The sequence below is a fragment of the Nonomuraea sp. NPDC052265 genome (genome assembly GCF_044547985.1).
In the GTDB taxonomy this organism is placed as follows: domain Bacteria; phylum Actinomycetota; class Actinomycetes; order Streptosporangiales; family Streptosporangiaceae; genus Nonomuraea.
Genome location: NZ_JBIUBJ010000025.1, coordinates 1 through 110,846 on the forward strand (window position 1 = coordinate 1; position 110,846 = coordinate 110,846).

General features: G+C 71.5%; 109 protein-coding genes and 3 pseudogenes (1 of these 112 running past the window's edge). 53 read left to right on the plus strand and 59 right to left on the minus strand.

Annotated features, from left to right (window positions below):
• Positions 1 to 294: 294 nt before the first annotated feature.
• Positions 295 to 732, plus strand: coding sequence for a hypothetical protein (locus tag ACIHAD_RS41840; protein WP_397360369.1), 438 nt, complete (start codon positions 295 to 297; stop codon positions 730 to 732).
• Positions 733 to 831: 99 nt separating this feature from the next.
• On the opposite strand, the gene ACIHAD_RS41845 is transcribed toward ACIHAD_RS41840, so the two are convergent.
• Positions 832 to 1,362: a YbhB/YbcL family Raf kinase inhibitor-like protein gene (locus ACIHAD_RS41845; RefSeq protein WP_397360370.1), complete on the minus strand. Its 531-nt coding sequence runs from the start codon at positions 1,360 to 1,362 to the stop codon at positions 832 to 834.
• A 62-nt stretch (positions 1,363 to 1,424) separates the two neighbouring features.
• Positions 1,425 to 3,425, minus strand: coding sequence for a HelD family protein (locus ACIHAD_RS41850; protein ID WP_397360371.1), 2,001 nt, complete (start codon positions 3,423 to 3,425; stop codon positions 1,425 to 1,427).
• A gap of 119 nt (positions 3,426 to 3,544) precedes the next feature.
• On the opposite strand from ACIHAD_RS41850, the gene ACIHAD_RS41855 reads away from it, so the two are divergent.
• Positions 3,545 to 3,880, plus strand: coding sequence for a hypothetical protein (locus ACIHAD_RS41855; protein WP_397360372.1), 336 nt, complete (start codon positions 3,545 to 3,547; stop codon positions 3,878 to 3,880).
• A 220-nt stretch (positions 3,881 to 4,100) separates the two neighbouring features.
• Here the strand turns inward: ACIHAD_RS41855 and ACIHAD_RS41860 are convergent, their stop codons facing one another.
• The 3 genes from ACIHAD_RS41860 to ACIHAD_RS41870 form a co-directional block, all read right to left on the minus strand.
• The gene (locus ACIHAD_RS41860; protein ID WP_397360373.1) at positions 4,101 to 5,753 is read right to left on the minus strand and encodes a DNA repair helicase XPB; all 1,653 of its coding nucleotides are present in this window, start codon (positions 5,751 to 5,753) and stop codon (positions 4,101 to 4,103) included.
• Between the two features lie 67 nt (positions 5,754 to 5,820).
• Entirely contained in the window at positions 5,821 to 6,174 is a 354-nt protein-coding gene (locus tag ACIHAD_RS41865) for a hypothetical protein (RefSeq protein WP_397360374.1), read from the minus strand.
• Positions 6,175 to 6,242: 68 nt separating this feature from the next.
• Entirely contained in the window at positions 6,243 to 7,718 is a 1,476-nt protein-coding gene (locus tag ACIHAD_RS41870; RefSeq protein ID WP_397360375.1) for an AMP-binding protein, read from the minus strand.
• Between the two features lie 421 nt (positions 7,719 to 8,139).
• Here ACIHAD_RS41870 and ACIHAD_RS41875 point away from each other — a divergent pair, with 421 nt between their 5' ends.
• Positions 8,140 to 9,492: a hypothetical protein gene (locus ACIHAD_RS41875; protein ID WP_397360376.1), complete on the plus strand. Its 1,353-nt coding sequence runs from the start codon at positions 8,140 to 8,142 to the stop codon at positions 9,490 to 9,492.
• A gap of 45 nt (positions 9,493 to 9,537) precedes the next feature.
• Here the strand turns inward: ACIHAD_RS41875 and ACIHAD_RS41880 are convergent, their stop codons facing one another.
• The 3 genes from ACIHAD_RS41880 to ACIHAD_RS41890 all read right to left on the minus strand — a co-directional run bounded on the left by ACIHAD_RS41880 (position 9,538) and on the right by ACIHAD_RS41890 (position 12,984).
• Positions 9,538 to 11,868 carry a helicase-associated domain-containing protein gene (locus ACIHAD_RS41880; RefSeq protein WP_397360377.1) on the minus strand — a complete coding sequence of 777 codons (2,331 nt, stop codon included), beginning with the start codon at positions 11,866 to 11,868 and terminating at the stop codon, positions 9,538 to 9,540.
• A gap of 71 nt (positions 11,869 to 11,939) precedes the next feature.
• On the minus strand, positions 11,940 to 12,557 hold the full coding sequence (locus ACIHAD_RS41885; RefSeq protein ID WP_397360378.1) for a TetR/AcrR family transcriptional regulator: 618 nt from the start codon (positions 12,555 to 12,557) through the stop codon (positions 11,940 to 11,942).
• Positions 12,558 to 12,576: 19 nt separating this feature from the next.
• The gene (locus ACIHAD_RS41890; RefSeq protein WP_397360379.1) at positions 12,577 to 12,984 is read right to left on the minus strand and encodes a hypothetical protein; all 408 of its coding nucleotides are present in this window, start codon (positions 12,982 to 12,984) and stop codon (positions 12,577 to 12,579) included.
• 112 nt (positions 12,985 to 13,096) lie between these two features.
• Here ACIHAD_RS41890 and ACIHAD_RS41895 point away from each other — a divergent pair, with 112 nt between their 5' ends.
• Positions 13,097 to 13,705, plus strand: a complete 609-nt coding sequence (locus ACIHAD_RS41895) for an HAD family hydrolase (protein ID WP_397360380.1) — start codon at positions 13,097 to 13,099, stop codon at positions 13,703 to 13,705.
• Between the two features lie 90 nt (positions 13,706 to 13,795).
• Positions 13,796 to 14,191: a cold-shock protein gene (locus tag ACIHAD_RS41900; RefSeq protein ID WP_397360381.1), complete on the plus strand. Its 396-nt coding sequence runs from the start codon at positions 13,796 to 13,798 to the stop codon at positions 14,189 to 14,191.
• Here the strand turns inward: ACIHAD_RS41900 and ACIHAD_RS41905 are convergent.
• On the minus strand, positions 14,188 to 15,654 hold the full coding sequence (locus ACIHAD_RS41905) for an MFS transporter (RefSeq protein WP_397360382.1): 1,467 nt from the start codon (positions 15,652 to 15,654) through the stop codon (positions 14,188 to 14,190). The genes ACIHAD_RS41900 and ACIHAD_RS41905 overlap by 4 nt on opposite strands.
• A gap of 167 nt (positions 15,655 to 15,821) precedes the next feature.
• Between ACIHAD_RS41905 and ACIHAD_RS41910 the strand changes: the two genes are divergently transcribed.
• Positions 15,822 to 16,622, plus strand: a complete 801-nt coding sequence (locus ACIHAD_RS41910) for a DUF3027 domain-containing protein (protein WP_397360383.1) — start codon at positions 15,822 to 15,824, stop codon at positions 16,620 to 16,622.
• Between the two features lie 87 nt (positions 16,623 to 16,709).
• Positions 16,710 to 19,742, plus strand: a complete 3,033-nt coding sequence (locus tag ACIHAD_RS41915; RefSeq protein ID WP_397360384.1) for a sacsin N-terminal ATP-binding-like domain-containing protein — start codon at positions 16,710 to 16,712, stop codon at positions 19,740 to 19,742.
• 39 nt (positions 19,743 to 19,781) lie between these two features.
• Here ACIHAD_RS41915 and ACIHAD_RS41920 read toward each other — a convergent pair whose 3' ends face one another.
• Positions 19,782 to 21,272, minus strand: coding sequence for an alpha/beta fold hydrolase (locus tag ACIHAD_RS41920; protein WP_397360385.1), 1,491 nt, complete (start codon positions 21,270 to 21,272; stop codon positions 19,782 to 19,784).
• Positions 21,273 to 21,352: 80 nt separating this feature from the next.
• The gene (locus tag ACIHAD_RS41925) at positions 21,353 to 21,565 is read right to left on the minus strand and encodes a DUF2530 domain-containing protein (protein ID WP_358298770.1); all 213 of its coding nucleotides are present in this window, start codon (positions 21,563 to 21,565) and stop codon (positions 21,353 to 21,355) included.
• 82 nt (positions 21,566 to 21,647) lie between these two features.
• Here ACIHAD_RS41925 and ACIHAD_RS41930 point away from each other — a divergent pair, with 82 nt between their 5' ends.
• The 4 genes from ACIHAD_RS41930 to thpR all read left to right on the plus strand — a co-directional run bounded on the left by ACIHAD_RS41930 (position 21,648) and on the right by thpR (position 25,518).
• Entirely contained in the window at positions 21,648 to 23,093 is a 1,446-nt protein-coding gene (locus tag ACIHAD_RS41930) for an NCS2 family permease (protein WP_397360386.1), read from the plus strand.
• Positions 23,094 to 23,218: 125 nt separating this feature from the next.
• Positions 23,219 to 23,665: a MarR family winged helix-turn-helix transcriptional regulator gene (locus ACIHAD_RS41935; protein WP_397360387.1), complete on the plus strand. Its 447-nt coding sequence runs from the start codon at positions 23,219 to 23,221 to the stop codon at positions 23,663 to 23,665.
• A 23-nt stretch (positions 23,666 to 23,688) separates the two neighbouring features.
• Positions 23,689 to 24,930, plus strand: coding sequence for an MFS transporter (locus tag ACIHAD_RS41940; RefSeq protein ID WP_397360389.1), 1,242 nt, complete (start codon positions 23,689 to 23,691; stop codon positions 24,928 to 24,930).
• 30 nt (positions 24,931 to 24,960) lie between these two features.
• The gene (gene thpR, locus ACIHAD_RS41945; protein ID WP_397360390.1) at positions 24,961 to 25,518 is read left to right on the plus strand and encodes an RNA 2',3'-cyclic phosphodiesterase; all 558 of its coding nucleotides are present in this window, start codon (positions 24,961 to 24,963) and stop codon (positions 25,516 to 25,518) included.
• Positions 25,519 to 25,665: 147 nt separating this feature from the next.
• On the opposite strand, the gene ACIHAD_RS41950 is transcribed toward thpR, so the two are convergent.
• Positions 25,666 to 26,634 carry an aldo/keto reductase gene (locus tag ACIHAD_RS41950; RefSeq protein WP_397360391.1) on the minus strand — a complete coding sequence of 323 codons (969 nt, stop codon included), beginning with the start codon at positions 26,632 to 26,634 and terminating at the stop codon, positions 25,666 to 25,668.
• 70 nt (positions 26,635 to 26,704) lie between these two features.
• Between ACIHAD_RS41950 and ACIHAD_RS41955 the strand changes: the two genes are divergently transcribed.
• Positions 26,705 to 27,976, plus strand: a complete 1,272-nt coding sequence (locus tag ACIHAD_RS41955; RefSeq protein WP_397360392.1) for an MATE family efflux transporter — start codon at positions 26,705 to 26,707, stop codon at positions 27,974 to 27,976.
• 35 nt (positions 27,977 to 28,011) lie between these two features.
• A complete protein-coding gene (locus tag ACIHAD_RS41960; RefSeq protein ID WP_397360393.1) occupies positions 28,012 to 29,010 on the plus strand; it encodes a hypothetical protein in 999 nt (332 codons plus the stop codon).
• Positions 29,011 to 29,014: 4 nt separating this feature from the next.
• On the opposite strand, the gene ACIHAD_RS41965 is transcribed toward ACIHAD_RS41960, so the two are convergent.
• Entirely contained in the window at positions 29,015 to 29,386 is a 372-nt protein-coding gene (locus ACIHAD_RS41965; RefSeq protein ID WP_397360395.1) for a hypothetical protein, read from the minus strand.
• A 15-nt stretch (positions 29,387 to 29,401) separates the two neighbouring features.
• Here ACIHAD_RS41965 and lhgO point away from each other — a divergent pair, with 15 nt between their 5' ends.
• The 6 genes from lhgO to ACIHAD_RS41995 all read left to right on the plus strand — a co-directional run bounded on the left by lhgO (position 29,402) and on the right by ACIHAD_RS41995 (position 37,005).
• Positions 29,402 to 30,649 (plus strand): L-2-hydroxyglutarate oxidase, encoded by a 1,248-nt coding sequence (gene lhgO, locus ACIHAD_RS41970; protein WP_397360396.1) that lies wholly within the window; start codon positions 29,402 to 29,404, stop codon positions 30,647 to 30,649.
• 17 nt (positions 30,650 to 30,666) lie between these two features.
• Entirely contained in the window at positions 30,667 to 31,359 is a 693-nt protein-coding gene (locus tag ACIHAD_RS41975) for a response regulator transcription factor (protein WP_352361663.1), read from the plus strand.
• Positions 31,359 to 32,771 carry a sensor histidine kinase gene (locus ACIHAD_RS41980; protein WP_397360397.1) on the plus strand — a complete coding sequence of 471 codons (1,413 nt, stop codon included), beginning with the start codon at positions 31,359 to 31,361 and terminating at the stop codon, positions 32,769 to 32,771. Before ACIHAD_RS41975 ends, ACIHAD_RS41980 begins: the two co-directional genes overlap by 1 nt.
• Before the next feature lie 74 nt (positions 32,772 to 32,845).
• Positions 32,846 to 33,505, plus strand: a complete 660-nt coding sequence (locus ACIHAD_RS41985) for a response regulator transcription factor (RefSeq protein ID WP_397360495.1) — start codon at positions 32,846 to 32,848, stop codon at positions 33,503 to 33,505.
• A gap of 108 nt (positions 33,506 to 33,613) precedes the next feature.
• Positions 33,614 to 35,401 carry an ABC transporter gene (locus ACIHAD_RS41990; RefSeq protein ID WP_397360496.1) on the plus strand — a complete coding sequence of 596 codons (1,788 nt, stop codon included), beginning with the start codon at positions 33,614 to 33,616 and terminating at the stop codon, positions 35,399 to 35,401.
• Positions 35,398 to 37,005, plus strand: a complete 1,608-nt coding sequence (locus ACIHAD_RS41995) for a GTPase family protein (RefSeq protein WP_397360398.1) — start codon at positions 35,398 to 35,400, stop codon at positions 37,003 to 37,005. The genes ACIHAD_RS41990 and ACIHAD_RS41995 overlap by 4 nt, the downstream gene beginning before the upstream one ends.
• A 6-nt stretch (positions 37,006 to 37,011) precedes the next feature.
• Here the strand turns inward: ACIHAD_RS41995 and ACIHAD_RS42000 are convergent, their stop codons facing one another.
• From ACIHAD_RS42000 to tdh, 4 genes are all read right to left on the minus strand, one after another.
• Positions 37,012 to 38,169 carry an MFS transporter gene (locus ACIHAD_RS42000; RefSeq protein ID WP_397360399.1) on the minus strand — a complete coding sequence of 386 codons (1,158 nt, stop codon included), beginning with the start codon at positions 38,167 to 38,169 and terminating at the stop codon, positions 37,012 to 37,014.
• Between the two features lie 77 nt (positions 38,170 to 38,246).
• Positions 38,247 to 39,149 (minus strand): LysR family transcriptional regulator, encoded by a 903-nt coding sequence (locus ACIHAD_RS42005; RefSeq protein ID WP_397360400.1) that lies wholly within the window; start codon positions 39,147 to 39,149, stop codon positions 38,247 to 38,249.
• A gap of 13 nt (positions 39,150 to 39,162) precedes the next feature.
• Positions 39,163 to 40,335, minus strand: coding sequence for a glycine C-acetyltransferase (locus tag ACIHAD_RS42010; protein WP_397360401.1), 1,173 nt, complete (start codon positions 40,333 to 40,335; stop codon positions 39,163 to 39,165).
• Entirely contained in the window at positions 40,335 to 41,363 is a 1,029-nt protein-coding gene (gene tdh, locus ACIHAD_RS42015) for an L-threonine 3-dehydrogenase (RefSeq protein WP_397360402.1), read from the minus strand. Before tdh ends, ACIHAD_RS42010 begins: the two co-directional genes overlap by 1 nt.
• Before the next feature lie 170 nt (positions 41,364 to 41,533).
• Here tdh and ACIHAD_RS42020 point away from each other — a divergent pair, with 170 nt between their 5' ends.
• From ACIHAD_RS42020 to ACIHAD_RS42040, 5 genes are all read left to right on the plus strand, one after another.
• On the plus strand, positions 41,534 to 42,667 hold the full coding sequence (locus ACIHAD_RS42020; RefSeq protein WP_397360403.1) for an ROK family protein: 1,134 nt from the start codon (positions 41,534 to 41,536) through the stop codon (positions 42,665 to 42,667).
• Between the two features lie 153 nt (positions 42,668 to 42,820).
• Positions 42,821 to 43,498 (plus strand): ABC transporter permease subunit, encoded by a 678-nt coding sequence (locus ACIHAD_RS42025; protein ID WP_397360404.1) that lies wholly within the window; start codon positions 42,821 to 42,823, stop codon positions 43,496 to 43,498.
• The gene (locus tag ACIHAD_RS42030; protein ID WP_397360406.1) at positions 43,444 to 44,259 is read left to right on the plus strand and encodes a carbohydrate ABC transporter permease; all 816 of its coding nucleotides are present in this window, start codon (positions 43,444 to 43,446) and stop codon (positions 44,257 to 44,259) included. Before ACIHAD_RS42025 ends, ACIHAD_RS42030 begins: the two co-directional genes overlap by 55 nt.
• 16 nt (positions 44,260 to 44,275) lie before the next feature.
• On the plus strand, positions 44,276 to 45,898 hold the full coding sequence (locus ACIHAD_RS42035; RefSeq protein WP_397360407.1) for a hypothetical protein: 1,623 nt from the start codon (positions 44,276 to 44,278) through the stop codon (positions 45,896 to 45,898).
• A gap of 26 nt (positions 45,899 to 45,924) precedes the next feature.
• Positions 45,925 to 47,094, plus strand: coding sequence for a Gfo/Idh/MocA family protein (locus ACIHAD_RS42040; RefSeq protein ID WP_397360408.1), 1,170 nt, complete (start codon positions 45,925 to 45,927; stop codon positions 47,092 to 47,094).
• Between the two features lie 46 nt (positions 47,095 to 47,140).
• Here the strand turns inward: ACIHAD_RS42040 and ACIHAD_RS42045 are convergent, their stop codons facing one another.
• From ACIHAD_RS42045 to ACIHAD_RS42075, 7 genes are all read right to left on the minus strand, one after another.
• The gene (locus ACIHAD_RS42045) at positions 47,141 to 48,226 is read right to left on the minus strand and encodes an SPFH domain-containing protein (protein WP_397360409.1); all 1,086 of its coding nucleotides are present in this window, start codon (positions 48,224 to 48,226) and stop codon (positions 47,141 to 47,143) included.
• 4 nt (positions 48,227 to 48,230) lie between these two features.
• Positions 48,231 to 48,662 (minus strand): NfeD family protein, encoded by a 432-nt coding sequence (locus tag ACIHAD_RS42050; RefSeq protein WP_397360410.1) that lies wholly within the window; start codon positions 48,660 to 48,662, stop codon positions 48,231 to 48,233.
• Positions 48,663 to 48,751: 89 nt separating this feature from the next.
• On the minus strand, positions 48,752 to 49,903 hold the full coding sequence (locus ACIHAD_RS42055) for an Ig-like domain-containing protein (protein ID WP_397360411.1): 1,152 nt from the start codon (positions 49,901 to 49,903) through the stop codon (positions 48,752 to 48,754).
• Positions 49,904 to 49,980: 77 nt separating this feature from the next.
• Positions 49,981 to 51,084, minus strand: a complete 1,104-nt coding sequence (gene fahA, locus ACIHAD_RS42060; protein ID WP_397360412.1) for a fumarylacetoacetase — start codon at positions 51,082 to 51,084, stop codon at positions 49,981 to 49,983.
• Positions 51,081 to 51,839 (minus strand): hypothetical protein, encoded by a 759-nt coding sequence (locus ACIHAD_RS42065; protein ID WP_397360413.1) that lies wholly within the window; start codon positions 51,837 to 51,839, stop codon positions 51,081 to 51,083. Before ACIHAD_RS42065 ends, fahA begins: the two co-directional genes overlap by 4 nt.
• Positions 51,836 to 53,005: a homogentisate 1,2-dioxygenase gene (locus ACIHAD_RS42070; RefSeq protein WP_397360414.1), complete on the minus strand. Its 1,170-nt coding sequence runs from the start codon at positions 53,003 to 53,005 to the stop codon at positions 51,836 to 51,838. The genes ACIHAD_RS42065 and ACIHAD_RS42070 overlap by 4 nt, the downstream gene beginning before the upstream one ends.
• Before the next feature lie 77 nt (positions 53,006 to 53,082).
• Positions 53,083 to 53,712 carry a helix-turn-helix domain-containing protein gene (locus tag ACIHAD_RS42075; protein WP_397360415.1) on the minus strand — a complete coding sequence of 210 codons (630 nt, stop codon included), beginning with the start codon at positions 53,710 to 53,712 and terminating at the stop codon, positions 53,083 to 53,085.
• Positions 53,713 to 53,816: 104 nt separating this feature from the next.
• Here ACIHAD_RS42075 and ACIHAD_RS42080 point away from each other — a divergent pair, with 104 nt between their 5' ends.
• Genes ACIHAD_RS42080 through ACIHAD_RS42090 form a run of 3 tightly spaced genes read left to right on the plus strand, consistent with a single transcriptional unit; the run spans position 53,817 to position 56,162 of the window.
• Complete coding sequence (locus ACIHAD_RS42080; protein WP_397360416.1) at positions 53,817 to 54,431, plus strand: hypothetical protein; 615 nt, start codon at positions 53,817 to 53,819, stop codon at positions 54,429 to 54,431.
• Positions 54,432 to 54,470: 39 nt separating this feature from the next.
• Positions 54,471 to 55,625: an NAD(P)/FAD-dependent oxidoreductase gene (locus ACIHAD_RS42085; protein ID WP_397360417.1), complete on the plus strand. Its 1,155-nt coding sequence runs from the start codon at positions 54,471 to 54,473 to the stop codon at positions 55,623 to 55,625.
• Between the two features lie 57 nt (positions 55,626 to 55,682).
• Complete coding sequence (locus ACIHAD_RS42090; protein WP_397360418.1) at positions 55,683 to 56,162, plus strand: hypothetical protein; 480 nt, start codon at positions 55,683 to 55,685, stop codon at positions 56,160 to 56,162.
• On the opposite strand, the gene ACIHAD_RS42095 is transcribed toward ACIHAD_RS42090, so the two are convergent.
• Positions 56,154 to 57,398, minus strand: a complete 1,245-nt coding sequence (locus ACIHAD_RS42095; protein ID WP_397360419.1) for an MFS transporter — start codon at positions 57,396 to 57,398, stop codon at positions 56,154 to 56,156. The genes ACIHAD_RS42090 and ACIHAD_RS42095 overlap by 9 nt on opposite strands.
• A gap of 249 nt (positions 57,399 to 57,647) precedes the next feature.
• Between ACIHAD_RS42095 and ACIHAD_RS42100 the strand changes: the two genes are divergently transcribed.
• Entirely contained in the window at positions 57,648 to 58,934 is a 1,287-nt protein-coding gene (locus tag ACIHAD_RS42100; RefSeq protein WP_397360420.1) for a hypothetical protein, read from the plus strand.
• Between the two features lie 160 nt (positions 58,935 to 59,094).
• Here the strand turns inward: ACIHAD_RS42100 and ACIHAD_RS42105 are convergent, their stop codons facing one another.
• Positions 59,095 to 59,295: an EF-hand domain-containing protein gene (locus ACIHAD_RS42105; RefSeq protein WP_397360421.1), complete on the minus strand. Its 201-nt coding sequence runs from the start codon at positions 59,293 to 59,295 to the stop codon at positions 59,095 to 59,097.
• A gap of 133 nt (positions 59,296 to 59,428) precedes the next feature.
• Here ACIHAD_RS42105 and ACIHAD_RS42110 point away from each other — a divergent pair, with 133 nt between their 5' ends.
• The gene (locus tag ACIHAD_RS42110; RefSeq protein WP_397360422.1) at positions 59,429 to 59,947 is read left to right on the plus strand and encodes a GNAT family N-acetyltransferase; all 519 of its coding nucleotides are present in this window, start codon (positions 59,429 to 59,431) and stop codon (positions 59,945 to 59,947) included.
• 17 nt (positions 59,948 to 59,964) lie between these two features.
• Here ACIHAD_RS42110 and ACIHAD_RS42115 read toward each other — a convergent pair whose 3' ends face one another.
• Positions 59,965 to 60,843 (minus strand): LysR family transcriptional regulator, encoded by an 879-nt coding sequence (locus ACIHAD_RS42115; protein WP_397360423.1) that lies wholly within the window; start codon positions 60,841 to 60,843, stop codon positions 59,965 to 59,967.
• Between the two features lie 62 nt (positions 60,844 to 60,905).
• Here ACIHAD_RS42115 and ACIHAD_RS42120 point away from each other — a divergent pair, with 62 nt between their 5' ends.
• The gene (locus tag ACIHAD_RS42120; RefSeq protein ID WP_397360424.1) at positions 60,906 to 61,889 is read left to right on the plus strand and encodes an aldo/keto reductase; all 984 of its coding nucleotides are present in this window, start codon (positions 60,906 to 60,908) and stop codon (positions 61,887 to 61,889) included.
• Positions 61,890 to 61,959: 70 nt separating this feature from the next.
• On the opposite strand, the gene ACIHAD_RS42125 is transcribed toward ACIHAD_RS42120, so the two are convergent.
• Both ACIHAD_RS42125 and ACIHAD_RS42130 read right to left on the minus strand, forming a co-directional pair.
• A complete protein-coding gene (locus tag ACIHAD_RS42125) occupies positions 61,960 to 62,928 on the minus strand; it encodes a sigma-70 family RNA polymerase sigma factor (RefSeq protein WP_397360425.1) in 969 nt (322 codons plus the stop codon).
• A 40-nt stretch (positions 62,929 to 62,968) separates the two neighbouring features.
• Complete coding sequence (locus tag ACIHAD_RS42130; RefSeq protein ID WP_397360426.1) at positions 62,969 to 63,376, minus strand: SgcJ/EcaC family oxidoreductase; 408 nt, start codon at positions 63,374 to 63,376, stop codon at positions 62,969 to 62,971.
• Between the two features lie 143 nt (positions 63,377 to 63,519).
• Between ACIHAD_RS42130 and ACIHAD_RS42135 the strand changes: the two genes are divergently transcribed.
• Entirely contained in the window at positions 63,520 to 63,648 is a 129-nt protein-coding gene (locus ACIHAD_RS42135) for a hypothetical protein (protein ID WP_397360427.1), read from the plus strand.
• A 98-nt stretch (positions 63,649 to 63,746) separates the two neighbouring features.
• Positions 63,747 to 65,411 carry an alpha-amylase family protein gene (locus ACIHAD_RS42140; protein WP_397360428.1) on the plus strand — a complete coding sequence of 555 codons (1,665 nt, stop codon included), beginning with the start codon at positions 63,747 to 63,749 and terminating at the stop codon, positions 65,409 to 65,411.
• A gap of 90 nt (positions 65,412 to 65,501) precedes the next feature.
• Here the strand turns inward: ACIHAD_RS42140 and ACIHAD_RS42145 are convergent, their stop codons facing one another.
• Positions 65,502 to 66,095: a TetR/AcrR family transcriptional regulator gene (locus ACIHAD_RS42145; protein WP_397360429.1), complete on the minus strand. Its 594-nt coding sequence runs from the start codon at positions 66,093 to 66,095 to the stop codon at positions 65,502 to 65,504.
• Between the two features lie 94 nt (positions 66,096 to 66,189).
• Here ACIHAD_RS42145 and ACIHAD_RS42150 point away from each other — a divergent pair.
• The 3 genes and pseudogenes from ACIHAD_RS42150 to ACIHAD_RS42160 all read left to right on the plus strand — a co-directional run.
• Positions 66,190 to 66,534, plus strand: a pseudogene (locus tag ACIHAD_RS42150) (SDR family NAD(P)-dependent oxidoreductase); the annotation flags it as partial.
• A 10-nt stretch (positions 66,535 to 66,544) separates the two neighbouring features.
• The gene (locus ACIHAD_RS42155) at positions 66,545 to 67,318 is read left to right on the plus strand and encodes an alpha/beta fold hydrolase (RefSeq protein WP_397360430.1); all 774 of its coding nucleotides are present in this window, start codon (positions 66,545 to 66,547) and stop codon (positions 67,316 to 67,318) included.
• A gap of 25 nt (positions 67,319 to 67,343) precedes the next feature.
• Entirely contained in the window at positions 67,344 to 69,095 is a 1,752-nt protein-coding gene (locus ACIHAD_RS42160) for a bifunctional metallophosphatase/5'-nucleotidase (RefSeq protein ID WP_397360431.1), read from the plus strand.
• Positions 69,096 to 69,150: 55 nt separating this feature from the next.
• Here the strand turns inward: ACIHAD_RS42160 and ACIHAD_RS42165 are convergent, their stop codons facing one another.
• The 4 genes from ACIHAD_RS42165 to ACIHAD_RS42180 all read right to left on the minus strand — a co-directional run bounded on the left by ACIHAD_RS42165 (position 69,151) and on the right by ACIHAD_RS42180 (position 73,038).
• Complete coding sequence (locus ACIHAD_RS42165; RefSeq protein WP_397360432.1) at positions 69,151 to 69,891, minus strand: cytochrome d ubiquinol oxidase subunit II; 741 nt, start codon at positions 69,889 to 69,891, stop codon at positions 69,151 to 69,153.
• A 12-nt stretch (positions 69,892 to 69,903) separates the two neighbouring features.
• Positions 69,904 to 71,154, minus strand: coding sequence for a cytochrome ubiquinol oxidase subunit I (locus ACIHAD_RS42170; RefSeq protein WP_397360433.1), 1,251 nt, complete (start codon positions 71,152 to 71,154; stop codon positions 69,904 to 69,906).
• Between the two features lie 97 nt (positions 71,155 to 71,251).
• The gene (locus ACIHAD_RS42175; protein WP_397360434.1) at positions 71,252 to 71,920 is read right to left on the minus strand and encodes a response regulator; all 669 of its coding nucleotides are present in this window, start codon (positions 71,918 to 71,920) and stop codon (positions 71,252 to 71,254) included.
• Positions 71,917 to 73,038: a sensor histidine kinase gene (locus ACIHAD_RS42180; protein WP_397360435.1), complete on the minus strand. Its 1,122-nt coding sequence runs from the start codon at positions 73,036 to 73,038 to the stop codon at positions 71,917 to 71,919. The genes ACIHAD_RS42175 and ACIHAD_RS42180 overlap by 4 nt, the downstream gene beginning before the upstream one ends.
• Positions 73,039 to 73,085: 47 nt before the next feature.
• On the opposite strand from ACIHAD_RS42180, the gene ACIHAD_RS42185 reads away from it, so the two are divergent.
• Complete coding sequence (locus tag ACIHAD_RS42185) at positions 73,086 to 73,301, plus strand: hypothetical protein (protein WP_397360436.1); 216 nt, start codon at positions 73,086 to 73,088, stop codon at positions 73,299 to 73,301.
• A gap of 3 nt (positions 73,302 to 73,304) precedes the next feature.
• Here ACIHAD_RS42185 and ACIHAD_RS42190 read toward each other — a convergent pair whose 3' ends face one another.
• From ACIHAD_RS42190 to ACIHAD_RS42220, 7 genes are all read right to left on the minus strand, one after another.
• Positions 73,305 to 74,261, minus strand: a complete 957-nt coding sequence (locus ACIHAD_RS42190) for a fatty acid desaturase family protein (protein ID WP_397360497.1) — start codon at positions 74,259 to 74,261, stop codon at positions 73,305 to 73,307.
• Between the two features lie 288 nt (positions 74,262 to 74,549).
• On the minus strand, positions 74,550 to 74,996 hold the full coding sequence (locus tag ACIHAD_RS42195; RefSeq protein ID WP_397360437.1) for a hypothetical protein: 447 nt from the start codon (positions 74,994 to 74,996) through the stop codon (positions 74,550 to 74,552).
• A gap of 136 nt (positions 74,997 to 75,132) precedes the next feature.
• Entirely contained in the window at positions 75,133 to 75,345 is a 213-nt protein-coding gene (locus ACIHAD_RS42200) for a hypothetical protein (protein WP_397360438.1), read from the minus strand.
• 82 nt (positions 75,346 to 75,427) lie between these two features.
• Positions 75,428 to 75,745 carry a DUF3140 domain-containing protein gene (locus ACIHAD_RS42205; RefSeq protein ID WP_397360439.1) on the minus strand — a complete coding sequence of 106 codons (318 nt, stop codon included), beginning with the start codon at positions 75,743 to 75,745 and terminating at the stop codon, positions 75,428 to 75,430.
• A gap of 29 nt (positions 75,746 to 75,774) precedes the next feature.
• On the minus strand, positions 75,775 to 76,428 hold the full coding sequence (locus ACIHAD_RS42210) for a response regulator (RefSeq protein ID WP_397360440.1): 654 nt from the start codon (positions 76,426 to 76,428) through the stop codon (positions 75,775 to 75,777).
• Positions 76,425 to 77,594, minus strand: coding sequence for a sensor histidine kinase (locus ACIHAD_RS42215; RefSeq protein ID WP_397360441.1), 1,170 nt, complete (start codon positions 77,592 to 77,594; stop codon positions 76,425 to 76,427). Before ACIHAD_RS42215 ends, ACIHAD_RS42210 begins: the two co-directional genes overlap by 4 nt.
• A gap of 16 nt (positions 77,595 to 77,610) precedes the next feature.
• Positions 77,611 to 78,198: a hypothetical protein gene (locus tag ACIHAD_RS42220; RefSeq protein ID WP_397360443.1), complete on the minus strand. Its 588-nt coding sequence runs from the start codon at positions 78,196 to 78,198 to the stop codon at positions 77,611 to 77,613.
• A gap of 255 nt (positions 78,199 to 78,453) precedes the next feature.
• Here ACIHAD_RS42220 and ACIHAD_RS42225 point away from each other — a divergent pair, with 255 nt between their 5' ends.
• Positions 78,454 to 79,200: an SRPBCC domain-containing protein gene (locus tag ACIHAD_RS42225; protein WP_397360444.1), complete on the plus strand. Its 747-nt coding sequence runs from the start codon at positions 78,454 to 78,456 to the stop codon at positions 79,198 to 79,200.
• A gap of 170 nt (positions 79,201 to 79,370) precedes the next feature.
• Here ACIHAD_RS42225 and ACIHAD_RS42230 read toward each other — a convergent pair whose 3' ends face one another.
• The 4 genes from ACIHAD_RS42230 to ACIHAD_RS42245 form a co-directional block, all read right to left on the minus strand.
• The gene (locus ACIHAD_RS42230; RefSeq protein ID WP_397360445.1) at positions 79,371 to 79,817 is read right to left on the minus strand and encodes a YdeI/OmpD-associated family protein; all 447 of its coding nucleotides are present in this window, start codon (positions 79,815 to 79,817) and stop codon (positions 79,371 to 79,373) included.
• Entirely contained in the window at positions 79,814 to 80,611 is a 798-nt protein-coding gene (locus ACIHAD_RS42235) for an alpha/beta fold hydrolase (protein WP_397360446.1), read from the minus strand. Before ACIHAD_RS42235 ends, ACIHAD_RS42230 begins: the two co-directional genes overlap by 4 nt.
• A gap of 304 nt (positions 80,612 to 80,915) precedes the next feature.
• The gene (locus ACIHAD_RS42240; RefSeq protein WP_397360447.1) at positions 80,916 to 81,926 is read right to left on the minus strand and encodes a LacI family DNA-binding transcriptional regulator; all 1,011 of its coding nucleotides are present in this window, start codon (positions 81,924 to 81,926) and stop codon (positions 80,916 to 80,918) included.
• A gap of 159 nt (positions 81,927 to 82,085) precedes the next feature.
• Positions 82,086 to 83,291: an MFS transporter gene (locus ACIHAD_RS42245; RefSeq protein WP_397360448.1), complete on the minus strand. Its 1,206-nt coding sequence runs from the start codon at positions 83,289 to 83,291 to the stop codon at positions 82,086 to 82,088.
• A 72-nt stretch (positions 83,292 to 83,363) separates the two neighbouring features.
• Here ACIHAD_RS42245 and ACIHAD_RS42250 point away from each other — a divergent pair, with 72 nt between their 5' ends.
• Complete coding sequence (locus tag ACIHAD_RS42250) at positions 83,364 to 84,335, plus strand: GlxA family transcriptional regulator (protein WP_397360449.1); 972 nt, start codon at positions 83,364 to 83,366, stop codon at positions 84,333 to 84,335.
• Positions 84,336 to 84,377: 42 nt separating this feature from the next.
• Here ACIHAD_RS42250 and ACIHAD_RS42255 read toward each other — a convergent pair whose 3' ends face one another.
• On the minus strand, positions 84,378 to 84,653 hold the full coding sequence (locus ACIHAD_RS42255; protein ID WP_397360450.1) for a sulfurtransferase TusA family protein: 276 nt from the start codon (positions 84,651 to 84,653) through the stop codon (positions 84,378 to 84,380).
• A 140-nt stretch (positions 84,654 to 84,793) separates the two neighbouring features.
• Between ACIHAD_RS42255 and ACIHAD_RS42260 the strand changes: the two genes are divergently transcribed.
• Positions 84,794 to 86,926, plus strand: coding sequence for a sensor histidine kinase (locus tag ACIHAD_RS42260; RefSeq protein ID WP_397360451.1), 2,133 nt, complete (start codon positions 84,794 to 84,796; stop codon positions 86,924 to 86,926).
• A 110-nt stretch (positions 86,927 to 87,036) separates the two neighbouring features.
• On the plus strand, positions 87,037 to 87,831 hold the full coding sequence (locus ACIHAD_RS42265; protein ID WP_397360452.1) for a hypothetical protein: 795 nt from the start codon (positions 87,037 to 87,039) through the stop codon (positions 87,829 to 87,831).
• Positions 87,832 to 87,871: 40 nt separating this feature from the next.
• Here the strand turns inward: ACIHAD_RS42265 and ACIHAD_RS42270 are convergent, their stop codons facing one another.
• The gene (locus ACIHAD_RS42270; RefSeq protein ID WP_397360453.1) at positions 87,872 to 89,014 is read right to left on the minus strand and encodes a hypothetical protein; all 1,143 of its coding nucleotides are present in this window, start codon (positions 89,012 to 89,014) and stop codon (positions 87,872 to 87,874) included.
• A 198-nt stretch (positions 89,015 to 89,212) separates the two neighbouring features.
• On the opposite strand from ACIHAD_RS42270, the gene ACIHAD_RS42275 reads away from it, so the two are divergent.
• Both ACIHAD_RS42275 and ACIHAD_RS42280 read left to right on the plus strand, forming a co-directional pair.
• Positions 89,213 to 91,030: an ABC transporter ATP-binding protein gene (locus ACIHAD_RS42275; RefSeq protein ID WP_397360454.1), complete on the plus strand. Its 1,818-nt coding sequence runs from the start codon at positions 89,213 to 89,215 to the stop codon at positions 91,028 to 91,030.
• A complete protein-coding gene (locus ACIHAD_RS42280) occupies positions 91,030 to 92,853 on the plus strand; it encodes an ABC transporter ATP-binding protein (RefSeq protein ID WP_397360455.1) in 1,824 nt (607 codons plus the stop codon). The genes ACIHAD_RS42275 and ACIHAD_RS42280 overlap by 1 nt, the downstream gene beginning before the upstream one ends.
• 4 nt (positions 92,854 to 92,857) lie before the next feature.
• Here the strand turns inward: ACIHAD_RS42280 and ACIHAD_RS42285 are convergent, their stop codons facing one another.
• The 4 genes from ACIHAD_RS42285 to ACIHAD_RS42300 form a co-directional block, all read right to left on the minus strand.
• The gene (locus ACIHAD_RS42285) at positions 92,858 to 94,057 is read right to left on the minus strand and encodes a PP2C family protein-serine/threonine phosphatase (protein ID WP_397360456.1); all 1,200 of its coding nucleotides are present in this window, start codon (positions 94,055 to 94,057) and stop codon (positions 92,858 to 92,860) included.
• A gap of 106 nt (positions 94,058 to 94,163) precedes the next feature.
• Entirely contained in the window at positions 94,164 to 94,355 is a 192-nt protein-coding gene (locus tag ACIHAD_RS42290; protein WP_397360457.1) for a hypothetical protein, read from the minus strand.
• Between the two features lie 14 nt (positions 94,356 to 94,369).
• Positions 94,370 to 94,978 (minus strand): hypothetical protein, encoded by a 609-nt coding sequence (locus tag ACIHAD_RS42295; protein ID WP_397360458.1) that lies wholly within the window; start codon positions 94,976 to 94,978, stop codon positions 94,370 to 94,372.
• 44 nt (positions 94,979 to 95,022) lie between these two features.
• Positions 95,023 to 96,147 carry a hypothetical protein gene (locus tag ACIHAD_RS42300; protein WP_397360459.1) on the minus strand — a complete coding sequence of 375 codons (1,125 nt, stop codon included), beginning with the start codon at positions 96,145 to 96,147 and terminating at the stop codon, positions 95,023 to 95,025.
• Positions 96,148 to 96,643: 496 nt separating this feature from the next.
• Here ACIHAD_RS42300 and ACIHAD_RS42305 point away from each other — a divergent pair, with 496 nt between their 5' ends.
• Positions 96,644 to 96,943, plus strand: a complete 300-nt coding sequence (locus ACIHAD_RS42305) for a hypothetical protein (protein WP_397360460.1) — start codon at positions 96,644 to 96,646, stop codon at positions 96,941 to 96,943.
• 196 nt (positions 96,944 to 97,139) lie between these two features.
• Positions 97,140 to 97,454, plus strand: coding sequence for a hypothetical protein (locus tag ACIHAD_RS42310; protein ID WP_397360461.1), 315 nt, complete (start codon positions 97,140 to 97,142; stop codon positions 97,452 to 97,454).
• Here the strand turns inward: ACIHAD_RS42310 and ACIHAD_RS42315 are convergent.
• Positions 97,451 to 97,585, minus strand: a complete 135-nt coding sequence (locus ACIHAD_RS42315) for a hypothetical protein (RefSeq protein WP_397360462.1) — start codon at positions 97,583 to 97,585, stop codon at positions 97,451 to 97,453. The two genes, ACIHAD_RS42310 and ACIHAD_RS42315, sit on opposite strands and share 4 nt — an antisense overlap.
• A gap of 197 nt (positions 97,586 to 97,782) precedes the next feature.
• Between ACIHAD_RS42315 and ACIHAD_RS42320 the strand changes: the two genes are divergently transcribed.
• Positions 97,783 to 98,601 (plus strand): VWA domain-containing protein, encoded by an 819-nt coding sequence (locus ACIHAD_RS42320; protein WP_397360463.1) that lies wholly within the window; start codon positions 97,783 to 97,785, stop codon positions 98,599 to 98,601.
• On the plus strand, positions 98,602 to 99,648 hold the full coding sequence (locus tag ACIHAD_RS42325; RefSeq protein ID WP_397360464.1) for a VWA domain-containing protein: 1,047 nt from the start codon (positions 98,602 to 98,604) through the stop codon (positions 99,646 to 99,648). It abuts the gene before it with no gap.
• A 3-nt stretch (positions 99,649 to 99,651) separates the two neighbouring features.
• Here the strand turns inward: ACIHAD_RS42325 and ACIHAD_RS42330 are convergent, their stop codons facing one another.
• Positions 99,652 to 100,083 carry a DNA-binding protein gene (locus ACIHAD_RS42330; RefSeq protein ID WP_397360465.1) on the minus strand — a complete coding sequence of 144 codons (432 nt, stop codon included), beginning with the start codon at positions 100,081 to 100,083 and terminating at the stop codon, positions 99,652 to 99,654.
• Positions 100,084 to 100,236: 153 nt separating this feature from the next.
• On the opposite strand from ACIHAD_RS42330, the gene ACIHAD_RS42335 reads away from it, so the two are divergent.
• Complete coding sequence (locus ACIHAD_RS42335) at positions 100,237 to 101,403, plus strand: erythromycin esterase family protein (RefSeq protein ID WP_397360466.1); 1,167 nt, start codon at positions 100,237 to 100,239, stop codon at positions 101,401 to 101,403.
• An 80-nt stretch (positions 101,404 to 101,483) separates the two neighbouring features.
• On the opposite strand, the gene ACIHAD_RS42340 is transcribed toward ACIHAD_RS42335, so the two are convergent.
• From ACIHAD_RS42340 to ACIHAD_RS42350, 3 genes are all read right to left on the minus strand, one after another.
• Positions 101,484 to 103,868 (minus strand): hypothetical protein, encoded by a 2,385-nt coding sequence (locus ACIHAD_RS42340; protein ID WP_397360467.1) that lies wholly within the window; start codon positions 103,866 to 103,868, stop codon positions 101,484 to 101,486.
• A gap of 544 nt (positions 103,869 to 104,412) precedes the next feature.
• Entirely contained in the window at positions 104,413 to 105,777 is a 1,365-nt protein-coding gene (locus ACIHAD_RS42345; protein ID WP_397360468.1) for an FAD-dependent oxidoreductase, read from the minus strand.
• Between the two features lie 76 nt (positions 105,778 to 105,853).
• The gene (locus ACIHAD_RS42350) at positions 105,854 to 106,480 is read right to left on the minus strand and encodes a hypothetical protein (RefSeq protein ID WP_397360469.1); all 627 of its coding nucleotides are present in this window, start codon (positions 106,478 to 106,480) and stop codon (positions 105,854 to 105,856) included.
• A gap of 8 nt (positions 106,481 to 106,488) precedes the next feature.
• Between ACIHAD_RS42350 and ACIHAD_RS42355 the strand changes: the two are divergent.
• The 3 genes and pseudogenes from ACIHAD_RS42355 to ACIHAD_RS42365 all read left to right on the plus strand — a co-directional run.
• Positions 106,489 to 106,707 (plus strand): annotated as a pseudogene (locus tag ACIHAD_RS42355) (winged helix-turn-helix domain-containing protein); the annotation flags it as partial.
• A gap of 44 nt (positions 106,708 to 106,751) precedes the next feature.
• Positions 106,752 to 106,874 (plus strand): annotated as a pseudogene (locus ACIHAD_RS42360) (hypothetical protein); the annotation flags it as partial.
• 67 nt (positions 106,875 to 106,941) lie between these two features.
• Positions 106,942 to 107,094: a hypothetical protein gene (locus tag ACIHAD_RS42365; protein WP_397360470.1), complete on the plus strand. Its 153-nt coding sequence runs from the start codon at positions 106,942 to 106,944 to the stop codon at positions 107,092 to 107,094.
• A gap of 13 nt (positions 107,095 to 107,107) precedes the next feature.
• On the opposite strand, the gene prfH is transcribed toward ACIHAD_RS42365, so the two are convergent.
• Together prfH and ACIHAD_RS42375 are read right to left on the minus strand one after the other, a co-directional pair.
• On the minus strand, positions 107,108 to 107,737 hold the full coding sequence (gene prfH / locus ACIHAD_RS42370) for a peptide chain release factor H (protein WP_397360471.1): 630 nt from the start codon (positions 107,735 to 107,737) through the stop codon (positions 107,108 to 107,110).
• On the minus strand, positions 107,734 to 108,906 hold the full coding sequence (locus tag ACIHAD_RS42375; protein WP_397360472.1) for an RNA ligase RtcB family protein: 1,173 nt from the start codon (positions 108,904 to 108,906) through the stop codon (positions 107,734 to 107,736). Before ACIHAD_RS42375 ends, prfH begins: the two co-directional genes overlap by 4 nt.
• Before the next feature lie 220 nt (positions 108,907 to 109,126).
• Here ACIHAD_RS42375 and ACIHAD_RS42380 point away from each other — a divergent pair, with 220 nt between their 5' ends.
• The 3 genes from ACIHAD_RS42380 to ACIHAD_RS42390 all read left to right on the plus strand — a co-directional run bounded on the left by ACIHAD_RS42380 (position 109,127) and on the right by ACIHAD_RS42390 (position 110,461).
• Positions 109,127 to 109,822 carry an NUDIX domain-containing protein gene (locus tag ACIHAD_RS42380; protein WP_397360473.1) on the plus strand — a complete coding sequence of 232 codons (696 nt, stop codon included), beginning with the start codon at positions 109,127 to 109,129 and terminating at the stop codon, positions 109,820 to 109,822.
• A 7-nt stretch (positions 109,823 to 109,829) separates the two neighbouring features.
• On the plus strand, positions 109,830 to 110,123 hold the full coding sequence (locus tag ACIHAD_RS42385; RefSeq protein ID WP_397360474.1) for a hypothetical protein: 294 nt from the start codon (positions 109,830 to 109,832) through the stop codon (positions 110,121 to 110,123).
• 119 nt (positions 110,124 to 110,242) lie between these two features.
• Positions 110,243 to 110,461: an EF-hand domain-containing protein gene (locus tag ACIHAD_RS42390; protein ID WP_397360476.1), complete on the plus strand. Its 219-nt coding sequence runs from the start codon at positions 110,243 to 110,245 to the stop codon at positions 110,459 to 110,461.
• A gap of 31 nt (positions 110,462 to 110,492) precedes the next feature.
• On the opposite strand, the gene ACIHAD_RS42395 is transcribed toward ACIHAD_RS42390, so the two are convergent.
• Positions 110,493 to 110,846 carry the final stretch of an NAD(P)H-binding protein gene (locus ACIHAD_RS42395; RefSeq protein WP_397360478.1) on the minus strand. It continues 489 nt past the right edge of the window, so the window shows 354 of its 843 coding nt (coding positions 490-843); its start codon lies beyond the right edge, outside the window — the gene reads right to left on this strand; it ends in the stop codon at positions 110,493 to 110,495.

A 110,846-nucleotide genomic window follows, 5' to 3' on the forward strand; every position in this document is an offset into this window, starting at 1 on the left:
CAAGGTGACGCGCTCCGCGCTGCAGAACGCCGCTTCCATCGCGGCGCTCTTCCTCACCACCGAGGCCGTCATCGCGGAGAAGCCCGAGAAGTCCCCCGCTGCGCCGGCCGGCATGCCCGGCGGCGGCGACATGGACTTCTAGGCTTCGCCTGGTCGCTGACGCATCAGAAGGCGGTTCGGATCTCCAAGGATCCGGCCGCCTTTTGTTGTGTCCAGTCCCGTCACGTTTAGTAGTTATTGACTACGGAAAGTAACGACACGAAGTGACGATTCACCGCACAAAGGAGTAGTTACATGAATTCCCGCACCGCGCGTGTTCTCGGGCTCGGAGCCGTCATGCTGGCCGCCGCGGCCGCCATGACGATGCCCGCCCAGGCCGATGACCACGGCTACCTGGACGACGCCCTGGAGTACGTGGACGTGCCCTATTGCGCGGGCTACCTGGAGCTGTACGACCGCGACTACTGCGCCTCGCCGTCGAGGTGGACGTCGTCGAACCAGCACGAGGACATGTCGGACGAGCACGCGGACATGTCGGACGCCTTCGAGGACGCCTCCTCCGGCGAGAGCGAGGAGGCGTCCTCCGACGAGGGCGAGGAGGCGTCCTCCGAGGAGGGCGAGGAGGCGTCCTCCGACGAGGGCGAGGACATGTCGTCGGACGAGCGCGAGGACATGTCCTCCGACGCCCCAGGGGACATCACGTTCGCCGACGGCACCGTGCAGGACGACTGAACCAGTCTGGTGGCGCCGGGCGTAGGAGACCCGACGCGGCACCACGGCGAAGGCGCCCCGACGCGAGCGGGGCGCCTTCGGCGCGGTGTTGTGCCGAACTCAGACGCCGAAGTGCGCGATGACGTGACCGCGGGCCAGCGTGTTGGCGGTGATGTTGAAGCCCACCACGGCCGGGCTCGCGTCGCTGCCGACGCCCAGCTTGTCGACCCCGAGCGCGTGCACCGTGAAGACGTAGCGGTGGGGGGCGCCGGGCGGGGGAGCGGCGCCGCCGTAGTCTTTGGTGCCGTAGTCGTTGCGGGCGTGGACCGCCCCGGCGGGCAGGCCCTTGAAGTCGGGGCCGGTGCCCGCTCCCCTGGGGAGCTCGGCGGTGTCGCCGGGAAGGTCGAACAGCACCCAGTGCCAGAAGCCGCTGCCGGTGGGGGCGTCGGGGTCGTGGCAGGTGACGGCGTAGCCGCGGGTGCCCTCCGGCGCGCCCGACCAGCGCAGCTGGGGCGAGACGTTCCCGCCGGTCATCCCCCAGTCGTCGAAGACGTGGAGGTCGTTCAGCCGCTCGCCGTCCTGGACGTCGTCGCTCTCCACCACGAGTGCGGGGACCGAGGGCAGGTGTTCATGCGGAAGCGGTGCGGGCACGGCATCCTCCTAGGTTGACAGCTCCTTCAGGCCATCCTAGAAGCGGCCGTGCCCGCCCTCCGTCAGGTCCCGAGCTGCGCCGGGAGCGGCTTGTCGTGCAGGACCGTGAGCGAGGTGACCGCGCGGGTCAGGACCACGTACAGGCGGGCCAGGCCGCGGGGCTCGGCCTCGACGATGTCGGCGGGCTCGACGACGATCACGTGGTCGTACTCCAGGCCCTTGGCGAGCGTGGCGGGCACGATCAGCAGGCGGTGGTCCTGCGCCGCGTCGGGGTCGAGCACCGCGTGCGGGAGGCCGGACAGCGCCTCGGAGACCGCGCCGACCATCGCGTCGGGGACGATGACGCCGATCGACCCCTCCCTGGCCAGCACCTCCCGGGCGGCCTCGGCGACCGTGCCGCCCGGCCGGACCGTGAGCGAGCCCGCGCCCGGACGCAGCGACCGCGGGGCGGCCAGCGCCGGGGCGATCGAGGGGAGCAGGCGGGCCGCGTACTCGAGCACCTCGCGCGGCACGCGGAAGCCGAGCGTCAGCTCGGTCACCTCGCCCTCGTCCTGGCCGAGGTGCTTCAGCACGGTCTCCCACGAGCTGGTGGACCACGGCGTGGTGCCCTGGGCCAGGTCGCCGAGCACGGTGGCCGAGCCGTTGCGGCAGCGCCGGCCGAGCGCCCGCAACTGCATCTCCGACAGGTCCTGGGCCTCGTCCACGACGAGGTGGCCCAGGGACGGCGTGCGTTCCATGAGGTCGTTCAGCTCGTCGAGGAGCGCGGCGTCGGCGGCCGACCATTTGGCGGACTTCCAGCTCCGAAAAGGCTTCCGCCAAAGCAGCATTTCCTGCTCGTCGGGCGACAAATCGGTTTTGGCGGCTTTAGTGAGGAATTCTGGGTCTGACAACAGGCGGTGAAGGACCTGTTCGGGCGTGAGTTTCGGCCATACCGCCTCGACGAGCTGCTTGACCGGCTTCGACCTGGCCACCGCGTCCTGGACCCGGTCGTCGGGCGACTCGCCGCGCTGCTCCATCCGTACGAGCACCTGGTGGGCCAGGCGCTGGGCCAGCGCGGCCCGCCCCGGCAGATAGCGGGTGGTGCCGCGCAGGGAGGCCACCATCTCGCGCACCTCGTGGTCGGCGACCCGGTAGCGGTAGGCGCCCTTCGTGAACACCAGGCCTTCCTCGGGCTTCACGATGTGCATCCAGAGCGCCCGTTCGAGCACCGCGGCCATCCTGGCGTCGCCCTTGACCGCGGAGACCATCGGGTCCTCCTGGGCGGCGTGCTCGCCGAGCAGCCCGCCCACCGTGGTCTGGTCGACCTTGACCTCGCCCAGAGCGGGCAGGACGGAGGAGATGTAGGACAGGAACGCCCGGTTCGGGCCCACGATCATCACGCCCGACCTGGCCAGCCGCTCGCGGTGGGTGAACAGCAGGTACGCGGCCCGGTGGAGGCCCACGGCGGTCTTCCCGGTGCCGGGGGCGCCCTGGACGCACACGGTCTGGGCCAGCGTCGCGCGGACGATCTCGTCCTGGTCGGGCTGGATGGTGGCCACGATGTCGCGCATCGGGCCGGTGCGCGGGCGTTCGATCTCCTCGGTCAGGATCTTCGAGGGGCCGACCTCGCCGCCCGCGCCGAGCGGCTCGTCCTCGAACGCGGTCAGCGCGCCGCCGTGGTAACCGAAGCGGCGGCGGCGTACGACGCTCATGGGGTCGGCGGGGCTGGCCTGGTAGAACGCCCGGGACACCGGCGCGCGCCAGTCGATGACCAGCGGCCTGCTGGTGCCGTCGTGCACGTGGCGGCGACCGACGTAGATGGTGACCGGCAGGTCGTCGCCGCCCTCGCGGTCGAGCCGGCCGAAGAACAGCGGCGTGTCCGGATGGTCGGCCAGGGCGGCCACGCGCTGGTCCAGCAGCGACTGGAGGATCTGCTGCGAGACCCAGTCGCCGGCCGCGTCGGCCGACAACGACCGGGCGTGGGCCCGCATCGCCTTGAGCGCGGCCCTGGACTCGGCCAGGTGGGCCTGCTCGGCGGCGAGCACGTCGGAGGGTATGTCGGGAGCCAGTTGGTGTGTGGGCATGCGAAAGCGCCTCCCAGGGGCGAAACGGAGGTGGTCAAGGCAGCGAATCGACCAGTTTAACGGCGGCCGTCCGGTGGTTCCAAAGCATTTACCGGGCCGCGGCGGGGTATGGAGGGAAGGTGGCGCGGCTTCGCCTCGGTTTCTCGCCGATGATCCCCACGATCGCGAGCTCCCTGCTGGCGGCGCTCTGGGGCCTGTCGGTCTTCGCCGGCTGGGGGCTGGAGGCGTTCTGCGCGGGCGGCGAGCCCTCCTCGGCGTGCTCCCGGCGCCTCGGCACGGTCTCCACGGTCTCGGGGCTGTTCGCCGCGGTGGCCGCCTGCTCCACGCTGGCCGCCTGGCTGATCCCCGCGTCGCGGCAGGACCCGCGCACGTTCGGCCGCCTCATCGGGGCGGCGGTCGGCGCGTGGATCGTCGCCGGAGGGGTGCTGTTCCTCGGCGGTCTGTTCGCCAGGTAGCGAACCCGGCAAAGTCCGCATCTCTGAGTGAACGTGTGAATACCGAAAAAGTCGGGCATTTCAGGTGCGTTTGTCGGATCATGGGGGTATGTCGCAGGCGGCGTGATAGTACGCAGGTGAGGGGGGTGGTTCGATGTCGACGACCCGTGGAGTCTCGTGGACGTGACATAAACGCCGTGCCTGGCCGCTCAGGCAACGAGCGGCCGGGCATTCAACCCCGTCACACCCCGCCGTGCACGTCGTCGGCGTCGATGATCTGGTACGCGTACCCCTGCTCGGCCAGGAAGCGCTGCCGGTGGGCGGCGAACTCCTGATCGACGGTGTCCCTGCTGACCACCGTGTAGAACCGGGCGCCACCGCCGTCGGCCTTGGGCCGCAGCACCCGTCCGAGCCGCTGCGCCTCCTCCTGCCGCGACCCGAACGTGCCCGACACCTGGATCGCGACGGCCGCCTCGGGCAGGTCGATGGAGAAGTTCGCCACCTTCGACACCACCAGGACCTGGATCTCCTTGTCGCGGAACGCCTGGTAGAGGCGCTCGCGCTCCTTGACCCTGGTCTCGCCCTTGATGACCGGCGCGTTGAGATGCTCGCCGAGTTCGTCGAGCTGGTCGATGTACTGGCCGATGACCAGCACCTGCTCGCCCAGATGCCGCCGGACCAGCGCCTCGGTCACGTACGTCTTGGACGGCGTGGTGGCGCAGAAGCGGTAGCGCTCCTCGGCCTCGGCCATCGCGTACGCCAGCCGCTCCTCGTCGGTCAGCGTGACCCGCACCTCGACGCAGTCGGCGGGCGCGATCCAGCCCTGGTTCTCCATCTCCTTCCACGGCGCGTCGTAGCGCTTGGGGCCGATGAGGGAGAACACGTCGCCCTCGCGGCCGTCCTCGCGCACGAGCGTCGCGGTCAGGCCCACCCGGCGGCGGGCCTGGAGGTCGGCGGTCATCCTGAAGATCGGCGCGGGCAGCAGGTGGACCTCGTCGTAGACGATCAGGCCCCAGTCGCGCGCGTCGAACAGCTCCAGGTGGCTGTAGACGCCCTTCCGCCTGGTGGTCATCACCTGGTACGTGGCGATGGTGACCGGGCGGATCTCCTTCTTGTTGCCGGAGTACTCGCCGATCTCGTCCTCGGTCAGCGTGGTGCGCTTGAGCAGCTCGGTCTTCCACTGGTGGGCGCTGACCGTGTTGGTCACCATGATGAGCGTGGTGGCCTGCGCGTGGGCCATGGCCGCCGCGCCCACGATGGTCTTGCCCGCGCCGCAGGGCAGCACGACCACGCCGGAGCCGCCGTGCCAGAAGGCGTCGGCCGCCTCGCGCTGGTAGGGGCGCAGCTCCCAGCCGTCCTGGAGCAGCTTGATGGGGTGGTGCTCGCCGTCGACGTAGCCGGCCAGGTCTTCGGCGGGCCAGCCCAGCTTGAGCAGCGCCTGCTTGACGTTGCCGCGGTCGCTCGGGTGCACGATGACCGAGTCGGCGCCGAGGCGATCGCCCAGCATCGGCTGGATCTTCTTCGAGCGCAGCACCTCTTCGAGCACCGCGCGGTCGGTCGAGGTCAGGACCAGGCCGTTGACCGGGTCCTTCTCCAGGCGCAGGCGGCCGTAGCGGGCCATGGTCTCGGCGATGTCGACGAGCAGCGCGTGCGGCACCGGATAGCGGCTGAAGCCGATCAGCGCGTCCACGACCTGCTCGGCGTCGTGGCCGGCGGCACGCGCGTTCCACAGGGCGAGCGGCGTGACGCGGTAGGTGTGGACGTGTTCAGGCGCTCGTTCGAGCTCGGCGAACGGCGCGATCGCCTTGCGGCACGCGTCGGCCTTCTCGTGGTCGACCTCGAGCAGCAGCGTTTTGTCCGACTGGACGATGAGCGGGCCGTCGTTCACGGACATCCCTTCCTACGGTTGACCCTTATCCAACACACACGACGGCAGGAACAGTCCCGGAACGGGTAATCGATCAGTCGTCCAGGCGGCCGGTGAGGCCCAGGAAGAGGAAGAGCCCGACGTTCAGCACGAAACCGGTGCCGAACAGCACCCAGCTCCAGACCAGCAGTGAACGGGCGCTCCTGGGCTGCTCGCGGGCCCGCGTCAGGGCCACGGCGGCGAGGATGCCGCCGGGCAGCCCGAGCACGTTGAGGCAGGAGGCCAGGGACAGGAAGTTGAGCACGACGGCGACGATGGCGCCGGCCTGGGGGCCCTCGTCGCGCCGGGGCGGCACGCCGTAGCCGTAGCCGTACTGCGGAGGCGGTTGCTCGCCGTAGGGCGCCCCGTAGGGCACGTGCGGGTAGCCGGACGGATCTTCTTGACTCACGTTCACCTCCAGACACGTCAACGTTTATCACGGAATACGGACGCGCCTGACCCGGTGTACGCGGACGGTCAGAGCCGGCCGCGCAGGGCCTTCCTGTCGAGCTTGAGCACGCTGGTGACCGGGATCGACTCGACGAACCGCACCTCGCGCGGGTACTTCACCCGTCCGACCCGGTCGCGTGCCCACTCGACCAGCTCCTCGGCACTCTCCTCGGCCCCCGGCCTGAGCTGCACGAACGCCACGACCTCCTCGCCCAGCCGCGGGTCGGGATGGCCGACGACGCCCGACATGACCACGTCGGGGTGCTGGTTGAGCGCGTCCTCGACGTCGCGGGGGAAGACGTTGAAGCCGCCGCGGATGATCAGGTCCTTCTTGCGGTCCACGATGTAGAGGTAGCCGTCGTCGTCCACGCAGCCGAGGTCGCCGGTGCGCAGCTCGTCGCCGACCAGCGCGGTGCCCTCGGGGTCGGGCTCGTGCTCGCCCCAGTAGCCGAGCATGAGGGAGTCGCCGCTGACGCAGATCTCGCCGACGTCGCCGCACTCCACCGCCTCGCCCGCGGAGTCGCGGACGGTGATCGTGTAACCGGCCAGGGGGAGGCCGACGCTGCCGGCCCTGCGCCTGCCCGGCGGGTTGAAGGTGGTGACGGCGCTGGTCTCGGTCAGGCCGTAGCCCTCCAGGATCTGCGTGCCCGGCATCCGGCGCTCGAACTCCTGCAGCGCCTCCCGGCCCAGCGGCGCCGCGCCGCAGGTGAGGTAGGCCAGATCGGGGAGCGGGTGCGACTCCAGCGACTCGGCGAGGAGCATGTGGATCATCGCGGGTACGACGGTGCCGTACTGGACGTGCTGCTCGGCGGCCAGCCTCAGGAACGCCTTCGGGTCGAACCAGCGCATGAGCACCGCCTGCTGGGGCTCGGTCGCGTGCAGGCCGACGACAGTGATGATCAACCCGTACGCGTGCGACAGCGGCACAGGCACAATCGCACGATTTTTCCCCTCTTGGTGGGAAATTTCGTAGGCGTCCTTGGCGACCTTCCACAACCCGCGATGGCTCAGCATGACGCCCTTGGCGGCGCCCGTGGTGCCGCCGGTGTACATGAGCGCGGCCAGGTCGCCGGGGTCCCTGCGCACCCGTTCGTGCTCGGCGGCGCTCTCCAGCTCGGCCGTGTCCACATATATCGGGACGTCCACCTCGGTGGCCCGTACGGTCTCCGCGAGCTCGGGCGAGGTGACCACGGCGGACGCGCCGCTGTCGAGCAGGATGTGCCGCAGCTCCTCGGCCCCCACCAGGAAGACCACGGGCGTCACCACCGCGCCCGCCGCCCACAACGCCTGGTAGACGATCGGGACCTCGGGGGAGGTCGCCATCATCACGACCACCCGGTCGCCCGGCCGGATCCCGGCCTCGACGAACCCGCCGCACATCCGGCGCGCGCGTCCGGCGAGCGCGTGGCTGCGGTGCCAGACCCCTTCGTAGAACACCGAGTCGTGGTCGTCGAAGCGGTTCCATGACTCCTCGGCCAGCTGGCCCAGCGTTTGCTCGGTCACATGCACAACCTGATGGGACGGGCCGCGCGCAGTCAACCCTGAACGTTCTCGTGTCCACCCTTGACTGACGATTGTGGACGATGCTCTCATGCCCAGTAAATGTCCAATATCGGCCTAGAGGGTCATTCGAGTTTTCGGGTGGCGCTAGATCGTGTATTCGTGGGATAAGTAGGGCTTCGTGCCACCAGATGGCCTACTTCGGTTTTGTCACTGGCCCGTCGCCCAGAGCAATGGAGGACGTGATCGACATGCGCGCGCCGGCGGCCGTGGCCGCGAGCTTCGCGAGGAACGCCTGGTCAGCACGGCGGCGACCGGGCGGCGCACGCTCATTCCATAAGCCGGGGAAACAGCTCGCCGGACAAGAAGTTTCGGGAAAAACATTTTCCATGGTCAACCTTCCTGTCAGGCCCAAGGGGACTTCGTGATCGACACGCCTGAACCAGGCGGGACCGACCTCGACGACAAAACGCTCACCCAGAGCGTGATTGCCATCATCGAGCAGCTCCGGCCGCTGGTCGTCCCGGTGGCCCGCGACCTCGACCGGCGCGCGGCCGACACCCTGCTGCGCTCGTACCTGGAGCCCGCCGGCTTCGCCGACGCGGTGCGCCGGCTGTCCATGCGCCACCTGCTCGTCCTGGTGGGGGAGGCGGACATGGGCAAGCGGCTCGGCGCCATCGCCCTGTTGTCGCGCATGTCGCTGGCCGAGAGCAGGATCACCGTGCTCTCGCCCGCCGGCAGCGCCGCCGACCTGCTCTCCGGGACCGAGTACGGGCCGGGGAGGGCGTACCTGCTGCACGACTGGATCGCCGGCAGCACCGACCGGACCGAGCTGCTCGACCTGGCCCGCAAGCTCGCCGAGCTGGGGTCGTACCTGGTGATCACCAGGAACGGCGACCCCTCGCAGGCGGTCGAGGTGGAGCAGTCGTGGTGCGCGCCCGACCCCGGTGAGCTGTTCGACCTGTACCTGAGCGCGTTCGGCGGCCGGAACGCCCCCGCCGGGGCCGCCACCGCCCGGGTGCGCGCGCTGGCGCTGTCCACGCCCGCCGAGGTCGTCCGCCTGGCCACGCGCCTGGTGCGGGACGACGAGCCCGCGGGCGAGGAGGTGGCCGCCTGGTTCGACACCAAGCCGCCGATGCACGAGGTACGCGCGGTGGCGGCGCTCGCGTTCGCGCACGGGCTGCCCGAGGCGGAGTTCGCCCACCAGGTGGCCGGGTTCGAGCGGATCCGGGAGGCCCACGAGGCGGGGGCGCGGCCGGCCGGAGCGTCGGATCCGCTGGTCGCCGTGCACGACGGTCGCGTCGTCTTCCGCGTCCCGGACCACCGTGCTCAGGTGCTCGGCGAGCTGGTCGCCCGGTACGGCTTCTGGCTGTGGCAGCCGCTGCGCGAATGGGCGCGCTCGCTGGCCTGCCACGGCGAGGACGTACGGGCGCGGGCGGCCGAGGGGGTGGCGTTGCTGGCCGCCTGCTCGCTCAGGGAGGCGCAGCAGGAGTTCCTGGAGGTGTGGGCCCAGGGGCGCCCGGCCGAACGGCTGGCGGCGGGCGGTGCGCTGTCGTACATGTGCGCCGACGACGCCCTCGCCCCCGAGGCCCTGCGGCTCGCGCTCACCTGGGCCCGCGACCCGGCCGATCCCCGGGCGGTCGCGGCGGTCGTGGGGCTGTGCGGCGGCCTGTCACTGCGCTACCCGGCCGACGCGGCGGCCCACCTGCGACGCCTGTCCGCCGCGGAGGGCCCCGCGGCCCGGCTCGCCACCCACGCGCTCACCCACCACCTCTGATGGGAGCTGCCGAGTCTGCCCCAAGAGCATCCTCAGTAGCTCCCATCAGAGGCCGGAGACGCCGGTGATGCGGTGGAGGGCGAAGCGGTGGACGGCCGCCCTGGTCTCGTCGTACGCCGTCAGGTAGCCGCCCTCCATCCGGGCCGGCTCCAGGATGCGCGAGGTGGCGTTGCCCTGCGAGTCGAGATACCCGATCCATACCCGTACGCCCTGCTTGATGGCGTCCTGGAGGGCCGAGATCGTGGCCGTGGCGGGCCCCCGGGGCACCGCGCCGCCCGGGGCGTCGACCGGCTCGCGCCGCGCCAGGTGGGCCGCGTCCCCCGCGCGCAGCGCGCGTACGGCCGCCGAGGCCACCTCGGGGTCGAGCCCGTTGACCGAGGCCACGGCCCGTACGGGCGCCACCCCCTCGGTACGCCTGCTGTCGAGCTGGGAGATGATCACGTCACCGTCGAGCGACTCGGCGACCGGCGCGTACCCCATGGCCCGCAACGAGTCCACCAGCGCCGCCCTGGACGAGCGCGAGGCGATCACGGTGGGGGCCAGCCGCCGCAGGCGCAGCGCGGCCGAGCGGCGGTCGGCGGTGATCTGGTCGAGCAGCGCGGGATCGTCGCACCGGACGTAGGCGCTCGCCGTGCCCACCCGGATGCGCCCGTGCCGCCGGGCCACGTCCGTGACCAGGTACGACAGGGCCTGCGGCACCGGCGTGGCCGAATGGCGGGCCAGCATCGCCAGCAGCTCCTCGCCGCCGTGTCCCGCGTCGAGCGCCCGCCGGATCGAGCTCTCGCCGAACCGGTAGACGGTCGCACCGCCCTTGGACTCGACGTCGGCGGTGAGCGTCATCCAGCGGTTGAGCTCGCTGGTCAGCGGCCCGGGGGCGACGGCGGTGAGGTCGGCCTGCAGCAGCACGTGGTCGACGGGCTCGGGCAGCAGCGGCGCGAGCACCTTGGCCGCGTCGCCGCCGTCGAGCAGCGCGCGCCCGTGGCCGGACAGCGTGCCGAGCCCGGTCACGCCGATCTGCTCGGCCTCGCGCAGCGCGAACTCGGTGAGCTGCTCGCGCAGCGGCCCGCGCCGGCGCGGCTGCTCCCAGGCCAGGCGTTCGAGCACCGAGTCGCGGTCGGGCGCGAGGCCCGGCGCGGCGGCCAGCACGCCGAGGGCGGCCGTGCGCACCCCCGGCGCGGCGGCCCGGCGCAGGTCGGTGTGCAGGGCGTTGAGCGGCCGGTCGCGGTCGTCGCGCTCGCCGACCAGGCCGGGCACGCGGTCCATGTGCAGCCAGGTCGCGGCGAGCGTCACCCAGCGGTCGGCGGTGGCCCTGACCCGCCACAGGTCGTAGCCGGAGGTCGGCAGCCACTCGCCGTCGACCCCGCCGCCCGCGGCGACCAGCCCCGCCGCGTGCGCCACCTCGACGACCAGCGCCGTCGCCCATTCGGGCAGGTCAAGGTCGGTCGCGGTGCGCTTCATGTCGCGTACGCCGAGCCCGCCGGTGCGCAGCACCCCCGGCGGATCGACGCTCCACCGCTCGCACAGCTCCTCCACGGACCTGACGAACGAGAACGCCTGTCCCGCCGCGGTACGGTCGGCCAGCTCGCGGTCGCGCACGGCCCCGCCGAGCGCGGGCGGCACGGCGAGCAGGTCGCGGTGGACGCGCCCGCCGCGCAGGTGGAGGCCCACCTCGCGGGGCAGCGTCACGCTCTCCTCGCCGGTGGCCGCGAGCAGCCCGCGCGCCAGCAGCTCCTCGATGGGCGAACGGGCCGAGGCCACGCGCACCTCGCGCCTGGCGTTGGGCACCCGCCCGGTCGGCGGCCCCCACACGAGCTGGTCGAGCGCGCCCCTGGCCTCGGGCGAGACCGCCGCCACCAGGGCCTCGGGACCGGCCAGCGCGGCGGCCAGCCGCTCCTTGCCGGGCCCGTCGGTGCCGGGGGCGATGTCGTCGGCCATCTCGTCGAGCTGCTCGGGCGGGTGGTGCCGGAACACGTCGACCGCTCTGGGGCCGAGCCCGGCGGGCTCCTCCAGCACCTTGCGCACGCCCGGCCCGAGGTCGAGCGCGCTGTCGGGGCCGAAGACCAGCGCCAGGTCACGCAGCCGGTCGAGGGCCGCGGTCAGCGCGGGCTCGGGCCTGCCCGCCGCCAGCGCCCGCCCGACCAGGCCGCGCAGCGCCGCCTTCGTCACGGGTCCGTCCTGTACGGCCAGCGTCTCGACGACGGCCAGCGTGAACCGGTCGAGCCGGTCGAGCACCCTGCCGATCGCCGAAGGACTGGCGGCCCGCGCGGCCAGCCCCTCCAGATGCGCGGGCACCGGAGTGATCAACTCGGGGCGCGCGGAGACGAGCGCCCGAAGCTGTTCGTCGGTGCGCCCCCTGATCCACTCCGTGAACTCCATCGTTGCCATGGTATGTCCCCCCTGATCGGGGCAGCATTGCCAGACGTGATGGAGCGTGTGGACCGCTGACGTCAGCTGACCGGCGCGGGGCTGGGGAGCAGGCCGACGGCCAGGCGTACCCAGGCGGTGACGAACTGGTCCTTCTCCGCGTGGCCCGGCATCTCGCCCACGGTCTCCTGGAACAGCCGGTAGTGGACCACCGAGCCGCCGAGCACGGCGGCGATGCCCGTCCAGTCGACCTTGGCGTCGGCGTACTCGGGCTGGGCGCGGAACCAGGTGGTGATCGCGTCGAACATGGGTTGCAGCAGCCCCTCGCGGACCACCGCGACCAGCTCGGGGAACTGGCTCAGGTCGCGGAAGAACACCCGGGTCAGCTCGGACTCCTCCCGCACCTTAGCCAGGCCCGCCCGGCACAGCAGCGACAGGCGTTCCTCCAGGCCGGCGGCGGCCTCCATGGTGTTCAGCGCGGCCAGGCTCTCGGCGACCTGGCTCCTGGTACGGGTGGCATGCTCGTTGATCGCGGCCGCGAGCACCTCGTACTTGGACTTGAAGTGCCTGTAGAGCCCTCCAGCGCCGGGGGAGAGCCCTGAGGCGGCCTCGATCTCGGCCACGGAGGTGGCGGCGTAGCCACGCTCGGCGAACAGCCGCAGGGCCTCGTCGATGATCCGCTCACGGGTCGATCTGGTCATGTCTGTGCAGATACCTCCGTTATGAGAGTAGTCGTTGGCGCGCCGCGCGCCTGACGAGGCCCGCCGGCGCCGAACCGGCCACGAGCCACACCACCGCGGCCAGCCCGTCGTTGACGAGCGTGGTCCAGCGCGGGTCGGTGAGCCGGAACAGGTCGGCCAGGCCCAGCGACAACCCCGTGGCCGGCGACTCGACGAACCGGTACCAGAGGTTGGCCGGGTTGGCCCGGAACACCGTGAAGAGGGCGTGGAGCACCAAGGCGAGCGCCGCCGTCCTGGACGCGAGCCGCACCACGTACGCTGCGAGGGCCAGGACGTGCCGCCAGGCCGTCACCGGGGTGCCGCGCGGCAGGGCGGGCCGATGGGGACGGGGAACGGGGGCGGCGACGAGCCGGTCCCCCGTGCCGGCCGTGCGGGGGGTCTCGGACACGGTCACTCCTCTGCGATAAGTAATTCCTTTCTGCCCATTCCCAGAGTCCCACAACAAGGGCCGTTACCTACGTCGATGCGGCGTTTGGCATCCTGCACGGGTGACTACATCAGTGGGTTTCGACCTGGACATGACATTGGCCGACACGCGATCAGGCATCGCGGCCGTTTACGACGAGCTGTCAAGCCGTTTGGGCGTGCACATCGACAGCGGGGAGATCGTCACCCGGCTGGGGCCGCCGCTTGAGTACGAGCTGGCCAACTGGATGCCCGCGGAGGCCATTCCGGCGGCCGCCGAGCTGTTCCGCGAGATCTATCCCGCGGTGGGCGTTCCGGTGCACACCGCGATGGCGGGCGCGTACGAGGCCATCGCCGCCGTACGGGCCCGCGGCGGACGGGTGATCGTGGTGACGGGCAAGAACCCGCGCGACGCCGCCGGCACCGTCGAACTGCTCGGGCTGGCCGTGGACGAAGTGGTCGGATCGGTGTTCGGCGCGGCCAAGGGATCGGCACTCGCGCGCTTCGGCGCGGCGGCTTATGTTGGTGACCATGTCGCCGACATCGAGGCGGCGCGCGCGGGCGGCGCCATGAGCGTGACCGTCGCGACGGGCCCTTACACGGTGGGAGAGCTGCGTGAGCACGGAGCCGATGTGGCGCTCGGCGACCTGACCGAATTCGCCGGCTGGTTCGCCGGATGGCGGGCACGCGACGAACTACGGTAATTGCCCCGCATTTTCCCGGTCGCCTCCGCGCGCTTCGGGGCATAACCTACTTCCATTCATCCTTTTCGACTGTTTGAACGAGGTCCTCCTGTGCCGAGTGGCAAGGTCAAGTGGTACGACGCCGACAAGGGTTTCGGCTTCCTCACCCGTGACGACGGCGGTGAGGTCTTCGTGCATTCCTCCGCGCTTCCCACAAACGCCGGCCCGCTCAAGCCAGGCCAGAAGGTGGAGTTCGGCGTGGCCGAGGGACGCCGGGGCCAGCAGGCGCTGTCGGTCCGGATCCTGGAGCAGCCGCCGACCCTGGCCAAGACGAAGCCCAAGGGCAAGCGGAAGACGCCCGACGAGATGGTCGTCATCGTCGAAGACCTGATCAAGCTGCTCGACGACGTCTCGACCTCCTACCAGCGGGGCAAGCACCCCGAGGCGGCGCACGCCAAGAAGATCGCCCAGGTGCTCAGGGCCGTCGCGGACGACCTCGACGCCTAACCGCCCGGGTTCGTCAGGGGTTTGGTGCGGTCGAGGGTCTCGGTCCGTTGCTGATCGGGGGCCTCGGCCCGCTGCCTGGCCAGCTTGGCGTCGGCCGCCCGCACCCGCCTGCGCCTGGTGACCAGCAGCCAGCCGAGCGCGCCGGTCAGCACGACCGCCGGCGCCACGAACCCGGCCAGGGCGCTGCGGGTCAGCGACAGCACCAGCCCGATCAGGCCGCCGAACACCCAGGCGAACTGCAGCACCGCCTCGACCACCCCGAACGTGGACGAGCGCACCTCCTCGCCGATCTCCCGCTGCACGATCGCGTCGAGCGCGAGCTTGCCCAGCTCCTGGGCGAACGCCGTGACCAGCGAGACCGCCAGGGCCGTCCACACGTCGAAGAGGACGGCCGTGGCGATCGTGGTCGCCGCCGTCACCGCCAGCGTGACCAGCACGATCACCTGGGGGGCGTGGTTGCGCGTCCAGTTGGCGACCGCGGCGCCGGCCAGGCCGCCCAGCCCGGCGGCGAGGGCGAGCAGCGCGATCGTCTTCGGCACGTCGAAGAACGAGGTGGCCGCCGCCGGCTGGGCCAGCCACGGCACCGCCTTGTCCTGGACCAGGAAGAGCAGGAAGAACAGCAGGAAACCGGAGAAGATCCGGAGCGCCACGTTGGCCCAGACCGCCTCGGCCACCGCCGGGCCCACCTTGAGCAGGGTGCGCCAGCGCGGCGCCACGCCCTCCTCCTCCTGGTCGGGCGAGTCGACGTGCCGCGGCAGGCGTACGGCGGCGACGCCGAGCAGCAGGAAGGCCGGCATGGCCACGCGCAGCACCACGGCGCTGCCCAGCCACGCGGTCAGCCCCGCGCCGACCGGCACCGCGACCCCGGCCGCCATCAGCGTGAACAGCGCCACCCGCGCGTTGGCCGAGACCAGCGTGATGTCGGCGGGCAGCACGCTCGGCATGATCGCCGCCCTGGACACGTTGTACGCCTTCGACAGCACCAGCACGCCCAGCGCGCCGATGAACAGCGTCGGCAGGTCGCCCGCCCCGACCGCGGCGGCCATGGCGAAGCAGAGCAGCCCCCGGCCGAACAGCGTGCCCGCCATCACGTAGCGGCGCCCCGACCTGAACCGGTCGAGGATCGGCCCCACGAACGGCGCGAGCAGCCCGAACGGCAACATCGTGATGACCAGGTAGAGCGCGACCGACCCGCGCGCCTCGCCGACCGGCACGCCGAAGAACACCGTGCTGGCCAGCGCGACCGTGACCAGCGCGTCGGCGGCGCTGCTGCCGGCCGACAGCTCGATCAGCCGCCCGAGCCCCGTACGGCCCGCGCCCCCCGCGTAGGTGAGTTTCCTGGTCGCCCTGCCGACCTTGTGCGCGCCCCTGGCCGTGGCGCGGCCGGCCCGGACGGTGCCGCCCGCGGTGGCCCGGCCCGCGCGTACGCCGGCACGCCCCGCGCCGCCGATGGCATGACCCATCCGCCGCGAGATGTCCCGAGCCCGCTCCCAGCCGCCCCCCACGGTTACCAGTCTTACCCGATTCACCCCAGTTCTCAGCCTCGGATCGGCGGTTGTGGGTCTGCCAGGTCCGCCTATGGGTGAGAATGAAGTGTGAGCGAACAGCACCTTCAGGCGGAGGCGGCCCGATGAGCCGCACCCGGGCCCGCGTCCCCGCTCCCGACCAGGCCTGTGTCGCCGCAGTCGATCTGGCGCGCGCCGCGGCGCAGGAGCTGGCGCACCCCGGCGAGCCCGGCGAGCACCTCGGCTTCGAGAGCGAGGGCGACCGGATCGTCACCCACTACTTCGCCTGCCTCGACCGGGCCTATCGCGGCTGGCGGTGGGCCGTCACGGTCACCCGCGCCTCGCGCGCGAAAAAGGTCACGGTCAGCGAGGCCGTGCTGCTGCCCGGCTCGGGGGCGCTGCTCGCCCCCGAGTGGCTGCCGTGGAGCGAGCGGCTGCGGCCGGGCGACCTGGGCGTCGGCGACCTGCTGCCGACCCCCGACGACGACGACAGGCTGGCGCCCGGTTTCACCGAGCTCGACGAAGATGCCGACCGCCAGATGGTTTTCGAGTACGGCCTGGGCCGAGCCCGTGTGCTCTCGGCCATCGGCAGAGACCGGGCTGCCAGACGCTGGCACGCGGGCGAGCACGGGCCGCACACTCCGATCGCACACGCCGCGCCCGCGCAGTGCTCCACCTGCGGGTTCTACTGGCTGCTCTCCGGTGAGCTGCGGCTGTCGTTCGGCGTCTGCACCAACGAGTACGCCCCCGACGACGGCAAGGTCGTCGCCGCCGACCACGGCTGCGGCGCCCACTCGGAGGCGGCCGTGCTGCCCCCGCCGGTCGAGCAGGCCATCCCGATCCTCGACGACCTGGGTTACGACCTGATCGAGGAGGAAGAGGGCTCGGTGGACGAATCGGCCACCGAGGAGCTCGGCCACTCCTGACCGGGGCGCGAGCGCGGGACGGCGGTTTCGTCGGTCAGGGGGGCTAACCTACCCTGGCCCCTCTTCAATCGACCAGGATCGTGATCGATGACCGACACCTTTGGCACTGACCGGATGCGAGCCGCCGTCCTCTCCGCCTGGACGGCCTCGCCCGCCCGCTTCCGCGAGGACGCCAACGCCGAGGAGGACTTCGCGCTCGGCGGCTACCGCGACCGGCTGATCGTCGAGCTCGCCCAGAACGCCGCCGACGCGGCGCTGCGCGCGGGGGTGCCAGGGGCGTTGCGGCTGACGTTGCGCGGCGACGTGCTGACGGCCGCCAACACCGGCGCCCCCCTCGACGCGACCGGCGTGGAGGGCCTGTCCACGCTGCGCGTGTCGGGCAAGCGCGACGAGATCGGCGCGGCCGGCCGGTTCGGCGTGGGCTTCGCGGCCGTCGTCTCCGTCTGCGACGAGCCGGCCATCGGCTCGCGCGGCGGCGGCTCGGTGCGCTGGTCGCGCGCCGGCACGTCCGAGCTGGTCGCCGGCGTCCCCGTGCTGGCGGGCGAGCTGGCCGACCGGGCGGGCCACGTGCCGCTGCTCAGGTTGCCGTTCGACGCGCCGCCGCTGGAGGTGCCCGACGGGTTCGACACGATCGTCCGGCTGCCGCTGCGCGACGCCGCGGCGGTCGACGCCGTCCGCGTGATGCTGGCCGAGACCAGCCCGGCGCTGCTGCTCGGCCTGCCCGCGCTGGAGGCCATCGAGATCGACCTCGACGGCGCCACCCGCACGGTCGTGGCCGACGGCTGGCACGTGGTGTCGGAGTCCGGCGAGTTCACCCCCGGCGAGGTCGCCAGGCTGTTCGCCGACCGGCCGACCGAGGAGCGGGCGCGGCCCTTCTGGTCGCTGCGCTGGGCGGTGCCCGTCACCGGCACCGGCGAGCCCGGCCCGCTGCCCGCCGCCGTGCCGCCCGTCGTTCACGCCCCGACGCCCAGCGACGAGCCGATCGACCTGCCCGCGCTGCTGATCGCGTCCTTCCCCATGGCCACCGACCGGCGGCACGTCGCCAAGGGGCCGCTCACCGACTTCCTGGTCGAGCGGGTGGCCGACGCCTACGTCCGGCTGCTGGGCGAGCTGCCCCGCACGTCCAGGCTGCTCGACCTGGTGCCGTCCCTCATGGGCAAGGGCGAGCTCGACGCCCGCGTCCGGCGGGCCGTGCTCGAACGCCTGCCGTCCGCGCCGCTGCTGCCCGCGCTGTCGGCGCCCGCGCCCGCGGTCCAGACGCCCTCCTTCGCCGAGGCCGAGGTCTACGAGCCCGACGCCGAGTGGCGGGTCGAGCATCCGGCGCGGGAGCCCGAGGACGACGGCTGGGTGGTCGCGGGCCGGGAGGCGGCCGTCGTGGCCGGTGCCACCGCCGAGCTGCTCGACACCGTGGCCGACTTCGTGCCGGGGCTGCTGCCCGCCGGGTGGCCCGCCAGGCATCCCGCCATGGTCGCCCTGGGCGTGCGCCGGGTGGAGCTGGCCGACGTGGTCGACCTGCTGTCCGGCGAGGCCGTGGAGGCGCGTGAGCCGTCCTGGTGGCGTTCCCTGTACGCGGTGCTGCCCGCCGACGACCCCGAGTCGCTGGGCGCGCTGCCGGTGCCGCTGACCGACGGCCGCGTGGTGCGCGGGCCCCGCGGCACGCTCATCCTGACCGACGGCGGGGCCGACCTCGACCTCGCCCCGCTCGGGCTGCGCATCGTGCATCCGGAGGCGGCCCATCCGGCGCTGCTCAGGCTGGGCGCGGCCGAGGCCGCACCCCGTACCGTGCTCGAAGACCCGCTGACCAAGGCCGCCGTCGCCCAGTCACTCGACAGCCCAGACCCCGAGCCGGTCGCGCGGGCCGTGTTGTCGCTGGTGGCGGCGTCCGGGCTGGTCCCCGGCGAGGCGCCGTGGCTGGCCGAGCTGGCGCTGCGCGGCGCCGACGGCGAGCTCTACCCGGCCGGCGAGCTGATGCTCGCCGACGGGGCGCTGGCCGGGCTGCTCGCCGCCGACACCCACCTCGGCGTGGCCGCGCCCGAGCTGGAGGAGACCTACGGGCCGCGGGTGCTGGCGGCGGCGGGCGTGCTCGACGGGTTCGCCGTCGCGCACGACTCCGACGTGCTGCTCGACCACGACGACTGCGACCACGACCTCGACGGCGAGGCCGACTGGCTCGACCACGTGCTCGACCTGCTGCCCGACCTCGCGGTGCCGCCGGTGGTGGCCGAGTTCGCGGCGGTGCGCGACCTTGAGCTGGTGGCCGACTGGGAGGCGGCGCTCCCGCTGCTGACCCGGCCGCCGCTGCGGGCCGCGCTGCACCCGCTGCGGGTCGAGGGCGTGGAGGTGCCCTCCTACACCGCGTGGTGGCTGGCCAACCGTCCGGTGCTCGGCGGTCGCAAGCCGCTTGAACTGCGGCTGCCCGGCGCCGACCCGCTCCTGCAAGGTCTCTACGCCGACGCGCCGGCCGGGCTCGACGAGGCGGCGCTGTCGATGCTCGGTGTGCGCACCACGCTCACCGAGTTGCTGGCCGCCCACGGCGGCCCGGAGGAGCTGCTGGAGCTGATGGCCGACCCGGCGATCGAGGTCGACCGGGCCCAGCTCCGGGCGTTGTGGATCGCGCTGGCCGCCGTCGATCCGTCCCGGGTCGAGCCGCCCGCGCGGGTGCGCGCGGTGCTCGGCGGCGACATCGTGGTGGCCGCCGCCGAGGACGCGGTGGTGGTCGAGGCGCCCGACCTGCTGCAGCTCGTCACCGACCGGCCGCTGGTGCTGGCCTCCTACGACCTGGCCGAGGCGCTGTCGGAGCTGCTCGACCTGCCGCTGGCCGGTGAGCTGGCCACCGGTGAGGTGACCTCGCAGGGTGAGGTGCGCGAGGTGCCGTCCCAGGTGCGCTCCCTGCTGCCGACGGCGCCCCAGACGTACGTGGAGCACGAGAAGCTGCTGGTCGACGGGGTCGCCTGCACGTGGCGGTTCTTCGAGGGCGCGGTCCACTGCACCGGCGTCGACGGGCTGGCCCGCGGGCTGGCCTGGGCCACCGGCCAGTGGAACGACCGGCTGGCCGTGGCCGCGATGTTGCGCGACCCGGAGGCGGTGCCGTTGCTGCTGGCCGAGGCCGACCTGTCCTGACACCGTCGGGCCGCCCCCTGCCCGGGGCGGCCGTCGCGGTCAGGCCGGGCAGGTGGCGCCCGCCGCCGGCACCTTCCCGTTCAGCAGGTACGCGTCCACCGTGCGCGTCACGCACCCGTCGCCGCTCAGGTACGCGCCGTGCCCCTCGCCCTCGTACGTCATGAGCACGCCGGTCTTGAGTTCGGCGTTGAGCCGGGTGGCCCACTCGTACGGCGTGGCCGGGTCGCCCCTGCCCCCGATGACCACGATGGGCGCCGAGCCGGTGGCGTCGATGCGCTTGGCCGCGTCGTCGCCCGGCGTGGGCCAGTGGCCGCAGGCGGTGGCGGTGCCGTCCGCCGACAGGATGGGGAAGATCTTCTTGATCTTGTCGTCCACCCGGGCCATGTCGGCGGCGGTCGGGCGTTCGGTGGTGTCGGCGCAGGTGATCGCCTGAAGGCTGGTCATCATGGTCGAGTAGGTGCCGTCGGGCCGCCGTCCGGTGTAGGCGTCGGCCAGGGAGAGCAGGGTGGCGCCGTCGCCCTTGATCCCGGCCGCGGCGGCCTGCTCCAGCACCGGCCAGGCGGCCTTGGCGTACAGCGGGGTGATGACGGCGAGCTGGGCCAGGCCGTAGGTGAGCTGCCGGTCGCCGACCTTGAGCGGCTTGGTCTTGAGGCCGGTGAGCAGCTTCTCGACCGCGCTCCGCACGGCGGCCGGGTCCTTGCCGAGGTCGCAGGTCTGCGCCACGCAGTCCTTCGCGAACGCCTCGAAGGCGTGGGCGAAGCCGGTGGCCTGGGTGACGGCGCGCTCCTCGAACGTGACGGTGGGGTCGAAGGCGCCGTCGAGGACGAAGCGGCCGACGTTCGCGGGGAAGCGGGTGGCGTAGACGGCGCCGAGGTGGGTGCCGTAGGAGAAGCCGAAGTAGTTGAGCCGCCGGTCGCCGAGGGCGGCCCTGATGCGGTCGAGGTCTTCGGCGGCGTTCACGGTGCCCACGTGGGGCAGGATCTCGCCCGAATCCTTCTCGCAGGCCGCGGCGAACTTCTTCGACGTCGCGTCGCCGTCGGCCCCCGAGGGCGCGGCGAGGAGGGCGTCGAGTTCGCCGCCGCACCTGACGCCCGCGCTGCGATCGACGCCGCGGGGGTCGAAGCTGACGAGGTCGTAGCGGGTGCCCAGGCTGCCGAACGCCCTCGCGACCTGGGCCAGGGTGTCCACGCCGGACCCTCCGGGCCCGCCGAAGTTGAAGACCAGCGAGCCGAGGGGGTCGCCGGTGGCCTTCACCCGGATCAACGCCAGGTCGATCTTCCGGCCGCCGGGATCGCCGTGGTCGAGGGGCACCTGCACGGTCCCGCACTGGACGGACGCGTCGGCCGGGAGCGGCTTGCCGTCGGGCCCGGTCAGCCCCGTGCACGGGCTCCAGGCGACGGAGCTCTTGGCGGGACCGGCCTGCTCGGCGGTACCGGCCGGCTTCGCGGGCTCACCCGGGCTGCCGCACCCGGCGAGAACGGCGGCGCCCAGGAGGATCGTCAACATCGCCTTCTTCATGCTGACCAGCATGCGGGCACGGCATTCGCCCAGGTAGTGGGGAGAGACATAGGTTCCTGGTGACTTCGGAGATGTCCGGAAGATGATGAATGTCAACCCCGGCGCGGGCGGCTGACGAACCACATGCCGAAGAGGCCGAAGCCGACCCCGGTGGCGCAGGTCCAGATCCACCACGTGTTCTCGGGCGCCGGACGGAAGATCAGCAGGACGATCAGGGCGACGGCCCACAGGGCGGTGCCGGCCCCGACGGCGGCGGTGTCGTTGGTCTTGATCGGCTCGGGATCGGGGCGCCACTGCTGCTTCACGTGTCCAGCCTAGCTTCCAATCGGGTCTCGATCCGATTGCGGACACTTTTCCCAGCTCACCACTACTGTCACTCTTCGGCGCGTGAGTGACATACGTAATGCAATCGACCGTTTCTTCGCAATCTCTGAACGAGGCTCGACGGTCGCCCGTGAGGTGCGCGGCGGCCTGGCCACGTTCTTCACGATGGCCTACATCGTGGTGCTGAACCCGATCATCCTCGCCTACGGCAAGGACATCGAGGGCCAGGTCATCGGTGACGGCACGACCCCGCAGGTGCCGCTGGTCGCCGCGGGCACGGCGTTCGTGGCCGGCGTCCTGACGATCATCATGGGCCTGGTCGGCCGGGTGCCGTTCGCGATGGCCGCCGGGCTCGGGCTGAACGCCTTCGTGACCTTCAACATCGCCACGATGATGACCTGGGAGGAGGCCATGGGCCTGGTCTTCCTCGAAGGCGTCATCATCGCGGTCCTGGTGCTGACCGGCCTGCGGACGGCGGTGTTCCGCGCCATCCCGGCCCAGCTCAAGACCGCCATCAGCGTAGGCATCGGCCTGTTCATCGCGCTGATCGGCTTCGTGGACGCCGGCTTCGTGCGCAAGGCCGCGGGCACACCGCTGGAGCTGGGCATCGGCGGCCAGCTCACCTCCTGGCCGGTCCTGGTGTTCATCGTGGGCCTGCTGGCCACGGCCGCCATGGTGGCGCGGAAGGTCAAGGGCGCGATCCTGATCGGCATCGTCGGCTCGACCGTGCTGGCGATCGTCGTCCAGGTGCTGACCAAGCTGGGCAGGGCCACGCCGGAGGCCCCCGGCGGCTGGCAGCTCAACGTGCCCGCCCTGCCCGCGGCCGACGAGATCTTCGGCTTCCACAACCCGCTGACGCTGTTCACGGAGTTCGACCCGATCGGCGCCTTCAGCCGGATCTCCGTGCTGCTGGCCGTGCTGTTCGTGTTCACCCTGCTCATCACGGACTTCTTCGACACGATGGGCACGATCGTCGGCGTCGGCCGCCAGGCGGGCCTGGTCCAGGCCGACGGCACGCTGCCGCGTACCAAGGAGATCCTGCTCGTCGACTCGATCGCCGCGGCGGCGGGCGGCGCCGGCTCGGTCTCGTCGAACACCACCTACATCGAGTCGGCCGCCGGCGTCGGCGAGGGCGCGCGGACCGGTCTGGCCAGCGTGGTCACCGGCGTGCTGTTCCTGGTGGCCATCTTCTTCGCGCCGCTGGTCGCCGTCGTGCCCTACGAGGCCGCCACGCCCGCGCTGGTCGTCGTCGGCTTCCTGATGATGACCGCCATCCGCGACATCGACTGGGACGACTACGAGATCGCCATCCCGGCGTTCCTCACCATCGTGGTCATGCCGTTCACCTACTCCATCTCGAACGGCATCGGCGCGGGCTTCATCAGCTACGTGCTGGTCAAGATCGTACGGGGCAAGGCGCGCGAGGTGCATCCGCTGATGTGGGGCGTCACCGCGCTGTTCGTCCTCTACTTCGCGATCGGCCCGATCCGGGCCGCGATCGGGATCTGACCCCGACATCCAGGAGCCGCCCCGCGCATGTGGGGCGGCTTCGGGGTATCAAGGGGTGAGACGAATCTGACCCAGGGAAATATCTTGCCTTCGCATATAGTTAGCAAAGGTAATGAGACGTGCTAATGAACAACCAGCCCAAGATGGACCTGCGCAGCGACGCGGGCCTGGCCTCAGCCCTGCGCGTGTCGATGGCAAGGCTGACCAGGCGACTCCGGCGTCAGGCGGCGGCGCACTCGCTGACGCCCACCCAGTTCGCGACGCTCGCCGCCGTGGAACGGCATTCCGGGATAACCCCCGGCGAATTGGCCGAGCTAGAGAAGGTGCAACCGCCCTCGATGACGCGCGTGATCGCCGCGCTAGAGGAACGCGGCCTGGTCGCACGCACCCCGCACCCGACCGACCGGCGTCAGGTGAGCGTGACCGTGACCGAGGCCGCCCAGACGTTGCTGAAGGAGGAACGCCGCCGCAAGGAGGCGTGGCTGACACAGCGGCTGAAGGAGCTCTCGCCGGAGGAGCGGTCGATCCTGCGGCAGGCGGCGCCGATCCTGGAGAAGCTCAGCAAGATATAGAGCCTGAGCAACCCAAGACCGGGATGTTCCGGTCGCTCAAGGTTCGCAACTATCGCATGTTCGCGGCAGGTGGCGCCGTCTCCAACGTCGGCACCTGGCTGCAGCGCACCGCCCAGGACTGGCTGGTGCTCGACCTGACCAAGGGCCCGCACGGCGCGGGAGGCAGCGCGGCGGCCCTCGGGCTGGCGACCGCGCTGCAGTTCCTGCCGATGTTGTTGTTCGGGCTCTTCGGCGGCGTGCTCGCCGACCGCTACCCCAAGCGGCCCATCCTCATCGCCGCCCAGTCGATGATGGCGGTGCTCGCGCTCACCATCGGCGTGCTGACCATGACCGGCACCGCGCAGGTCTGGCACGTGTTCGTGATGGCGTTCCTGCTCGGCATGATCTCCTGCGTCGAGGTGCCGACCAGGCAGGCGTTCGTGGTCGAGATGGTCGGACGGCAGGACCTGCCCAACGCCATCGCCCTGAACAGCTCCATCTTCAACCTCGCCCGCGTGGTCGGCCCGGCGCTGGCCGGCATCCTGATCTCCGTGCTGGGCGGCACGGGACCGATCTTCCTGATCAACGCGCTCACCTTCGGCGCGGTGATCTCCAGCCTGATCTTCATGCGCAGGTCCGAGCTCAACCTGTCCGAGCCGGTGCCCAGGGCCAAGGGCCAGCTCCGGGAGGGGCTGCGGTACGTCCTGGGGCGCCAGGAACTGCTCATGCCGATCCTGCTGATCGGCTTCGTGTCGATGTTCTCGCAGTCGTTCTCGATGTCGATCGCGCTGATGGCCCGCGAGGTGTTCGGCGCGGGGGCGTCGTCGTTCGGGCTGGCCTCCAGCATGTTCGCGGTGGGCGCGCTGGGCGGCGCGCTGCTGGCGGCGCGGCGGGCCAGGCTCTCGCGCAAAGTGCTCTTCTCCGGGGCGATCGGGTTCGGGCTGTTCCAGGTGCTGACCGGGCTGGCCCCCTTCTACCCCGTCTATCTGCTGCTGCTCGTCCCGACCGGCGTCGCGTTGATCACCATCAACACGGCCGCGAACGCCAGCGTGCAGATCGCCACGTCCCCCGAGATGCGGGGCCGGGTCATGGGCATCTACATGCTCGTCTTCACCGGCGGGGCGCCCGTGGGGGCGCCGCTGATCGGGTGGCTGTCGGAGCTGGGCGGGCCGCGTGCGGGCGTGCTGCTGTCGGGCGTGCTCGTCCTGGTGGGGACCGGGCTCGCGGTGCTGGTGACCAAGCTGATCGGCAACCGGATGGCCAGGCCGGCACTGGCGATGGCGTGAGCCGTCCCCGTCCGGGGACAATCGCATGACATGAGGCTCTTCGCGGCCGTGGTCCCGCCTGAGGAGGCGCTCGACGAGGTCGAGCGCGCCGTGGCGCCGTACGTCGGGCAGGTGACGGGGCTGCGCTGGGCGGGCCGCCCCACCTGGCACATCACGCTGGCCTTCTACGGCGAGGTGCCCGAGCGGGCGCTGCCCGACCTGGAGGCGCGCCTGGCGCGGGCCGCCCACCGGCACACGGTGCTCGACCTGGCCCTCGCCGGGGCCGGGGCGTTCTCCTCGGCGCGGCGGGCAAGGGTGCTGTGGGCGGGGGTCGCGGGCGACCCCATGACCCGGCTGGCCGACTCGGCCCGCGCGGCCGGCCGCCGCGCGGGCGCCCCGCAGACCGACGAGAAACGGTTCCACGCGCACCTCACCCTGGCCAGGGCCAGGACGGACACGGACCTCAGGGACCTGGTGGAGTCGCTGGCGGCCTTCGCCGGGACGCCCTGGCGGGCCGAGCGGCTGCACCTGTTCCGCAGCCACACCGGACCCCAGGTGAGGTACGAGTCACTCGGCGATTGGGCGCTCGCACCGGTGAAGCAGGGCTAGGCTCCAGGTCGTGGACCGTCCTCGCCCCTGGCTGCTGCCTCTCGTGCTCGGCCTGCTGTTCCTCATCGTCATCCTGGGTGCCCTGCTGACCTGAGCCGCTCCGGGCGGCCGGGCCCGCGGTCGTGCCGGGCCCGGCCGGTCGCGGTCTCACCAGGCGTAGTCCTCCGGCGCGGTGCTGTGGCCGGGGAAGATCTCGTCGAGGCGGGCCAGGGTGGCGTCGTCCAGTTCGATCTCCAGGGTGCGCATGCTGCCTTCGAGCTGCTCCAGCGTGCGCGGGCCGATGATCGGGGCGGTGACCGCGCGCTGCCTGAGCAGCCAGGCCAGCGCCACGTACGCCGGGTCCTCGCCCAGCTCGTCGCAGAGCTTCTCGTACGCCTCGATCTTGTCCCGGTGCTTGTCCAGCTCCCTGACCATGGTGTCGGAGGCGGACCGCCCCTTGTCGATCTTGCGCAGGACGCCGCCCAGCAGGCCGCCGGCCAGCGGGCTCCACGGGATCACGCCGATGCCGTAGTCCTCGCAGGCGGGCAGCACCTCCAGCTCCACCGCCCTGGTGAGCAGGTTGTAGTGGCTCTGCTCGCTGGTCAGCCCGAACGTGCCGCGCCGCGCCGCCGTCTCCTGGGCCTTGGCGATGTGCCAGCCCGCGAAGTTGGACGAGCCCACATAGATGATCTTGCCCTGCTGGCGCAGGACCTCCATGGCCTCCCAGAACTCGTCGAAAGGCGTGTTCCGGTCGACGTGGTGGGCCTGGTAGACGTCGATGTAGTCGGTCTGCATGCGCTTGAGCGAGGCGTCGCAGGCCCGGCGGATGTTCAGCGCCGACAGGCGGCGCTCGTTGGGCCAGTCGCCCATGTCGCCGTAGAGCTTGGTCGCGATGACCGTGCGCTCGCGGCGGCCGCCGCCCTGGGCGAACCAGCGGCCCAGGATGTTCTCCGTGATTCCCTCGCCCTTCTTCCAGCCGTAGACGTTCGCGGTGTCGAAGAAGTTGATGCCCAGGTCGTGGGCCTTGTCCATGATCGCGAAGGAGTCTTCCTCCGAGGTCAGCGGGCCGAAGTTCATCGTGCCGAGGCAGAGCGGGCTCACCTGGAGGCCGCTGCGTCCGAGGTTGACATAGTCCATGGGGTCCACACTAAGTACCTGGAGTGCGCTCCAGGCCATAGGCTGGGTTCATGATCTGCGCGGGGTCGTCGTGATCGTCCTTCTCCGCGCCGCGTTGCCGATCTTCCTGGCGATGGTCATGGGCATGGTGGGCACGCTGGTGGTCACGTCCGTGCTCGGCAACCACGAGACGGTCGCGCTGGCCGCCTTCGCGGTGATGACGGCGGTGCTCAATCCCGCCATGGCCGCCGTGCAGGGCGCGTTGCGGGGGCTCGGGCCGTTCGTGGCGCCGTACCGGGACGATCCGGGCGCGGCGGTGCCCGTCGTACGGGACGCGCGCTGGCTCAGCCTGGCCACCGGCACGCTGGGGGCGCTCGCGGTGCTCTGCGTGCCCGTGCTCGCGCGGGTGAGCGGGGTGCCCGAGGAGGTGGTCGGCGAACTGGGCCTGCTGCCCTGGTTCCTCGCCGCCTACCTGCTGGTCTTCGGCTCGACCGGCGGCGCGAGCACGATCCTGGTGGCGCTCGGGCGCAGCCGCGACGTGTTGTGGCCGAGCCTGACCTTCGGCCTGGTGCTGAGCGCCCTGACCGTGGTCCTGGCGCCGCGGCTCGGGCTCGACGGCGTGGGCCTGGCCTGGGTGGTGGCGGGGGTGGTGGCCGCGGTCGTGGCGAGCCTCAACCTGCGCCGCGCGCTCGGGCGGCCGATCGGGCAGGCACGGCCCAGGACGGCCGAGATCGTCCGTCTGGCCAGGGTCAGCGTCCCGCTGGCGGCGACCGTGCTGATCAAGTTCGGGGTGCTCGGCGTGGTCACGTTCGCCGCGAGCACCACCGGCGCCCGCGACACCGCCGCGCACGCGGTGCTGACCACGCTCGCCGGCCTCATCATGATGGCCTCGCTCTCCGTGGCGCAGGCGTCGGTGCCCGAGGTGGCCCGCGCCCGTGACCCGGCCGGGGCGCGGCGGGCCAACCGCACCGCCGCGCTGCTCGCCGTCGCCGGCACGCTGACCGCCGCCCTGGCGCTGCTCCTGCTGGGCGAGCAGGTGCTCGGGCTGTTCACCGGCGACGCGGCCGTCCGCGAGCGGGCACTCGGGCTGCTGCCCCTGATGCTGCTGTCGTCGCTGGCCGACGCCGCGCAGGGCGTCCAGGGCATCGGGCTGACCGCGCTCAAGCGGTCCGGGGCGAGCCTGGCCTACTTCGTCCTCGGCTACGGCGCGCTCCTGGCGGCCGCCGTGCCGGTCGCGCGGACGTGGGGGATCGACGGGCTCTGGGTGGCCATGGCGGCGGCCAACGGCCTGTTGCTGGTGCTCCAGGGGGCCGGGTTCCGCCGCCACAGCGCCCGCGTGGGCGCGGCCGAGGCGGTGGCCTGAGCGCTCCGGGCGGAGTCGTGGGGCATGATGGCGAAGTGGGGGATGTCGTGTTCCGGGTTCTGGCCGCCGTGGCGGCGACGTTCGTGCTGTCGGCGGCTCCGGCGTGGGCGGACGACGACGGGCCGGAGAAGGTGTTCACGTTCAAGGACCGGAACATCACCGAGTCGAGCGGCCTGGCCGTCTCGCCCACGCACGAGAACGTCTTCTACACCCACAACGACAGCTCCGCCGCCCCCGTCTTCTACGCGGTCGGCGCCGACGGGCGTACGAAGGCCACCTTCCACCTGCGCGGCGCCCAGGCCAGGGACTGGGAGGCCATGGCCGCGACCAGAGACCCCGCCACCGGGCAGGGCACGCTCTGGTTCGCCGACATCGGCGACAACCTCGACGGCGCCTGGCCCGACGTGTCGATCTACAAGGTCGCCGAGCCGCGGACGCTCCGCGACGCCACGCTGCCGGCCACCCGCTACCGGTTCCGCTACGCCGGCGGCGGCCGCAACGCCGAGGGCATCATGATCAACCCGCGCACCGGCCGCCTCTACGTCGTGTCCAAGGAGTTCTCCGGGTCCGTCTACGCCGCGCCCAAGCAGCTGCGCACCGACAAGGTCAACGTGCTGCGCAGGGTCGCCGCGGCCCCGATCATGGCCACGGACGCCGCCTACGCCCCCGACGGCTCCTCCTACGTCATCCGCACGTACTTCTCGGCGACCCTCTACCGCCCCTCGGGGGAGACCCTCGCCCAGGTCACCATGCCGGAGCTGCGGCAGGCCGAGTCGATCGCCTACACCGCCGACGGCAAGGCCCTGCTGGTCGGCTCGGAGGGTCCGAACAGCCCGGTCTACCGGGTGCCGCTGCCCGAGCGGGCCCAGGCCACGCGCACGCCCACGCCGAAGCCCGTCGCCGCCCAGGAGAGCGCGCGCCCGTCCGACACCGCGGAGCCGAGCGGCCTGACGGCCAAGGACGTGCTGATCTGGCTGGCCGCGGCCGCGGGCGCGACCGGTGTGATCACCTTCATCGCGCGCCGCACCCGCTGAGCCGTCAGGGGTTGCGCATGGTCGCGGTGAACATGTCGCCGCGCAGCGCGCGCTCGACCACCTCGATCGAGCGCGACAGGCGCACCAGCCGCGGCCCCTCCTGGCGGTAGGTGTCGAGCACGGCCTCGATGGCGTGCGGCGGCAGGTGGCCCTTGAGGTCGACGGCCGCGCCGCGATAGCCCGCGCGGGCGGCCTCGACCGCCGACCGGACGTGATGCCTGGCCATGCCGGCCAGGGCCACCGGGTGCCGCCTCAGCACTTCGTAGGCCCGGTAGTCGGGCGGCACCGCGTCGAGCAGCCAGGCCACCGCCGAGGTCTCCCAGTCGGGGACGCTGGGCGGACGGACCTCGGCGGGCCACTCTGGCGGGACATACATGAGCCCATCGTACTCATGTTCGATTCGCCCGGGTATGGCGGCAGGGCGGCCTTTACCAGGAAAATCAGGTGTGTGACGGAAAAGATCGGTGTCGTCGGAGCGGGGATCGTCGGGCTGGCCGTGGCGCGCGAGCTGGCCGCCGCCCGGGGCGCCGAGGTGACCGTGCTGGACAAGGAGCCGCGCGTCGGCGCCCACCAGACCGGGCACAACAGCGGCGTCGTGCACGCCGGGATCTACTACCCGCCGGGCTCGCTCAAGGCCAGGTTGTGCCGGGAGGGCGTGGCGCTGCTCAGGGCGTACTGCGCCGAGCACGGGCTGCCCTACCGCGAGGTCGGCAAGCTGGTCGTGGCCAGTACGCGGGCCGAGCGGGCGCCGCTGCGGGCGCTGGCCGAGCGGGCGCGGGCCAACGGCGTCCCCGGCCTCGCCGAGCTGGACGGCCTCGGCCTGCGCGAGATCGAGCCGCACGCGGTCGGCGTCGCCGCGATCCACTCGCCGCACACCGCCATCGCCGACTTCCCCGCCGTCGCCCGCGCGCTCGCGCTCGACGTGGCGCGGATGGGCGGCTCGGTACGCCTGTCGCACCACGTCCGGGCGATCCGCGAGACGTCGAGGGGCGTCCAGGTGCTGGCCGGGGGCGGGCGGTTCACCTTCGACCGGCTGGTGGTCTGCGGCGGGCTCGGCACGGACGCGGTCGCCAGGATGGCCGGGGCGCCGGGGGACGTACGGATCGTGCCGTTCCGGGGCGAATACTACGCGCTGGCCGGGGCGGCGAAGGAGCTGGTGCGCGGGCTGATCTACCCGGTGCCCGACCCGCGTTACCCGTTCCTGGGCGTGCATCTGACCAGGCACATCGACGACGAGGTCCTGGTGGGGCCGAACGCGGTGCTGGCCCTGGCCTACGAAGGCTACAGATGGCGAGATGTACGAAATCTCGGTCAAATAATGCGTTGGCCGGGGACACTTCGCATGGCTCGCACCCACTGGCGTACCGGGGTCAAAGAGGTCTACGGCTCTCTCGTCAAGAGCGCCTTCGTCAAAGCCGCCCGCCGGTACGTGCCCGAGCTCACCGCCGCCGACCTCGTCAGGACCGGCGGCGGCGTACGGGCCCAGGCCGTCGCCAGGGACGGCCGGCTGGTGGACGACTTCGTGGTCGACGTCCAGGGCGGCGTGGTGCTGGTCCGCAACGCGCCTTCGCCCGCGGCGACGTCAAGTCTGGCAATTGCCCGGCATATTGCCGGAATTGTCCCAGCACTCTCCCGATGAGGGCATCCTTGGATGTGATGGAATCACGCCTGCTGATAGTCGAGGACGACCCCAACATCCTCGAACTCCTCGCCGCGAGCCTGAGGTTCGCGGGCTTCGACGTCACCACGGCCAAGAGCGGCCTCGACGCCGTCAACGCCGTGCAACGGCACCGGCCCGACCTCGTCGTCCTCGACGTCATGCTGCCCGACCTGGACGGGTTCGAGATCGTCCGGCGGATGCGGAGCGGCGGGCTGCACACGCCCGTGGTGTTCCTGACCGCCCGCGACGAGACCGAGGACAAGATCCGCGGGCTCACGATCGGCGGCGACGACTACGTCACCAAGCCGTTCAGCCTGGAGGAGGTCGTGGCCAGGATCCACGCGGTGCTCCGGCGTACGAGCGGGGACGCGCAGGCCGCGCCGCCCAGGCTGACCTTCGCCGACATCGAGCTGGACGAGGAGAGCCACGAGGTCTGGCGCGGCGGCAACGCCGTGTCGCTCTCGCCGACCGAGTTCAAGCTGCTGCGCTACTTCATGACGAACGCCGGCCGCGTGTTGTCCAAGCCCCAGATCCTCGACCACGTCTGGGACTACGACTTCAGGGGCGAGGTGGGCATCGTGGAGTCGTACGTGTCCGTCCTGCGCAGGAAGATCGACAACCGTAGCCCCCGGCTCATCCACACCCTGCGGGGCGTCGGATACGTGCTGCGCCTGCCGCCGAGCCCCTGATGAGAGCCCTGCCGCTGAGGGTCAAGCTGATCGCGGCGATGCTGGCGCTGCTCGGCTGCGGCATGACCTTCGTCGGCCTGGTCAGCGTCTCGGTGCTGCACGGCTACCTCATGGACCGGGTGGACAGCCAGCTCAACCTGCTCAGCGTGCGCATGCACAAGAAGGTCGTGAGCGACTGGCGCCGGGACAGGGAGACCCCCGACCGCCCGATCCTCATCGAGTCCGACGCGATCGCCCTGGTCAAGGAGCCGGGCGAGGAGTTCGTCCCGATGTTGCGCGACCGCGACGTGGACGTCAAGCCCAAGCCCGTCCTGCGCGAGTCGCCCGGCGCCGACGCCTACACCGCGCCCGCCGTCGGCGGCGACGGCGAGTGGCGGGTGCTGCAGAGCGTCATCCAGCGCCGCACGCTGGTCGTCGCCGTGGACCTGGAAGAGGTGGACGCCATCACCCGGCGGCTCGTGCTGATCGAGCTGCTCGGCGGCGGCGGCATCCTGCTCATCCTGGCGGTCGCGGGCGTCACCATCGTCCGCCGCAGCATGCGGCCGCTCGGCCAGATCGAGCGCACCGCCGAGGCCATCGCGGGCGGGGAGCTCGGCCGCCGGGTGCCGGACGCCGACCCCCGTACCGAGGTGGGCCGCCTGGCCAGGTCGCTCAACGGCATGCTGGCGCAGATCGAGACCGCCTTCGCCGCGCGCTCGGCGTCCGAGGCGGCGGCCCGCCGCTCCGAGGACCGCATGCGCCAGTTCGTCGGCGACGCCTCCCACGAGCTGCGCACCCCGCTGACCTCGATCCGCGGCTTCGCCGAGTACGCCCGCCAGAACCCCGGCGCCGATCCCGCCGAGCTGATGCAGCGCGTGGAGAAGGCCGCCGGGCGCATGAGCCTGCTGGTCGACGACCTGCTGCTGCTGGCCAGGGTGGACCAGCAGCGCCCGTTGCAGATGCGCCCGGTGGACATGCTGGCCCTGGTCGCCGACGCCGTGCACGACGCCAGGATCCTCGCCCCCGACCGTACGGTGAAGCTGGACGTGGTCGGCGGCGCGGCCCTCATCGTCTCCGGCGACGAAGTGCGCCTGCGGCAGGTCATCAGCAACCTCATGACCAACGCCATCGTGCACACCGAGCCCGGCACCCCCATCGTCGTACGCGCCGGGGCGACCGACGACACGGTCTTCACCGAGGTCGCCGACAGCGGCCCCGGCCTGCCCCCCGAGCAGGTCGAGCGGGTCTTCGAACGCTTCTACCGCGCCGACTCCGCGCGCAGCCGCCGCCGTTCCTCCGAGGACCGCGGCAGCGGGCTCGGCCTGGCCATCGTGCAGGCGCTCGTCCAGGCCCACGGCGGGACCGTGACGCTGACCAGCTCGCCCGAGGAGGGCTCCACCTTCAGGGTCGAACTCCCACTCGCCTTGGAGTGAGCCTTCAGCTAACCCTCAGGTGCCTGCGCCACCCTGGAATCGTGACAAAACCCGAGCTCCGCGAGGCGTTGATCATGGTGGTGGACGACGAGCCCAGCATCAGGGACCTGCTCTCCGCCAGCCTGCGCTTCTCCGGGTTCGAGGTGCTGACCGCCGCCGACGGGCAGGAGGCCGTCGAGGTCGCCGAACGCACCTCGCCGGACCTCGTGGTGCTCGACGTCATGCTGCCCGACCTGGACGGGTTCGAGGTGGCCAGGCGGATCGACGCGCCCGTGCTGTTCCTCACCGCCCGCGACGCCACCGAGGACAAGATCGCCGGTCTCCGGGTGGGCGACGACTACGTCACCAAGCCGTTCAGCCTGGAGGAGGTGCAGGCCAGGATCCGGGCGGTGCTGCGCCGTACCAGGGCCGAGGGGGCGCCGGCCAGCCGGCTCAAGGTGGCCGACCTGGAGCTGGACGAGGACGCCCGCGAGGTCTGGCGGGCCGGCCGCCAGGTACGACTGTCCCCGACGGAGTTCAAGCTGCTGCACTACTTCATGGTCAACGCCGGCCGGGTGTTGTCGAAGGCGCAGATCCTCGACCACGTGTGGAACTACGACTTCGGCGGCGACGCCGGCGTCGTGGAGTCGTACGTCTCCTACCTGCGGCGCAAGGTGGACGACGTCGAGCCCCGCCTGATCCACACCCTGCGCAGCGTCGGGTACGTGCTCAGGGAGCCGCCGCCCGCCGGTTGATCCCGGCCGGCGCCCATGCGCTGTGGACCGTCCCGGACGCTCACCGTAGCGTGGACCTGCGGGCGCGAGGTGTCGAGCGGCGTACCGCGGGAAGCGGGGTTGGCACCTATGGAGCTGCTGGGGGCGTTGGAGTCGTTGCGCCGCCCGCTCGATCGCGAGCTGTTCCCGCTGGCGATCGGCGAGGCCGCGGCGGACCGGCGCGCCCTGCGCGAGCTGACCGGTCAGCTCGACGACTACCTGCTGCCGCGGCTGCGGGCGATCGACGCGCCGCTGCTCGCCGTCGTCGGCGGATCCACCGGGGCGGGCAAGTCCACGCTGGTCAACTCGCTGGTCGGGGCCGACGTGGCCGAGCCGGGGGTACTGCGGCCCACCACGCTGGTGCCCACCCTCGTCGTCAGCCCGGCCGACCGCGACTGGTTCACGGGCCAGAACGTGCTGCCCGGCCTGTCCCGCGCCACCGGCGCCACCGGCGGCTCGGGCGCGCTGCGCGTGGTCGTCTCCGACGCGCTCGGCGCCGGGCTGGCGCTGCTCGACGCCCCCGACATCGACTCCGTGGTGACCTCCAACCGGGAGCTCGCCGCGCAGCTCCTCGCCGCCGCCGACCTGTGGTTGTTCGTCACCACCGCCGCCCGGTACGCCGACGAGGTGCCCTGGAGCTTCCTGCGCTCGGCCCGCGAACGCAGCACGGCCCTCGCCGTCGTCCTCGACCGGATCGCGCCCGAGGCCGTCGAGCCCGTCTCCCGCGACCTCGACCGCCTCCTGGCGGAGAACGGCCTGTCGGGCACCCGGCTGTTCACCGTGCCGGAGGCCGCGCTGCCCGACGAGAAGGCGCGGCTGCCGGAGGAGTCGGTGCGGCCCATCGTCTCCTGGCTCACCGGGCTGGCCGCCGACGCCGCCGAGCGGTCCCGGGTCGTCCGCCAGACGTTGTCGGGCGCCCTGGACAGCCTGGACACCCGCGTCCCCGCGCTGGCCACGGCCGTCGAGCGTCAGCAGGCCGCCTTCGACGGGCTGCGGACGATCGTGACCGGCGCGTACGCGGGCGGCATGGCCGACTTCGACGAGGGCATGCGCGACGGCTCCCTGCTGCGCGGCGAGGTGCTGGCCCGCTGGCAGGACTTCATCGGCACCGGCGACCTCATGCGGTCCCTGGAGAGCCGGGTGGGGTGGCTGCGTGACCGGATCGTCGGCTTCTTCACCGGCCGCGCCCCCGCCGTCGAGCTCAAGGACGCCCTGGAGAGCGGCGTCGAGTCGCTGATCAGGGGCGCGGCCGACGGCGCGGCCGAACGCGCGCGCGAAGGGTGGTCGGCCGCGCCGGGCGGGGGCGGGCTGCTCGACCGGCTCGGCGCCATGGAGGCCGCGCGGCTCGGCCGGGCCTCTCCCGACCTGGGCGGACGGGCCGAGGCGGCGGTGCGCGGCTGGCAGGAGTTCGTCCTCGACCTCGTACGGGAGGAGGGGGCGGAGAAGCGGACCACCGCGCGGCTCGCGTCGTTCGGCGTCAACGGGGCGGGGCTGCTGCTCATGCTGGCCGTGTTCGCCTCGACCGGCGGGCTCACCGGGATCGAGGTCGGCATCGCGGGCGGGACGAGCGTGTTGTCGCAGAAGCTGCTGGAGGCCGTCTTCGGCGACCAGGCCGTGCGTTCGCTGACCACGCGGGCCCGCGAGGACCTGCGGGAACGGGTGCGCGTGCTGCTGGCGGAGGAGGCCGCGCGCTTCACCGTCCGGCTGGAGACCGTCGAACCGCCCGGGGGCACGGCCGACGCCCTGCGCGCGGCGGCCCGCGCGATCCACGACCACCGCACCGAACTCCCCGCCCCGGCCGCCCCCACCGCCGAACTGCCCGCTCCTGACGGTCGCGCGGCCGAGTCGCCCGCGCCCGACCGTGGGGAGGGGCCGTGAAGCTGCTGCGCCGCAAGGAGGGGCCCTCGCTCGACTCCCGGCTGGCGGCCCTGCTGGAGGCCGCCGAACTGGCCGAGGGACGCCTCCCCGAGCAGGACGTGTCCGCCGCGCGGTCCGTCGCCGAACGGGCCGGCGCACGCCGCAGCCTCTCGATCGACCACACCGTGGCCGCGCTCGCCGGCGCGACGGGCAGCGGCAAGTCCTCCCTCTACAACGCCCTGGCCGGGGAGGACCTGGCCGCCGTGGGCGTCACCAGGCCCACGACCTCCACCGCCCAGGCCGCCCTGTGGGACGGCGAGGGCGCCGGCCCGCTGCTGGACTGGCTCGACGTCCCGCGCCGCCACTCCGCCGCCGAGGCGCCCGGGATGTCCGGTCTCGTCCTCCTCGACCTGCCCGACCACGACTCGATCCGGCTCTCCCACCGTCTAGAGGTGGACCGCCTGGTGGCGCTGGTGGACCTCCTCGTCTGGGTCGTCGACCCCCAGAAGTACGCCGACGCCGCCCTGCACGAGCGCTACCTGCGCCCGCTGGCCGGACATCGCGACGTGATGCTGGTGGTGCTCAACCAGGTGGACCGCCTGCCTCCACAGGCTGTGGAGCGCTGCGTGGCCGACCTGCGCCGCCTGCTGGAGGAGGACGGGCTCGCGGGCGTGCCGGTGCTGCCGGTCTCCGCCAGGACCGGCGCCGGCCTGCCGGAGCTCCGCTCGATCCTCGCCGACCGGGTCGCCGAGCGCGGGTCGTGGGCCGCCCGCCTGGCCGCCGACGTCACCGCCGCCGCCGGCCACCTGGCCGCGGACGGCCCGCCGCCCGACCCCGGCGTCAGGCGGGTGGCGGGGCTGGACCGGCGGCTCACGGGCGCGCTCTCCCGGGCCGCCGGGGTGCCGCTGGTCCTGGAGGCCGTGGCCAAGGGGCACCGCCACCGTGCCGTGGTCGCCACCGGCTGGCCGGTCACCCGGTGGTTGCGCAGGTTCCGGCCCGACCCGTTGCGCAGGCTCAGGATCGGGGTGGGACGGCCGGGCAAGGAGGTCGTGGGGCGTACGTCGGTGCCGGCGGCGTCGGCCGTACAGCGGACGCAGGTCGAGACGGCGATCAGGGACGTCGGCGAGGCGGCCGCGGCGGACCTGCCCGGCCCGTGGGCGGCGGCGGTGCGGCAGGCCGCGCGCTCGCGCGCCCCGGAACTGGCCGACGCGGTGGACCGGGTCGTGGGCCGCACCACCGCCGGGACCACCCGCAGGCCGCGATGGTGGCGGATGGTGAACGTGCTCCAATGGGTCGTCTTCGCCATCATGGCGGCGGGTGCCCTGTGGCTGGGCGTGCTGTTCGGGATGGACTACCTGCGCCTGCCGCAGCCGCCGCTCCCGACCCTGGGCGCGGTTCCGTGGCCGACCGTGCTGCTGGCCGGCGGCGCGCTGGCCGGGGTGGTGATCGCGTTGTTGTCCCGCCTGGCCGCGTGGGCGGGCGGGCGGCGCAGGGCCAGACGTACGGCGCGGGCGCTGCGCGCGGCCGTCGGCCAGGTCGCCGAGAACTACGTGCTGGACCCCGTGACGGCCGAACTCGACCGCTACACCCGCTTCACCAAGGCCGTCACCACAGCCCGCTCCTGACCGCCGTCACGCCCTCTTCCGGCCGAGCAGGGGGATCGCGAGCAGGGCGCCCAGCAGGGCGGACGCCGCGCCCACCAGGAACGGCGCCGACGCCCCGGACCACTGCCCGGCCACCCCCGCCACCCCCGATCCCGCCGCGGCCCCCATCCCCAGGGCCGTGGACAACCATCCGAACGCCTCCCCCTGGGCCCCGGGCGCGAACCGGTCCACCAGCAGCGACGACGTCGTCAGCGCCGGATTCAGCACCAGCCCCCCGGCGAACAGCACCGCCCAGAACGCCGGCAACGCCCAGACCACCGCCAGTGGCGCCAGCACGACGCCGAGCACCAGCATCAACCCCACCAGCCGCGCCGCCGGCGAGGACGCCCACGTACGGGCCGCGTACCCGGCCGCCCCGGCGATGCCGCCCAGCGAGAGCGCCGCCACGAGCAGCCCGGTGGCGGCGGGCACGTCCCGGGCGGCGGCCATCGCGGGCACCCCCACCTGCAGCGCGCCGATGGCCCCGCCGAGCAGCAGCACCACGGCCAGCAGCACCAGCATCCGGCGGTCCGCGAAGACCCGGCCGCCCTCCCGTACGGGAGCCGCCCCGTCCGCCCTCAGCGCCCGCGAGAAGGCCAGCGTGCCCGCCCCCGCGGCGACCGCCACCACTCCCAGCGCCAGCGAGGACGAGGCCACCGCGATCACCAGCCCGAACAGCAGCGGCCCGACGAGCAGGGCCAGCTCCTGCACCAGGTAGACCAGGCTGTAGACGGCCGTACGGGCGTCGTCGGTCACCCGCCGCCCCCATTCGACGCGCATGCTCACCGAGATCGGCGGCAGCCCGGCCCCGGCGACCCAGGCCAGCGCCACGGACGTCCACACCGGCCATCCGCCCACCGCCACCGCGACCAGCGCGATCAGCGCGGCGACGTGCAGGAACGCCGTCACCGTGAGCACCGCCCGAGGCCCGCGCCGGTCCATCAGCCGCCCCTGGACGGGCCTGCCCATGCCCGCGCCCACCGAGAACGCCGCCGCGCACGTCCCCGCGAGCGCCAGCGACCCGGTCGCCGTCTGCACGACCAGCACCATGCCCACGGGCGCGACCTGCTGCGTGAGCTGGGAGAGGAAGCCGAACAAAGCCTGCGCCCCGACCCCGGGCATCCGAACCAGAGCCCGATACGGCATGTCCATCCCCATACGCCCACGCTAACCCCAAGATCGCCAACCGGAAGGGCATCGCGCCCCCGGCTCTCCAGGGACGGTCAGTCGGAGGTGAGGGAGGCGGCGACCGTACTCAGGGCGGACAGCAGGGGGCGGAGCAGGGGATGCGCGTCGGAGCCTCGGCGGGTCGCGGCGAAGACCCGCCGGTCGGGCCCCGGCGTGTGGCGCACCACGACCCCGGCCAGCGCCATGTCCCGGAGCGCGAGCCGCGGTACGAGCGCCACCCCCGCGCCCGCCCCCACCAGCGCCACCACGGCCCGGAAGTCGTCGGAGCAGTGGACGACGTTGGGCGTGAAGCCCACCTGCTGGCAGGCGAAGGTGATGACGTCGTGCACGGGATTGCCCGGGTAGGGGCCGATCCAGGTGTCGGCGGCGAGCGACACCAGCGTGGCCGACCCCGCCCCCGGATGGCCTTCGGGCAGGACCAGGTCGAACGGCTCGGCGTACAGGGGGATGCGCGACAGCCGGCGGTCGGCGGCGTCGGGCCCGCCCCGGTACTCGACCGTCACGGCCAGGTCGGCCCCGCCGTCGAGCAGCATGGCCAGGCTGTGGTCGCCCTCGGCGTCGCGCACCCGGACCTTGAGTGCGGGCGTGGTGGCGCGCAGGGCGGCGATGGCGGGGGAGAGCACGGCGCTGATCGCGGTGGCGAAGCAGGCCACCGTCACCTCGCCGGCCTGGCCCGTGGTGTACGCGGCCACCTCGGCCTCGGCGCGTTCGAGCTGGGCCAGCACCTCGTTGGCGTGCCCCAGCATGATCTTGCCGACGGCGGTGAGGTGGACGCCCCGGCCGTCACGCGTGAACAGCCGGTGGCCCACCTCGTGCTCCAGCGCCACGAGCTGCTGGGAGACCGCCGAGGGGGTCAGGTGGAGCGCCGCCGCGGCGGCGGTGACCGTGCCGTGGTCGGCCACCGCCCGCAGTGTGCGCAGCCGCCGCGTGTCAATCACGCAGCGAGGATACTCAACCCTGGCGAGCCTGCACGAACGCCGCCACGGCGCGGTCGACGTCCTCGGTGGAGTGGGCGGCCGAGAGCTGCACGCGGATCCTGGCCTGGCCGTGCGGGACGACCGGGTAGGAGAAGCCGATCACGTAGACGCCCAGGTCGAGGAGGCGTTCGGCCATGGCTCCGGCCTCGGCGGCGTCGCCGATCATCACGGGCACGATCGGGTGCTCGCCCGGCAGGATGTCGAACCCCGCCTTCGTCATCTCGCCGCGGAAGCGCGCGGTGTTCGAGCGCAGCCGCTCGCGCGCCTCGCCGGACGTCTCCAGCAGGTCGAGGATGCGCAGCGAGGCCGAGGCGATGACGGGGGCCAGGGAGTTGGAGAACAGGTACGGCCGCGACCGCTGGCGCAGCAGCTCGCAGATCTCCTTGCGGGCCGAGACGTAGCCGCCGCTGGCCCCGCCGAGCGCCTTGCCCAGGGTGCCGGTGATGATGTCGACGCGGTCGGTCACGCCGTGCAGCTCGGGCGTGCCGCGGCCGGTGGGGCCGACGAAGCCGACGGCGTGGGAGTCGTCCACCATGACCATGGCGTCGTACCGGTCGGCCAGGTCGCAGATCTCGCGCAGCGGGGCGAGGTAGCCGTCCATGGAGAAGACGCCGTCGGTGACGATCAGCCGCCGGCGGGCGTCGGACGCCTCCTTGAGCCTGGCCTCCAGCTCGGCCATGTCACGGTTGGCGTAGCGGAAGCGCTGGGCCTTGGAGAGCCGGATGCCGTCGATGATGCTCGCGTGGTTGAGCGCGTCGGAGATCACCGCGTCCTGGGCGTCGAGCACGGTCTCGAACACGCCGCCGTTGGCGTCGAAGCACGAGCTGTAGAGGACGGTGTCCTCCATGCCCAGGAAGTCCGACAGGCGCGATTCGAGCTCCTTGTGCACCTCCTGGGTGCCGCAGATGAACCGTACGGACGCCATGCCGAAGCCCCAGCGGTCGAGCGCCTGCTTGGCCGCCTCGACCACCTCGGGGTGGTCGGCCAGGCCCAGGTAGTTGTTGGCGCAGAAGTTCAGCACCTCGCGCCCGGCCACGCCGACCTGGGAGCTCTGCGGGGTGGTGATCACCCGCTCGGGCTTGAGCAGCCCGGCCTCGGTGATCTCGTCGAGCGTCGCACGCAGTTGCTCGCGCACGTTCGTGAACATCAAGCGCTCCAATCGAGGATGACCTTGCCCGTACGGCCGCTCGCGGCCGTGTCGAAGGCGGCGTCGAAGTCGTGGTACGGGAATCGATCAGTGATCACGGGGGAGAGGTCGAGCCCCTTTTCCAGCAGGACTGACATGTTGTACCAGGTCTCGAACATCTCCCGGCCGTAAACGCCCTTGATCGTGAGCATCGAGGTCACCACGGTCGCCCAGTCGACGGCGAACTCCTCGGCGGGAAGACCGAGCATCGCGATCTTCCCTCCGTGCGTCATGTTCGCGATCATGTCACGCATGGCTCCTGGGTTACCGGACATCTCCAGCCCGACGTCGAAGCCCTCCCGCATGTGGAGCTGGCGCACGCCCTCGTCGATCGACGACCTGGAGACGTTGATCGCGAGCGAGACGCCGAGCTTGCCGGCCAGGTCGAGGCGCTCGTCGCTGACGTCGGTGATCACCACGTTGCGCGCGCCGACGTGCGTGGCCACGGCCGCGGCCATGAGCCCGATCGGGCCGGCGCCGGTGATCAGCACGTCCTCGCCGACCAGGGGGAAGGACAGCGCGGTGTGCACGGCGTTGCCGAACGGGTCGAAGATGGCCGCCACGTCGGGATGAACGGGAACCCGGTGCACCCAGACGTTCGAGGCGGGCAGCGTCACGTACTCGGCGAACGCGCCGTCCCTGTTGACGCCGAGGCCGACCGTGTTGCGGCACAGGTGGCGGCGTCCGGCCATGCAGTTGCGGCACTTGCCGCAGACGATGTGGCCCTCGCCGCTCACCAGGTCGCCGACGGCGATGTCCTCCACGCCGGGCGCGACCTCGACCACGTGGCCGCAGAACTCGTGCCCGACGACGAGCGGGAGCTTCAGCGTGTGCCGCGCCCAGTCGTCATATTTGCGGATGTGCAGGTCGGTGCCACAGATGCCGGTACGCAGCACCCGGATCTTCACCTCACCCGGCCCGACCTCGGGCTCCGGCACGTCCACCAGCCAAAGGCCGGGTTCGGCCTTCTGCTTGACCAGCGCTTTCATCGCTTCACTTCCCCCTGTTCCGAACCTAACGCACTGTGCCCGCTCCCCTCGGAACCTGTCCATCGAGGGATTCTTAAGTGCCCCCACAGCTCAGCTTCACGCGGCAGCGGGACCAGGCACAATTACGAAATAAGCTTGAAGATGACCTGTCCGTCGACTCGGAGGTATCGGTGCGACAGCAGAGCGGCGACGCCTCGCTCCTGCGCAAGCTCAACTCGGCGGCCATCCTGCGCGTGTTGCGCGAGGCCGACGTGGCCACCCTGTCGGAGCTGGCCAGGGCGGCCCGGGTGTCCAGGCCGACGGCCGAGGTCATCGTCGACGACCTGGTCACCGAGGGCTGGGCGGAGGAGTGCGAGGAGGAGGCCGGCGACCGCCAGCGGGGACGTCCGGCCAAGCGGTTCAGGTTCCGCGCCTCGGCGGGGCACGTGCTGGGCGTCGGCATCGGCGGTTCCAGCCTGCGCGCCATGCTGGCCGACCTGAACGGCACGATCACCGTCACCCGCCGCGCGCCCAACCACCGCGACATGCCCGCCGCCGAGCGGCTCGACGAGATCGTCAGGCTCGCGACGGCGACCGCCGCCCAGGCCGGGCTGACACTCGCGGACGTCACCGTCGTCGGCGTGGGGACCACCGGCACGGTCGACGGCTCCGGGCGCGTCGTCAAGAGCGTCGCCCTGTCCGACTGGACCGGTCTCGACCTTCAGGGCGAGCTGTCGGCCCGCATCCCGGCGCCGGTGCTCGTCGAGAACGACATGCGCCTGGCCGTCCTCGCCGAGCACTGGCGGGGCTCGGCCCAGGGCCGTGACGACGTCGTCTACCTGTTCACGGGCGACCGCATCGGCATGGGCCTGCTCATCGGCGGCCGGCCGTACCGGGGGGCGCACGCGGCCGGCGGCGAGATCGGCGCCCAGCCGCACAACAACTGGACGGCCTTCCGGCACGTCCTGGAGTACGCGATGGCCGTGGAGCCGGGGGAGCTGCGCTCCAGCAGGCAGAGCGCGGAGTTCGCGATCGCCAGGGCCCGCGCCGGCGACGAGCGGGCGGGCCGGGCGGTCAGGGAGTTCGCGCGCGGCCTGGCCGCCGGGCTCATCACGGTGGTCAACCCGCTCGACCCGGACATGGTGGTCATCGGCGGCAGCCTGTCCTCGGCCGGAGACCTGCTGGTCGAGCCGGTACGCGAGCTGTTCGAGGAGTACTGCCTCTATCCGCCCGAGGTGGTCGCGTCGGGGCTGGGCAGCGAGTGCATCACGCTGGGCGCCGTCCGTTTCGCCCTCGACCAGGCGGACCGCCTGCTCTTTACGTAGCCGAGTTGGATAATTAGATAACCGTTCTGTCACAGACATGTCGCTGAGCGACATCGATCCAGCAATCATGCTCAGAACTGATCGCTTTAACCTAGTTATTTGCATAAATCGGTACTAGCCTCCAGCCATCCCGACCCGACTGGAGGTGAGCGTGTGGCCGCTGTCACCCTGCTTGAGCGGCTGAAGCGCGACTGGACGCTGCTGGTTCTGTGCCTGCCCGGCGTCCTGTACTTCGTGGCCTTCTTCTACGTGCCGCTGCTGGGCAACGTCATCGCCTTCAAGGACTACGCGCCGTTCCTCGGCATCGCGGGCAGCCCCTGGGTGGGGCTGGACAACTTCGTGATGCTGCTGGAGGAGCCCGAGTTCTGGAGCGCGGTCGGTAACACCCTGCAGATCACGGCGCTGCAGCTCGTCCTCTACTTCCCGGCCCCGATCGCGCTCGCGCTCCTGCTGAACTCCCTGATCGGCCACCGCGTCAAGCGGTTCATCCAGACCGTCGTCTACCTGCCGCACTTCCTGTCGTGGGTGGTCGTGGTGGCGATGTTCCAGCAGGTCATCGGTGGCGCCGGCACGGTGAGCTCGTTCCTGAACTCGCACGGCGTCACCATCGGCAACCTGATGTCGAACGCCGACACGTTCAAGCTCCTCGTGACCGCCCAGGTCATCTGGAAGGACTGCGGCTGGGGCACGATCATCTTCCTGGCCGCGATCACCGCGATCGACATGAGCCAGTACGAGGCCGCCGCGATCGACGGCGCCGACTGGAAGCGCCGCCTGTGGCACGTCACGCTGCCCGGCATCCGCTCGGGCTGGCCGTCGGCACGAGCCTGATGGGACGCGCCGAGAGCATCGCCAACGGCGGCAGCTACGTGCTCTGGCCCTCGCACCCGACCTTCGAGGCGTACACGCTGATCCTGTCCGGCGGCGCGGTCACCCGGTCGGTGCTGATCAGCATCGGCATCACGCTCACCGGCACCGCGCTCAGCCTGATCTGCACGGTCTTCCTCGGCTACGCGCTGTCGCGGCGCGGCATGCTCGGCGGCAAGCCGATCCTGCTCATGGTGCTGGCCACGTTCCTGTTCACGCCGGGCATGATCCCGAGCTACCTCATGGTCAAGGAACTCGGGATGATCGACACCTACCAGTCGCTCATCGTGCCGGTGCTGGTCAACGCGTTCAACGTGGTCGTGGTCAGGTCGTTCTTCCAGAACCTGCCCGAGGAACTGTTCGAGGCCGCCCGCATGGACGGCTGCGGCGAGTTCCGGATGATGTGGCGGATCGCGATCCCGCTGTCCAAGGCCGTCATCGCCGTCGTCGGCCTGTTCTACGCGGTCTCGTACTGGAACACGTTCTTCAACGCGATCCTCTACATCAACGACCAGACCAAGCACCCCATCCAGGTCGTACTGCGGCAGTTCATCTTCCGCGGCACCTCGGCCACGGGCTCGGACGTCGCGATCGTGCGCGACCTGCCCGCCTCATCGGTGCAGATGGCGGTGCTCATCATCGCGCTCGTGCCGATCCTGCTCGCCTACCCCTTCCTCCAGAAGTACTTCACCAAGGGCGTCCTCACCGGCGCCATCAAGGGCTGAGAACCCGGGAGCAACCATGTCATCCATCATGTCCCGTCGTGGATTCCTCGGACTCGCGCTCGCCGGCGCCACGGTCGCCGGGCTCGCGGCCTGCGGGGGCGAGGGCGGCCCCGCAGGTGTGAAGAAGGGCGGCGCCGATCTGTCCAAGAAGCTGACGCTGCCGACGTACACCGCCGCCAAGATCCCCACGCCCGACCTGCCGATCGACGCGGGCCAGGACCCGGCGTACCTGAAGTACCCGAGCGAGCTGGTGAAGTCCGTCGCCGCCGCGCCGGGCGACGGCAAGAAGATCACCTCGCTCACCCAGACGTGGGACGTCGCGCCGCCCGCGCCCGGCCAGAACACCTACCTCCAGGAGCTGGGCAAGGCCCTGGGCTCCGAGTGGAGCATGAACATCGTGGTGGGCGACGGCTACCCCGACAAGTTCAACGCCATCATCGCCAGCGACGACCTGCCCGACCTGGTCTGGTTCCCGCCGAACCAGGGTCTGCAGCGGGTCCCCGAGCTGCTGGCGGCCAAGTTCCACGACCTGACGTCGTACCTGAGCGGCGACGCGATCAAGAAGTACCCGAACCTGGCCAACCTGGGCGACGTGACCTGGAAGTCCGCCGTCACGGACGGGAAGCTGTACGGCGTTGCGGTGGCCTACAGCCGGTTCGGGCAGGTGTTCCTGGTCAACCAGGACTACTGGCAGCCGGTCGGCGGCACCGAGTTCACCGGCGCCGACGACTTCCTGGCCAAGGCCAAGCAGCTGCTGGACGTGAAGAAGAACAAGTACCCGCTCGAACCGAACTACTACAACCACGTGCACATGTTCAGCCACTGGTACGGCGCCCCCAACACCTGGAAGCTGGCCGGCGGCAAGCTGACCCACCAGTTCGAGACGCCCGAGTACCAGGCCGCCCTGGAGCTCGCGGTCAAGTGCTTCAAGGCCAACCTGTTCTGGCCCGACCCCGCCCTGGCCACCATCAAGGACAAGGTCGCCAACGGCCAGATCGGCGCGTACATCGAGTCGTTCCCCGGCTTCCTCAACGACGCCAAGACCCAGAAGTACAACCTGGGCGCGATCGTGCCCTTCGCGGCCACCCCGTCGTCCAAGCCGGTCTACAACGCCGGACTGGGCTCGGTCGGCTTCACCTCGATCAGCAAGAAGGTGGACGCCAAGCGCATCGAGACCCTGCTCGGCGTGCTCAACTACCTGGCCGCCCCGTTCGGTACGCAGGAGTACGAGCTGGTCAACTTCGGCGTCGAGGGCACCCACTTCACCAAGAAGGACGGCGACCTCGCCTTCACCGACAAGGGCACGGCCGAGGTGCCCACCACGCAGCAGCCGCTCTCGTTCGTGATCGGGTCGCCCTCCGCGCTGTTCCTGCCCGGCCAGCCCGAGCGGACCAAGCTCATCCACGACTTCGAGACCAAGATCGCCCCTATGCTTCAGGAGCGCGTCACCACCGGCCACTTCTCCGACACCTACACGCAGAAGAACGGTGAGCTGAGCACCATGGGCAAGGACATGGTTGACGACATCGTCACCGGGCGTAAGTCGATGTCGGACTGGCCGGCCTTCGTCAAGAAGTGGCTGAGCAGGGGCGGCGAGGCGATGCGGGCCGAGTACGAGGCCTCCATCGCCAAGGGCTGACCGTTCTACCGTTTGAAAGGACACTTGTGGAAGACCTGCGCATCGGAGTCATCGGGCTCGGGCTGCGGACGAGCCTCGCCCTGGCCGCGCACCGGCCGGGCGAGGGCTCGGTCGTGGCGGCGCTGTGCGACTCCGACCCGGCAGTGCTCAAGAAGCAGTCGGAGCGGTTCGAGGCGGATTTCCTGACCGGGGAGTACCGCGAGCTGCTCGACCGGCCGGACCTCGACGCGATCATCGTCAACACCCCCGACGACACGCACGAGCGCATCGCGATCGACGCTCTCCAGGCCGGCAAGGCCGTCTACCTGGAGAAGCCGATGGCGATCACCGTCGAGGGCTGCGACAACATCCTGAGGGCCGCCCGCGAGACCGGCACCCGCCTGTACGTGGGGCACAACATGCGCCACATGGGCGTGGTGCGCCTGATGCGGGACATCATTCGCAAGGGTGTGATCGGTGAGCCCAAGACCGTGTGGGTACGCCACTTCGTGTCCTACGGCGGCGACTACTACTTCAAGGACTGGCACGCCGACCGCACCCGTACCACGGGCCTGCTGCTGCAGAAGGCGGCGCACGACCTCGACGTGATCCACTGGCTGGCCGGCGGCTACACCACCCGCGTGAACGCCCTCGGCGACCTGATGGTCTACGGCGACCTGCCGCGCCGCGAGCCCGGGACGCCCCGGCCGCAGGGCTGGCTGCGGGAGTTCGACTGGCCGCCCACCGAGCGGCGGGACCTGCACCACGTGGTGGACGTCGAGGACGTGTCGGTGATGAACATGCGCCTGGACAACGGCGTCATCGCCGCCTACCAGCAGTGCCACTTCAGCCCCGACTACGTGCGCAACTACACGGTCATCGGCACCGAGGGCCGCCTGGAGAACTTCGGCGACGGCCCGGGGAACACGGTCAAGGTGTGGAACACCGGCCCCACCTCCTACCGGGACGACTGCGACATCGCCTACCAGGTGCCGGCCGCGCAGGGCTCGCACGGCGGGGCCGACCCGCAGATCCTGGCCGAGTTCTGCCGGTTCGTCAGGGACGGCGGGGCGACCGACACCTCACCCGTGGCGGCCAGGATGAGCGTCGCCGCCGGGTACATGGCCACGATGTCGCTGCGCGACGGCGGCATGCCGTACGACGTGCCGCCGCTGGACCCGGAGCTGGCCGCCTACTTCGACAACGGCCAGCGCTGAGCGGCGCCGGGGCGGCGCGGAGGAACCCGCGCGGCCCCGGCGGACGTCAGCGGTCGCTCTCCTTGGGGTCGCGCCGGCGCTCCATGCCGGGGAACGGGGACGGCTCGTTCACGGCCTGGGCGATCTGGCGCGGCCCCTTGGGGCTCTCGGCCTCCTGCGCGTCGGCGACCGCCTCGGCCGCCGCCTCCGAGGCCGCCGCGATCTCCTTGTCCAGCTCCTCGGACGTCTCCGGCCGCTCGTCGCGGGTGGCGGCCGACTTCGGCAGCGCCTCGGTGAACGCCTTCGAGACGCCCTGGAGCGCCGAGGTGACCTCGCTCGGGATGACCCAGAACGTGTTGCCGCTGCCCTGGGCGAGCTGCGGCAGCACCTGAAGGTACTGGTAGGCCAGCAGCTTGGGGTCGGGGTCGTTGCGGTGGACGGCCTGGAAGACCTGGTCGATGGCGCGCGACTGGCCCTCGGCCTCCAGGATGGCGGCCGAACGCTGGCCCTCGGCCCGCAGGATGCGGCTCTGCTTGTCACCCTCGGCCGTGAGGATCTGCGACTGGCGCGCGCCCTCGGCGTTGAGGATCGCGGCCCGCTTGTCGCGCTCGGCCCGCATCTGCTTCTCCATCGCGTCCTTGATGGTCTTGGGCGGGTCGATGGCCTTGACCTCGACGCGGTTGACGCGGATGCCCCACTTGCCGGTGGCCTCGTCGAGCACGCCGCGCAACTGGCTGTTGATGGTGTCGCGCGAGGTGAGCGTCTTCTCCAGGTCCATCGAGCCGATCACGTTACGCATCGTGGTGACGGTGAGCTGCTCTATGGCCGTGATGTAGTTGGCGATCTCGTACGCCGCCGCGCGGGGATCGGTGACCTGGAAGTACAGGACGTTGTCGATCTCGACGACCAGGTTGTCCTCGGTGATGACCGGCTGGGGACGGAACGTCACCACCTGCTCGCGCAGGTCGATCATCGGATAGACGCGGTCGACGTACGGGATGACGAAGTTGAGACCCGGCTTGAGCGTGCGGTGGTAGCGGCCGAGCCGCTCCACGTTGCGCGCCCGCGCCTGGGGCACGATCCGCACGGCCTTGAGCACGGTGAACGCGGCGAAAAGGATGATCAGCAGTCCGGCTATGAGCAACGGGTCCATGTGGTCACTCCCGTGGATACACGAGGGCTGTGGCGCCCTCGATCTCGATGATGTCGACGGTGGCCCCGGTGGGGATCACCAGGGTCTCGTCATAAGCGCGCGCGGACCACTCCTCACCCCCGATGCGGACCCGCCCGTCGCGGCCCGTGACCTCGGAGACCACGTACGCGGGCTTGCCGACGAGGGCCTCCACGCCGAAGCGCCGCAACGGCGGCTGCTGGAGATGGCGGACGGCGAGCGGCCGGATGACCACCATCCCGGCCGCCGACGACAGCGCGAACACGAGGATCTGCAGAGGGACGGGCAGCCCGACGGCGGCGGTGAGAGCGGTCAGGAGAGCGGCCACACCCAGGAGACCGAGCGCCGCCGTGAGAGTGAACAGTTCGGCCACGCCGAGGACGACTGCGAGAATTATCCAGATGACCCATTCATCCATGCTCCGGCCCTCCTGAACCTATAACGGGCCTGTGTGTGTGACTGGTTCCCCCTTACTACCGTAATCCCCCATTAGTCCACAGGCACCCGTCACCTGCTGGACGCCGGAGCGGGCAGGGCGCTTCCCAGGATCCACTTGTCCCACGGGAGCTGCCAGAAACCCCACCCGTTGTCCCATTCCAGCTCGCGGGCCGTGCCGGTGATCAGCACGGGGTCGCCGCGCAGCGAACCGGCGTAGAACCAGGACGCCTGGTCGGGACGGGCGTTGATGCAGCCGTGGCTGACGTTTTCCCTTCCCTGGGCCCAGACGTTGTCCTTCGCGTGCACGTACTCGCCGCTGTTGGAGATGCGCACGGCATGTTTGATCAGCAGGTCGTAGTAGCCGGGGTCGCCCTTGGCGCGGCCGGGGGAGATCATGCGGACCGGGTTTCCCTTGTCCATGGTCAGGTGCATGCCGCTGGTCGTGGTGTATTCGCGGGTGGTGGCCATGCCGGCGCTGACGGCCATCTGCTGCACCACCTTGCCGTCGCGGCGCACGACCATCTGGTGGGTGCGGGTGTCGACCGTGCTGGTCTGCCTGCGGCCCACGGTGAAGGCGAAGGTGGAGTCGAGGGTGCCGTAGACGCCCGGCGCGGGGTGCACGCCGGCCAGGTGGGCGCTGACCATCACCTGCTGTCCGGAGGCCCAGAACCGGTGGGTGCGGTAGACCACCTGGGTGTCGCTGGTCCATCGCCAGGCGCCCTCGGCCGGGGACTTCGTCGTGACCTCCAGCGACCGCTCGACGGCCGCCTTGTCCTGGATCGGGGTGTCGAAGTCGATGACGACCGGCATGCCGACGCCCACGGTCTCGCCGGGCAGCGGCGCGGTGGAGGCCACCCCGAACGTGTGCTCGGCCGCCCGGGTGCGGAAGCGGCCCATGGAGACCGTGGACGGGCCGTTCTCGCCCGCGGCCGTGGCGGTCACCGTGTACTCGGTCGCGGGTTTGAGCGTCCAGTCGGAGCGCCACGTGGTGTGCGAGGCGTCGAGCCGGCCCGGGACGTGCTCGCCTCCCTCGTAGACCAGGACCTGGGTCAGCCTGCCGCCCCGCGACGTGATGACCAGGCCCTTGTCGGGACGGGCCCGCTTGGAGTCGAGGGCGGGGGAGACGTGCACGACCGCGGGCGCGGCCTGCGACTCCGAGACGGGACCGCAGCCGCAGCAGGCCAGGAGGAAGCCGACACACAGGATCGCGGCACGCCGCACGTCACTCTCCGAGGGCTTTCCGGGGAAGGGGAGTTCCCAGGTTAGCGCTGAGTGACGGCCGAAGCACCCCGAGTTACTTATCCGATGGTTCCGGACACCTCGCCCAATGTCAGGTCGCCGGCGGTGGCCCGGATCGTCACCGTGTCGCCGTCCTGGAGGAAGGCGCGGGTGTCGCCGCCGGACAGCTTGATCGGGTCGGCGCCGTTCCAGGTCAGCTCGATGAGCGAGCCGCGCTGGTCGCGTTCGGGGCCGGAGATCGTGCCGCTGGCGAACAGGTCTCCGGTGCGCAGGGAGGCGCCGTTCACGGTCATGTGGGCGAGCATCTGGTCGGGCGTCCAGTACATGCTCGGGTACGGCGGACGCGAGATCACGTCGCCGTTGAGCACGACCTCGACGGCGATGTCCAGCCCCCAGTCGCCCTGCCTGCGCAGGTAGTCGAGCGGCGCCGGGTCCTGCGGGCGGCCGGGGATCCTGGGCAGCGCCTCCAGCGGCGTGACCCACGGCGAGACCGAGGTCGCGAACGACTTGCCCAGGAACGGGCCGAGCGGCACGTACTCCCACGCCTGGATGTCGCGCGCGCTCCAGTCGTTGACCAGCGTCACCCCGAACACGTGGTCCTCGAACGCCCCCGCCGGCGACCCCAGCTCGGACGGCACGCCGACCACGAACCCCAGCTCGGCCTCGATGTCGAGCTTGGCGCACGGCCCGTAGACCCCCGCCCTGAGCTGGCCCTGCGGCCGCCGGACCGGCGTGCCCGACACGACCACCGTGCCCGACCTGCCGTGGTAGCCGACGGGCAGGTGGCGCCAGTTGGGCAGCAGCGGCTCGGCGTCGGGACGGAAGATCCGGCCGATGTTGCTCGCGTGGTCGAGCGAGCAGTAGAAGTCGACGTAGTCGGCCACCTCGAACGGCAGGTGCAGCCGCACCTGGTCGAGCGGGATCAGGTGGCTCTCGGCGACCGAGGAGTCGCCGGTCAGCTTGTTCTGGATCAGAACCCTGGTGTCGTGCCAGGCCGAGCGGCCCCTGGCCATGAACGGGTTGAGCGAAGGGGCGGCGAACACCTCGTCGTGCAGCGCGGCGGCCAGGTCGAGCACCTTGTCGCCGTACCTGACGCCCACTCTCGGCGGCTCGCCCCGGCGGGAGAACACGCCGTAGGGCAGGTTGTCCACTCCCCAGCTCACTGGATCACTCCTAGTGTCCGCAGGTCCTCGATGGGCGTGCCGGTGCTGCAGGAGCCGTAGCTGACCAGCAGCCGCCGCGCCCGCTTCGCGGTCTCCACCGTCACGGCCCCGGCCAGCCGTACGAGGTGGCCGACGTCGGTGGTGCGCAGCACGGGCGCGGGGTCGCGTCCCTCCACAGCCTCGCAGACGGCCAGCAGCAGGTTGAGGAAGCCGTGCCGGTCGACGCCGAGCGTCGGGTCGAAGTGCCGCACCGCGTGGTGCAGCCCGGCCGTGGCCTTGAACGGGACGTCGGTGTCCACGCAGGACCGGATGAAGGCCGCCAGGTGCTCCACCGGCGGGAACGCCTCGGCCTTGAGCCCGCCGCAGCGCACCTTCAGGCCCACCCCGTCGGGCACGCCGGCGACCTTCTTCTCCGGCGGGACCTCGACGAACAGCCGTACGTGCGACGGCAGGCCGAGACGCCGGGCCAGGCCGGCGACGGACTCGTCGGCGGCGAGCGGGATCTCCACGAAGTCCACCGGCAGGTCGCCGAACTCGGGGATCTCCGGCGTGTCCACGATCAGCCCGATGCGCCGCGGCCGGTAGGCGTGCCCGCGCAGCCGGTCGAGCCGGCTGGCCGGGCAGAGGAAGCGGTGGGTGAGCACGTCGTCGCCGCGCTCCAGGTCGCGCTGGTTGCGGGCCAGCGCCTCGTCCATGTGCAGCGAGGTCGGCGGGAACAGGCCCGCGTCGTCGACCAGTTCGGTGTAGAGAGTCATCGTGCCCAGGTCCATGCGTAGCCGGGGTCCTCACAGGACAGGGCGCCCGGCCCGAGGTCGAGCGGGCGGAAGGTGTCGACCATCACGGCCATCTCGCTCGTCGTGGTGACGCCGCGGGCGACCGCGTCGATCACCGCCTCGACCGCGCCGGGCTGCGGGCCGTGCGTGAACCCGGCCGGGTGCAGCGAGACCGAGCCGACGTCGATGCCCGAGCCCTTGCGCGCCGTGTAGTCGCCGCCCACGTAGAACATGAACTCGTCGGAGTCCACGTTGTGGTGGTTGTACGGGATCGGAATGGCCTCGGGGTGGTAGTCGAGCGGCCGCGGGCAGAACGAGCAGATCACGAACCCGGGCCCCTCGAACGTCTGGTGCACCGGCGGCGGCGCGTGCGTCCTCTTCACGATCGGCTCGAAGTCGTCGATGTTGAAGGCGTACGGATAGAGGTGGCCGTCCCAGCCGACCACGTCGAAGGGGTGGTTGCGGTAGACGAGCCTGGTCAGGCCGCCCCGCGTGCGGACCAGGACGGGCACCTCCTCGCCCTCGACGAGCAGGGTCTGCGAAGGGGCGCGCAGGTCGCGCTCGCAGTACGGCGCGTGCTCCAGGAACTGCCCGTACTGGGACAGGTAGCGCTTGGGCGGCCTGATGTGCCCGGACGCCTCGATGGCCAGCACGTTGACCTGGCCGTCGGGCACCCAGCGGTGGATCGTGCCGGTCGGGACGATGACGTAGTCGCCCTCGCCGGCCTCGATGACGCCGTACGTGGACTCGAAGCGGACCGAGCCGCGCTGCACGTAGACGCACTCGTCGCCCATGGAGTTGCGGTACAGCTCGCTGGGCCGGTCGCTGGTGGCGTACGACAACCGGACGTCGCCGTTGCCGGCGAGCAGGATGCGGCCGCTGACCAGGTCGCCCGCGCCGGCCAGCTCCTGGGTGCGGAAGTGGCGCGGGGAGAGCGGCAGGTTGGGCTCCAGCCGCGTGCCTGACGTGGGCGTTACCGCCTCGGCCTTGATGATCGCGGTGGGCAGGTAGCGGTGGTAGAGCAGCGAGGAGTCGGACGAGAAACCCTCCTCGCCCATCAGCTCCTCGGCGTAGAGGCCACCGTCCGGCCGCCTGAACTGCGTGTGCCGCTTACGCGGCACTTCCCCAACGACGCGGTAGTACGGCATCCGCCCTCCATGTTGTCCGATTACCGGACGCATGTGTCCTCTATATGTGACTACCGTCCGCCATCGGTGCGGAGATGTCAACCCAGCGCGGCGGCCAGCTCGGCGGCCGCCGCCACCACGCGCGGCCCCGTCTCCTCCTCCAGCGGGCCGAACGTCACCACCCCCACCGAGGCCTCCAGCCACGGCAGTCCGGTCACGGGGGCGGCGATGCCCCGCGCCCCCTCCTGCAACTGCCCCTCCGTCACGAGGTATTCGTCGCGCCCCTCGCGCAGGGCCAGGATCGCCCGGCCCGCCGCGCCTTTCGCCAGCGGATGGCGCGACCCCTCCCGGTAGGCCACGTGCATGTCCGTCCAGGACGGCTCCACCACCGCCACCGCCAGCCCGTCGTCGCCCTCGGCCACGGTCAGGTGGGCGGTCGCCCCCACCTGCTCGGCCAGCCGCCGCAGCGTCGGCACCGCCGCCGCCCGCAGCAACGGCTGCACGGCCTGGGCCAGCACCAGCACCCCGAACCCCAGATGCACCCGCCCTTCGGCGTCCCGGCGGACGAAGCCCTCGTTCAGCAGCGTCGTCAGCAGCCGGTAGACCACCGGCCGGCTCAGCGACAGCTCGGTGCTCAGCTCGGTGGGGGTGCGCCCGCCCTTCCCGTCGGCGAGAAGTCGCAGCAGGCGCAGCCCGCGTTCGAGGGTCTGAGCGGATTCGGCGGCCATGACTTCGATTATGGAGTGGCGGGCGACCAGTGAAAGAGCACGGTGAGGGGGTACGTAGGGACGAGAGGCGTCGGGGGGTGGAGATGCGGCAAAGGTGGCTGTTCGTGGTTGCCGGGCTGGCCCTCTGCGCGCTGCCGCCCGCCGTGCCGTTGCTCACCACGCCGATCGCGTACATGGCGAGGGAGACGCTGATCGACCCGCCCGACCGGGAGAACGAGCGGCTGGTGGAGAACACCTTCTACCTCACCCAGGGCATCACGGTGAGCCAGTGGCTGCTGCCGGTCGCCAAGGGGGTGGCCTTCCGCGCCGGCTATGTCGCCGTGGGGATCAGCGTCGACGCGAGCGGGCGGCTGTCCGGCACGCCCTCGCGCGTGGGCACGTTCATCGCCCCGGTCGGGCTCTGCACCGGGCAGTCGTGCGAGCAGCAGCTCATCACCCTCGTCGTGCTCGGGAACGTTCCATGGGAGCCGCGCGAGCTGACCTTCCCCGGCCGGGCCGGCGTCCCGTTCGACGGCGAGATCGGCATCAACGGCGGTCCCCAGGGCGTGATCCCGACCTTCAGCGTGACCGACCACGCCAAGCTGCCCGCCGGCGTGACGATCGGCCCCGACGGGCACGTGGGCGGGGTGCCGCAGGCGGCCGGCATCTCCGAGGTCCCGGTGCGCGTCTGCGTGGCGGGCAACTGCGCGGGCGTCGTGGTCCGGTTGATCATCGTCTGAGCTCTTGCGTGAGGGCGGTCCTGCGGTCACGGTGGTTCCATGAAATCGGTCATTGTGGTCGGAGCCGGTATATGGGGGTTGTCGCTGGCGTTGCGGCTGGCCGAAACCGGCTGGCAGGTGACTCTGGTCGAACAGCACAAGCCCGGGCACGTCCGGCAGGCCAGCGCGGGTGAGACGCGGCTCCTGCGCTGCGCGCACGGCACCGACGACTGGTACGCGCGGCTGGCCTGGGAGGCGCGGGAGGGCTGGCGGCGGCTGGGCGAGCGGGCCGGCGAGGAGCTGTTCCTGGAGTCGGGCATGGTGTGGTTCGCGGCCCGGCCGGACGGCTGGGAGCACGCCAGCGCCCAAGTCCTTAAAAATCTGGATATCCCCGCTGAAGTGCTCGATCCGGCGGACGGACCACGGTTCTTCCCCGACTACCGCGGCGACGACCTGAGCTTCCTGCTCTGGGAACCGCGCGCGGGCGTGCTCAGGGCGCGGCGGGCCACCCAGGTGACCGCCCGGCTGGCCCTGGCGGCCGGCGTACGGCTGGTCAGGGGGAAGGCGGCGCCCGTGCCGGGGCTGAGCGCGGTCGAGGTGGACGGCGAGATCCGGCGGGCCGACCGGGTCGTCTGGGCGTGCGGGGCCTGGCTGCCGGGCCTGTTCGCCGTCCCGGTCACGGTGACCAGGCAGGACACGGTGCACTTCGCCGTGCCCGCCGCGTGGTCGACCCCCGAGACGCCCGCCTGGGTGGACTACGGCTCCTCGGCCTACGGGCACGGCGACGTGGACGGGGTCGGCATGAAGGCCACCTCCGACGCCGAAGGGGAGCCGTACGAGCCGGAGGAGGGCGGCCGGGTGGTGGACCCGTCCGCGGTCGAGCAGGCCCGCGGCTACCTGCGGCGCAGGTTCCCGTCGCTGGCGGACGCGCCGGTGCTGTTCGGCCAGGTCTGCCAGTACGCGCTCACCCCCGACGCCGAATGGATCATCGCCGAGGACTCGCCCGGCGTGTGGCTGCTCGGCGGCGACTCCGGGCACGGGTTCAAGCACGCCCCGGCCCTGGCCGCGTACGTGGCCGCGATCCTGGACGGCGAACGCGTGCCCGAACCGCGTTTCGGGCTCGGCCACGAGCGCGCGGCGGCCCGGGGCCTGCGGACGAGCGGCGACCTCGGGGTAGGGCCCGCCCCACCAGCATTCGGGGGACGACGGGCATGATCCGCGCGGGCGCTCGGATCAGACTTTCCCTGTAACCGACACGACAGGGAGCCCGCCATGACCACCGCCCTCGCCCCGCAGACCGCCGAGCCCATGACCCCCCAGCCGCCGCCTGTCGTGCACGCCGCCATGCTGCTGTGGCTGTCCGCCGTGGCGGCGGGGGCGTTCGAGACGGTGCTCGCCGTCGGCAGGCAGTTGTACGAGGGCACGTCCGGCGTCGTGGACCTGCTGCCCGGCGCCGGGCTCAGGGTGGCCGTCTTCGCCGCCGCGGTCGTCCTGGCAACGCGGATGCGCCGGGGTCAGAACTGGGCCAGGCTCACGCTGGCCGTCGGGCTCGGCGTGTTCGGCACGTTGTCGCTGGTCGTGGGGCCCGTCCAGTGGTTGCTGCACGGCGGCTCGATCGCCGAGGCCGTCGCAGGGGCCGACACGGTCTCCTGGCTCTTCACGATCAGCCGCGTGCTGCATCTGACGGCCGTGCTCGGGGCCGTCACGCTGATGTTCCAGCCGAGGGCCAATGCCTGGTTCCGCTCACGGTGAGACCGGCTCGGGCTCGGGGGCACGCAGGTTGCGCACCCCCGGAGCGGCCAGCGCGGCGAGCGTGGACAGCACGACGAGGACGGCGCAGCCGAGCAGCGCCGCCTCGGTGCCGAAGGCCACCGCCGCCGGCGCGGCCAGCATCAGCCCGATCGGCCCGAACATCAGTGACCCGAGCGCGTCGTACGAGCTGACCCGCGACAACGACTCCGCCGGGATCTCGCGCTGCATCGTCGTCTGCCACAGCACGCCGAAGACGTCGAAGCACACGCCCAGCACGAACGCCCCCGCCACGGTCGCCCACAGCGGCGCGTCGAGCCCGAGCAGCACGTACGGCAGCGCGGTCGGCAGGCACAACAGCGTGCCGAGCAGGATCGGCCGGCGCGGGCGCAGCCGCAACGACACCAGCACCCCGGCGATCGTCCCGACGGCCTCGCCCGCCAGGAACGCCGACCAGGCCGGCGGCCCGCCCAGACTCTCCTTGGCCAGCAGCGGCCCGAGCACGCCGTGCCCGGCCTGGATCGCCATCACCAGCACGGAGAACTGGGCGACCACCACCCAGATCCACTGCCGCGAGCTGAACTCCCGCCACCCCTGGCGCAGGTCGGCCAGCACGGAGTGCCGCTCGGCCGGCGCGCGGTCGCCGGGCGTCGGGCGCAGCAGCGCGATCAGCACGCCGGCCAGCGCGAACATCGCGCCGCTGACCACGAGGGCCCAGCCGCCGCCGAACAGCATCACCGTGCCACCGCTCAGCACCACCCCGGCCACGCGCGAGGCGTTCGCACCCAGGCCGAGCAGCGCGTTGCCGGCCTGCAGCCGGTCCGCGGGCACGACCTCGGGGATGATGCCGGTCAGCGCCGGGAACATGATCGCCGTGCCCACGCCGCAGGCCGCCGCCGCCACGCTCATCACGGTCAGCGGCGTCCAGCCGGACAACATCATCGCGGCCAGCGCGAAGTAGCCCACCGCCACGAGCAGCTCGCCGGCCATCATCACCCGCTGCCGCGGCAGCCGGTCCGCGATCACCCCGCCGACCAGCATGAACACGATCATGGGCAGCGACTCGGCGGTGAGCACCACCGACAACGTCGTGGCGTCCGCGCCGGGCAGGGCCAGGACGCCGAAGGCGAGCGCGACGGGCGCGAAGGCGCTGCCGAGGACGGAGATGGTCCGGGCGGACAACAGGAGGGCGAACTTACGGTCGCGGAGCAGCCCTAGGTCGCGGAGATAGCTGTGCACTGGGCTGGTCCCCTCAAAAACGGTCAAAGCCGAACTATTCTGCCGTCCTTGGGTGTGTGCTGTCATCCCAATATCCGCGCAGGTGCTCGCGGGTTCCCGGCCCGGCTTGACCGGTGGCCGGGTCGACTGCGGGGGCTACTGGGGGTCGGGAACGGCGTGAGGATCGCCGTGGATCTCATTGAACGTTGTTGATCGTCCCGATATTGTGCTATCTGCCCACGATCACCCCCCAATGGGAGTAAAGGCGCCATGCGACTGCGAAAGATCTTCGTCATCGGACTGGCCCTGTCGTTGCTCGGCGTCGGAGTTCCCGCCTGGTCGGAGGACGATCCACGGGGCTGCAACGACCTGATGTCCGCCGACACCCCGGCGTACGTCGTCTGCCGCTGGCTGGCCACTCCCGAGGAGGCCGCCGACATCGCCCGGTTCTGGCTGGACAACGACGGCAAGAACATGATCGACTCCGGCCCGATGCACGAGATCGTGGTCGACTGCAACGAGTCGGGCAACGAGTGCGCGACCGACTCCGAGGGCGACGGCGAGATGCACGACGTCGGCTCCCCGGACGTGGACGGCGCCGAGGACGGCGGCACGCCCGACAACTGCCAGGACGGCCAGAAGTGCTACATCGACCCCGACGAGATCTCGGCCGCCGCCAAGACCGCCGCCGCTGAGAGCCCGGCGGGCCAGGCCGTGAAGAGCGCGGTCGGGGCCGGTCTGCGGACCTGGATCGAGACCGAGCTGGCCGACGACTACAAGGCGGGCAAGCTGGAGGAGGCCGCCAAGAAGGTCGCCGCCCTGGCCGCGCAGCCGGGCGTCGTCGGGATCAGGTTCACCTCGCAGCTCGGCTACAACCAGACCTTCGCCACGGCGGAGGAGCTGGACAAGTTCGTCACCGAGACCACGACCGCGCTGCGCAAGCTCGTGCCGGGCAAGAAGCTGGCGGCGCACACGGTGGTGCCGCTGTTCGGCTGCGGCGCCAACGACGCCTGCAAGGCCGAGATGACCAAGAAGTACCCGCTGCTCGACCCCGCCCGCATCGGCGCCTGGCTCTCCGGCGGCCAGATCGACCAGCTGACGCTGGACACCGGCCACCTGGCCACCGAGTACGCCACCTGGAAGATCGACGCCAACGAGGCCCAGCGCAACCAGTGGATCCAGGTCCGCGCCCACGCCTGGGACGCCTACGCCCAGATCGCCGCCGAGGACGCCGGGTTCACCGCGGCCGGCACCTCCAAGCTGACCGCCGAGCAGGCCACCCAGGCCATCACCGACCGCATCGCGGCCCCGCTCCAGGCCGACGCCGCCGAGACGGTCGTCCTGTGGAGCCGCTGGCAGGACGCGCAGGGCCAGGTCAACCGCGTGTACGGCGAGAAGTGGGCGGCCAACGCCACCTGGGACCAGCTCAAGAAACTCGGCACCGTACGCCCGAGGCTGGCCACCGTCTACGACTACAGCAGCCCCGAGGCCGACGTCGCCACGGACATCAAGAACCTGTCCGAGGTCTTCGGCCAGGTTTACCTGCACACCGCCTGACGGCAGCCCCGGCCCCGCCCCGGCGGGGCCGGCCGGTCAGGGGCGGGCGGCGCGAGGCGTACCTCCGCCAGGGCGCCGACCAGCTCCTCGTCCTTGAACACCACCCTGTCGCCATTGTGGCCCAGGTGGCGAGAGCTTGCCTAGCAAGAGCTTGTCTTGGTCACTTCTGCAGGAACGCGCCGAACTCGTCCACATCGATCAGGCCGTCGCCGTCCTTGTCCAGCTTCCGCACGCCCTCCTGTGCGGCCTCCAGGGAGACGGGCTGGCCGAGGACCTCCATCAGGCGGACGAGTTCGACGGCGGAGATGCGGCCGTCCTTGTCGGCGTCGATGAGGTCGAAGGTGATGGCATGGTCGTTCATAGGGGGTGCCTTTCCTGTGTTACCGGTGCGTCGGGTCAGACCTTAGTGGCGACTTCCCGAAACGCGCCGATGAATTCGGAGCGATCGCCGGAATGCAGGGATATTTCCTGATCCGGGGTGATAGCACGGACGGATGCGCATCCGGAAGGCGACCCAGGCCGACGCCTGGGCGATCGCCGAGGTTCACGTACGGTCCTGGCGGGCCGCCTACCGCGGGCTGGTCCCGCAGGCCCACCTCGACGGCCTGGACGCGGCGGCACGACGTCCCGCCTGGGAACGCTGGCTGGCCGGTACGGCCTGGCCCCGGGAGGGAACGCTCGTCGCCGAGGCCGGCGGGCGGGTCGTCGGCTTCGCCAGTGTGCTGCCCTCCCGGGACGACGACGAGGACGGCGCGTCGGTCGCCGAGGTCGCCACGATCTACCTGACGCCGGAGAGCTGGGGACGGGGGATCGGCAGGGCGCTGATGGACGCGGCCCTCGCCGCCCTGACCGGCGCCGGCTACCAGGAGGCCGTCCTCTGGGTCCTGGACAGCAATGTCCGCGCCCGGCGGTTCTACGAGGCCGCCGGATGGCACGACGACGGGGTCGCCAAGGACGACGGCAGCCGGGGCTTCACGATCACCGAGGTCCGTTACCGGCGTTCGCTCGCCTGACCGGCCCGGCCGCCGCGTCAGACGGTGGCGGCGGCCTGCTTCAAGGCCTCGACGAAGGCAGTGACGTGGGGGCGTACGTCTTCGCGGCGCCAGGCGATGGCGAGCTGCCCCGGCGGGAGACCGGTCACCGGGCGGTAGACCATGCCCGGCCGCTTGTAGAGCGCCGCGTTCCCCTCGGCCACGAGGACGACGCCCAAGCCGCTGATCACGGCCTCGAACACCTCCTCGGGCGTGTTCGCCGTGACGCCGACCACCGGGTCGTCGTCCCGCGCGTCGCAGGCGAGCCAGAAGTCGCGCAGCGGGCCGGCGGCGGCGGGCAGCGCGATGAACGGCTCGTCCCGCAGCTCGGCGAACGGGATCTCGGCCATCCCCGCCAGCCGGTGCCCGGCCGGCATCGCCACCCCGCACTCCTCGGTGACCAGCACGTACGTCTCCAACCCCGGCGGCACCGGCAGCCAGATGAACGCCACGTCGGAGGAGCCGTCGGCGAGGCCGCCGCTGGGGTCGTCCCAGCCCACGAGCCGGAGCGAGACCTCCCAGCCCGGCCGGGTCTGCCGGAACAGCCGCAGCGCCTCCTGCTGCAACCCCCGGCCGACGGCCGTCTGCATCCCGATGACCAGCGTCCCCGTGGGGGCGGCGGCGCGCGCCGTCTCCACGCCGGCGGCCCAGCGTCCGAGCAGTTCGCGGGCCACCGGCAGCAGCGCCTCACCCTGCCGGGTCAGCGTCACGCCGCCGTGCACCCGTTCCAGCAGCGCGAAGCCGAGCTGCCGCTCCAGCACCCTGAGCTGCTTGGACAGGGCGGGCTGCGAGACGAAGAGCCGCTCGGCGGCGCGCGTCACGTTCAGCTCCTCGGCCACCGCGACGAAATAGCGGAGCTCCCGCAGGTGCACGTCCATAACCGTCGGTTATAGCAAAAGGTCTTGGACGCCGCGCGCCCCGGGGCGGCACGATCTCCGTCATGAAGACACGTGAACTCGGAACACTGCAGGTCCCCGCGCTCGGTTTCGGCGCGATGGTGCTCTCGCCCGGTGTGTACGGCGACATCGACGACATCCGTGCCGAGACGGCGCTGAAGGCGGCCCTGGACGGCGGCGCCACCCACATCGACACCAGCGACGCCTACGGGGTGGACGGCCACAACGAACGCCTGGTCGGCCGCGCCCTCAAGGGACGCCCTCGCGACGAGGTCGTGGTGGCCACCAAGTTCGGCCTGACCATCCCGGACGGCGAGCCGAGCCGCCCGCACCCGGTCGGGTACGCCTTCAACGAACTCCGTGTGAACGCCGACCCGCGCCTGGTCCGCCGGTACGCCGAACGCAGCCTGCGCAACCTGGACACCGACGTGATCGACCTGTACTACCTGCACTACCCGGACCCCGGCGTCCCAGTGGAGGAGACGGTCGGCGCGATGGCGGAGCTGGTGCGCGACGGTCTGATCAGGCACGTCGGCCTGTCGAACGTGACGGCGGCCCAGCTCAGGGCCGCGCATGCCGTCCATCCGGTGACGGCCGTGCAGAACGAGTGGTCGATGTGGCGGCCGGTGGAGCCCGACCTCCTGGCCGCGGCCCGCGAGCTCGGCGTCGGCCTGGTGGCCTGGAGCCCTCTGGGCAACGGGTTCTTGACCGGCACGGTCCAGCGGCTGGACGAAGGCGACTTCCGCCACAACGCGCCCCGGTTCTCGGCCGACAACCTGGCCGGCAACAACGACAGGTACGCCCCGATCCGCGCCCTGGCCACCAGCCTCGGCATCACCCCCGCCCAACTGGCCCTGTCGTGGCTGCTGCACCAGGACGAGCACGTGGTGGCGATCCCGGGCAGCCGCACCCCGGCCCACATCCAGGAGAACCTGGCCGCGGCCGATGTCACCCTGCACCCGGACACCCTGGCCAGGATCGACGAGGCGCTGGCCAGGTTCGACGTGAGCGGCGGCACCCTCCTCTGAACGCTCGCGGCGTCGCGGCGACGGCGGTCACCCCGGCGAGCACGGGCCCGGCGGCGTGCCCGGCCGCGGGTCATGGTGAGGAGTCGAACCCGGCCGCCAGGCCGAAGGGCGCGAAGACCTCGGCGCCCTGGAACACCGAATTCCGGCTGATGCCCCCGGCGGTGACGGTGAAGATCTGGAGCGTGTGGGGCTCGTACCTGCCGCCGACGCGCCGGAAGGCGCCGAATCCGGGCTGGCCGTTGGCGGTGACCGCCTCCAGCCGCCAGTCCGTGCCGGCCGCCTGGAAGACCCATTCCATGAACAGGCCGTAGTTGCCGCGGCCGGCGAACCAGTTGAGCATCGGCGGCATCTCCATGATGACGTCCTCGGTGAGCAGCCGTTTGAGCCCCTCGACGTCGGCGTGCTCGAACGCCTTCATGTAGCGGTCGATCCAGCCGCGCTGCTCGGCCGCGGCCGGCTCGTTGAGCGGCTCGCGCCGGACGCCGGCCTCCTTCACCCGGGCACGCGCCCGCTGCAGGGAGCTGTTCACCGACACGACGGTGGTGCCGAGGATCTCCGCCGCCTCGGAGGCGGAGAAGCTCAGCACGTCCCGCAGGATCAGCGCGCCGCGCTGCCGCGCCGACAGATGTTGCAGGGCGGCGGCGAACGCCAGGCGCAGGCCGCTGCGCTCGACCACGGCGCCCGCCGGATCGCCCGCGTCCAGCATCGAGTCGGGCAGGGGCTGGAGCCAGGCGATGTTCTCCGCCTGGACGAGCGGCGCGAGCGGCTCGGACGCGGCCACCAGCCCCGACGGCAGCGGCCGGCGCCCCCGGACCTCCAGGGCGGTCAGGCAGGCGTTCGTCGCGATCCGGTAGAGCCAGGTGCGCAGGGAGCTGCGCGTCTCGTCGTACCGCTCGCGCGTCCGCCATGCCCTCAGGTAGGTGTCCTGGACCAGGTCCTCGGCGTCGTGGACCGAGCCGAGCATCCGGTAGCAGTACGCCAGCAGCTCCGTCCGGAACGGTTCGATCCGGAGGTCGAAGCCCTCTGCTGCCGGCGTCACCGTGCCCACGTCCTCTCGTCCCCCGCACTCTATGGGTAGGTCAGCCGGCCACCACGACCGGGCTGTTGTGATAGGCGGCGAGCAGCCAGGCGCCGTCACGCTTCTCCAGCACCCAGGTCGCGTACACCATGCGCTCGGCGGGGACCTCGGTCTCGCCAGGGAACCTGACGCCGGTCTCGCTCACCGCGATCGCGGCGCTCTCGCCCAGGAAACGGATGCTCCGCAGCTTGTCGACGGTCGTGCTGCCCTTGAGGTAGGAGGCGAAGCCCTCGGCCATGTTCCGGTGGACCTCCTCCCTGGAGCCGCGGAAGCTGCCGGGCATGATCGCGGTGGCGTCCTCGGTGTAGTCCTTGACGAAGGCGTCCGCGTCGCCGTCGGCCCAGGCCCGGTACAGCCCCTCCAGCACGCCCTTGACGGCGGCCACGTCGTGCGCCCGGTTCTCGGTCATGGCTGTCTCCTCATCGCTCGTGACACGTTCACGGATACATACCGGCGAGGCCCCCGGAACTCATCGCGCGGATCCGAAGAACTTTCCGGGGTCCGCGAGGCCGTCGCGGGGCGGCCCGGACGCCGATCTGTAGCATGATCGTCATGCGCACTCCGGTCGTCCTCGACTGCGACCCCGGGGACGACGACGCCTTCGCCCTCTGGCTGGCCACCGGGCTGGACGTCGACCGGTTCTGGCGGCTGCTCGAAGACGCGATCCGCACGCCGGCCTGAGTTCGGCCATGCCTCCGTAGCCCGAGGTCAGGCGATCAGAACCGGACACGAACCTTTAAATGGGCATTTCTTCTGGCCGGGTGGGTAGCGGGGCGGCCATGCGACTGACGTACACCTCCGACGTCTGGTGGAAGAACGCCGTCGTCTACTGCCTGGACGTCGAGACGTTCAAGGACGGTAACGGCGACGGTGTGGGCGACTTTCGCGGCTTGACCCAGCAGATCGACTACCTCGCGGGTCTCGGCGTGACATGCCTCTGGTTGATGCCGTTCTTCCCCACCCCCAACCGGGACGACGGCTACGACATCACCGACTTCTACAGCATCGATCCCCGGCTGGGGACCCTGGGCGACTTCGTGGAGTTCATGCGGACCGCCAACGACCGGGGCCTGCGGGTGATCGCGGACCTGGTCGTCAACCACACCTCCGACCAGCACCCATGGTTCAAGGAGTCGCGCAGGAGCAAGGACTCGCCGATGCGCGACTGGTACGTCTGGTCCGACACCCCGGAGCCCGACGACCCGAAGCAGGTGGTCTTCCCCGACAAGGAGGACTCCGTCTGGCAGTACGACAAGGGCAGCGGCCAGTACTACCTGCACAGCTTCTACCGTCACCAGCCGGACCTGAACGTCGGCAACCCCGAGGTCCGGGACGAGATCACCCGCATCCTCGGCTTCTGGATGGAGCTCGGGCTGTCGGGCTTCCGCGTGGACGCGGTGCCGTTCCTCATCGAGAACGTCAACCCCAAGCTCGCCGACCCGCACGAGTTCCTGGCCGACCTGCGGGCCTTCATGACCAGGCGCAAGGGCGGCTCGATCCTGCTGGGCGAGGTCAACGTGCCCTACAAGGAGTTACTGCGGTACTTCGGTGAAGGGCTCGGCGACCAGATCACCATGTGCTTCGACTTCATCGGCATGCAGAGCAGCTGGCTCTCCTTCGCCCGCAACAGCGCCCGTCCCCTGATGGACGCCCTGAAGGAACGCCCCCGGGCCCCCAAGGACTGTCAATGGGCGATGTTCCTCCGCAACCACGACGAGCTGACCCTCGACAAGCTCACCGACGCCGAACGCCAGGAGGTCTTCGAGGCGTTCGGCCCCCGTAAGGACATGCAGATCTTCGGGCGCGGGCTGCGCCGGCGGCTGCCCACGATGTTCGGCGGCGACCTGCGGCGCATCAAGATGGCCTACAGCCTGCTGTTCTCCCTGCCCGGCACCCCCGTGGTCTTCTACGGCGAGGAGATCGGCATGGGGGAGAACCTGGACGAAGAGGGGCGGATGGCCGTCCGCATCCCCATGCAGTGGTCCGAGGACGGCGGTTTCAGCCAGTCGGAGGACACGGTCCGCGAGATCCCGGAGGGCTCCTTCGCGCCCGACCGGGTCAACGTGGCCGACCAGAAGCGGGACACCGACTCGCTGCTGCGCTGGTTCCAGCTCCTCATCGAGCGCTACCGCGAGTGCCCCGAGCTGGCGTGGGGGCGGTACACCGTGCTGGACACCGGCGACGACGCGATCTTCTCGCACCGCTGCGACGCCGACGGCGCCACGGTCGTGGTCGCCCACAACCTGTGCGAAACGGCCAAGGACGTCGAGCTGCGGCTGGACGGCCTGGAGAACTGCGACCTCACGGACCTGCTGGTGGACGGCACGATCAGGGTGTCGGGTGACGGCACGGCCAAGCTCGCGCTCGGACCGCACGGCTGCCGCTGGCTGCGCGCGTCGCCCCCCGAGCTGCCCCCGGAGGACGCGGGCGTCATGTCGCAATAAGCCGGGACGGCCGCGCGGTCGAAGCTTTCAGGGCCGGGACGGCCGCGCGGTCGATGGTCCTGTGCGGCGGTCGATGCGTTCGGGCGGTGGTCAGGGTGTGGGAGGCGGGTAGGCCGTCATGGCGAGTTCGGCCACCCCCAGCAGGTCGGCGTAGGGGGCGCCGTCGCGTGACTGCGTGGACATGCCCTGGATCACCGAGGCGAAGAAGGTGGCCAGGGCGCCCGTGTCGGTGCCGGGAGCGAGCCGCCCGGCCGCCACGTCGTCGTCGATGCGCCTCCTGATCGCCGCCTTCGCCTCCTCCCTGAACCCCCGCAGCAGCTCCTCCACCTCGGCCGACTCCGGCCCGCAGTTGACCGCGGCGCTGATGATCAGGCAGCCGGGCGGGTGGTCCGCGCCGGCGTACTCGGCGGCCGACTCGCGCAGCACGCGCTCGACCGCCCGCCGGCCGGTGGGCTCCTCGGTGAGCGCCCTGGTGGTGAAGGCGCCGTAGGTGAGCTGGTAGCGGCGCACCGCCTCCTCGAACAGCCGCCGCTTGTCGCCGAAGGCCGCGTACAGGCTGGGTGGCCTGATGCCCATGGCGGCGGTCAGTTCGGCGATCGAGGTCGCCTCGTAACCGTGCTTCCAGAACGCGCGCAGCGCGCTCTCCAGTGCCGCGTCCCTGTCGAATGCCCGCTGCCTCGCCATGCCGTCATTCTATAGCGATCGGTATGTTATGGTTTTCTGTATCGATCGCTAAAGAAAGGGTTCGAGTGATGAGGACTGCCCTGGTCACGGGGGCCGCATCGTGAACATCACCTCCGGCGTGGCCCGCATCGCCTTCCCCGAGGGCATCGCGTACTCGATGACCAAGGGCGCGGTACAGGTGTTCACGCTGGCCCTGGCCAAGGAACTGGGGCCGCATGGCATCACGGTCAACAACGTCGCGCCCGGCATCATCGACACCGACGTCAACGCGGGCTGGCTGCGGGACCCCGGCGCCCGCGCGCACGCGGCGAGCAGGCACGCGCTCAACCGCATCGGCGAGCCCGGCGAGATCGCGAACGTGGTCGCGTTCGCCGTCTCGCCCGAGGCGAGCTTCGTCACCGGCACCACCCTCGACGCCACCGGCGGCGGGAACCTCTAGGAGACACCTCATGCCCACGGTCATCCACGACGGCGGACACGTGCACTTCAACCGGGCGGGCAGCGGCCCCGGCCTGGTCATGGTCCACGGCACCGGCGGCGACGCCGCCACCAACTACGGCCACCTCGTCCAGAACTTCACCGACGTCCGCACGGTGATCACCCCCGACTACGCGGGCAGCGGCGAGACCACCAACCCCGGCGGCGACCTCACGCTCGACCTGCTGATCGAGCAGGTCGCGGCGACCTTCCCCGCAGGTGGCCCGTCCGACCTGGTCGGATTCTCGCTGGGGGCTGTGGTGGCCGCGGGGGTCGCGGCCCGGTATCCCGAGCTGGTCGGGCGGCTGGTGCTGATCGCCGGCTGGACGCACGCCGACGACCCGCGCCTCCGGCTCGGCCTGCGGACCTGGGCCCGGCTGGCGGCCACCGACCCCGAGAGCTTCGCCGCGTACGGCCCGTTGGTCGGCTTCAGCCCGGCCTTCGTGAGCGGCCTGGGCGAGGAGGGCGTGAAGGCCATGACGGCCGGCGACCCGCCGCCCGGCACGGTACGCCAGATCGAGCTGGACCTCAGGACCGACATCAGGGAGCTGCTCCCGAAGATCACCGCCCCCACGCTGGTCGTCGGCTGCACCCAGGACCACCTCGTCCCGGTCGGGCACGCCCGCGCCCTGCACGCCGCGCTGCCCGGCAGCCGGTACGCCGAGCTCGACAGCGGTCACGTGGTGCTGCACGAACGTCCCCAAGAGGTGACAGCCCTCATCCGCGATTTCGTAACCAACGAGTAATTTGTCCTGGTTAGTCTCCAGGCACATGCAGACCAAGAAGCTCGCCGCCACCGGGGCCGCCGCGCTGACCGCGCTGGCCCTGGCGGCGCTCCCCGCCCACGCGAGCGGGGACAAGAGCGTCACCGTCACCGTGATGGGGACGTCGGACATCCACAGCAACGCCCTCAACTGGGACTACTTCAAGGACGCCGCCTACTCCGACAAGCAGGGCAACACCATCGGCCTGGCCCAGGTGTCGTCGCTGGTCAACAAGGTCAGGGCCGAGCGCGGGGCGGACCACACGCTGCTGTTCGACTCGGGTGACACGATCCAGGGCACGCCGCTGGCGTACTACTACGCCAAGGTCGAGCCGATCACTCAGACCGGGCAGACCCACCCGATGGCCAAGGCCATGAACGCCATCGGCTACGACGCCGTCACCCTCGGGAACCACGAGTTCAACTACGGTCTGCCGCTGCTGGCCACCTGGATCAAGCAGATGAGGGCCCCGGTGCTGGGCGCGAACGCCGTGCACGCCGGGAGCGGGCTGCCGGCGTACGAGCCGTTCGTGATCAAGACCATGAAGGTCAAGGGCGAGAAGCCGATCAAGGTCGGCGTGCTCGGCCTGACCAACCCGGGCGTGGCCATCTGGGACAAGGCGAACGTCGAGGGCAAGCTGCGCTTCACCGACCTGGTCGAGTCGGCCAGGAAGTGGGTGCCGGTCATCCGCGGCCTCGGCGCGGACGTGGTCGTCGTGACCGCGCACGCGGGCGACAGCGGCATGTCCTCCTACGGCACCGACCTGCCCGTGGAGAACGCCTCGGCGATGGTCGCCGAGCAGGTGCCGGGCATTGACGCGGTGCTGTTCGGGCACGCGCACAACGAGGTCGCCCAGCGTTTCGTCACCAACAAGGCCACCGGCCGGCAGGTGCTGCTCACCGAGCCGGGCAAGTGGGGCCAGCGCCTGTCGCGGCTCGACTTCACCCTCACCAAGCAGCGCGGCAAGTGGGTCGTCACCGGGAAGTCCTCCGCCACGCTGAACACCAACACGGTCACGGAGGACCCGAAGGTCGTCTCGCTGCTCAAGCCGCAGCACGACACCACGATCGGCTACGTCAACAAGGTCGTCGCCAAGTCGGCCGAGGAGCTGTCGGCGGCCGAGTCGCCGTACAAGGACACGCCGATCCTCGACTACATCCAGCAGGTGCAGACCGAGACCGTGAAGGCCGCACTGCCGGGCAACACGCTGCCGGTGCTGTCCATCGCCGCGCCGTTCAGCCGCACCGCCGTCTTCCCCGCCGGTGACGTACGGGTCAGGGACGTGGCCGGGCTCTACGTCTACGACAACACGCTGCTGGCGATCAAGCTGACCGGCGCCCAGATCAAGGACTATCTGGAGTACTCGGCCCGCTACTTCAACCAGCTCAACCCCGGCGACCCGGTGGACGTCACCAAGCTGACCAACGCCGGCAACACCCCGGACTACAACTACGACCAGCTCTCGGGCGTCTCCTACGACATCGACGTCGCCAAGCCCGCCGGGCAGCGCGTCGCCAACCTCACCTTCGAGGGCGCGCCGATCCCGGCCGACAAGGAGTTCGTGGTCGCGATCAACAACTACCGCCAGTCGGGCGGCGGCGGATTCCCGCACGTCGCCACCGCCCCCGTGCTGTACAACGCCCAGGTGGAGATCCGCCAGGCGCTGATCGAGTACGCCACCGCCAAGGGCACGATCAACCCCGCCGACTTCGCCTCCGCCAACTGGAAGCTGACCCGCGACGGGGCTCCGCTGTTCTGACCCGACACAGGGCGGGCGCCCCAGGGCGGGCGCCCCAGGGCGGGCGCCCGCCCTGTCACAGGTAGGACGGGCCGGTCACCCGGTGCCTGAACGTCCACCACACCCACCCCTGCGAGGCCACCAGCAGCGGGATCAGGACGAGGATCACCGGCACCAGCAACGCCCCCGACGACCCCGCCTCCAGCGGCAGCCGCAGCCCGGCCAGCACCCCGACCACCAGCATCGCGCCGGCGGTCAGCGCGTACGTGCGGCCTTCGCCGGCCCCGCCGGACAGCAGCCCGGCCCGCTCCCGCAACGATCCGCGCAGCCGCAGCGCCGCGAACGCCAGCCCGTGCACCGCGAACAGCGCCGCCACCACCAGCGCGGCCAGCAGCACGAGCGGCCCCCGCATGCCGAGCAGCACCTCGGCGAGCAGCAGCCCCCAGCTCAGCGCCAGCCCCCAGCTCCCGGCCACGATCCCGCCGTCCCAGAACGCCTGCCACCGCGCGTCGGGCACCCGCCCGCGCAGCCACAGGCCCATGTCCCGGACCACCCACGAGACGAGCAGCGCGACGACCACCGCGTAGTTGCCGCTCAGAAGGTGGCCCTCCAGTTCCGGGAAGAGCCCCGCGAGCACCCCGGCCGAGGCCACCAGCCACACCTCGTTGCCGAGGAAGAACGGCGCGATCGCGGCGATCACCTCGCGCCGCTCGCCCGCCGACCGCCCCAGGTACGGCAGCGCCATGCCGACCCCGATGTCGGCCCCGCCCAGCATGAGGTAGCCGAGCGCGAAGAAGGCCAGGACGAAGATTTCCATGATCGGTTCCTTCTAGAAGGCGGGGGCGGGGACGGGCGTCTCGGCCGGAAGGGCGCCGAGCGCCACCGCGCCGGGCCCACGTCTGGCCGCCCTGGCCAGCAGCCAGTAGTTGACCGCGATCAGCACCGTGAACACCGACACGAACGCGGTCAGCGACAGCCGCATCTGGCCCGCCGTCACCGGCGACATGGCCTCGGACGTCCGCAACAGCCCGTAGACCACCCACGGCTGACGGCCCATCTCCCGGAACGTCCACCCGGCGAGCATGGTGACGAACGGCACGGGGATCATCAGTGTCAGCAGCCAGTGCCAGGCGCGGAACCCGCGCACGACCGGCCGGAAGAACATGAGCAGCAGGCTCAGCCCCGCCACGACCGTCATCACCACCCACAGGATCATCATCGTGATCCCGGCCCCCTGCACCCAGCCGGTCGGGGGCAGGTAGTCGCCCGGCCCGAACCTGGCCGCCATGTCCGCCTGCACGGCGGCCAGCCGCTCGGCCTTGCCGGTCCAGGCCGCGGCCTTGGACGGCTGAAGGGTCTGGAACCCGAGCCCGCCGAACGTCACCGTGAAGAACGAGGCCGGCAGCGCGACGCCGACGCCGATCCGCAGCGACTTCCTGAACAGGGCCTGCTCGGCCGTGCGCCTGCGCAGGTGGTAGGCGCTCACCCCGGCCATGAAGAACCCGGCGACGATCATCGCCCCGCCCATGACGTGCCCGAACGCGATCTGCGCGGCCGGGTTGGCGATCATCGCGCCGAAGTCCGTGAGCCGCAGCCTGCCGCCGTCGAGGACGTAGCCGACCGGGTTCTGCAGGAAGCCGTTGGAAATCATGATCCAGAACGCCGACGCGTACGCGGTCAGCGTGACGACCCAGATCAGCGCCAGGTGCGCCCAGCGGTTCAGCCGGTTCCAGCCGAAGATCCACAGGCCCAGGAACGTCGCCTCGACGAAGAAGGCCACCAGCGTCTCGATCGCCAGCGAGGCGCCGAAGACGTTGCCCGCGTAGTCGGTCAGCCCGCTCCACGACAGGCCGAGCTGGAACTCCATGACCAGGCCGGTGACGATGCCCATGGCGTAGTTGATGATGTAGAGCTGCCCCCAGAACCTCGTCATCCGCAGGTGGACGGGGTCGCCGCTGAAGGTGGCCCGGGTCTGGACGACGGCCACCAGCGTCGCCAGGCCGAGCGTCAGCGCGACGAAGAGGAAGTGCGCGCCCGCGGTGAACGCGAACTGCAGGCGGGCGAGGTCCACGGTGTTCATACCGAGAGCTTCGCGTTACGGCCTGCTCCGCCGCGTCATGCCCAAGTCTGCAATTCGGCGTACAACCCCGGGCCGAAGATCACTTTTGACGTACGACTCAGGGTGTAAGCCAGCCCGGCGTGATCATCCCGGCCTCGTAGGCGATCACCACGAGCTGGGCCCTGTCGCGCACGGCGAGCTTGGTCATGATGCGGCTGACGTGCGTCTTCGCCGTGGCGGGGCTGAGCACGAGCCGGGCGGCGATCTCGTCGTTGGACAGCCCGGCCGCCACCAGGCCCATGACCTCCCGTTCGCGCTCGGTGAGCGCGTTGAGCTCGGGGCCCGGCTCCGGCCGCTTGACCCGGCCCGCGAACTCCGCGATCAGCCGCCGCGTCACCGACGGCGAGATCAGCGCGTCGCCCCTGGCCACGACCCTGACCGCGTGGATCAGCTCGGCCGGCTCGGTGTCCTTGACCAGGAACCCGCCCGCGCCCGCGCGCAGCGCGCCGTAGACGTAGTCGTCGAGGTCGAAGGTGGTCAGGATGATGACCTTGACGCCGTCGAGCCGCGGGTCGCCCGCGATGCGCCGGGTGGCCTCCAGGCCGTCGAGCTCGGGCATGCGGATGTCCATCAGCACGACGTCGGGCCGGTGCTCGTGGGCGCCCGCCACGGCCGCCGCGCCGGTGCCGGCCTCGCCGACGACCTCGATGTCGTCCTCGTCGGAGAGTATCGACCGGAACCCGGCGCGTACCAGGGTCTGGTCGTCGGCGAGCAGTACGCGGATCATCGAGCTCCGTTCAGTGGCAGGCGGGCGGCGACGCGGAAGCCGCCCTCGGGACGCGGGCCGGCCTCCAGGTCGCCGCCGAGCGCGGTGGCGCGCTCGCGCATGCCCTGGAGGCCGAAGCCGCTGCCTTCGGTGTACGTGGCGCCCGGGCCGTCGTCATCGACCCGGATCATGATATTTCCGGATGAGTTGCTGATGGCGAGGGTGGCCTTCGTCGTGCCCGAGTGACGGGCGACGTTGGTCAGCGACTCCCTGATGATGCGGGCGGCGGCCAGGTCGACCTCGGTCGGCACGGCGTCCAGCGGCCCGGACAGCTCGGTGGCCACCTCCAGCCCCGACGCCGCGACCAGGTCCGGCAGCCGCGCGAGGCTGTCGGCGGGCGCGGTCGGCGCGTCCTCGTCCACCTGGCGCAGCACCCCGAGCGTCGTGCGCAGCTCGCGCAACGTCTCCTTGCTGGTCTCCTTGATGGTCCGCAGCGCGGCCTCGGCCTTCTCCGGACGCTTGGCGAGTCCGTGCAGCGCGGCCGACGCCTGCACGTTGATCATGGAGATGTTGTGCCCGAGCACGTCGTGCAGCTCCCTGGCGATGCGCAGCCGTTCCTCGCTCTCGCGCCGCCTGGCCTCCTCCTCCTTGGAGTGCTCGGCGTCCAGCGCGCGCTGCTGCGCCTCCAGCAGGTACGCCCGGCGGTTCCTGGTGACCCCGCCGAACGCGATCGCGGCCACCACCCAGCCGGTGATCGCGCCGAACATGCTGTCGTCCACGTGCCTGACCCCGCGGGCCTCGCCGAACCCCATGGCCAGCAGCACGGCGGCCCCGGTGGCGATGGCCGCGACCAGCCGGCCCTGGTCGGCGGCGGTGTAGAGGGCCACGAACACCAGCACGACCAGCGGCCCGTCGAGCCGGGCGAGCGGGTAGTAGACGGACACCGCCACGACCACCACGATCAGCGACGCGACGGGGAAGCGCCGCCGTAACGTCAGCGCGCCGCACGACACGATCGGCAGCACCACGTCGAGGACGTTGGGAGCCTGCTCGCTCCTGAACGCGGCGGCCACGGTGCCGGCGAGCGCGACGGCGACCACCACGAGGGACACCGTGGTGCTCGCCTGCAATCTGCGCATGTGCTCCATTTTGTATGGTCGTGCGAGTCATGGGGTAGTTGTGCGGGATGACGACAAAGGATGAGCTCCGGCAGGTCGAAGAGGACCTTGCCCGGCTGAAGGCGGAGAACCAGGATCTGCGCGACCAGGTGGGCGACATAGGTGCGACCGACCAGATCGAGACCTCGGCCATGATCGCCCAGGCCGACGAGCAGTCCGAGCTGATCGCCGATCTCGAACGGCGCCGTGCCGACCTGGAGAGACGGGTCGAGGAGGAGGGCTGAGGCTCAGCGGCGCAGCGGCGCGCCCACCTGGTGCAGGTGGCGCAGGGCCTGGCCGTAGGAGGCGACGAGCCCGGTCTGGAGGTAGCTGACGCCGACCTCGGCGCAGTAGCTCTCGACGATGGGCTGCGCCTTGCGCAGGTTGGGCGCGGGCATGTTCGGGAACAGGTGGTGCTCGATCTGGTAGTTGAGCTGGCCGAGCGCCACGTCGGTGAACAGGCCGCCCCTGACGTTGCGGGAGGTCAGCACCTGCTTGCGGAGGAAGTCCAGCTTGTCGTCCTTGGTCAGGACGGGCATGCCCTTGTGGTTGGGCGCGAACGTCGATCCCAGGTAGAGGCCGAACAGCCCCTGATGCACGACCAGGAACACCAGGGCCTTGCCGAACGGCAACACGGTGAAGACCGCGCCGAAGTAGAGCACGAAGTGGCAGGTCAGCAGCGCCAGCTCCGCCCACGGCCGCTTGGCCGACGGCGCGAGCAGCGCCTTGAAGCTGGCCACGTGCAGGTGCCAGGCCTCCAGGGTGAGCAGCGGGAAGAACCAGAACGCCTGGTACTTCGCGATGAAGCGCGGCAGACCGACGCTCCGCTCGACCTGGTCGTCCGACCAGACGAGGACCGCGGGCGAGACGTCCGGGTCGTGGTCCTCGTGGTTGGGGTTGGCGTGGTGGCGGTTGTGCTTGCTGGTCCACCACCCCCAGCCCAGGCCGATGCCGAGGTTCCCCAGGAGCAGGCCGGTCACGTCGCTCGGCCGCCGCGTCCTGAACACCTGGCGGTGGCCCAGGTCGTGGGAGACGAAGCCGAACTGCGCGAAGACCACGGCCAGCGCGACCGCGACGAGGAGCTGCCACCACGAGTCGCCCACCCAGGCGAACAGGGCCCAGCAGCCGAGGTACGCGGCGACGACGATGCTGAGCCGCACCGCGTAATACACGGGACGCCGGTCGAGGAGACCGGCGTCAGAGATTCGGCGGGCTAGTCGGGCGAAGTCACTGCCCCGGGTGTCGACCACACTTGGACTGGCCACAGATCTCCTCACATTGTGGTGGAAAGTTGCCACAACCCTGGCGTATCCGCCGCAAAACCGGAAGGTGTTCCATGGTCATCCGGGGCGCGGTGGAGAAGGGGTCTCGTCGTCGGTTCTGTGGCCTCTCCTCAGACAATATGGCCCGGCACCCCGTGCCGCGCACGCGACGGGCTCAGCCCAGCAGCAAGAGCGCGTGCCGCTCCGGATTCGGCAGCGCGGCTCCCCTGGTCAGGGCCTCCTGGAAGGCGCCGGCGCCGAGCTCGGAGCGGCACCTCCCGTCGAGGGCGACCACAAGGGGGTCGGCCGAGTCGTGGACGCCGCGCAGCGCGCGGGCGGCGCCCAGCAGCTCGGCCGCAGCCCGGGACGGAAGGTGCTCGGCCACGCCTTCGAGCACGGTCGCGCGTCCGGCACGTCGAGCTCCGAGGCCGTCTCCAGCGCCAGGCGGGTCTTGCCCACGCCGCCGGGGCCGACGAGCGTGACCAGCCGCTCGTCCTGGCCGTCCAGCAGAGCGCGCAGCCGGGCGACGTCGCCCGTCCGGCCGACGAAGCCGATCAGCCGGTCGGCGGTCACCACCCGGCCGGGGTCGAGCGCCAGGCGGACGAGCAGGGCGCGGACGCGGGCGCCGCCGATCTCGGCCCCAGCCACCTGGAGCGGCCCCAGAACCCCGATCCGCATGCCCCCACCGTACGCACCGTCGGCACCGGGCAGGCCGCCACGGGCGGCGTACGATCTTGCCCGCATACGACAGTTTCCAGCGCAAAAGCCCGCCCTGGCGCTGTTCGCACAGCTCAGGGAGGGTGAGCGGCGTGGCTCAGCTCGCCGAGAGCCGGTCGAAGAGGTCGAGCGCGGCCTGGCGCACCTCCGCCGGGGTCAACCCGTCGAGGGCCTGCCGCGCGTCGGCGATGTCACGCGTCGTGGCCAGCGTGATGGCCACGGACGAGGCCGCGGCGCGATCGATCGATCCCGTCGGGGCGGCGTCGGCCAGCTGCTGGGCGCTCGCGGCGAGGTCGAGGTTGTCTCTCAACGGATCTCCTCGGACGAAGTCTGCTTCGCACATTTCATCACTTTGCGTCGCCCCACATCCACCATTTGTTGAATTCGGGGCGTTATGCCCTGAGCGGGTCGTGCCCGACGGACATGAGCTCGCGCCGCGAGTCGTCGTCCGTCCGGTCGCCCATGGTCTCGACCAGCTCGACCACCTGTCGCATCACGTCCAGGTCGGCCTTGGTCAGGTCGCCCTTCCGCTTGCTCAGGACGTGCAGCACGCCCCTGCCCAGCTCGTCGATGCCCATGTCGGGGTCGGGAGGGAAGCCCTCCTCGTCAGAGGCGTCGGCGAGCAGGTAGCCACGCAGCTCCTCGGAGTTCATGTTGACCACCCGATGGAACTCCTGCCAGAGCGTGTCCGTGTCGAAACCCTCAGTCATATGGGCCGCTTACCCGCCCGAACCTCGCGTTACGCCCCGGGAACGGTCAGCCCCGACTCGTAGGCCGTGATCACGGCCTGCACCCGGTCCCGCAGCCCCAGTTTGCTCAGCACGTTGCTGACGTGCGTCTTCACGGTGTGCTCGCTGACCACCATGGCCTCGGCGATCTCCGCGTTGGACAGCCCGCGCGCGATCAGCTGCAACGTCTCGCGCTCCCTGGCGGTCAGCGACTCCAGCGTCCGCGTGGGGGCGGCCGCCGCGGGGCGGGAGGTGAACTCGGCGATCAGCCTCCTGGTCACCGTGGGCGCGAGCAGCGACTCGCCCGCGGCCACGACGCGGACCGCGGTCACCAGGTCGTCCCGCCGCACGTCCTTCAGCAGGAAGCCGCTCGCGCCCGCCCGCAGCGCGTCGAACACGTAGTCGTCCAGGTCGAACGTGGTCAGCATCAGCACCCGGCAGCCGGTCTCGGCGCACACGATCCTGGCCGCCTCGATGCCGTCCATCCTGGGCATGCGGATGTCGAGCAGCAACACGTCCGGCTCGTGGGCCCGGACGGCGGCCACGGCCTCGACCCCGTCGCCCGCCTCGGCCACCACCGAGATGTCGGGCTGGGCGTCGAGGATCATCGAGAACCCGCCCCTGACCAGCTCCTGGTCGTCGGCCACCACGACGCGCACGCTCATCGGCCGGCCCCGAGCGGCAGCCGCGCCGACACGACGAAGCCGGGTCCGCCCGCGCGCGGGCCGGCGGTGGCGCTGCCGCCGCAGGCCGCGGCCCGCTCGCGCACGCCGATCAGCCCGTTGCCGCCCGACGGCAGCGCGGGGCCGCCGCCGCGCCCGTTGTCCGTGACGTCGATCATGAGGTGGTCGTCCTCCCAGGTGAGCCGGATCTCGGCGCGGTCGGCGCCGGAGTGCTTGACGATGTTGGTGAGCGCTTCCTGCGTGATCCGGTAGGCGGCCAGCGCGCTGTCGGGGCCGATCGCCCGCGGCTCGCCGACCTCGGCGAAGCTCACCTCCAGGCCGGTCCCCGCCACCTGGCCGACCAGCGCGGGCAGGTCCGCGAGCGTCGGCTGCGGCGCCCTCGGCGCCTCCGGCTCGTCCTCCTTCAGTACGCCGAGCATGCGGCGGAGCTGCACCATCGCGTCCCGGCCCGCGGCGGCGATGGCGTCGAAGGCGGCCTCCGCCCTGGCCGGGTTGCTGCGTACCACGACGGGCCCCGCCTCGGCCTGGACCACCATGAGGCTGACCGCGTGGGCCAGGATGTCGTGCATGTCGCGGGCGATCCTGGCCCGCTCGCGTTCGGCCGCGCGCTCGGCTTCCAACTGACGCTCCCTTTCGAGCCGGGCCGCGCGCTCGGCCAGCTCGGTGGCGTGGGCGCGGGACGTGGCCGCCGCCCGGCCGATGGCGTACGCGGCGGTGAACAGGGCGACCCCGCGCATCGCGGTCTCCCACGAGCCGACGGAGGCCAGGCCGCCGACGAGGGTCACGACGAGCATGACGACCCGGGGCAGGCGGGGGGAGCAGGCGGCGACCGTGTAGAAGACGACGAGGGCGCCGTACCAGATGGGCTGGCGGGCGACGTTGTCGGACAGGTCGTAGAGCGCGCCCACGAGCAGGCTGACGATCAGCATGGTCACCGGCCACCTGCGCCGCCAGACGACGGGGAGCGAGGCGCCGATCGCGACCACGTACCCCCACGTGTCCCAGCTGCCGCCGGACCGGTCGTCGCTGGAGATCAGCGGCCATGCCTGGACGAGGGCGATCAACAGGGCGAGCGCCCCGTCCACCCAGAGGTGGGGGAGCGCTCGAAGCCTACGACGAAGGACGTCGACAAGCGTCAGATCGGACACGGGGTCCCATTGTTCCTCACGCATGGACGAGCGTGTGCCGGGCGGCGGGCTGGACCCGGCGCCGGGCCAGCGGCCAGAACGACACCAGCATGCACAGGGCGCCGAGCGGGATCAGGTCCTTCTCGATGATCGGGATGGCGAAGTCGAGCATGACGAGGACGGGGGTCCAGAGCTTGAGCTGCCGGCGAGCGGTGAGCTGGACGACCAGGGCGAGCTGGGCGATGTAGAACAACATCGGCCCGACCTGGTAGACCGCGAGCGACACCCCTGGGATCGCCTGGACCTGGTCGAACAGCGGGGACATCGCGTCGTGGTCGGCGGCCATGAACCCGACGACGATGTCGATCACGAACTGCGCGGACGCGCACACGATGCCGACCAGGCCGACCACGAGGCTGGTGGTGGCGATGCGGTTGCGGCCGAGCATCTGCCACATTTCCCGAAATATCACGATGAAGAGGGCAAGAGCGGCAAGGAAGGCGAGATGGCCGGTCGTCCAGGCCAGTCCCGGCCCCCGGCTCCCGTCGAAGCCGTCGATGATCCGGATGACGCCGTACGACAGGACGAGCAACGGGGCGGCCACGAAGGCGGCGCGGGTGTTCATCTGGGGTTCTCCTCAGGAAGTGGGGCGATGCACTTATCCTGCGGTTTTCCGCCCTGAATGTGATCGCCGGGACGGGCGATCCTCCACCTCGCTCTCAAGAGGGATCCCTCTCCCTCCCAGGGGCGTCCCGCCCTCGATCGCCAGATCCGCGCCTTGCTCATGGCGCCTACCGACAAGAGGAGTGAGCTTGACAAGCGATATTGTCGGTGCGATCCTCGGCCGCACACCGCCCGAGGCCGTGACAGGGAGACAGTCATGCCGCACGAGTTCGAGATCCGTCACGAGATCCCCCTGGACGCCGCCCCGGACGCCGTCTGGCAGGCCATCGCGGAGGGACCGGGCATCGACTCGTGGTTCATGGGCCGTACCGAGCTCGAACCCCGCGAGGGCGGCCGGGGCACGCAGACCTTCGGCGCCGACGTCGCCACCGAGTCGGTGGTGACCGCCTGGGAACCGGGCGAACGCCTGGCCTACCGGGGTGTGGAGAACCCCGACGGCACGTTCATGGCCTTCGAGTACCTGCTGGAAGCCCGTGGCTCGGGCAGCACGGTGCTCCGCTTCGTCCACAGCGGCTTCCTCGGCGACGACTGGGAGTCCGAGTACGACGACCTTGAGCGCGGCGACCTCCAGTACCTGTACAAGCTGGCCGTCTACCTCAGGCACTTCCCCGGCAGGATCTCCACCCACAACCTGTTCCTCGTCGCCCCGCGCGCGTCGGAGGAGGAGTTCTGGGCCGCGCTCGGGACCGCCCTCGGCGTCGCCGGCCGTCCCGTGGCGGGGGAGAAGGTGACGGTCGCGATCGAGGGGCAGGCGCCGGAGCCGGGGGTCGTGGAATGGGTGACCGCCCCGGGCACCTTCGTGACGGTCCGTACGGACGATGGTCTGTACATGTTCGTCCAGGGACGCGGCATCGCGGTGGTGGAGCACCACGCGTACACGCCGGTGGACGGCGCGGCCCTGGAAGCAGCCTGGACCCACTGGCTCGCCACCGCCTTCGCCTGACCACCGCCTTCGCCTGACCACCGCCTTCGCCTGACCACCGCCTTCGCCTGACCACCGCCTTCGCCTGACCACGGTCTTCGCCTGACCGCCTGAGCCGGGCCGCCTGCGCTGGACCGCCTGCGCTGGACCGTCGGCGTCGTCCGGTCCGCCGTCGGCGCACGCGGCGGGGGTCAGGCGATGCCGTCGGCGAGCTTGGCGACGGCGTCCTCGACGCGCCGCCGCCTGGTCTCCGGCTTCTTCGCGCCCTCGACCAGCAGCACGTGACGCTGCTTGCGCGAGTACGACAGCCCGTCGAAGAACGTCCGGGCCGCCGGGACCCGGTCGAGCGCCTCGGCCAGGTCGGCGGGCACGACGACCTCGCGGGGCGCGGTGTCCGGCTCGACCTCGACCGAGATCGTGTCCCCGGCGGCCACCCCGGCCCCCTCCCGGTTCACGGCGCTCAGCGGCAACATGAACCGGCTGCCCATGGGCGCGACGGTGCTGCGGTAGGTGAACCCGTTGACGGTGACGGTCACGGCCGGCCGCCGCCCCGCGCCCAGCCCCTCGACCACTTCGGCCGGGACCTCGAAACCCGTGGCGGTCTTGCCCGCCAGTTCGATCGTGGCGATGAACCTCATGCGAAGAACTCCTTCAGCACCGGCGCCAGGGCCTCCGGCTTGACGATGTGGGTCTGTCCGTCGAGCGTGCGGTAGTCGGCCGCGGGCAGCGTCTTCGCCAGCGCGCCGACGGAGTTGCGCATCCACTGCGGGCTCTTCCCGCCGTCGGCGACGAGCGTCGGAACGGTCACCGACGCCCACGTCCCCTCCGGGTACGACTCTCCCCGCTGGTGAGGGGAGACGAACGCGGTGTCGTACGGCAGGGTGTGCGCCACGGACTTGAGCCTGGCCCACGCGGGCATGAAGCGCATCATCGCCACCACGACCCCCGGCAGCCCGACGCCCTCGCGCATGAACAGCCTGACCGCCTCGGCCCGGCGATCGGCGGCCACCAGGGCCTCCAGCCGCCGTACGTAGTCGTCGCCGAGCGAGGGGCGGGTGCCGTCCACGATGAACGGCGGCTCGTACAGGGCCAGCCGCTCGACGGGCAGGCCGTTCGCGACCGCGGCCAGGGCGATGGCGGCGCCGGACGAGATGCCGTACAGGCGGACCGGGCCGCCGGCCGCCTTGGCGAGCGCGGCCAGGTCCTCGATCTCCCGTTCGGGGGCGTATGGCGCGGTGTCGCCGCTCTCACCTCGTCCGCGCCTGTCGTAGGTGTAGACCGTGAAGTCGGGGGCGAGCGCATCGGCGAGGCCGCCGTTGATGCTGGAGCCGCGGAAGCTGAGTGCGCCGTCCACGAGGATGACCGCCGGGCCCTGGCCTGCGCGTTCGTACGCGATGGGGGTGCCGTCCGCGGAGTTGATCATGCTGCTCATGGTGTTCCTCCGTTTCGTGATGCCCACGGTAGCTACCGACAAAATAATTTGTCAAGAAATCTTTTGGGTGGGGACGTACTGATGCGGGTTCCTTTGCGCTCTTACCGGGTGGAGTCGTCCTGAGCGCTGGGGACGCCTGGGGCGGCTCCCACGTCGCGTGCCGCGAAGAGGAGGGGACGGCACGTGCCGCCGACGGGGGCGGGCGGTCTGCCAGCCGCACGCCCCAGCCGCGGCACGTGCCGTGGGCACCCACCCCAGGCTGAACGCGGTGGCCGTGGGCGGCGGGGATGTGATGGGGGCTGGGTCAGGTGGGGGAGGGGCCGGTGCTGCCGCGGGGGGTGAGGACGGGGGCGCGGTCCTCGAAGGCGGGTACGTCGTCGCCCGCGATCAGGGCCAGCAGCCGCTCCGCCGCGTGCCCCCCGTACGCCGGGATGTCCCTCGTCAACGCCGTGAGCGGCGGCCGGACGACCTGTGCGAGCGGGGAGTCGTCCCACGCCACGAGGGACAGGTCGCGCGGCACCTCGACCCGCATCTCCTGGGCGACCGACAGCCCGGCGACGGCCATGATGTCGTTGTCGTACACGATGGCGGTGGGCCGGGCGGGTGAGCTGAGCAGCCGGCGGGTGGCCCTGGCGCCCTCCTCGCCCGTGTAGTCGGTGTGCATGGTCACGTGCTCGGCCACCCCCTCGCACGCCTCGGCGAACGCCTGGTCGCGCACCTTCGTGTGCACCAGTTCGGGCAGTCCGGCGACCCGGGCGATCCGGCGGTGGCCGAGGGCCAGCAGGTATTCGACGGTCTCGCGCACGGCCTCGCCGTCGTCGGACCAGACGGCCGGCAACGATCCGGACTCCGAGGGGTGGCCGATCACCACGGCGGGCATGCCGAGCCGTTCGAGTTCGGTCACCCGGGGGTCGGCGTGGTGCAGGTCCACGAGGAAGACTCCGTCGATGCGGCTCTCGCCCCACCAGTGGCGGTAGACCTCGCTCTCCTGCCGGTGGCCGGCGACGACCTGGAGCAGCAGCGCGTACGAACGGTCGGCGAGCACGCCCTCGATCCCGCTGATCAGTTCCATGAAGAACGGCTCCACGCCCAGGACGCGCGCCGGACGGCAGAGCGCCAGGCCCACGCAGTTGGCCCGCGCGCCGTTGAGCGCACGGGCCGCGCTGTTGGGCCGCCAGCCGATCTCGTCGGCGATGGCCATGATCCTGGCCCGCGTCGCCGCCGACACCCCCGGCTGCCCGTTGAGCGCGTAGGAGACCGCCACCTTGGACACTCCCGCCCGGGTGGCGATGTCGGCGATCGTCGGTCGCTTCACGAACTCCCTCTCTGAACCGGAACTCCCTCTCCGAACCGGAACTCCCTCTCTGAACCGGAACTCCCTCTCCGAACCGGAACTCCCTCTCCGAACCGGAAAACCTCCCATACTGTAGGGCACCGCAAGATCGAACGTATTAACCGCTTAAGAACCGGCGGACTACACCGCCGAGCCCGCCGCGACCGTGACCGGCCCGCCGTCGGACCGTGGCGGCTTCCGGCCCAGCCGCCGGACCGGTGCGATCACCAGCAGCGCCGTCACCACGCCGACCGTCACCAGGGCCGACACCACCATGAAGGCACGCGGCTCGACCAGCATGGTGACCGGACCGGCCAGCGCCTGCCCGACCGCCATGCCCGCGACCGACCCGGCCACCTGGTAGGCGTTGACCCGGTTCATCACGTCCGGGGCGACCTGCGTCTGCACGGAGGTCGACCACATCACCGACCAGAACGCCATCGCGCACCCACCGATCAGGTGCCCGGCCATCAGCAGCGGCAGCGGCAGCCCGAGCGCCACCGACAGTGGCACGGCGACGTACCCGATCAGCGCCACCGCCCCCGCCGCCAGCGGCCTGCGCGGCCTCAGCCTGATCGCCACCAGCCCGCCCAGCACGGTCCCGAGGCCGAGCGCCGCCATCACCCACCCGTAGTCGGCCCCGATGACCTGGGACGACAGCGGCACGTACGGACCGACCACCAGAACGCCCCAGAACACCCAGACCAGGATGACCGACCACATCCAGCTCCTGGCCCTGAACTCCTCCCAGCCCCTGCGCAGGTCGCTCAGCACGTCGGACGGCTCCGGCCTGGGCACGGCGACCCGGACCAGCAGCAGGCACACCGCGCTGACCAGGAACGTCGCGGCGTCCACGGTGTAGACGAAGACCGGCCCGGTGGCCACGATGAGCACTCCGGCCAGCGCGGGCCCGGCGAGCTGGGTGACCGCCTCGGCGATCTTCAGCGTCGCGTTGGCCCGCTGCGGATCCTCGGCGACCAGCGGGACCATGCCGTTGACGCACGGCTCGAACACCCCGGCGGCCATGCCCGACAGGAACGCCATCGCCAGCAGCAGGACGAACGGCGGAGTGCCGTCGAGGAAGGCGACGGCCACGACTCCCTGGGTGACGATCCTGACCACGTCCGCGCCGATCATCAGGCGCCGGGGGCCGATCCGGTCGGCGACCACCCCGCCGAACAGCATGACCAGCACGGCCGACGCGGTCCACAGCGCGAGCACGAAGCCGACGCCGGCGATCCCGTAAACTTTGCCGATCGCCAGCGCCGAGGCGACGGGCATCATCGCGTCGCCGAGCAGCGAGATCGTGCGGGCCCCGAAGTACAGGGCGAAACTCCTCGTCCACATGAGGCCCAATTCTGGATTTGTCCAGCTCAAAGCACTGGTGTCCTAAATGACATCATTGGGTACATTTGCGCCATGGCCCTGGACTGCCCGGAGACGCCCCCGCCCCCGGCGAGCCCGCATCGCGTGGTCGCCCTGGTCGCCCCCGACCAGGAGCTCTATCCCGTCACCTCCGCCTCGGCCGTCTTCGGCTACCAGGGCCCCGACATCCCCCAGCACTACAGCTTCCGCCTGTGCGCCCAGCAGCCCGGCTCGCTGCCCACCACGCTCGGCGTCCCCATGCGGGTGGACAGCGGCCTCGAAGCCCTCGACGACGCCGACACCGTGATCGTCGCCGGCTGGACCCTCGTCCCTTCACCGGCCGTGCTCGACGCGGTGTCCCGAGCCCATGCCCGGGGCGCCAGGATCGTCGCCGTGTGCGCCGGGATCTTCATCCCCGCCGCCCTGGGCCTCCTGGACGGACGGCGCGCGTCCGTCCACTGGGAGCTGTCCGGCGAGCTGGCCGCCCGCCACCCCCTCGTCATCCCCGACGACACGGTCATCTACGTCGACCACGGCGACGTCGCCACCGCCGGAGCCTCGGCCGCCACCCTCGACCTCTGCCTGCACCAGGTCCTCCAGGACCACGGCGCGGCCCACGCCATGCGCATCGGCCGCCAGCTCGCCGCCGGTCCGCACCGTGAGGGCTGCCAGCGTCAGTACCCGCCCCTGCCCACGGCGGGGCCCATGCCGGACTCCCTGGCGCCGCTGCTCGAATGGCTCCTCGGCCGCCTGCCCGACCACGTCACCGTCGAGGACATGGCGGCCTACTCGGGCGTCTCCCCCCGTACCCTGACCCGCCAGTTCGCCGACCAGCTCGGCGTCCCGCCCGCCCGCTGGCTGCTGGAACGCCGCCTGGCCGCCACCCGGGCCCTGCTTGAGGAGACCGACCTGCCGGTCGAGACCATCGCCACCCGCGTCGGCCTCTCCTCGGCCGTCAACCTCCGCCGCCGCTTCCACACCGCCCTGCGCACCACCCCGGCCGCCTACCGCCGCTCCTTCCGCTGACGGTCCGCGCGGTCCCGCGGGCCCCGCGCGTGGCGGCCGCCGCTAGGCCGCGTGCCAGGGACGGGTGGGCTCGGTCCGCCTGGCGGCGTCCGCGACCCGCACCGCGTACGTCGGGCGCTCGGCGCCGGGCACCGGCCCGAGGTAGTCGTGGCCGGTCAGGTGGCACCAGGCGGGCAGGTCGACGGGCGCGGCGGGGTCGGTGGCGATCAGGTGGATCACGGCGCCGGGACCGGCGTGCAGCACGTGCCCGCGCAGCTCGATGAGCAGTTGGACGCACATCTTGTCGCCGCCGTCGATCACGAGATCAGGTTCGGGCATGCGTATAGGAAACCACGCGCCGCCGTCGAGTAGGTTGAGGCCTGTCCTGGCCCCGCGAGGGGACAGACCGGGCGTCGGACGGTAACGGCCCGGACACAACGGGCGGATTATCCCACTAAAAGGGCCATAATCCTGTTCAAGTGTTGGGGGAGGCGGTGATGGGGATGGCCGGGTTCACCGAGGTCGCCGAAGAGGCCGGGCCGGCCGAGGGCGCCCGGACCGTGCGCGGGCGCGGCCCCGCAGGTCGGGGCGTCAGGCTCGCGCGCATCGCGGCCGTCGTCATGGCGGTGGCGTCCCCGGTCCTCACGGTCGCCGCGCTGCTCGTCTTCAGCCACCTGCCGGAGGCGTGGACCCCGGAGAGGACGGCCTCGCCCCAGACGGCCGCCGCCCTGACCTTCCCCGCGGTCGGCGCGTTCCTGATCTTCCACCGGCCCCGGCTGAACATGGCCTGGCTGATGGTCGCGGGCGGGCTCGCCGCCGCCGTCAGCGACCTGTCGAACGCGCTCATGTTCCGGCTGGCCGCCGAGGGCGACCTGGTCGCGGCCGGGCTCCTGCGCTTCCCCGGGCAGGTGGGCTGGGCGGTGTGCGGGCTGGTGCTCACCATCCTGCTGCCGCTCTACTCGCCCGACGGGCGGCTGCCCTCGCCGCGCTGGCGCTGGGTGCTGCTGCTGGGCGCGTTCTCGCTCGGGCTCGACCTGGCCCGCGCGGCGTTCCGGCCCGACCCGCCGGCCGGGAGCTATCCCTACCCGGCCGTCATCCCCAACCCGATCCCGATCCGCGCGCTAGGGCCGTACCTGGAGGCCGTCTCGACGGTCGCCTGGACCGGCATCTATGTCGCCATGGCGCTGACCGCGCTCTCCCTGGCGCTGCGGCTGCGCCGGGCCGACCCGGTGGGCAGGCGGCAGATCGGGTGGCCGCTGTTCGCGTTCGTGGGCTATGTCGTGTTCCTGATCGTGGCCGCGTTCGTGCCGGCGTTCCTGTGGACGAGCATCGTGTGGGCGGCGCTCATCCCGGTCGCCGTCGCGTTCTCGGTGACCCGCTACCGGCTCTACGGCATCGACACGGTGATCAGCCGGGCCTTCGTCGCGGCCGGGCTGGTGGCCGTGGTCAGCGCGGTCTACTTCGGCGCGGGCGCGCTGTCCAGCCTCGTCGTCTCCGGCTACGACGAGATCGCGGGCGTCGCCGCCGCCCTGTTCGCGGGCGCGTTCTTCCAGCCGCTGCGGCGCGTGCTGCAACGCGCCGTCGACCACCTCCTGTACGGCAGCGTCGGCGACCCCGCCGTGCTGGCCGAACGCCTGACCCAGGCCGTCCGGCGCGGCGACCCGGCCAAGGCGCTGACGTCCGTGGTGAGCGTGCTGCGCGACGGGCTCGCGGTCGAGGGCGTGGCCGTGGAGGTCGCCGACGGCGAGCCGCGTTACGTCGAGAGCGGCCGGGTGGGCCCCGAGCCCCGCCAGGTGCCGCTGGTGTGGCACGGCGAGCGCGTCGGCCGCCTGTTCGTCGGGCCGCCCGGTCCGCGCCGCTTCCCCGCGGCGCACAACGAGCGCGTGCTCGCCACGCTCACCCCGTACGCCGCCGATGTGGCGCACGCCGTGCGCATGGCCGCCGACCTCCAGCGTTCCAGGGAACGCATCCTGACCGCCAGGGAGGAGGAACGCCGCCGCCTGCGCCGCGACCTGCACGACGGCCTCGGCCAGACCCTCTCGGCCATGGCCATGACCATCAACATGGCCAGGATGAGCCTGAAGAAGTCCCCCGACGCCGCCGACGAGCTGCTGCGCGAGCTGCACACCGGCATGGGCGCGGTCACCGACGACATCCGCGAGCTGGTGTACGGCCTGCGCCCGCCCGCGCTCGACGACCTCGGCCTGGCCCGCGCCGTCCGCGAGCTGGCCGGGCAGTCCTCCCCGGACACCGAGATCGAGGTGGAGGTCGAGGGGAACCTGACCGACCTGCCCGCCGCCGTCGAGGTGGCCGTCTACCGGATCGTCCAGGAGGCGCTGACCAACATCCGGCGGCACGCCAGGGCCTCCCGCGCCCGCATCGTGCTCCAGCGGGACTCGGTGCTCCGCGTGCTGGTCGCCGACGACGGCCGGGGGCTGCCGGCGGCGTACAGCGCGGGGGTGGGCCTCGGCTCGATGCGGGAACGGGCGGCCGAGCTCGGCGGCATCTGCGTCGTCAACAGCGGGCCGGGCGCCGGGACGCGGGTCGAGGTCATGCTGCCCCTGGGCACGGCCTCGAAGGAACCGGTCAGCCCGCCGCGCGCGGGCCGCTGATCATCCGTCCGACGTTCCGGACAGGCAAAATTAACTAAGGGTAGTTTTAACCTTACTCATTGTGTGGAACATGGTGAAGTATCACCTCATTCCTCACGGAGGACGTGCCCTTGCCCCAGCACACACCCCGCCTGGTGATGTACTACCGGACCCACTGCGACGGCGGCCTCTACGTCTCCCCGCTGCCCCTGATCGAACGGCGTACCGGCCTCACCCACCTGGTCGTGGCCACCGTACAGGCCGGCGAGGACGGCGTCGTCCGGCTCAACGGCGCCCCGCCCGAGTGCCCGGAACTGGCCCAGATGTGGGACGACGTGCAGGTCGCCCAGGTGTACGGCGTGCGCGCCCTGGCCATGATCGACGGTCTCGTCCACCTCGACCACGACTTCGAGACCTGCTACCCGCCCCTGCGCAGCCTCCTCGCCCGCCATCGCCTCGACGGCGCGGACCTCCACCTGGCCGAGCCCATGTCACCGCCCGGCCTCGGACGCCTCGTCGACCGCCTGCGCGCCGACTTCGGCCCCGCCTTCCTCCTCGCGATCACCCCGTCCGCCGCCGTGGACCACGACCAGGTCTTCCACGACCGCGGCGCCGACCTCGCCTGGCTCAACCTGCCGATGTACGGCGGCCCGAGGAGCCTGGCCGACCCGTGCGACTACGACGCCGTGCTCGCCACGGGACAGGTGCCGGCGGCCAAGCTGGTGGCCGGCGCGGTCACCAGCCCCGACAACACGAGCGGCGGCTACGTCGAGGTCGACCGCCTGGCCGCCACCGTCGCCGAGCTGCTGTACCGGCATCCCGGGATGGGCGGGGTGAGCGGCTGGGAGTACTACAACGCCCTGCCCGGCGGCACGGACGCCCCATGGCAGTGGGCCGAGCGCATCGGCGCCGCGCTCAAGCTCTGACCCCTGCGGCTCCCTGCGGCTCCCTGCGGCGCGGGCCGCGTCAGCGCCGCCGACGCTTCTGCGCGCCCGCCGTCTTGCCCGGTTTGCGCGGCTTCCTGGGCAGACGCCCGCGCTCACCCGGAGGCCGTACGTGCACTCCGCGCCAGCGCTGCAACGCCAGCCGTGCGGCCGAGGCCACCCGGGGCGCCGGATGGTGCTCGATGAGGAAACGCAGCATCAGGGTGGTGTAGGGATGGTCGCTGCACGTCATCATGCCGAGCATGCTCAGCACGTCGTCGACGTCGAGGTTGCCGGAGAGCTGGAGTATCGACTCGGCCGGCCCGCCGATCTCCATGGCGGCCACGGTCATGTCGGCGTACACCCAGGCCACGTCCACGGGGGCGGGCGGGAGGCCGTGGTCGTCCTTCTCCCGCGCCCGGATGAGCGCCCCCAGCCGGGGCACCTCGCGCAGCGCGGTGGCGATCTCCAGGCCCGGCCCGCCGAGGTCCTCCAGCAGCACGGTCAGGCCGACGGCCCGGCTCAGCGGGCTGACGTCGAGCAGCACGCCGGCGATCTCCTCGGCGGCCCGCGCCGGATCCCGGCCGCCCAGCCAGACACGCACCTCCTCGGCGCGTTCCTCGTCGTCGTAGGTGCGCAGGGCCCGCAGCAGCGTGGGGGCGTCGACGCCGGCCGTGCCGCCGTGGATCGGGATGTCCTGGCCGATGAGGGTCCTGAACAGGTCGAGCGCGCTCCACGTGCCGAGCGGGGTCAGCGACACCGACGAGCCCTCGCGCCGGATCAGCCGCAGCCACGCCAGTTCGTCGGCCGCCTCGTCGGTCAGCTCGGGGATCTCCGCCACCGGCAGGGCGTCGCGGTGGCTGAGCAACATCAGCAGGGTGCTCGTGCCGGCGTCGAGCGTCGCGGCGTCGGCCTCGGGGGAGAACAGCGAGTAGAGGATGTCGCCCCACGTGTCCAGCACGTCGTCGGGGGGCCCCGACGTCAGGGTCTCGACCGCCGGGCCGGTCGTGGCGGCCCCGTCGCGTACGTCGATGAGCCGGCTGTCCTCTGCCACGCTCCACAACCGCCCGGACTCCGCCCCCGGCGCCCCCGTGTCACCGGCGGCGGAGGCGAGGCGGAGCAGGTCGTGGACGACCGGCGTCGCCCGCACCACGGCCGCGAGGTCGTCGGCCGGCAGGAGGCTCACCGGGGGCTGGAGGGTCACTAGCGGAAGCAGGTCCGCTTGATGGAGGAAATGGTCCACGGTGGGTAAGGTTACTGTTTCATTGCGTGACGTTGCCTGCCCTTTGCCGTGAATGGGCGGCGGAAACGCATGGGATTCTGTCGGTGGCCGGTGATACAAACAGGTCCGACGTTCGCCCGCCCTCGGCCAAGGGGTTTCACAGTGACCACCGGCAGTTCGGAGTTCTCCGTCGAAGGCGGCCCCCGCTACAACCGTCGGGGGCCGGTCCGCTGGCTCTGGTCCCACCTGCGCCGCCACCCGCTCCCCCTGACCGGCTTCCTCGGCGGTTCGCTGGTGATGGTGGTGCTCAACGCGCTGGTCCCCCAGCTCACCGGCTCGGCCTTCGACGCGGTGCTGGGCGGCCGGGGCGAGCCCGCCGCCGCGCTGGGCCTGGTCGCCCTGGCGCTGCTGGCGGTGGTGTCGGCCCGCGGCCTGCTCGACCTCCTCGCCAGGATGAGCAGCGAGATCCTGGCCAAGCGGCTTGAGCGCGACGCCCGCGACGAGCTCTACGTCGGCCTGCTCGGCAAGAGCCAGACCTTCCACAACCGGCAGCGGGTGGGCGACCTGATGGCGCGGGCGGCCAACGACATCCGCCAGCTGTCCATCATGATCAGCCCGGGGGTCGACCTGATCGTCGACTCGGGGCTCACCGGCCTGGTGCCCCTCTTCTTCATCGCCGCGATCGACCCGCGGCTGCTGCTGGTGCCCGTGGTGTTCGCGGTCGCCTTCGCGTTCGCGCTGCGCCACTACATGGGGCAGCTCAACCCGGTGGCCACCCGCATGCGCGACGAGTTCGGCGACCTCAACGCCGGGCTGAGCCAGGCGGTGCGCGGCATCGAGGTGATCAAGGTGACCGCGCAGGAGGAGCAGGAGCGGCTGCGCTTCCGCGCCCACGCCCGGCGCTACCGCGACTCCTTCGTGCGCAACGGCCTGGTCCAGGCGCGCTACCTGCCCACGTTGCTGTTCGCGTTCGCCATGGCCGGGGCGCTGTGGCACGCCCTCCATCTCCATGCCGCCGGCGCGATCACGATCGGCGACCTGGTGGCCTTCATGGGGCTGATGGGCATGCTCGGCTTCCCGACCCAGATCTCGATCTTCACGTTCTCGCTGGTGCAGATCGGCATCGTGTCCTCGCGCCGGATCCTCGACATCGTCAACGCCGAGACCGAGCTGGAGCAGCCGGCCGCGGGCCACGCCGCGCCCGTCCGGGGTGAGATCGTCTTCGACGACGTCACCTTCGGCTACGGCACGGGCGAGCCCGTCCTGCGCGGGGTGTCGTTCACCGTGCGGCCGGGCGAGACGGTGGCGATCGTCGGCGAGACCGGGGCGGGCAAGAGCACGCTGACGAAGCTGGTGCCCCGCATCTACGACGTCACCTCGGGCCGGATCCTGGTCGACGGCGTCGACGTCCGCGAGTGGGACCTCGACTCGCTGCGCTCCCAGATCTCCACCATCGAGCAGGACATCGTGCTGTTCTCGCGGTCGGTGGCCGAGAACATCGCCTTCGGCCTCGGCCAGCGGGCCGACCGCGCGGCCGTGGTCAGGGCGGCGGAAGACGCGCAGGCCGCCGAGTTCGTGGCCGAGCTCGACGACGGCTACGACACCGTCATCGGCGAGCGCGGCCTCACGCTGTCCGGCGGCCAGCGCCAGCGGCTGGCCATCGCGCGGGCGCTGCTGACCGACCCGGCGATCCTCGTCCTCGACGACTCCACCAGCGCCATCGACTCCGCCACGGAAGACCGGATCCAGCAGGCCATCGGCCGCATCCAGGAAGGGCGCACGACCCTGCTGATCACCCACCGGCTCTCCCAGATCCGCTGGGCCGACAAGATCCTGCTGCTGCGGCGCGGCGAGGTGGCCGGCTTCGGCACCCACGACGAGCTGATCGCCGGCAGCCCCCTCTACCGCCGCATCTTCTCCCACTACGACGAGGTCCCGGTCGGCGAGGGCGCGCTCGACGAGCAGGAAAGGGTCCACTGATGGGCTTCATCATGGACGGCCTCGACGCCGAGGACTACGACCGCAGCTACGACGACCGCGACCTGATGCGCCGCATCCTGGCCTACTTCCGCCCCAAGCTGGGCGCGATGTTCCTGGTGGCGGCCATGATCGTGCTGGTCTCGGCGGCGCAGGCGGTCCTGCCGCTGCTGGCCAGCCAGGGCGTCGACGCCATCCAGGACGGCACGATCGGCGACGTCGGCCCGCTGCTCGCCGTCGGCATCCTCCTCGCCGGGGCGCTGAGCTGGGCCTTCAACTTCGTCCGCCAGTGGTACAGCGCGCGGGTGACCGGCGACGTCGTGCTCCGCCTGCGCGAGGACGCCTTCGACGCCGTGCTTCAACGCGACCTGTCGTTCTACGACGAGAACCCCTCGGGCCGCATCGTCAGCCGCGTCACCTCCGACACCGACGACTTCGCCACGGTCTCCACCCTGACGATGGACCTGATCAGCCAGGTGCTGATGGTCGGCTTCGTGACCGTCCTGCTGTTCCTGCGCAGTGTCGAGCTGGCGCTGCTGACCCTGCTGGTGGCGCCGGTCGTGATGGGCCTGGCGCTGCTGTTCCGGCGGCTGGCCAGGTCCAGCACGCGCCGCGCCCAGCGGTCGCTGAGCCGGGTCAACGCCAACCTCCAGGAGACCATGGGCGGCATCGCCGTCGCCAAGAACTTCCGCCAGGAGCGGCAGGTCTACGACGAGTTCCGGCCCATCAACGAGCAGAGCTACCGGGTGACGCTGCGGCAGGGCTTCGTCTTCTCGGCCATCTTCCCCCTGCTGTTCCTGGTGGCCGGGCTCGCGACGGTCGCGCTGGTCCAGCTCGGCGGCACGTCGGTGCTGGGCGACGGCCTGTCGGCGGGCGACTGGTACCTGTTCCTCCAGGGCGTCTCGCTCTTCTGGATGCCGCTGACCTCGATCGCCGCCTTCTGGTCGCAGTTCCAGCAGGGGCTGTCGGCCTCCGAGCGGGTCTTCGCCCTGATCGACGCCCCACCCCGGGTCGTGCAGACCGGCTCGGCCGACCCCGGCAGGCTGGCCGGGCGCATCGAGTTCGCCGACGTCACCTTCGGCTACGACGCGGCCCATCCCGTCCTGCGGCACTTCGACCTGGTCATCGAGGCGGGCGAGACCGTCGCGCTGGTCGGCCACACCGGCGCCGGCAAGTCCACGCTGGGCAAGCTGATCACGAGGTTCTACGAGTTCCAGGAAGGCCGCCTGCTGATCGACGGCCACGACATCCGCTCGCTCGACCTCGGCGCGTACCGGCGGCAGATCGGCGCGGTGCCGCAGACGCCGTTCCTGTTCAGCGGCACGGTCGCCGACAACATCCGCTACCCGCGGCCCGGCGCGGGCGACGACGAGGTGCTGGCCGCGGCGGCCGCGGTCGGGGGCGGCGACTGGATCGAGGCCCTGCCCGACGGCCTGCGCACCGACGTGGGCGAGCACGGCCGGGCCCTGTCCATGGGCCAGCGGCAGCTCGTCGCGCTGGCCCGCCTGCTCATCCAGGACCCGGCGATCGTCGTCCTCGACGAGGCCACCGCGAGCGTCGACCCGCTGACCGAGGCCCAGATCCAGGAGGGGCTCGACGTGGTGCTGGCCGGCCGCACCTCGATCGTCATCGCCCACCGGCTGTCCACGATCGAGCACGTCGACCGGATCATCGTGCTCGACCACGGGCAGATCGTGGAGGAGGGCGGCCACGCCTCGCTGCTGGCCCGCGGCGGTCGCTACTGCCAGGTCTACAACACCTACTTCCGCCACCAGTCGCCCAACTACCGCCCCGACAGCGGGTTCGTCGCCGTCCGCGACACCTGACGGCTCACATGACGAGCCGCTGGTGCCTGCTGCTGCGCCACTCCACCATGAGCACGGTCGCGTCGTCCTGGAGCCGTCCGTGCTGGTGCTCCAGGATGGCCTGCACCAGCCGGCGCAGCGTCTCGGGCGCCGACAGGCCGTCGGCCTCCTGCCGGAGGATGAAGTCGATGAAGCGCTCCAGCCCGAACAGCTCGCCGTCCGGGCTCTGCGCCTCGATGATCCCGTCGGTGTAGAACAGCAGCCGGTCACCGGGCTGGAGCTGGTACCGCAGCTCTCCGGTGTCCGGCCGCAGCAGGAAGCCCATCGGCGGGTTGGGCTCGCCGGACAGCGTGGCGACCTGCTGGCCCTCGCGGACCACCAGTGGCGGATGATGTCCCCGGTTCACCCAGGTCAGCCAGCCGGTGCGCAGGTCGAGGCCGGCCAGGATGCCGGTGGCGAAGCGGCCGGTGAACTGCTCGGCGATGGCCTCGTCGATCGCCTCGGCCGTGCTGACGAGATCGGCGCCCTGCCGCCGGTTGTTCCGGCTCGCCCCGACGGCGATGGTGGCCGTCAGCCCGGCGGAGGTGTCGTGGCCCATCGAGTCGAAGATCGACACGTGCAGCGTCTCGCCGTCGACGGCGTAGTCGAAGGCGTCGCCGCCCACCGCGTACGCCGGTTCGAGCACGGCGCTGACCACCACTTCGGCGTTGGCGAACGTCCCGGGCGGCAGCAGCGGCACCAGCACCTCGGCCGACAGGGACATCGGCTGGGCGCGGGTCAGCCGGGAGTAGGAGTCGCTGTGCGGGCGCTTGCTGATCACCAGGAGCGCGACCAGCGACGCGAGCTGCTTGGCCCGCCACCCGGCGACCTCGTCGTCCTCCTGCACCGTCACCCCGAGCACGCCGATGCGCTCGGTGCCGTCGAGGAGCGGCAGCCACAGCCGTTTGGCCGGTCCGCCGGGCACCTGGACGACCTCGGCGTTGCGGAAGGCGACACCGGCGAGCGTGCCGTCGATCCGCATGACCGCCAGCGGCTCGCCGGACACGTCCTGCTGCTCGGGGAGCGGGATGAGCTGCTGTTGCTGCAGGTCGGTGACGTAGATCGCAGTCTCGGCGAAGCCCGCCATCGCGGCGTGCCGGGCGACCACGTGCGGCAGGTCCTCCATCGCGGTCAGATGGTTGGCGGACAGCATGCCACCCAGCATCAGCTCTCCGCCACTCCGCATCGGCACACCCTTCCTGAGGTCTGCCCGGAAACCTACCCATGTCGAGCGGCCGGACCCTGCCCCGATGACCGTCACTGACACTTCCGTACGGCCGGGCGTGCTCCCCTCAGTGACCCGCCTGTCCCTCCGTACGCTCGCCCGCCCGCGCCCGCGACCGCGCCGCGTCCTGGTACGCCTTCGTCACCGCCACGATCATGGCCGCCAGCGCGGCGACGGCCATCGCCACCCAGAGCACGCCCCCGCCCACGAAGACGGAGAGCACCAGCAGCGCGGCGACCGTGAAGACCCATCCGCCCACCGACCCGGGAATCCTCAAAACCGGGCCTCCCATACGTACCAGGGGCCTTCGAGGTGGGTGTATCCCGTGTGGGACTCCTCGGGCGGCTCGCCGCCGGGGCTCCACGCGAAGCCGTACATGTCGAGCAGGCCGGTGTCGCTCACCAGGAACCGCGCCCCGCCCTCGATCCGCTCGATCGACGTCAGCGGGTAGAGGCCCACCCACCGGTCGTCGTGCCTGACGGACCCGGCCTCCGCCGCGACCGTCCGGGCGAACTCCTCCAGCCCCGCCTCCGACAGCGCGAACCGGACACTGAACGGCACCCCGGTGAACACCAGCGCGATCACGGTCACGCCCATCAGCGGCGCGGCCAGCCAGCGGACCCAATGACGGCGCAGCCCGGGACGTCCCTCGGAACGCAGGAGGGCCACCGTGAACCGGGCGACCCAGACGACCACGGTGACGACGGCGAGCGCGAGGCCCGCCAGCAGCAGCATGAACGACCCCCCGCCGGGCATGCTGGAGTGGTTGAGCACGATCAGCCCCACCACGGCGACCAGCGGAAGCAGCACCTTGCCGGGCGGGCCGACCAGGGTTCGGGTGAGCGCCGGTAACGCCGGTTGCCCGGCGACGTTTTCGGACATGCCCGACCGTACCGCGATCAGGCCCCAGCCGGACGCTCGGCCGCCTACAGCAGCCGGGAACGGTCCAGCGCCGCCCTCTTGCGCACCTCGGTGAGGAACACCTCCGTGTGGCGGTGGTGACGTCGCGGACGGCTGGGCTCCCGGCCGGCCGGGGTGTCCGCGTGCTGGGAGAACGTCAGCCAGCAGCTGCGGATGCCGTAGAGGAGGTTCTCCAGCAGGTCGAGGGCCGGGCGGGCGGGGTTGAGCGGGGTGATGGGCAGGTAGACCGTGCTGGGGCCGAGGCCGAGCTCGGGATGGTCGGTGCGGGCCTGGGCGATCAGCTCCTCGGCCACGCCGATGCGGTGCTTGGCCTCGGTGACGCCGTAGAGGTGGCCCTCGGCGACGTGCAGGGCGTTGCGGATCATGGGCATGACCGCGTGCCGGGGCGAACCGCCGCCGCTCATCGCGGAGATGACCTCGGTGAGGCTCTCCTGGGCGGGGGCCTTGATGTTGTCGACCTCGGAGATGGTCTGCATCGGATGCAGGCCGGTGTGACGGGCGCTGACGGTCGCGGCGGCGTAGAGCCAGTGGGCCGCCGCGATCGCGGCCGCGGTCGGGTCGATCTTCGTGAACAGCGCCTCCGTGCCGAACGGATGCTGGTGCAGCAGGCTGTCGGCCTGGGCCACCTGAAGGGGCGAGGCGTCCTCGCGGCTGAGCATGACGGCCTGCTGGGCGCGCGCGGTCAGGTCGCCGAGCTCGGCGTTCTCGATGGCGGCCAGCTCCGCGGTGACGTCGGTGGCGACGCGGCCGGAGAGCTGGGCGTGGTTGATCGTGTGCAGCGTACGGCCGACGCGGTGGGCGACCTCCTCCACCCGCGTGGAGTAGAGCGTGAGCGCGCCGTTGGCCGGCCGGACGGGCGCCAGCAGGGCCGGGACGACCGAGGCGAACGCGTCACGCTCGGCCTGGCGCTGCCAGCCGACGCTGTTGGGGCCGTGCTGGTCGGCGGCGCTGGACGGGTGGGTGTAGCAGCGCCAGCAGGCGTAGGACAGCTCCGTGAGGCTGATGGCCAGGCGGAGCACGTCGAGGCTCGCAGGCACTTCTTCCGCCACGGTGGTGGCGACGTCGCCGATCCCCGTACCCCATGTGGCGATGAGCGCGTGGCGGGTGTGGTCGACGGCGAACCGGGTCACGGAGGCTCCTTAAAACGGGGGGTGTGGGGGAGCGTGATGACATGCTCAGGATGCTTGATCCGGCGTGGTCGTGGAGGGAAATTCGCATTGTTGTCGGTCCCTGATCTGCGGATTTGCCGTGAAATGCGCTAGAAGATTTTTCCGGAGGATGGGCCGGTGTGGGGCCGCTGGGTGGAGGAATCACGTCTTGTCGGGATACGTCGGCGTTCCTGCACCGGCTCCGGCCGGCACGGCGGCGGGCCGATACGGTCCGTGACGGCGGGCCGCCGTCTCTACCCTCGTTCCTCCAGTCTGGACCTGTTTCGGTCGGTCACTTTCGGTGGCCAATATCCGCCGGCAGAAAAGAAACCTGGGCGCCGGTGTAAGGGAACACCACCCGGCGAAATCATGATCATCCCCACTCGGGCGAGCAATGTGTCACCGTTTTCACATCACTGGGGCTCCCGGCCGCTCGTCCGGCGCGGGCCCCTTCCAAGCTGCGCAAAGGCAGGAATGTGTGGACCTAGAAACACAGATCCTCAGGTTGCTGTTGCGCCTGCGGAAGCTCAAGGCAGGCGGCCCCACCGACGGCGACATCAAGGCGACCACGACCGGGATCACGCGGATGCAGGCCGAGATCACCGACATCCGGGCGGAGATGAGACAGGACTTCGCCGCGCTCGGCGACGAACTGGCAGCCCTTCGACGCCACATGAACGACCACTTCACCGCCGGCCGGCCGCGCTGCTGCAAGGACCCGGCTCAAGGCTGCCCGCAAGGGGCGTCCGCGTTCGACCCGGACCCGATCGGATCCTGACCTCTCCACTCCAGGCTCAGCTCGCGTACCGCCGCCGCGGTGCCGGGCTGAGCCCTCCGGAGACCCGCACCCGTTGCTTGCCGGCGGTCGTGTCGGGTATACACGGGTTGCCACCATGTGCTTACAGCAAGTGGGACCCGGTCGCCCTCCACCACTGGGCCGGTTCCCTACCGACTACCGGCAAAGGTAGGAGTAAGTGGATGTAGAGGCGGAGATCCTGGACATCAAGCTTCGTGTCCAGGCGCTGGAGGCGACGCTGTGCGCCGAGGCCGACTGTTCGGAGGCGGTGCTCGGCATCGCCGAGCTCAGGGCCGACCTCGCCGACACCCGGAGCGAGGCGGGCCACCACGTGACGGCCTTGACCGACGAGCTGCTCGGCCTCCACGGGCAGAGCGACGAACACTTCCAGGCGGTCCGGTCGAAGATCCGCCGGCGGCTCGACCTCCTGCGCTGCGAGACCCTCGACCTGGCCATCAGGCTCGACCGCCTGCTGGAGAGGGACGGCTCCTAGCGTGCGCGGGCCCGCCCGAGCAGCGTCCGCATGTCCGCCGGCGGGCGCGCGACGAGGTCGGCGGCGAAGTGCTCGAAGATGTTGAGTATCGTGCCCTCGGGCAGGCCCTGGAGTTCGCGTTCCCGGTGCACGAACGGCCGGAGCGAGCGGCCTGACTCTGTCGTCCCCGCTGCTGCTGGCCGCCGGGCTGCTCGTCACGGCGGCGCTGGCCTGGGCGGCCGTCGTCTCGGCCCGCCGCCGGAGGTCGGCGCTCGCCGCGGCCGGGGTCGCCGGGGCGGGCGGGCGCGGGGCCTACCTCGGGACCGGCCTGACCATCGCCGGCGTCGGCGTGCTCGCGCTCGCCACCGCGGGGCCGGCGGCGCTGGTCCCGGTGCCCCGGACCGCGGGCACCGTCATCCTCGCCATGGACGTCTCCAACAGCATGGGCGCCGACGACGTCGCGCCGACCAGGCTGGCCGCCGCGCAGCGGGCGGCCCGCGCGTTCGTGGCGGCGCAGCCGGACAGCGTGGACATCGGGGTCGTCGCGTTCGAACGCGACGCGCTCACCACCGCGCGGCCCGACGCCGACCACTCCGTCGCGCTCAGGGCCATCGACCGGCTGAAGATCACCGGCGGCACCTCGCTCGGCACGGCCATCACGGCCTCGCTGACGGCCATCACCGGCAGGCAGGTGGTCATCGGCCGCGACGGGACGCCGCCCGACATCGGCTACTGGCCGTCGGCGACGATCGTGATGTTCTCCGACGGCCAGAACCAGGGCGGCCAGGACCAGGGCGGCCAGGACCAGGGCGGCCAGAACCCAGGCGGCGACGTCGAGCGGGCCGCCGCCGTGGCCCAGAAGGCGGGCGTGCGCATCCACACCGTCGGGATCGGCACCGCGGCCGGGGCGGCGGTGCGAGTGGACGGCTACCACCTGCAGACCGCGCTCGACGAGGACAGCCTCACCACGATCGCGCGGACCACCGGCGGCGGCTACCGGCCGGCCGCCGACGCCGCGCGGCTCGACGGCGTCGCCGACTCGATCGACCTGCGGCTCACCGTCTCCGACGAGCCGCTGCCCCTCGCCGGCGGGTTGATCGGGCTCGCCCTCGTGCTGCTCGCCGCGGGCGCGGCGCTCACCGTACTGCGGTCGGGACGGGTGATCTGAATGTCGATGTCGTGGCCGTGGGCGCTGCTGTCCGTGCTGGTCATCCCGTTGATCTTCGTGTTCCGCTGGTGGACGCGTCGCCGCCGGCGGCGGGCCGCCGTACGCGTCACCTCGATCGCGCTCGTACGGGCCGCTCTTCCCGGGCGTACACGCTGGACGCGGCGCGTTCCCACGGCGCTCTTCGTCGCCGGGCTCGCGCTGCTGGCGGTCGGGGCGGCGCGACCGCAGGCGTCGGTGCCGGTGCCCATGCGGTCGGCGACGATCCTGCTCGCGCTCGACACCTCCGGCTCCATGTGCTCCACGGACGTCGATCCCAACCGCATCACCGCCGCCAGGAAGGCCGCCGCCGACTTCATCGAGTCACAGCGCGGCGGCCCGCGCATCGGCCTGGTCACCTTCGCCGGCACCGCGGGCCTGCTCGTCCCGCCCACCGACGACACCGACACCCTGATCGAGGCCCTGGACGGGCTCACCGTGGCCCGCGGCACCGCGATCGGTCAGGCCATGATCACCTCGATCGACGCGATCGCCGAGGTGGACCCGTCGGTCGCCGCCACCGCCGCCACCCCACCCGCCGCCGGCCCCGGGTACGCCGGCGCCGCGATCGTCGTGCTCACCGACGGCGCCAACACCCAGGGCGTCGACCCGCAGCGGGCCGCCCAGGAGGCGGCGCTGCGCCGCGTACGCGTGTTCACCATCGGCTTCGGCACGACGAACGCGGTGCCGATGGTGTGCGACAACTCGCAGTTCGACGGCCGCGGCTTCAGCGGGTGGGGTGGCGGGTTCGGCGGGGGCTTCGACCGGGGCCGCAACCCCCGGGTCATCGACGAGCCCGCACTCCGGCAGATCGCCCGCACGACCGGCGGCTCCTACCACCGAGCCGAGAACGCCGACCAGCTCGGAACCGCCCTCGACGCCCTCCCCGGTGCCTTCACCGTCGTCCGGGAACGGGTGGACACGGCCGCCGCCTTCGCCGGGGCCGGCGCCCTGCTCGTCGTCGCGGCGCTGTCGCTCTCCCTCTGGTGGAACCGCCCCCGCAGCGCCTGAGGGCTACTCGGGAGCGGCCTCCGTACGTCCGGTCAGGCGTTCGTGGCGCTGCCGGGCGGCCTGCGCGGTGCCCAGCCCGAGCCCGAAGGCGATCTCCTGCCAGGTCATCCCGCGCCCGCGGGCCATCCCCAGCAGCGCGGCCTCCAGCGCGTCCAGCTCCCCGCGGACCAGCGGGACGAGGCTCAACGCGGCGGTGATGTCGGCCTGGTCCACCTCCGGCTCGCCGTCGTCCAGCTTCGCGGCCCCGCTGAGCAGGAACGACACCAGCCGGACGGCCTCGTGCGGGCCGATGGCCGACGGGTGCGCCTGCCTGCCGCGCTGCTCGTCGGTGGCGGCATGCCGCTCGGCGATCCGGAACAGGGAGGCGTGCACCCGCGCCACGCGCGCCTGCTCGGGGTCCGGCGGGGAGAAGGGGTGATCAGTGCTCGTGGACATGGAGGCCACGATGCCGTGGGAAGCAAGTCGATGTCAACAGGCTGTTTTGAACGAAATGTTTAGTGTCGATGTGCCGATTGAGGGTTCACTACGGGGAAGGGTGCTTTTCGGCGGTAAAGATTACATCGAAAGTTCAACGATAGCGTTGAAGGCATGGACATCAAGGACATCGCCTGGCCGGTCGACGGCGCGGGTGTTTCGGCGTTCCTGCGGTCGCTTCCCGCCCAGCCGCTGCTGCTCGGCCTCGGTGAGGCCCGGCATTTCGTGGGGGAGCTGGGCGAGGTGCGTAACGAGATCTTCCGGCACCTGGCCGAGAACGAGGGCTACCGGACGTTCGCCATCGAGAGCGACTGTCTCAAGGGCCTCCTGGTGGACGACCACGTCACGACGGGCGCGGGCACGCTCGACGACGTCATGGAACGCGGCTTCAGCCACGGCTTCGGCGCCTCGCCGGCCAACCGCGAGCTCGTCCGCTGGATGCGCGCCTACAACGAGGAGCATGACGAGAAGCTGCGGTTCTTCGGGATCGACGGTCCGCTGGAGTACTGGGCGGCGAGCCCGCGCGAGGCTCTCACCGGCCTGTATGACCTGCTCGACGGCCCGCTCCTCGCGAGCGTGGTGACCAGGGAGACCCTCGACACGCTCCTGGGCCCGGACGAACGATGGTCGGACGAGGCCACGGCCATGGATCCGTCGAAGTCGATCGGCCAGTCCGCCGACGCCCAGCGGCTGCGAGTGATCGCCGACGACCTGGCGGCACTGCTCGACACGCAGTCGCCGCAGCTCGGCGCGCAGGACAGGGAACGGGCGGAGCTGTACGCGCGGACCGCCACCGGCCTGCTGCGCTACCACCACTGGATGGCCGACGCCTCCCCGGCGCGGTGGTCCCGGCTGTCGGCCCTGCGGGACGCGATGATGGCGGCCAACCTGCGGGCCGTCGCCCGGCGCGGCCCGGCTCTGGTCTTCTCGGCCAACCTCCACCTCCAGCGCCACAGGACGTTCATGCAGTTCGGCGACCAGCGGCTGGAGTGGTGGAGCGCGGGGGCGATCGCCGCCGCGCACCTGGGCGACAGGTACACCTACCTGGCCTCGGCCTTCGGCACGACGGGCGACGTCATCCCGCCGCCGGACACCGTCGAGGGCATCCTGTCCGCGCTTCCGCAGGACCACTCGGTGATCGACGCCCGCCGCCTGGCCGAGGCCGTCACGGACGCCGCGAAGCGCGTCTCGCACGATTTCGCCTACTTCCCGCTGGACCCGTCCCAGCTCGGCTCGATCGACGGCATCCTCTTCCTCAGAAAGGTCGGCGGCTGGGGCTGACCGGCGGGGGGCGGACAGCACGATGGCCCCTCCCCGGAGGGAGGGACCATCAGGTTGACACGGACAGAAGGTGGGACGACCTACTCGGAGGTCTCCCAGGGCATCGGCATGTAATCCATCTCCGCATACGAGTTGTCCATGTACGGGTTGTCCATCTCCTCCTCGCGCTGAGGCTCGGAGTACTCACCCATCGGGCGATCCATCTCCCGCTCGGTCTTGTCCCCGTCCTCGGGGACGCAGCCCATTTCCGCGGTCTTGCCGTCGTACGGCTTCTTGCCCGGCGGGCACTGGTGGTGGTCGTAGCCGTGGTCGTACCCGTGGTCGTACCCGTGGTCATGACCGTGGCCGTGGCCGTGGTGGTGCGGCTTCTTCCCGGGCCGGCAGTGGTCCTTCTTCTTCCAGGGCCGGCAGGGGTGGTGCGGGTGCTGCGGCTTCTGCGAGACCCTGATCGCGGCCCTCGCCGGAGCGGAGGTCAAGCCCCCCGCCCTGGCCACCGCGGTGTTGGTGATGACGAAGTTGCAGCCCTTGCGGCAGTCCTTCTTGCCGCCCGGACGACCCGGCACGACGAAGACGCCCGTGCAGGTCGTGGTCTCGCCAGGCGCCAGGGTGGTGGTCCGGCAGACGATGCTCGTCACCCGGTTGTCGTCGATCCTGAGGTTCCGCAGGGTCTCGTCGGAGTTGTTCCGGACGACGTAGCGGTAGGTGACCCGGTCCCCGGGCCGGTACGTGCGCGTGTCGTCGACGCTCTTGTCCAGCAGCAGCGTCCCGCGCTCGCCCATGACCTCGATGGTGGCCTCCGACGGCGGCGAGGCCACCTCGGTCTCGTCCACCCTGCCCACCGCGGTGGCGGTGTTGGTGACCGAGCCGCGCGCGGCGTCCTCCTCGGTGACCGTGTACGTGCCCATGCAGGACGTGGCGTCGCCCGGGTCCAGCGTCGTGCTCTCGCAGACGATGTCCATCACCCGGTCGTCGTCGATCCGCAGGTCGGTCACGGTCTCGTCGAAGGTGTTCCGCACGAGGTAGCGGTAGGTGACCCGGTCCCCGGGCCGGTACGTGCGGGAGTCGTCGACGGTCTTCTCCAGCTCCAGCATCCCGCGCTCGTCGGTGACGCCGATGGTGACCTCGGACTCCGGTGAGGTGACCTCCGTGCCGTCGGCCCTGCCCATCGCGGTGGCGGTGTTGGTGACCGAGCCGCGCTCGGCGTCCTCCTCCGTGACCTGGTAGGAGCCGCGGCAGATGACCCGCTCGCCCACGTCCAAGGTGGTCCGCGGGCACTCGACCTCTTCGACGACGTCGTCGTCCACCATCAGGTCGGTGATGTTCAAGTTGCCGGTGTTGGTGACCACGTACTCGTAGGGCACCTCGGTGCCCACCGGCACCGGGTCGGGCAGCTCGGCGTCCTCGTCGATGCGCTTGGTGAGCGACAGCTCAGGCCGCTCGGCCACCGGGCGGACGACCACGTTCCGGATCAGGTGGACATCGGTGAACAGACCGGTGGAAGCACCGAACCCGAACTTGTACGTCGCCGGGACCGGCCGCGGCGCGGGCAGGGAGAGCACCTCCTGCATCCCGTTGCCGTCGTTGAAGTCGATCGAGATGGTGATCTCGGGGTTCGGCGCCGGGGTGATCCGGACGTTGACCGTGCGCTTCGACTCCTCAAGCACGGCCTGCGCCGCCCGCGGGTCGTTGGGCACGGACCGCGTGGGCCCCTGCAGGTTGCCCGGCAGCGTCGAGGGCCACGGGCCCGTGGTGGTGAAGTTGCTGGTGGTGGCGGTCAGGAAGCAGTACCCGGCGGTGCCGTTCCCCGGGCCGCGCACGGTGACCATGTTCGGGCCCGGAGCCGGGACGCGGAAGCCCGTGCCGGCCGGTGAGCGCTCCGCGCAGGTGCGGCCCCGCTGCTCCCAGTCCCCGAAGTAGTTGCCGAGGACGTCCAGGCCGACGCCGACGTAGCCCTGGTTGACCCCGGGCTCGAACGGGTTCACCGGGTCGTCGTCGGGCAGCTTCTGGGCGTAGCCGAGGCTGCCGCCGAACGCGCCGGGACGGTCCAGCGTTGCCTCGCCGTTGATCAGGAAGAAGGAGATGCCGTCGGCCGGCACCGCCGTGGTGTTGCCGTACTGCCACTGCTCGAACGTCACGTCCAGGCCCTCTTCGGCCGGGATCGGCTCGTTGTAGAGGGCGGCCGCCGTCTGGTCAAGGTCGGCGCTGGTGAGCTGGAGATAGCCGTACGGGGCTGCTCCGGTCGGCGGGACGGGACCCGACGCGTTGGCCGGACAGCCCCCGAGCGGGTGGTCGCCCGGCCCCGCGGGCGGGGCCGCCGGCGCGCCCGTCAGGCAGGCCGAACCCACGCCGATGAACTGCGGGATCGCGGTTGCTCCGGTGAAGTCCTCCTCGACCAGAGGCACCGGTTGCGCGGCCGCGGGCTGGGCGGGTTGGAGCGCTACCGACACCGCGCTCAGAAGGAGCATGGTGGAAATGGCCGCACCCCTGTGGCCAGATCGGTTGGTTCCCGGCCCCGTAGGGCCAGATCGTATCTTCACGAATACCGAAGGTAGCCATGCGCACTTGTGAACAGCCCGATTGACATAGCAAACGATCATCCACGAATGACACCTTCCCTCTTTACGGGAACTTCGGTTTTCGCCATCAGCACGGTCATCTCTGGAGGAAGTTTGACATTCGGCTCGGTCATTTCCCGTCGAGTCGAAATAAGTCCGATATCGCGGGCTCTATGAGGGATTCATGGGCTAAGGGGCCATTGCCGATTCGCAGGTTCCCGGAAGGGGCATGGCAGCCGACGGATTCCGGCGACGGACGGCCGGGCGTGCGAGAGGATCCGGGGTCACGGTCGGCGGGCGCCGCGGAAGGGGCCTGGAGACCGCCGGGGCGTGGCCGCCGTACGGATCGGCGGCGCCGAGCGGTGGACGTACCGCCGGTTGTGGGGCGACGACCTCGTGGACTGGATCCGGGTCGACGACCGGCGCGGGGCTGCCGTCTGGCGCGACGGCCGGGTCACCCTGATCGACGTGCCGACCGGCCGCGTCGTCTGGCGGGCGGACCTGCCCGCCGCTCCTGCGCCTCGGCCAGGTCGGACGAGCACACCCCGGTCGCCGGCAGGTCGAGCCGCACGTCGCGGGCCGCCTCCCCATCCCCGGCCAGCGCGGCGACGACGGAGCGCGCCTGCTCGTACCCGGTGGCGAGCAGGAAGGTCGGCGCGCGGCCGTAGCTCTTGACGCCGATGGCGTAGTAGCCGGGCTCGGGGTGGGCCAGCTCGTCCACGCCGTGCGGCGGGACGGTGCCGCAGGAGTGCTGGTTGGGATCGATGAGCGGGGCCAGGGCGCGGGTGGAGCCGAGGACGGGGTCCAGGTCCAGGCGCAGTTCGGCGGCGATGGAGTGGTCGGGGCGGTAGCCGGTTGCGCTGACGATCCGGTCCACGATGATCGACTGCTCGGTGCCGGAGGGGGCGCGGCTGGTCACCTCGACGCCGTCGCCGGTGGCGCGCACCCGGTGGGTGAAGAAGCCGGTCAGGAGCTGGATGCGGCCGGATTCGACGAGGGCGTGCAGGCGGGTGCCGAGCGCGCCGCGTGCCGGGAGGGCGTCGGCGTCGCCGCCGCCGTAGGCGCGGCTCGCGTTGCCTGCGCGGATCGCCCAGGTGATCGGCGTGTTCTCCAGTCCGGCCAGCGCGAGCAACGTGGTCGAGGCTGAGTGGCCGGCGCCGACGACCAGCACGTGCCGGCCCTCGTAGCGGTCGCGGTCGGCACCGAGGACGTCGGGCATCGCCTGGTCGACGGGCACCTCGCTCTCGCCGTAAGCGGGCAGGCCGCTGCCGCCTAGCACGTTCGGGCTGGTCCAGGTGCCGGAGGCGTCGATGATCGCGCCTGCCTGCAGCTCGCTGCCGTCGGCCAGGCGGATCAGGAAGGGGGCCTGCTCGCGGCCTGCCGTGCGTACCCGGTCGTGGCCGAGGCGGCTGATCGCGGTCACTCGTGCGTCGGTGCGTACCCGGTCGCCGAACAGCTCGGCCAGCGGGGCGAGGTGGTCATCGACGAGCTCGGCGCCGGTCGGCAGCCATTCGGGGTCGGGCGCGGTCCAGCCGTCGGCCTCCAGCAGACGGCGGGCGGCGGCGTCGATGTCGTACTTCCACGGGCTGAACAGCCGTACGTGCCCCCACTGGGCCACCGATGCGCCCACCTGCGGGCCGGCCTCCAGGACCAGGAAGCCGATGCCGCGCTCAGTCAGGTGCGCCGCGGCGGCCAGGCCGATGGGTCCCGCGCCGATCACGACCACGGGCAGGTCGTCCCGCCGCCCTGAGGTGGCCTGCTGAGGGGCCATGACCTGCTCGATCGCGATCGTGGTGGGACCGCAGCAACTGTCACTCATGTGCATCGCGCCTCACTTGAATAGAACTTCGTCTAATCAGTAGCCATGATGTGGCGCTGCTTAGATAAATGTCAAACTAGTTGCGCGGATCCCGTACTGTGACGGCCCGATCGGAAGGCGAGTTCAGGAGCCGGTGCACCTGGACGGGCGTGCGGATCTCGACGGCATGCGAAGGGATCCTCGCCTCGTCGAACGCGAACGCCGACGGGGCAGGGCTGGGGCGGCGGCCACGCGGGTGCGCCGCGGCGGTGTCCACGTGCCACACGCTCGCCCGCAGGGACAGCGAGTCCACCAGCCACAGCTGATAGTCGTCGCGGTGCTCGGCCAGGTAGGTGATGTAGCGGGTGAGTGCGGTTCGGGCGACGGTTTCGGCCGTGTCGGCGGTGACGGTCCCCTCGGAGTGCTCGCCGGGAGCCCGCTGCCAGCCTCTGGCGTGCAGGTCGGTGTACTCGACGAGGTAGGCGAACCGCTCGGTGGCCGCGGGCGCGATCAGCCGGGCAAGCCCTTCGGCCGCCTGCGCCGCCAGCCCGGCCCACTCGGCGATGCCGGCGTACAGCGCCGCCTGCTCTCTGCACTGCGAAGCGTCGTCGTCGTGGGTGGCGGCGGTCTCGTCCAGGCGCGGCATGTTGAGCAGGGCGGCCACCTGTCGGAGCCTGCGGGGAGGGACCAGGCGGTCCCGTACCTCGGTGAGATCGTGCGTCACGGCCCTCAGTGTGGGGGCCCGTCGAACAGCCGGTCACGGGAAACCCAAAAGATTTTACAAGCCGCCCTCCCGCTTTCCCGCCCTTCCGCCCTCCCTCGCGCCGGCTCGACCGGCTGCGCGAGCAGAACGGCCAGACACTGCGCGAGCTGTGCGAACGCCTGAACATGGCACGCCAGTCGGCGACACAACATCTGAACGTCCTGGAGCAGGCCGGCCTCGTCACCGTCCTGCGACGCGGACGGATCAGGCGCCGTCGAGGTCGTCGGCCCGCGTGGGCGAGGCCGAGTCCCCGACCCGTCTCGTCGTCACCTTCGACGATTCCCCCGACGCCGAACCGTCGAGGGAATCGTCGGTCGTCACCTTCCTCGTCGAGCCGCGCCAGGACATCGTCCGCCTCACCGTGACCCACGAGAACCTGCCCAACCAGGCACGCGCTCGGCGAGGCCGAACTCGACACACCGGTGCCCACCCTGCTCCTGTCCAACGGCGCGGTCCTGGTCGACCAGCTCGTGCCGTTGAGGGACCTCATCACGGGCCTCGCGGACGTCGAGCTGCCCACCCACACCGGACAACTCCCGGCCCTGCTGCCGGACGATCGGCGCAACGCTTCGTAGGAACCGGGTTCGTTCACTTCGCCGGGTTCGACGTTCCCGGGCGTTCGGTGCGGGTGGGGTCGCCACGTACGAGTTCGTCGTGGACGCGCCGGCGGGCGGCGGTGACGGCGCGCTCCGCCGCCTGGTCGTCGTGCTCGATGCGCTGTCGCAGCAGCCGTACGGCGATGCGGCGGTTGAGGCTGAACTGCCGTTCGGTGTCCACCACGACGACGATCCCCGTGGGCCGGTGGGTGGCTCGTACGGCGGTGCTGGCCTTGTTGCGGTGCTGGCCGCCGGGGCCGCCGGTGCGGCAGGCGACGAATTCGACGTCCGCCTCGGTGAACGTCGTGCGCGGGGTGTCGACCTGGCATGGCCGGGCGATGACGTACCAGTTCTTGCGGCCGGTGCCGGCCCGGTAGGGGCTGGGGGCCTGCCAGCACAGGGTTCCGGTCCAGGAGGCGGCGAACGCCTCGGCGCCCTCGCCCTCGATCCGGACGAGAACCGATCGGTAGGTGCCGGGCCGGTCGCCGGGAACGGTGTGGGCCCGATGGGTTCCCAGCTCCTGCCGGGTGGCCTCGCCTTCCAGGCGGTGCAGCAGCTGGGCCAGCGCCCAGGCGCACTCCTGCGGGCCGCGCCCGGCCGACAGGAGCAGGTGGACGCTCACGACCGCCCCCGCCTGCGCCGCTGGTTCCTCTCGGACGCCGGCCCGAGGTCGGGTGTCTTGTAGGTGACCAGGGGGATCGTGGTGGCCACGGGCGTGGCCAGGCCGTGGTCGACGAGGTCGTTGATCACTTGCTCGATGCGCTTGTAGGCGGTCGGCGCCTCCTCGAAGAGCAGCTGGCGGTCGCCGCACACCACCAGCGACCCCATCTGCGTGCGGCGCAGCTCTTCGACCGTGTGCTTGGCCCGGCCGCGGCGCAGGGCGTCGGCGCGCGACATCTTGCGGCCCGCGCCGTGCGCCACGGAGTGGCCGGCGTCCGGTCCGGCGTGGGCGGCCACGAGGTAGGAGGGGGTGCCGCGCGTACCGGCGATGAGCACGTCGCGGCCGTCGCCCGGCGCCGCTCCCTTGCGGTGCAGGTAGCCCCCGTCGCGGAGTTCGACCAGGTTGTGGCACTGGTCGAGGATCGGCTCGGTGGGCTCGAACCCCAGCGCGTGGGCGACCCGGGCGGCCAGCAGCCGCCGGTTGAGCGACCCCCACCGCACGGCCTCGTCGTGCATGGCCAGGTAGGCGCCGGGGTCAGGGGCGGGGCCCGCGCCGTGGACGGCGGTGTGCTCGCGCAGGATCCGTTCGCCCAGCCCCCGGGAACCGCTGTGGACGATGAGGACCAGGTCACCGGCGTCGAGACCGAGACGGCCGGCGTGGTCGGGCTCGAAGACGGTCCCGATCCGGGCCAGCTCGACGAAGTGGTTGCCCCGGCCGACCGTCCCCAGGCCCTCGACGTGACCGGCGGGGACGTCGCCCTTCATGACGGCCCAGGCGGGATCGTCGGCGTCGCGTTCGGGGTCCAGCGCCCGATCGAGGTCGGGGAACCGGGCGGCGAGCTTCTCGGGTACGGCGCGCCTGAGCCTGACGGGGAACACGGCGATGCCGCAGCCGATGTCGGACCCCACCAGGAACGGATACAGGACGGCCGACGTCATGGCGGCGCCGATGGGCGCGCCCTTGCCCGGGTGCAGGTCCGGCATGGCGGCGACGTGCGTCATTCCGTCGAGGGCGGCCACCTGGTGGCACTGCGCGACGGCGTCGGACTCGATCCAGCTGGTGGGGGAGGCGAACACGGTGACGGTGGCCCCCGCGGCCGGAGTGGGCGGGGCCGGGTGCTGCTGAGACAAGGACGCTCTCTTCGCTGAAGAAGGGGATGGGCAGACGGCATCACGGCGCGGGCCTGCGCCGTGGCGTCTCGAATGGGCGGGGTGTGATCCGTCAGAGCCTCATGGGCACCACATTCCCGGAGCCCCGGCCTGCCGGGCAACCGATTTTCGGCCGCACCGGCGCCACAGGACGAGGCCCAAGGGGCTTTCTGTCTGTCTGACAAAAAGCTAGGGTGGAGCCATGGCCGACGACCCATGGCAGCCGCCGCGCATCCTGCTCGCGGTCGACCTGGTGATCCTCACCCTTCGCGACACCCGCCTGCACGTCCTGCTCGTCGAACGCGGTGTCGGCCCCTTCCTCGGGGCGCTCGCCCTGCCGGGCGGCTTCCTGCACGACGAGCACGAGGACATCGAGGCGGCGGCGCGGCGCGAGCTGGCCGAGGAGGCGGGCCTGTCGGACGTGCATCTGGAGTCCCTGGGCGTGTACGGCGAGCCGGGCCGCGACCCGCGCGGCCGCGTCGTGTCCGTCGCCCACCTGGCCATCGCGCCCCGCCTGCCGGAGCCCGTCGCCGGCACCGACGCCGCCCGCGCCTCCTGGACACCGGTGGACGACGCCCTGGCCCCGGCCACGGCACTGGCGTTCGACCATCGCCGCATCCTCACCGACGGCGTCGAGCGCGCGCGGGCCAAGCTGGAGCACACCGCCCTGGCCACCGCGTTCTGCGCCGAGACGTTCACCGTCTCCGAGCTCCAGCAGGTGTACGAGGCCGTCTGGGGCGTGCAGCTCGATCCCCGCAACTTCTACCGCAAGGTCCAGGGCGCCCGCGGCTTCATCGTCGCCGGCGGCCCGATGCGCAAGACCCCGAACGGGCGGCCCGCCCGGCTGTTCAAGGCGGGTCCGGTCCACGAACTCAATCCCCCGATGACTCGGCCTTAGGAGGTCGATGATCGTGATCGTCATCCTCACCGCACTGGATCTGGAGTATCAGGCCGTCCGCGGACACCTGACCGATCCGCGGGTGCACCGCCACACCGCCGGCACCCGCTTCGAGGTCGGCCGCCTCGCGAACGGCGGCCACCGGGTGGCCCTGGGCCTGGTCGGCAAGGGCAACCATCGCTCGGCGGTGATCGCCGAGCGGGCGATCGCCGAGGGCAAGAAATGGATCGCCTTCGAACGCCAACGCGAGAAGGTGCCCCTCGCGGAGGTGAGCAAGGCCGTGAACGCCATCTTCGCCTGACGACGGCGCCGCCCGTACACCCCGGCGCTCCGGCACGGCTTTCGGCCCGTCGTCCCTCGGCCGGGTTCGAGCCTGTGCTTCGATGTTGCCTTGTCAGCACATCGAAGGAGAGGTCACCGATGCCAGACCTTGACGACCCGGCCGCCACGTTCAAGGAGTTCGACCGTGACCGGGACGGATACATCACCCGCGAGGAGTTCGCGCTCGCCATGAACGCGCGCGGCGAGGAGGTCACCGCGGCCGAACTCGACTCGATCTTTCACGTCTCGGACGAGCACGACGGGGACGTGGACGGGCGCATCTCGCTGGCGGAGTTCCTGGTGGCCTGGAACAGGTGACGGCACACTCGCCCTGACCCGGCGGCCGGCGTCACCGGAGATGATCGGCCGCCCAGGTGCGGAACGTACGGGGGGTACGTCCCAGTACCCGCTCCACGTCATGGGTGAGCCGGGCGTTGCCGTCCCGTGCCACCAGCCGGGAGCCGTCGACCGCGACGTCGGCGAACTCGGCGTCCATCCCGGCGGCGAGCAACTGCGTGCGGTAGACCTCCAGCGGCACGTCCACCGTCTCGACGGGCCGCCCGAGCGTCTCGCCCAGCATCTTGGCCATGTCCGGGACGCTGAGCAGTTCGGGCCCGGTCAGCGTGAGGACGGACCGCACATGCTCGTCGGACGTCAGCGCCCGCACCGCCACCTCCGCGACGTCCCGCGGATCGACGACCCC

Bases quoted from the DNA above. Each gene is read 5' to 3' on its own strand.
- ACIHAD_RS42345 (WP_397360468.1), bottom strand. From the start codon at position 105,777: ATGAGTGACAGTTGCTGCGGTCCCACCACGATCGCGATCGAGCAGGTC.
- lhgO (WP_397360396.1), top strand. From the start codon at position 29,402: ATGTTCGATTCGCCCGGGTATGGCGGCAGGGCGGCCTTTACCAGGAAA.
- ACIHAD_RS42085 (WP_397360417.1), top strand. From the start codon at position 54,471: ATGAAATCGGTCATTGTGGTCGGAGCCGGTATATGGGGGTTGTCGCTG.
- ACIHAD_RS41860 (WP_397360373.1), bottom strand. From the start codon at position 5,753: ATGTCCGTGAACGACGGCCCGCTCATCGTCCAGTCGGACAAAACGCTG.
- ACIHAD_RS42075 (WP_397360415.1), bottom strand. From the start codon at position 53,712: ATGGCCGCCGAATCCGCTCAGACCCTCGAACGCGGGCTGCGCCTGCTG.
- ACIHAD_RS41920 (WP_397360385.1), bottom strand. From the start codon at position 21,272: ATGCTGGTCAGCATGAAGAAGGCGATGTTGACGATCCTCCTGGGCGCC.
- ACIHAD_RS42180 (WP_397360435.1), bottom strand. From the start codon at position 73,038: ATGCGCAGATTGCAGGCGAGCACCACGGTGTCCCTCGTGGTGGTCGCC.
- ACIHAD_RS42250 (WP_397360449.1), top strand. From the start codon at position 83,364: ATGGCCCTGGACTGCCCGGAGACGCCCCCGCCCCCGGCGAGCCCGCAT.
- ACIHAD_RS41915 (WP_397360384.1), top strand. From the start codon at position 16,710: ATGACCGACACCTTTGGCACTGACCGGATGCGAGCCGCCGTCCTCTCC.
- ACIHAD_RS42050 (WP_397360410.1), bottom strand. From the start codon at position 48,662: ATGGATGAATGGGTCATCTGGATAATTCTCGCAGTCGTCCTCGGCGTG.
- ACIHAD_RS41910 (WP_397360383.1), top strand. From the start codon at position 15,822: ATGAGCCGCACCCGGGCCCGCGTCCCCGCTCCCGACCAGGCCTGTGTC.
- ACIHAD_RS42000 (WP_397360399.1), bottom strand. From the start codon at position 38,169: ATGCCGTATCGGGCTCTGGTTCGGATGCCCGGGGTCGGGGCGCAGGCT.
- ACIHAD_RS42325 (WP_397360464.1), top strand. From the start codon at position 98,602: ATGTCGATGTCGTGGCCGTGGGCGCTGCTGTCCGTGCTGGTCATCCCG.
- ACIHAD_RS42385 (WP_397360474.1), top strand. From the start codon at position 109,830: ATGATCGTGATCGTCATCCTCACCGCACTGGATCTGGAGTATCAGGCC.
- ACIHAD_RS42285 (WP_397360456.1), bottom strand. From the start codon at position 94,057: ATGCGGAGTGGCGGAGAGCTGATGCTGGGTGGCATGCTGTCCGCCAAC.
- ACIHAD_RS41980 (WP_397360397.1), top strand. From the start codon at position 31,359: ATGAGAGCCCTGCCGCTGAGGGTCAAGCTGATCGCGGCGATGCTGGCG.
- ACIHAD_RS41990 (WP_397360496.1), top strand. From the start codon at position 33,614: ATGGAGCTGCTGGGGGCGTTGGAGTCGTTGCGCCGCCCGCTCGATCGC.
- ACIHAD_RS41975 (WP_352361663.1), top strand. From the start codon at position 30,667: ATGGAATCACGCCTGCTGATAGTCGAGGACGACCCCAACATCCTCGAA.
- ACIHAD_RS42130 (WP_397360426.1), bottom strand. From the start codon at position 63,376: ATGACCGAGAACCGGGCGCACGACGTGGCCGCCGTCAAGGGCGTGCTG.
- ACIHAD_RS42235 (WP_397360446.1), bottom strand. From the start codon at position 80,611: ATGAGCAGCATGATCAACTCCGCGGACGGCACCCCCATCGCGTACGAA.
- ACIHAD_RS42145 (WP_397360429.1), bottom strand. From the start codon at position 66,095: ATGGCGAGGCAGCGGGCATTCGACAGGGACGCGGCACTGGAGAGCGCG.
- ACIHAD_RS42390 (WP_397360476.1), top strand. From the start codon at position 110,243: ATGCCAGACCTTGACGACCCGGCCGCCACGTTCAAGGAGTTCGACCGT.
- ACIHAD_RS41905 (WP_397360382.1), bottom strand. From the start codon at position 15,654: ATGGGTCATGCCATCGGCGGCGCGGGGCGTGCCGGCGTACGCGCGGGC.
- ACIHAD_RS42170 (WP_397360433.1), bottom strand. From the start codon at position 71,154: ATGAACACCGTGGACCTCGCCCGCCTGCAGTTCGCGTTCACCGCGGGC.
- ACIHAD_RS41985 (WP_397360495.1), top strand. From the start codon at position 32,846: ATGGTGGTGGACGACGAGCCCAGCATCAGGGACCTGCTCTCCGCCAGC.
- ACIHAD_RS42045 (WP_397360409.1), bottom strand. From the start codon at position 48,226: ATGGACCCGTTGCTCATAGCCGGACTGCTGATCATCCTTTTCGCCGCG.
- ACIHAD_RS42120 (WP_397360424.1), top strand. From the start codon at position 60,906: ATGAAGACACGTGAACTCGGAACACTGCAGGTCCCCGCGCTCGGTTTC.
- ACIHAD_RS42335 (WP_397360466.1), top strand. From the start codon at position 100,237: ATGGACATCAAGGACATCGCCTGGCCGGTCGACGGCGCGGGTGTTTCG.
- ACIHAD_RS42220 (WP_397360443.1), bottom strand. From the start codon at position 78,198: ATGAACACCCGCGCCGCCTTCGTGGCCGCCCCGTTGCTCGTCCTGTCG.
- ACIHAD_RS42105 (WP_397360421.1), bottom strand. From the start codon at position 59,295: ATGAACGACCATGCCATCACCTTCGACCTCATCGACGCCGACAAGGAC.
- ACIHAD_RS41840 (WP_397360369.1), top strand. From the start codon at position 295: ATGAATTCCCGCACCGCGCGTGTTCTCGGGCTCGGAGCCGTCATGCTG.
- tdh (WP_397360402.1), bottom strand. From the start codon at position 41,363: ATGAAAGCGCTGGTCAAGCAGAAGGCCGAACCCGGCCTTTGGCTGGTG.
- ACIHAD_RS42010 (WP_397360401.1), bottom strand. From the start codon at position 40,335: ATGTTCACGAACGTGCGCGAGCAACTGCGTGCGACGCTCGACGAGATC.
- ACIHAD_RS42140 (WP_397360428.1), top strand. From the start codon at position 63,747: ATGCGACTGACGTACACCTCCGACGTCTGGTGGAAGAACGCCGTCGTC.
- ACIHAD_RS42330 (WP_397360465.1), bottom strand. From the start codon at position 100,083: ATGTCCACGAGCACTGATCACCCCTTCTCCCCGCCGGACCCCGAGCAG.
- ACIHAD_RS42165 (WP_397360432.1), bottom strand. From the start codon at position 69,891: ATGGAAATCTTCGTCCTGGCCTTCTTCGCGCTCGGCTACCTCATGCTG.
- ACIHAD_RS41935 (WP_397360387.1), top strand. From the start codon at position 23,219: ATGAACAACCAGCCCAAGATGGACCTGCGCAGCGACGCGGGCCTGGCC.
- ACIHAD_RS42100 (WP_397360420.1), top strand. From the start codon at position 57,648: ATGCGACTGCGAAAGATCTTCGTCATCGGACTGGCCCTGTCGTTGCTC.
- ACIHAD_RS42340 (WP_397360467.1), bottom strand. From the start codon at position 103,868: ATGCTCCTTCTGAGCGCGGTGTCGGTAGCGCTCCAACCCGCCCAGCCC.
- ACIHAD_RS41965 (WP_397360395.1), bottom strand. From the start codon at position 29,386: ATGTATGTCCCGCCAGAGTGGCCCGCCGAGGTCCGTCCGCCCAGCGTC.
- ACIHAD_RS42205 (WP_397360439.1), bottom strand. From the start codon at position 75,745: ATGACTGAGGGTTTCGACACGGACACGCTCTGGCAGGAGTTCCATCGG.
- ACIHAD_RS42185 (WP_397360436.1), top strand. From the start codon at position 73,086: ATGACGACAAAGGATGAGCTCCGGCAGGTCGAAGAGGACCTTGCCCGG.
- ACIHAD_RS42110 (WP_397360422.1), top strand. From the start codon at position 59,429: ATGCGCATCCGGAAGGCGACCCAGGCCGACGCCTGGGCGATCGCCGAG.
- ACIHAD_RS42295 (WP_397360458.1), bottom strand. From the start codon at position 94,978: ATGTCCGAAAACGTCGCCGGGCAACCGGCGTTACCGGCGCTCACCCGA.
- ACIHAD_RS42090 (WP_397360418.1), top strand. From the start codon at position 55,683: ATGACCACCGCCCTCGCCCCGCAGACCGCCGAGCCCATGACCCCCCAG.
- ACIHAD_RS42065 (WP_397360413.1), bottom strand. From the start codon at position 51,839: ATGACTCTCTACACCGAACTGGTCGACGACGCGGGCCTGTTCCCGCCG.
- ACIHAD_RS42175 (WP_397360434.1), bottom strand. From the start codon at position 71,920: ATGATCCGCGTACTGCTCGCCGACGACCAGACCCTGGTACGCGCCGGG.
- ACIHAD_RS42245 (WP_397360448.1), bottom strand. From the start codon at position 83,291: ATGTGGACGAGGAGTTTCGCCCTGTACTTCGGGGCCCGCACGATCTCG.
- ACIHAD_RS42115 (WP_397360423.1), bottom strand. From the start codon at position 60,843: ATGGACGTGCACCTGCGGGAGCTCCGCTATTTCGTCGCGGTGGCCGAG.
- ACIHAD_RS42255 (WP_397360450.1), bottom strand. From the start codon at position 84,653: ATGCCCGAACCTGATCTCGTGATCGACGGCGGCGACAAGATGTGCGTC.
- ACIHAD_RS42195 (WP_397360437.1), bottom strand. From the start codon at position 74,996: ATGCGGATCGGGGTTCTGGGGCCGCTCCAGGTGGCTGGGGCCGAGATC.
- ACIHAD_RS42155 (WP_397360430.1), top strand. From the start codon at position 66,545: ATGCCCACGGTCATCCACGACGGCGGACACGTGCACTTCAACCGGGCG.
- ACIHAD_RS41885 (WP_397360378.1), bottom strand. From the start codon at position 12,557: ATGACCAGATCGACCCGTGAGCGGATCATCGACGAGGCCCTGCGGCTG.
- thpR (WP_397360390.1), top strand. From the start codon at position 24,961: ATGAGGCTCTTCGCGGCCGTGGTCCCGCCTGAGGAGGCGCTCGACGAG.
- ACIHAD_RS41850 (WP_397360371.1), bottom strand. From the start codon at position 3,425: ATGCCCACACACCAACTGGCTCCCGACATACCCTCCGACGTGCTCGCC.
- ACIHAD_RS41950 (WP_397360391.1), bottom strand. From the start codon at position 26,634: ATGGACTATGTCAACCTCGGACGCAGCGGCCTCCAGGTGAGCCCGCTC.
- ACIHAD_RS42230 (WP_397360445.1), bottom strand. From the start codon at position 79,817: ATGAGGTTCATCGCCACGATCGAACTGGCGGGCAAGACCGCCACGGGT.
- ACIHAD_RS41880 (WP_397360377.1), bottom strand. From the start codon at position 11,868: ATGGAGTTCACGGAGTGGATCAGGGGGCGCACCGACGAACAGCTTCGG.
- ACIHAD_RS42225 (WP_397360444.1), top strand. From the start codon at position 78,454: ATGCCGCACGAGTTCGAGATCCGTCACGAGATCCCCCTGGACGCCGCC.
- ACIHAD_RS42210 (WP_397360440.1), bottom strand. From the start codon at position 76,428: ATGAGCGTGCGCGTCGTGGTGGCCGACGACCAGGAGCTGGTCAGGGGC.
- ACIHAD_RS42035 (WP_397360407.1), top strand. From the start codon at position 44,276: ATGTCATCCATCATGTCCCGTCGTGGATTCCTCGGACTCGCGCTCGCC.
- ACIHAD_RS42380 (WP_397360473.1), top strand. From the start codon at position 109,127: ATGGCCGACGACCCATGGCAGCCGCCGCGCATCCTGCTCGCGGTCGAC.
- ACIHAD_RS41940 (WP_397360389.1), top strand. From the start codon at position 23,689: ATGTTCCGGTCGCTCAAGGTTCGCAACTATCGCATGTTCGCGGCAGGT.
- ACIHAD_RS42160 (WP_397360431.1), top strand. From the start codon at position 67,344: ATGCAGACCAAGAAGCTCGCCGCCACCGGGGCCGCCGCGCTGACCGCG.
- ACIHAD_RS42280 (WP_397360455.1), top strand. From the start codon at position 91,030: ATGGGCTTCATCATGGACGGCCTCGACGCCGAGGACTACGACCGCAGC.
- ACIHAD_RS42070 (WP_397360414.1), bottom strand. From the start codon at position 53,005: ATGCCGTACTACCGCGTCGTTGGGGAAGTGCCGCGTAAGCGGCACACG.
- ACIHAD_RS42135 (WP_397360427.1), top strand. From the start codon at position 63,520: ATGCGCACTCCGGTCGTCCTCGACTGCGACCCCGGGGACGACGACGCC.